General features: G+C 46.8%; 104 protein-coding genes and 1 pseudogene (2 of these 105 cut by a window edge). 40 read left to right on the top strand and 65 right to left on the bottom strand.

From position 1 onward, the window contains the following. A protein-coding gene (gene slyD, locus U1F02_RS12465; RefSeq protein WP_409990730.1) for a peptidylprolyl isomerase crosses the window boundary here: on the top strand, positions 1–188 show its 3' portion. It extends 298 nt beyond the left edge of the window; only the last 188 of its 486 coding nucleotides appear in the window; its start codon lies off the left edge, out of view; it ends in the stop codon at positions 186–188. A gap of 108 nt (positions 189–296) precedes the next feature. On the opposite strand, the gene U1F02_RS12460 is transcribed toward slyD, so the two are convergent. Genes U1F02_RS12460 through U1F02_RS12450 form a run of 3 tightly spaced genes read right to left on the bottom strand, consistent with a single transcriptional unit; the run spans position 297 to position 1914 of the window. Further along, entirely contained in the window at positions 297–482 is a 186-nt protein-coding gene (locus U1F02_RS12460; RefSeq protein WP_409990729.1) for a hypothetical protein, read from the bottom strand. Beyond that, positions 479–1108, bottom strand: coding sequence for a 2OG-Fe(II) oxygenase (locus tag U1F02_RS12455; protein WP_409990728.1), 630 nt, complete (start codon positions 1106–1108; stop codon positions 479–481). The genes U1F02_RS12460 and U1F02_RS12455 overlap by 4 nt, the downstream gene beginning before the upstream one ends. Beyond that, positions 1105–1914, bottom strand: coding sequence for a class I SAM-dependent methyltransferase (locus U1F02_RS12450; protein WP_409990727.1), 810 nt, complete (start codon positions 1912–1914; stop codon positions 1105–1107). Before U1F02_RS12450 ends, U1F02_RS12455 begins: the two co-directional genes overlap by 4 nt. A gap of 158 nt (positions 1915–2072) precedes the next feature. On the opposite strand from U1F02_RS12450, the gene U1F02_RS12445 reads away from it, so the two are divergent. The 6 genes from U1F02_RS12445 to U1F02_RS12420 all read left to right on the top strand — a co-directional run bounded on the left by U1F02_RS12445 (position 2073) and on the right by U1F02_RS12420 (position 5749). Then, complete coding sequence (locus tag U1F02_RS12445; RefSeq protein ID WP_409990726.1) at positions 2073–2603, top strand: DUF2062 domain-containing protein; 531 nt, start codon at positions 2073–2075, stop codon at positions 2601–2603. A 135-nt stretch (positions 2604–2738) separates the two neighbouring features. After that, positions 2739–3236, top strand: coding sequence for a thiol peroxidase (gene tpx, locus U1F02_RS12440; RefSeq protein WP_409990725.1), 498 nt, complete (start codon positions 2739–2741; stop codon positions 3234–3236). A gap of 78 nt (positions 3237–3314) precedes the next feature. After that, positions 3315–4361, top strand: coding sequence for a helix-turn-helix domain-containing protein (locus tag U1F02_RS12435; protein WP_409990724.1), 1047 nt, complete (start codon positions 3315–3317; stop codon positions 4359–4361). Between the two features lie 214 nt (positions 4362–4575). Then, positions 4576–4944 (top strand): hypothetical protein, encoded by a 369-nt coding sequence (locus U1F02_RS12430; RefSeq protein ID WP_409990723.1) that lies wholly within the window; start codon positions 4576–4578, stop codon positions 4942–4944. 1 nt (position 4945) lies between these two features. Further along, positions 4946–5401 (top strand): hypothetical protein, encoded by a 456-nt coding sequence (locus U1F02_RS12425; RefSeq protein ID WP_409990722.1) that lies wholly within the window; start codon positions 4946–4948, stop codon positions 5399–5401. 12 nt (positions 5402–5413) lie between these two features. Continuing rightward, positions 5414–5749, top strand: a complete 336-nt coding sequence (locus U1F02_RS12420; protein WP_409990721.1) for a hypothetical protein — start codon at positions 5414–5416, stop codon at positions 5747–5749. 36 nt (positions 5750–5785) lie between these two features. Here the strand turns inward: U1F02_RS12420 and U1F02_RS12415 are convergent, their stop codons facing one another. After that, entirely contained in the window at positions 5786–6700 is a 915-nt protein-coding gene (locus U1F02_RS12415; RefSeq protein WP_409990720.1) for a LysR family transcriptional regulator, read from the bottom strand. A gap of 100 nt (positions 6701–6800) precedes the next feature. On the opposite strand from U1F02_RS12415, the gene metE reads away from it, so the two are divergent. The 3 genes from metE to U1F02_RS12400 all read left to right on the top strand — a co-directional run bounded on the left by metE (position 6801) and on the right by U1F02_RS12400 (position 11462). Beyond that, positions 6801–9266, top strand: a complete 2466-nt coding sequence (gene metE / locus U1F02_RS12410; protein ID WP_409990719.1) for a 5-methyltetrahydropteroyltriglutamate--homocysteine S-methyltransferase — start codon at positions 6801–6803, stop codon at positions 9264–9266. A gap of 89 nt (positions 9267–9355) precedes the next feature. After that, positions 9356–10207, top strand: a complete 852-nt coding sequence (locus U1F02_RS12405; protein WP_409990825.1) for a 6-carboxytetrahydropterin synthase — start codon at positions 9356–9358, stop codon at positions 10205–10207. Positions 10208–10232: 25 nt separating this feature from the next. Continuing rightward, complete coding sequence (locus tag U1F02_RS12400; RefSeq protein WP_409990718.1) at positions 10233–11462, top strand: CvpA family protein; 1230 nt, start codon at positions 10233–10235, stop codon at positions 11460–11462. A 47-nt stretch (positions 11463–11509) separates the two neighbouring features. Here U1F02_RS12400 and U1F02_RS12395 read toward each other — a convergent pair whose 3' ends face one another. The 9 genes from U1F02_RS12395 to U1F02_RS12355 form a co-directional block, all read right to left on the bottom strand. Further along, entirely contained in the window at positions 11510–11956 is a 447-nt protein-coding gene (locus U1F02_RS12395) for a cysteine peptidase family C39 domain-containing protein (protein WP_409990717.1), read from the bottom strand. Continuing rightward, positions 11956–13215, bottom strand: a complete 1260-nt coding sequence (locus U1F02_RS12390; RefSeq protein ID WP_409990716.1) for a glycosyltransferase — start codon at positions 13213–13215, stop codon at positions 11956–11958. Before U1F02_RS12390 ends, U1F02_RS12395 begins: the two co-directional genes overlap by 1 nt. 1273 nt (positions 13216–14488) lie before the next feature. Then, positions 14489–15022 carry a signal peptidase II gene (locus U1F02_RS12385; RefSeq protein ID WP_409990715.1) on the bottom strand — a complete coding sequence of 178 codons (534 nt, stop codon included), beginning with the start codon at positions 15020–15022 and terminating at the stop codon, positions 14489–14491. A gap of 202 nt (positions 15023–15224) precedes the next feature. Next, positions 15225–15497, bottom strand: a complete 273-nt coding sequence (locus tag U1F02_RS12380; RefSeq protein ID WP_409990714.1) for a hypothetical protein — start codon at positions 15495–15497, stop codon at positions 15225–15227. Positions 15498–15747: 250 nt separating this feature from the next. Continuing rightward, positions 15748–17940 carry a peptidase domain-containing ABC transporter gene (locus U1F02_RS12375; RefSeq protein WP_409990713.1) on the bottom strand — a complete coding sequence of 731 codons (2193 nt, stop codon included), beginning with the start codon at positions 17938–17940 and terminating at the stop codon, positions 15748–15750. Continuing rightward, a complete protein-coding gene (locus U1F02_RS12370) occupies positions 17940–19196 on the bottom strand; it encodes an HlyD family secretion protein (protein WP_409990712.1) in 1257 nt (418 codons plus the stop codon). Before U1F02_RS12370 ends, U1F02_RS12375 begins: the two co-directional genes overlap by 1 nt. Before the next feature lie 277 nt (positions 19197–19473). Further along, complete coding sequence (lpxL, locus tag U1F02_RS12365) at positions 19474–20397, bottom strand: LpxL/LpxP family Kdo(2)-lipid IV(A) lauroyl/palmitoleoyl acyltransferase (protein WP_409990711.1); 924 nt, start codon at positions 20395–20397, stop codon at positions 19474–19476. Positions 20398–20575: 178 nt separating this feature from the next. Next, positions 20576–21961, bottom strand: coding sequence for a Do family serine endopeptidase (locus U1F02_RS12360; protein WP_409990710.1), 1386 nt, complete (start codon positions 21959–21961; stop codon positions 20576–20578). A 200-nt stretch (positions 21962–22161) separates the two neighbouring features. Then, a complete protein-coding gene (locus tag U1F02_RS12355) occupies positions 22162–23196 on the bottom strand; it encodes an OmpA family protein (RefSeq protein ID WP_409990709.1) in 1035 nt (344 codons plus the stop codon). Between the two features lie 243 nt (positions 23197–23439). On the opposite strand from U1F02_RS12355, the gene pyrC reads away from it, so the two are divergent. Next, on the top strand, positions 23440–24489 hold the full coding sequence (gene pyrC / locus U1F02_RS12350; RefSeq protein WP_409990708.1) for a dihydroorotase: 1050 nt from the start codon (positions 23440–23442) through the stop codon (positions 24487–24489). Positions 24490–24538: 49 nt separating this feature from the next. Next, entirely contained in the window at positions 24539–25213 is a 675-nt protein-coding gene (gene rnt, locus U1F02_RS12345) for a ribonuclease T (RefSeq protein ID WP_409990707.1), read from the top strand. 260 nt (positions 25214–25473) lie between these two features. Here rnt and U1F02_RS12340 read toward each other — a convergent pair whose 3' ends face one another. Further along, positions 25474–25947 (bottom strand): MaoC/PaaZ C-terminal domain-containing protein, encoded by a 474-nt coding sequence (locus U1F02_RS12340; RefSeq protein WP_409990706.1) that lies wholly within the window; start codon positions 25945–25947, stop codon positions 25474–25476. Positions 25948–26037: 90 nt separating this feature from the next. Next, a complete protein-coding gene (locus tag U1F02_RS12335; protein WP_409990705.1) occupies positions 26038–26703 on the bottom strand; it encodes a DUF3313 family protein in 666 nt (221 codons plus the stop codon). Positions 26704–27083: 380 nt separating this feature from the next. Here U1F02_RS12335 and U1F02_RS12330 point away from each other — a divergent pair, with 380 nt between their 5' ends. Further along, positions 27084–27695 carry an energy transducer TonB gene (locus U1F02_RS12330; RefSeq protein ID WP_409990704.1) on the top strand — a complete coding sequence of 204 codons (612 nt, stop codon included), beginning with the start codon at positions 27084–27086 and terminating at the stop codon, positions 27693–27695. A gap of 89 nt (positions 27696–27784) precedes the next feature. Here the strand turns inward: U1F02_RS12330 and U1F02_RS12325 are convergent, their stop codons facing one another. The 4 genes from U1F02_RS12325 to purL form a co-directional block, all read right to left on the bottom strand. Continuing rightward, positions 27785–28915, bottom strand: a complete 1131-nt coding sequence (locus U1F02_RS12325) for an OmpA family protein (RefSeq protein WP_409990703.1) — start codon at positions 28913–28915, stop codon at positions 27785–27787. Next, the gene (locus U1F02_RS12320; protein WP_409990702.1) at positions 28912–31893 is read right to left on the bottom strand and encodes an InlB B-repeat-containing protein; all 2982 of its coding nucleotides are present in this window, start codon (positions 31891–31893) and stop codon (positions 28912–28914) included. The genes U1F02_RS12325 and U1F02_RS12320 overlap by 4 nt, the downstream gene beginning before the upstream one ends. Then, entirely contained in the window at positions 31805–38545 is a 6741-nt protein-coding gene (locus U1F02_RS12315; protein ID WP_409990701.1) for an InlB B-repeat-containing protein, read from the bottom strand. The genes U1F02_RS12320 and U1F02_RS12315 overlap by 89 nt, the downstream gene beginning before the upstream one ends. A gap of 294 nt (positions 38546–38839) precedes the next feature. Next, positions 38840–42712 (bottom strand): phosphoribosylformylglycinamidine synthase, encoded by a 3873-nt coding sequence (gene purL / locus U1F02_RS12310; RefSeq protein ID WP_409990700.1) that lies wholly within the window; start codon positions 42710–42712, stop codon positions 38840–38842. A 323-nt stretch (positions 42713–43035) separates the two neighbouring features. On the opposite strand from purL, the gene U1F02_RS12305 reads away from it, so the two are divergent. Then, a complete protein-coding gene (locus tag U1F02_RS12305; RefSeq protein ID WP_409990699.1) occupies positions 43036–44103 on the top strand; it encodes a GGDEF domain-containing protein in 1068 nt (355 codons plus the stop codon). 6 nt (positions 44104–44109) lie between these two features. Here U1F02_RS12305 and U1F02_RS12300 read toward each other — a convergent pair whose 3' ends face one another. Together U1F02_RS12300 and U1F02_RS12295 are read right to left on the bottom strand one after the other, a co-directional pair. Continuing rightward, on the bottom strand, positions 44110–44730 hold the full coding sequence (locus U1F02_RS12300) for a response regulator (RefSeq protein ID WP_409990698.1): 621 nt from the start codon (positions 44728–44730) through the stop codon (positions 44110–44112). Next, positions 44723–45868: a sensor histidine kinase gene (locus U1F02_RS12295; RefSeq protein ID WP_409990697.1), complete on the bottom strand. Its 1146-nt coding sequence runs from the start codon at positions 45866–45868 to the stop codon at positions 44723–44725. Before U1F02_RS12295 ends, U1F02_RS12300 begins: the two co-directional genes overlap by 8 nt. Before the next feature lie 184 nt (positions 45869–46052). Here U1F02_RS12295 and U1F02_RS12290 point away from each other — a divergent pair, with 184 nt between their 5' ends. From U1F02_RS12290 to U1F02_RS12270, 5 genes are all read left to right on the top strand, one after another. Next, positions 46053–46481 (top strand): DUF2141 domain-containing protein, encoded by a 429-nt coding sequence (locus tag U1F02_RS12290; protein ID WP_409990696.1) that lies wholly within the window; start codon positions 46053–46055, stop codon positions 46479–46481. A gap of 34 nt (positions 46482–46515) precedes the next feature. After that, on the top strand, positions 46516–47010 hold the full coding sequence (locus U1F02_RS12285) for a DUF6622 family protein (RefSeq protein ID WP_409990695.1): 495 nt from the start codon (positions 46516–46518) through the stop codon (positions 47008–47010). Positions 47011–47052: 42 nt separating this feature from the next. Further along, positions 47053–47709 (top strand): hypothetical protein, encoded by a 657-nt coding sequence (locus U1F02_RS12280; protein ID WP_409990694.1) that lies wholly within the window; start codon positions 47053–47055, stop codon positions 47707–47709. A gap of 379 nt (positions 47710–48088) precedes the next feature. Further along, the gene (gene mltF, locus U1F02_RS12275; RefSeq protein ID WP_409990693.1) at positions 48089–49624 is read left to right on the top strand and encodes a membrane-bound lytic murein transglycosylase MltF; all 1536 of its coding nucleotides are present in this window, start codon (positions 48089–48091) and stop codon (positions 49622–49624) included. Between the two features lie 186 nt (positions 49625–49810). After that, positions 49811–52294 (top strand): glycoside hydrolase family 9 protein, encoded by a 2484-nt coding sequence (locus tag U1F02_RS12270; RefSeq protein ID WP_409990692.1) that lies wholly within the window; start codon positions 49811–49813, stop codon positions 52292–52294. 58 nt (positions 52295–52352) lie between these two features. Here the strand turns inward: U1F02_RS12270 and tadA are convergent, their stop codons facing one another. From tadA to U1F02_RS12240, 6 genes are all read right to left on the bottom strand, one after another. Then, complete coding sequence (gene tadA / locus U1F02_RS12265; RefSeq protein WP_409990691.1) at positions 52353–52892, bottom strand: tRNA adenosine(34) deaminase TadA; 540 nt, start codon at positions 52890–52892, stop codon at positions 52353–52355. Continuing rightward, positions 52892–53140: a DUF1653 domain-containing protein gene (locus U1F02_RS12260; protein WP_409990690.1), complete on the bottom strand. Its 249-nt coding sequence runs from the start codon at positions 53138–53140 to the stop codon at positions 52892–52894. Before U1F02_RS12260 ends, tadA begins: the two co-directional genes overlap by 1 nt. Positions 53141–53724: 584 nt before the next feature. Beyond that, positions 53725–54924: a CaiB/BaiF CoA transferase family protein gene (locus tag U1F02_RS12255; protein ID WP_409990689.1), complete on the bottom strand. Its 1200-nt coding sequence runs from the start codon at positions 54922–54924 to the stop codon at positions 53725–53727. Then, positions 54921–55901: an NAD(P)H-quinone oxidoreductase gene (locus U1F02_RS12250; RefSeq protein ID WP_409990688.1), complete on the bottom strand. Its 981-nt coding sequence runs from the start codon at positions 55899–55901 to the stop codon at positions 54921–54923. Before U1F02_RS12250 ends, U1F02_RS12255 begins: the two co-directional genes overlap by 4 nt. Before the next feature lie 4 nt (positions 55902–55905). Continuing rightward, a complete protein-coding gene (gene pdxH / locus U1F02_RS12245) occupies positions 55906–56550 on the bottom strand; it encodes a pyridoxamine 5'-phosphate oxidase (protein WP_409990687.1) in 645 nt (214 codons plus the stop codon). A 170-nt stretch (positions 56551–56720) separates the two neighbouring features. Next, a complete protein-coding gene (locus U1F02_RS12240; protein ID WP_409990686.1) occupies positions 56721–58181 on the bottom strand; it encodes a catalase in 1461 nt (486 codons plus the stop codon). A gap of 337 nt (positions 58182–58518) precedes the next feature. Here U1F02_RS12240 and mobA point away from each other — a divergent pair, with 337 nt between their 5' ends. Then, the gene (gene mobA, locus U1F02_RS12235) at positions 58519–59136 is read left to right on the top strand and encodes a molybdenum cofactor guanylyltransferase MobA (RefSeq protein WP_409990685.1); all 618 of its coding nucleotides are present in this window, start codon (positions 58519–58521) and stop codon (positions 59134–59136) included. 68 nt (positions 59137–59204) lie between these two features. Continuing rightward, complete coding sequence (locus tag U1F02_RS12230) at positions 59205–59585, top strand: VanZ family protein (protein ID WP_409990684.1); 381 nt, start codon at positions 59205–59207, stop codon at positions 59583–59585. A 135-nt stretch (positions 59586–59720) separates the two neighbouring features. Here the strand turns inward: U1F02_RS12230 and aceF are convergent, their stop codons facing one another. From aceF to U1F02_RS12210, 4 genes are all read right to left on the bottom strand, one after another. Next, on the bottom strand, positions 59721–61331 hold the full coding sequence (gene aceF, locus U1F02_RS12225; RefSeq protein ID WP_409990683.1) for a dihydrolipoyllysine-residue acetyltransferase: 1611 nt from the start codon (positions 61329–61331) through the stop codon (positions 59721–59723). A 132-nt stretch (positions 61332–61463) separates the two neighbouring features. Further along, entirely contained in the window at positions 61464–64115 is a 2652-nt protein-coding gene (gene aceE, locus U1F02_RS12220; RefSeq protein ID WP_409990682.1) for a pyruvate dehydrogenase (acetyl-transferring), homodimeric type, read from the bottom strand. 387 nt (positions 64116–64502) lie between these two features. Next, complete coding sequence (locus tag U1F02_RS12215; RefSeq protein WP_409990681.1) at positions 64503–67388, bottom strand: insulinase family protein; 2886 nt, start codon at positions 67386–67388, stop codon at positions 64503–64505. Between the two features lie 55 nt (positions 67389–67443). Further along, complete coding sequence (locus U1F02_RS12210; protein ID WP_409990680.1) at positions 67444–67740, bottom strand: sulfurtransferase TusA family protein; 297 nt, start codon at positions 67738–67740, stop codon at positions 67444–67446. A gap of 230 nt (positions 67741–67970) precedes the next feature. Here U1F02_RS12210 and U1F02_RS12205 point away from each other — a divergent pair, with 230 nt between their 5' ends. From U1F02_RS12205 to U1F02_RS12180, 6 genes are all read left to right on the top strand, one after another. Next, positions 67971–69434 carry a M48 family metalloprotease gene (locus tag U1F02_RS12205; protein ID WP_409990679.1) on the top strand — a complete coding sequence of 488 codons (1464 nt, stop codon included), beginning with the start codon at positions 67971–67973 and terminating at the stop codon, positions 69432–69434. A gap of 228 nt (positions 69435–69662) precedes the next feature. Then, positions 69663–69950, top strand: coding sequence for an Asp-tRNA(Asn)/Glu-tRNA(Gln) amidotransferase subunit GatC (gene gatC, locus U1F02_RS12200; protein WP_409990678.1), 288 nt, complete (start codon positions 69663–69665; stop codon positions 69948–69950). A 65-nt stretch (positions 69951–70015) separates the two neighbouring features. Then, positions 70016–71470: an Asp-tRNA(Asn)/Glu-tRNA(Gln) amidotransferase subunit GatA gene (gene gatA / locus U1F02_RS12195; RefSeq protein WP_409990677.1), complete on the top strand. Its 1455-nt coding sequence runs from the start codon at positions 70016–70018 to the stop codon at positions 71468–71470. A 14-nt stretch (positions 71471–71484) separates the two neighbouring features. Further along, positions 71485–72930: an Asp-tRNA(Asn)/Glu-tRNA(Gln) amidotransferase subunit GatB gene (gene gatB / locus U1F02_RS12190; protein WP_409990676.1), complete on the top strand. Its 1446-nt coding sequence runs from the start codon at positions 71485–71487 to the stop codon at positions 72928–72930. Positions 72931–72940: 10 nt separating this feature from the next. Beyond that, on the top strand, positions 72941–73237 hold the full coding sequence (locus tag U1F02_RS12185) for a PA4642 family protein (RefSeq protein ID WP_409990675.1): 297 nt from the start codon (positions 72941–72943) through the stop codon (positions 73235–73237). A gap of 218 nt (positions 73238–73455) precedes the next feature. After that, positions 73456–74571 (top strand): response regulator transcription factor, encoded by a 1116-nt coding sequence (locus U1F02_RS12180; RefSeq protein ID WP_409990674.1) that lies wholly within the window; start codon positions 73456–73458, stop codon positions 74569–74571. Positions 74572–74576: 5 nt separating this feature from the next. Here the strand turns inward: U1F02_RS12180 and U1F02_RS12175 are convergent, their stop codons facing one another. The 21 genes from U1F02_RS12175 to U1F02_RS12075 all read right to left on the bottom strand — a co-directional run bounded on the left by U1F02_RS12175 (position 74577) and on the right by U1F02_RS12075 (position 94242). Next, entirely contained in the window at positions 74577–75092 is a 516-nt protein-coding gene (locus tag U1F02_RS12175) for an RNA methyltransferase (RefSeq protein WP_409990673.1), read from the bottom strand. Positions 75093–75116: 24 nt separating this feature from the next. Beyond that, positions 75117–76916, bottom strand: coding sequence for a putative bifunctional diguanylate cyclase/phosphodiesterase (locus tag U1F02_RS12170; RefSeq protein ID WP_409990672.1), 1800 nt, complete (start codon positions 76914–76916; stop codon positions 75117–75119). Between the two features lie 51 nt (positions 76917–76967). After that, complete coding sequence (locus U1F02_RS12165; RefSeq protein WP_409990671.1) at positions 76968–78125, bottom strand: FIST signal transduction protein; 1158 nt, start codon at positions 78123–78125, stop codon at positions 76968–76970. 167 nt (positions 78126–78292) lie between these two features. After that, entirely contained in the window at positions 78293–78790 is a 498-nt protein-coding gene (locus tag U1F02_RS12160; RefSeq protein ID WP_409990670.1) for a peptidylprolyl isomerase, read from the bottom strand. 114 nt (positions 78791–78904) lie between these two features. Beyond that, complete coding sequence (locus U1F02_RS12155) at positions 78905–79648, bottom strand: tetratricopeptide repeat protein (protein ID WP_409990669.1); 744 nt, start codon at positions 79646–79648, stop codon at positions 78905–78907. A gap of 16 nt (positions 79649–79664) precedes the next feature. Continuing rightward, positions 79665–80132 (bottom strand): peptidoglycan-associated lipoprotein Pal, encoded by a 468-nt coding sequence (pal, locus tag U1F02_RS12150; protein WP_409990668.1) that lies wholly within the window; start codon positions 80130–80132, stop codon positions 79665–79667. Between the two features lie 51 nt (positions 80133–80183). Then, on the bottom strand, positions 80184–81455 hold the full coding sequence (gene tolB / locus U1F02_RS12145; RefSeq protein WP_409990667.1) for a Tol-Pal system beta propeller repeat protein TolB: 1272 nt from the start codon (positions 81453–81455) through the stop codon (positions 80184–80186). Continuing rightward, complete coding sequence (gene tolA, locus U1F02_RS12140) at positions 81452–82294, bottom strand: cell envelope integrity protein TolA (RefSeq protein WP_409990666.1); 843 nt, start codon at positions 82292–82294, stop codon at positions 81452–81454. The genes tolB and tolA overlap by 4 nt, the downstream gene beginning before the upstream one ends. A gap of 7 nt (positions 82295–82301) precedes the next feature. Next, complete coding sequence (tolR, locus tag U1F02_RS12135; protein WP_409990665.1) at positions 82302–82748, bottom strand: protein TolR; 447 nt, start codon at positions 82746–82748, stop codon at positions 82302–82304. Between the two features lie 19 nt (positions 82749–82767). Beyond that, the gene (gene tolQ / locus U1F02_RS12130) at positions 82768–83451 is read right to left on the bottom strand and encodes a protein TolQ (RefSeq protein WP_409990664.1); all 684 of its coding nucleotides are present in this window, start codon (positions 83449–83451) and stop codon (positions 82768–82770) included. A gap of 27 nt (positions 83452–83478) precedes the next feature. Beyond that, positions 83479–83904, bottom strand: a complete 426-nt coding sequence (ybgC, locus tag U1F02_RS12125; protein WP_409990663.1) for a tol-pal system-associated acyl-CoA thioesterase — start codon at positions 83902–83904, stop codon at positions 83479–83481. Positions 83905–83931: 27 nt separating this feature from the next. Continuing rightward, on the bottom strand, positions 83932–84963 hold the full coding sequence (gene ruvB / locus U1F02_RS12120) for a Holliday junction branch migration DNA helicase RuvB (RefSeq protein WP_409990662.1): 1032 nt from the start codon (positions 84961–84963) through the stop codon (positions 83932–83934). Positions 84964–85002: 39 nt separating this feature from the next. Then, positions 85003–85620, bottom strand: coding sequence for a Holliday junction branch migration protein RuvA (gene ruvA / locus U1F02_RS12115; RefSeq protein WP_409990661.1), 618 nt, complete (start codon positions 85618–85620; stop codon positions 85003–85005). Positions 85621–85694: 74 nt separating this feature from the next. After that, positions 85695–86213: a crossover junction endodeoxyribonuclease RuvC gene (gene ruvC, locus U1F02_RS12110; protein WP_409990660.1), complete on the bottom strand. Its 519-nt coding sequence runs from the start codon at positions 86211–86213 to the stop codon at positions 85695–85697. Positions 86214–86346: 133 nt separating this feature from the next. Next, positions 86347–87090, bottom strand: a complete 744-nt coding sequence (locus U1F02_RS12105) for a YebC/PmpR family DNA-binding transcriptional regulator (protein ID WP_409990659.1) — start codon at positions 87088–87090, stop codon at positions 86347–86349. Positions 87091–87315: 225 nt separating this feature from the next. Then, positions 87316–89124 carry an aspartate--tRNA ligase gene (gene aspS, locus U1F02_RS12100; protein ID WP_409990658.1) on the bottom strand — a complete coding sequence of 603 codons (1809 nt, stop codon included), beginning with the start codon at positions 89122–89124 and terminating at the stop codon, positions 87316–87318. A 51-nt stretch (positions 89125–89175) separates the two neighbouring features. Continuing rightward, positions 89176–89439 carry an FmdB family zinc ribbon protein gene (locus U1F02_RS12095; RefSeq protein WP_409990657.1) on the bottom strand — a complete coding sequence of 88 codons (264 nt, stop codon included), beginning with the start codon at positions 89437–89439 and terminating at the stop codon, positions 89176–89178. A gap of 153 nt (positions 89440–89592) precedes the next feature. Next, on the bottom strand, positions 89593–90276 hold the full coding sequence (mtgA, locus tag U1F02_RS12090; RefSeq protein WP_409990656.1) for a monofunctional biosynthetic peptidoglycan transglycosylase: 684 nt from the start codon (positions 90274–90276) through the stop codon (positions 89593–89595). 24 nt (positions 90277–90300) lie between these two features. Then, entirely contained in the window at positions 90301–90966 is a 666-nt protein-coding gene (locus U1F02_RS12085) for a hypothetical protein (protein ID WP_409990655.1), read from the bottom strand. A 30-nt stretch (positions 90967–90996) separates the two neighbouring features. Further along, positions 90997–93813, bottom strand: coding sequence for a DUF349 domain-containing protein (locus tag U1F02_RS12080; protein ID WP_409990654.1), 2817 nt, complete (start codon positions 93811–93813; stop codon positions 90997–90999). 114 nt (positions 93814–93927) lie between these two features. Continuing rightward, entirely contained in the window at positions 93928–94242 is a 315-nt protein-coding gene (locus tag U1F02_RS12075; protein WP_409990653.1) for a Rieske (2Fe-2S) protein, read from the bottom strand. A gap of 197 nt (positions 94243–94439) precedes the next feature. Here U1F02_RS12075 and U1F02_RS12070 point away from each other — a divergent pair, with 197 nt between their 5' ends. The 3 genes from U1F02_RS12070 (at position 94440) to U1F02_RS12060 (ending at position 96811) form a co-directional block, all read left to right on the top strand. After that, positions 94440–95777: a flavohemoglobin expression-modulating QEGLA motif protein gene (locus U1F02_RS12070; protein WP_409990652.1), complete on the top strand. Its 1338-nt coding sequence runs from the start codon at positions 94440–94442 to the stop codon at positions 95775–95777. A 17-nt stretch (positions 95778–95794) separates the two neighbouring features. Next, the gene (locus U1F02_RS12065; protein ID WP_409990651.1) at positions 95795–96142 is read left to right on the top strand and encodes a hypothetical protein; all 348 of its coding nucleotides are present in this window, start codon (positions 95795–95797) and stop codon (positions 96140–96142) included. Between the two features lie 240 nt (positions 96143–96382). Next, a complete protein-coding gene (locus U1F02_RS12060) occupies positions 96383–96811 on the top strand; it encodes a hypothetical protein (protein WP_409990650.1) in 429 nt (142 codons plus the stop codon). 44 nt (positions 96812–96855) lie between these two features. Here U1F02_RS12060 and U1F02_RS12055 read toward each other — a convergent pair whose 3' ends face one another. The 3 genes from U1F02_RS12055 to U1F02_RS12045 all read right to left on the bottom strand — a co-directional run bounded on the left by U1F02_RS12055 (position 96856) and on the right by U1F02_RS12045 (position 99945). Next, positions 96856–98106, bottom strand: a complete 1251-nt coding sequence (locus tag U1F02_RS12055) for a valine--pyruvate transaminase (protein ID WP_409990649.1) — start codon at positions 98104–98106, stop codon at positions 96856–96858. Between the two features lie 120 nt (positions 98107–98226). Then, complete coding sequence (locus U1F02_RS12050; protein WP_409990648.1) at positions 98227–98592, bottom strand: response regulator; 366 nt, start codon at positions 98590–98592, stop codon at positions 98227–98229. Positions 98593–98712: 120 nt separating this feature from the next. Next, the gene (locus U1F02_RS12045) at positions 98713–99945 is read right to left on the bottom strand and encodes a YihY family inner membrane protein (RefSeq protein WP_409990824.1); all 1233 of its coding nucleotides are present in this window, start codon (positions 99943–99945) and stop codon (positions 98713–98715) included. A gap of 77 nt (positions 99946–100022) precedes the next feature. Here U1F02_RS12045 and arsC point away from each other — a divergent pair, with 77 nt between their 5' ends. From arsC to sppA, 4 genes are read left to right on the top strand one after another with little or no spacing between them, the layout of a single operon-like run. Beyond that, positions 100023–100367 (top strand): arsenate reductase (glutaredoxin), encoded by a 345-nt coding sequence (gene arsC, locus U1F02_RS12040; RefSeq protein WP_409990647.1) that lies wholly within the window; start codon positions 100023–100025, stop codon positions 100365–100367. Between the two features lie 7 nt (positions 100368–100374). Then, positions 100375–100974, top strand: coding sequence for an NAD(P)H:quinone oxidoreductase (gene wrbA, locus U1F02_RS12035; RefSeq protein WP_409990646.1), 600 nt, complete (start codon positions 100375–100377; stop codon positions 100972–100974). Then, positions 100974–101429, top strand: coding sequence for a DUF2069 domain-containing protein (locus tag U1F02_RS12030; RefSeq protein WP_409990645.1), 456 nt, complete (start codon positions 100974–100976; stop codon positions 101427–101429). The genes wrbA and U1F02_RS12030 overlap by 1 nt, the downstream gene beginning before the upstream one ends. A gap of 19 nt (positions 101430–101448) precedes the next feature. Beyond that, entirely contained in the window at positions 101449–103311 is a 1863-nt protein-coding gene (gene sppA, locus U1F02_RS12025; RefSeq protein ID WP_409990644.1) for a signal peptide peptidase SppA, read from the top strand. A 58-nt stretch (positions 103312–103369) separates the two neighbouring features. Here sppA and U1F02_RS12020 read toward each other — a convergent pair whose 3' ends face one another. The 4 genes from U1F02_RS12020 to moaC are packed head-to-tail and all read right to left on the bottom strand — an operon-like array spanning position 103370 to position 105653. Next, positions 103370–104434, bottom strand: coding sequence for an ADP-ribosylglycohydrolase family protein (locus tag U1F02_RS12020; protein ID WP_409990643.1), 1065 nt, complete (start codon positions 104432–104434; stop codon positions 103370–103372). A gap of 27 nt (positions 104435–104461) precedes the next feature. Continuing rightward, on the bottom strand, positions 104462–104908 hold the full coding sequence (gene moaE / locus U1F02_RS12015; RefSeq protein ID WP_409990642.1) for a molybdopterin synthase catalytic subunit MoaE: 447 nt from the start codon (positions 104906–104908) through the stop codon (positions 104462–104464). A 16-nt stretch (positions 104909–104924) separates the two neighbouring features. Then, the gene (moaD, locus tag U1F02_RS12010; protein WP_409990641.1) at positions 104925–105173 is read right to left on the bottom strand and encodes a molybdopterin converting factor subunit 1; all 249 of its coding nucleotides are present in this window, start codon (positions 105171–105173) and stop codon (positions 104925–104927) included. A gap of 3 nt (positions 105174–105176) precedes the next feature. Further along, the gene (gene moaC, locus U1F02_RS12005; protein ID WP_409990640.1) at positions 105177–105653 is read right to left on the bottom strand and encodes a cyclic pyranopterin monophosphate synthase MoaC; all 477 of its coding nucleotides are present in this window, start codon (positions 105651–105653) and stop codon (positions 105177–105179) included. A 95-nt stretch (positions 105654–105748) separates the two neighbouring features. On the opposite strand from moaC, the gene dusA reads away from it, so the two are divergent. The 3 genes from dusA to U1F02_RS11990 all read left to right on the top strand — a co-directional run bounded on the left by dusA (position 105749) and on the right by U1F02_RS11990 (position 108309). After that, a complete protein-coding gene (gene dusA, locus U1F02_RS12000) occupies positions 105749–106750 on the top strand; it encodes a tRNA dihydrouridine(20/20a) synthase DusA (RefSeq protein WP_409990639.1) in 1002 nt (333 codons plus the stop codon). Positions 106751–106865: 115 nt separating this feature from the next. Beyond that, positions 106866–107819, top strand: coding sequence for a transaldolase (tal, locus tag U1F02_RS11995; protein ID WP_409990638.1), 954 nt, complete (start codon positions 106866–106868; stop codon positions 107817–107819). A gap of 28 nt (positions 107820–107847) precedes the next feature. Beyond that, positions 107848–108309 (top strand): TerB family tellurite resistance protein, encoded by a 462-nt coding sequence (locus tag U1F02_RS11990; protein WP_409990637.1) that lies wholly within the window; start codon positions 107848–107850, stop codon positions 108307–108309. Between the two features lie 53 nt (positions 108310–108362). Here the strand turns inward: U1F02_RS11990 and U1F02_RS11985 are convergent, their stop codons facing one another. Together U1F02_RS11985 and U1F02_RS11980 are read right to left on the bottom strand one after the other, a co-directional pair. Next, entirely contained in the window at positions 108363–108845 is a 483-nt protein-coding gene (locus U1F02_RS11985; protein WP_409990636.1) for an STAS domain-containing protein, read from the bottom strand. A 1-nt stretch (position 108846) separates the two neighbouring features. Continuing rightward, a complete protein-coding gene (locus U1F02_RS11980) occupies positions 108847–110034 on the bottom strand; it encodes a SpoIIE family protein phosphatase (RefSeq protein ID WP_409990635.1) in 1188 nt (395 codons plus the stop codon). Between the two features lie 330 nt (positions 110035–110364). Between U1F02_RS11980 and U1F02_RS11975 the strand changes: the two genes are divergently transcribed. Then, positions 110365–110673, top strand: coding sequence for a PilZ domain-containing protein (locus tag U1F02_RS11975; protein ID WP_409990634.1), 309 nt, complete (start codon positions 110365–110367; stop codon positions 110671–110673). Between the two features lie 20 nt (positions 110674–110693). Here U1F02_RS11975 and U1F02_RS11970 read toward each other — a convergent pair whose 3' ends face one another. From U1F02_RS11970 to U1F02_RS11955, 4 genes and pseudogenes are all read right to left on the bottom strand, one after another. Further along, entirely contained in the window at positions 110694–111467 is a 774-nt protein-coding gene (locus U1F02_RS11970) for a VacJ family lipoprotein (protein WP_409990633.1), read from the bottom strand. 260 nt (positions 111468–111727) lie between these two features. Then, complete coding sequence (locus tag U1F02_RS11965; protein ID WP_409990632.1) at positions 111728–112171, bottom strand: hypothetical protein; 444 nt, start codon at positions 112169–112171, stop codon at positions 111728–111730. A gap of 88 nt (positions 112172–112259) precedes the next feature. Next, positions 112260–112707, bottom strand: a pseudogene (gene tnpA / locus U1F02_RS11960) (IS200/IS605 family transposase). A 162-nt stretch (positions 112708–112869) separates the two neighbouring features. Further along, on the bottom strand, positions 112870–113940 hold the full coding sequence (locus U1F02_RS11955; RefSeq protein ID WP_409990631.1) for a porin: 1071 nt from the start codon (positions 113938–113940) through the stop codon (positions 112870–112872). Positions 113941–114316: 376 nt separating this feature from the next. On the opposite strand from U1F02_RS11955, the gene U1F02_RS11950 reads away from it, so the two are divergent. Next, the gene (locus tag U1F02_RS11950) at positions 114317–114571 is read left to right on the top strand and encodes a hypothetical protein (RefSeq protein ID WP_409990630.1); all 255 of its coding nucleotides are present in this window, start codon (positions 114317–114319) and stop codon (positions 114569–114571) included. A 69-nt stretch (positions 114572–114640) separates the two neighbouring features. Further along, positions 114641–115343, top strand: the 5' portion of a protein-coding gene (locus tag U1F02_RS11945; protein WP_409990629.1) for a DUF692 domain-containing protein. Its footprint extends 167 nt past the window's final position; the window shows 703 of its 870 coding nt (coding positions 1–703); it begins with the start codon at positions 114641–114643; its stop codon lies off the right edge, out of view.

Below are 115343 nucleotides of genomic sequence, written 5' to 3'. Positions count from 1 at the left end.
CTGAACACGGTTTGCAAGTAGTGACCGTAACCAAAGTGGAAGGTGATAACGTGACTATCGATGGCAACCACCCATTAGCTGGCGTTGATTTGACCTTTGATGTTGAAGTTGCCGATGTTCGCTCTGCGACGGAAGAAGAATTGCAACACGGCCACGCACACGGTGCTGGCGGCCATCACCACCACTAAGTTTTAGTGTTGATGACAACAAAAAGGGAACCTTTCGGTTCCTTTTTTTGTTTGAGTCTTACGATTCTATTAAGCCGTCTTATCTCGCTTTTTACCTAGCGTCTGATTTTATCTCGCCTCAACTTTTGTTTCACCGCAGCGCTCGCACACAAACACAGTAACCAGTTTTCCTTCTTTCACATCAAACTTTTTATCGGTTTTGATTTTCCATTTGTGAAAGCCGCTTTTGCATAAGGTTTTGCTTTTGTGTTTTTCAAAAGGTGACGGACGTTTGAACGGCAATATATTACTCATGAAAGTCTACCTTCGTTTACCCGAAACCAACCGGCAATACTTTTGCGCTCGCGGTTTGCAGGCAAGACTTCGTGGGGAAATTTTTCGCTCAGGAATATTACCAAGCGACCAAACACGGGCGATACCTTCTCAATGACTTCTGAGTCAGCTTCGTTGTAAATTAACAGCTCGCCGCCGTTATCCGGCAACCAACTTTCATTTAAATAGTAAACCGTAGAGAGCACACGATTAGAACTTGGCTGCCCGCCTTTAGCGCGGAAGGCATCGAGATGTTTTTTATAAAATGCTCCAACCGGGTAGTGCGCAAAGTGGCTTTCGTAATCAAACAATCCCATAAATAAGCGGCGGTTAAGCCCGGTTTTTAGCGCATCCATCCACTGCAAAAATTGCGTTGTTTCCGGTGAGTTCGCGCTAATCCAGTGAATTTTGTCGGCGCGAATTTTTTCTTCCAGTTGAAAATCCGTTTGGCGGCCAATACCCGCAGTTTTGAACTCGTCTGCTTGCAAGGTTTCAAAAGCGCGCAGCAAACCTCTACCTATGTCAGTAGGCATCGCTTGGTCGCTAATCCAATAGCCAGGTTCGACTAAGGCATCTGCAATTTCATTCAACAAGCTCTCCGGAATCATAAGCGCTCCGGCATTTTTTTCAGGGTGTAAATATCGTAGCGGCTGGATTTACCTTCCAATTGAAATGACGGCGTTTTGTTGGCAATGAAAGGCGCTTTGCGGGGACGCTTCACCACCACACGATAATTTGCCTTGGCGAGCGCTTTTTCCAAGAGCGAATCAGCATCTTCATCTTTGCCTACAACGTGATGGAACGCGGCCATTTCTTTTTTTACGTCCGCTGATTTTTGGCGTTCGGGGAACATGGGGTCGAGGTAAATCACATCGGGGCGCTGTTCATCTGGAATTTCTAAAAGATAATCCTGACTATCCACCTCCAACAATTCCATCCGCGAAATAATTTGCGGTAGCTCAGGGTCATCGTCCATGTAGTCATGGGCGCGCGCTAAACCATCTGCCAGTAAAGCGTGAACGATGGGCGATCGCTCCAAGAGTTGGACATGACAACCTAAAGTCGCAAGCACGAATGCATCTTTGCCCAAGCCCGCGGTTGCATCCAATACCCGTGGATACACGCCTGCTTTTACGCCAACCGCTTTGGCGATCATCTGCCCTTTACCACCGCCGAACTTACGGCGGTGATCCACCGAGCCTTCGGCAAACTCCGCACGAATCGGCCCCGGCGCCTTGCGACCCGTTTGCTGGAGTGAAACACCATCGTCAAACACCATAACAAACTCGGGCTCAGTTAATGCTGCTACGTCTGTATCTTGCTTAAGTGGGCAGCCCAATCGCTCGGCTAAGGCTTGCGCTGGGGGCAACAGCTCGGACGATTGGCAGATAACCCAGAGTTGGTCGCTATTCATAAAAAACTCACGTTGCGGCGTTTGGACGGGCGCGACTATATACAAAAGCCGCACGCCCCGCCAATGCGGTAGGTCAACCAGCGAGCTTGGCCAAGATGATAGAACCTGTCATGAAACTTATGCATAATGCAGCCTCATTTGATAAGTTGTGATTTGTTATGGCGCGTAATTTACTGAAACGCTATTTCCCTACGCCGGAAACAATAAGAAATAACCCCGCGTTACGTATGTTTGACAAGTTTCTGCACGACCCGAACCTGTTTCACCTGAATCGCCATTCTGTGTCCGTCGCCTTCTTCTGGGGATTGTTTATTGCGATCATACCGATTCCCGGCCAAATGCCTTTAGCTGCTCTGGCGGCCGTGGTTTTCCGCTGCAATATGCCTATTGCCGTTGCGCTCGCATGGGTTAGCAACCCTTTTACCACGCCGTTTATTTTGGTGATTAGCTATGCGATTGGCTCGTTCATTTTGCAATCTAAACACCTTTCGTTCGACCCCAACGCTATCACTTTTGAATGGTTTATGAGCAGCGTAGGGATCATCTGGAAACCTGTTTTGCTGGGCTGCATCATCACCGGTTTAATTGCCGGGGCTTTGGGTTATTTTGCGATGCAGCTTTATTGGCGTTGGCATGTAAGCCGCGCATGGAGCAAACGCCGCAAAATGCGGCAGGCGAAAAGTCATTAATCCGCTGCGCTTGATTGCCCGTAGAAGACTGCCAACAGACTATTTGTCAGACCAACACTTGTAATTCTATGCTTGCGCCTCCATCAACCTTGTTCGTTCAACCGCCTTATCCAAAAACCTCAAAGGAGTTTTCCCATGGCAACAGTTACGCTTAAAGGCAATCCATTCCACACTAACGGCGACCTTCCTGCCGTGGGTAGCAAAGCGCCAGCATTTAATTTGGTAAAAACCGATCTTTCCGAAGTAACCGGCGAGAGCTTGGCTGGCAAGCGCGTGGTACTGAATATTTTCCCAAGCGTTGATACACCAACCTGTGCGCAATCAGTTCGCACCTTCAACGCTCAAGCGAGCAGTTTGGATAACACCGTTGTAGTGTGTGCATCGCAAGATTTGCCTTTCGCGTTAGCGCGCTTCTGCGGTGCTGAAGGCTTGAGCAATGTAGTTCCAGCCTCTGCTTTCCGCTCTGATTTTGCGTCTTCTTACGGCGTAAAACTGACTGATGGCCCATTGGCAGGTTTGACCGCTCGCGCCGTTGTGGTGGTTGGTGCTGACGGTAAAGTTCTGCACACTGAATTGGTAAGCGAAATTGCTGACGAGCCAAACTACGACGCAGCTTTGAAAGCTTTGGCCTAATGAGCTAAAAGCCTTGGCGGAAGCCAAGCGCATGTCGGATACTGCGAAGTATCCGACAACAGATCCATAATAATAATTATGCTTAACTCTCTCGTACTTAATTCTCTCGCACTCATCTTTATCGGCTTTTCGATCATCAGTAGCCTGGTGTTGCTGGCTGTTTATTTCTTTAATTACCGCGCCATTGAAAAAAACTGGCGATTAAATTCGAGCTGTTGTGGTTTACTGCTCGGGCTGTGTGCGCTGCAATTTATGCATCTGGCATATCTTCAAGGTTATTTTTCCCTGGTAGACACTTCTATTTACGGAGGGCTGCTATTAATTGCAGCGACGAGCTTTTATTTCTTTGGCCGCGAAATTCTTCAGTTTCAGATGCGTCAAGGTTCCTTGATGTTGCTCGCGTTCCTTCCGTTTTTAGTAGTGCCCTTACTTTCTCCCCGCTCACTGATAACCGTGGCTTTTATCTTGGGGAGTCTATACGCAGTACTTATAAGCCACTTGTTATATGCATTGCGAGCACAGCGAAAGCGCTTTGGTTTGGAGTTTTTAAGTTTTGTGGTCTTTGCGCTTATTGCGCTCCTGTTAGTCTGCATCAGTCTTTTGGCACAAGAGCAGAATTTTTTGATTTATGTTCGGGCTTACTCAGTGTTTATCGGTTTGGGATTTGCCGGTATAACCTATGTACTCCTTAAGTACCCTGATGTTATCCAGAATACCCGCGAAGCCGTAATCGCCAGTTACACGACATCCACCCTAAAGAATGTTGATTGTGATGCTTTAACCAGCAAAATTAAGTCTTTGTTCAATGAGCAAAAATTACATAGAAATGAAGACCTCAGCCTTGCACAAGTGGCAAGTGAGCTCGACTTAACAAGCCACCAAACCTCAGAGCTTATTAATACCCAGCTGGGAATGAGCTTTTCAAAATTGGTACGTGAGTACCGCGTCGCGGATGCTAAACACCAGTTAATTGAGGAACCCAAGGCGTCGATTTTATCCATCAGTTTGAGTGTAGGCTTTAATTCACAATCCAATTTTTATACTGCTTTTCGGGAAATCACCGGCCAAACGCCAGCGCAGTTTCGAAAATCTCACGGCCTAAACAGCGAGAATGCGGATTTTTAAAATTCCATTATTTATATTTCCCTTCGGTTTTATCAAAACGGAATTTTCTAACCCCTTGTGATTGTTAGAAAATAAATTCCCCCTAAAAATATCTATTCCTAAAAGATAAAACTGAACGCATCAAACACTCCCACCCTCCAGAATTTCAATCACTGCAGGCTCATACCTTATCTATCGCCTGCAGCCCCTATTAATTGAAATTACTGGAGAGAAAATGCTAAACACATTCACCTATCTTGCTTACCTGATGGTCAGCGCTTACATCACTCTTGGTGTCGGACGAAGCCTCAATCGTCATGGACTGGTGTTTTTGGCTAATCACTTGGAGGGCAACCGTCGCCTCGCCGAAGCTATTAACGGTTTGTTGCTGATTGGATATTACCTCGTAAATGCGGGCTACATACTGCTCGTACTTAATTGGAATACCTCATCAGACATTGAAGACCTCAACGATTTAATTCGCTTTTTAAGTATGAAACTTGGTTTGGTAACCCTGATGCTAGGCGCCATGCATATGGTGATTTTCTATGTTCTCGCCAACTGGAAACCCGTGAACATAGTTACCTCTATTGAGGAGCAATAAGATGAAACATCTGCTTAAACCAGACTTATGGCCAGCATTTGCAATACTGATTCTGGGCGTAGCTATTCCCTCCGCCTTTTTAAGCTTGGCACCAGAGAACCCTTTATTTGATCGAGATTTGTATTACTGGTACGCCATTTTTTTAACCTTGGGCAGCACCTTGGCAGCCATCAAACTGACCTTTAATCGACTAATCAGCATTAACCCGCACATTAATGAACAATTGATTTTCGAATCAGAGGAAAGCCTGGCAAGACAGCAAGCACTTCTGGGCGCACACTGCAGAACAGCCGAACTTGCCATCATGGGCGTGTCATTGTTTGGACTCGCAGCTGGCACACCACCACAAGATTTAGCCTCTACTTTGCTTTTTAGCAGCCTGCATTTGGGGGTTGTTTTATTTGCCTTAGGCGGATTTGTGATGCTGGTTACCCACCTGAACATGCGCAAACTTTAGTGTGGACGAACCATGAACTCACCAGCCATTAGAAACATCGGTCTCATATGGATTGCTCTTCTGCTCTTCCTCGTGATTCGCGGAATTGAATTAGGCCAACCGCAAGAGAACCATACACCCGAGGTTACTTCTGAGGATCGCTGCAGCAATCTCTGTAGCGATCTTCAAGATAAAGCGTTTGCGCAAACGAACCTGAATGCCAGTAACAACCAACGACTAACGACTGAGGAGATACGTGAAATAGCCATCACCAGAAAGCTTCCCGCTTGGGCGAAAGGCTCCTCCCATAGAAAACTCAGCTTGGAGGAGATCGAGGATATAGTGGCAACCGGGCAATTACCAAAGTGATATGTTCCGGACGTCAGGCAGGGCAAAGATAACTTTTTAAACTTGCTTAACGCCTTGCAGATTTTTTAAGCAATGCGCTTTGGCGAGCTGTAAGAAATCCTGCAGATAGCCGTTATTTAATTGCTCCTCCCGTACAGCTGCATAGAGCGTGGGCCAAATACCTTTTGCGCCCGCGGAACGTACGCTAATCAGTTGTTTGTCTGCATATTCCGCCAACACCCAATTGGGTAAAGCGCAAAGCCCGCGCCCACTTGCAACCAGCTGAACCATCATCAAGGTTAGTTCCGACGTACGAACCGCCAGCGGCTCAACACCAGCGGGGTTCAGAAATTGCCGGAAAACATCCAAGCGACTGCGCTCTACCGGGTAGGTAATGAGCGTTTGGTCAGCTAAGTCTTTGGGTTCCAGATACGGCTTGTTGGCCAGAGGATGCTGGTTGGCAATGCCTAGGTGCATCTCGTAGGAAAAGAGCGGCACATACTCCACGCCTTTGATGAATTGCGGATCTGAGGTAATCACCAAATCTATGTCGCCCTGCGCCAGCGCGGGCAGCGGCTCAAAGGTAAAACCGCCGGAGAAATCCAACTCAATCGCGGGCCATTGATTGCGGAAAATGTCGATGGTGGGCATCAGCCAGTTGAAGCAGCTGTGGCATTCAATCGCCATAAATAGCCGCCCTGCCTCGCCGTGAATTAACTTTTTGATGTCCCGCTCAGCATCTTCCACCCGCGCCAAGACATCTTCGGCAAGTTGTAGCAGCCGCTTTCCAGCCTCACTAAAACGCAAAGGCCGACTTTTGCGGATGAACAATTCGCAGCCGAGCCGAGATTCCAACTCTTTAAGCTGATGCGAAAGTGCCGACTGCGTGAGAAAAACCCGATCAGCTGCCTCCACCAAACTACCGGTTTCGCGCAAAGCTATAAGCGTTTTGAGGTGACGAACTTCTAACATGGCGTAGGCTCCGTAAGAATTGTCCGCATCTTAACATTAATAATTTTCACCTTTAAACTGAAAATTATCAGTTTGATTCATGTTAATGCAAGATTGAATAATGACTTCACATTCAATGAAACCGACAAAAGGTATTTCCATGACTCAATCTGTAACCACTCATAGCCTAGGATTTCCCCGTATAGGCGCTGACCGCGAACTTAAAAAAGCCCAAGAAGCTTACTGGCGCGGCGATATTAGCCAAGCAGAACTCGAGGCAATTGGGCGAGAACTGCGCTTAAAACACTGGAAGCTTCAAGCGGACGCCGGGATCGATCTCATCCCCACCGGCGATTTTGCTTGGTACGATCAAGTGCTTACTTTGTCTGCAACTCTGGGAAACATTCCGCTTCGCCATCGCAAAAGCCACATAGTGGCTAAAGCAGATCACGCAATTCACGAAGGCTGCTGCGCCGCACATTCTTCACACGCACAAAGCGTGAGCAGCGCTTGCACCGACATAGATTTGGACACGCTCTTTCGCGTTGCGCGCGGGCGCGCACCGAGCGGCGCGGCAAGCAGTGCATCCGATATGACTAAATGGTTCGATACCAACTACCACTATCTGGTGCCGGAGTTTCACCCGAATCAAGAATTTAAACTTAGCTGGACGCAAATAATCGACGAAACCAAAGAAGCTATTGCGGCAGGTTACACCGTTAAGCCGGTAATAATAGGACCGCTCACTTATCTTTGGTTGGGCAAAGAAAAATCGGAGATTTTTGATCGCTTTGATTTGCTGGATAATTTACTGCCCGCCTACCAACAATTATTGCAAGCCTTGGCGGCGACAGGCGCGCAGTGGGTACAAATTGACGAACCCATTTTAGTGTTGGATTTGCCCGCAAAATGGCAGCAAGCCTTTGAGCGCGTGTACCACACACTTAAACACCCCGCGTTGAAAATTTTGGTAGCGACTTATTTTGGTTCGCTGGGCGAAAATCTTTCTACCGCGCTGAATTTGCCAGTAGCGGGTTTGCACATAGATGCAGTGCGCGCACCAGAGCAAGTGTTAACTGTTGTTGATCGTTTGTCCGCACACAAAGTGTTGTCGATTGGTGCGGTGGATGGCCGCAATATTTGGCGCAATGACTTGCAAAAATCCTTAAATCTTTTGCACACCGCGCATTCGCGTTTGGGTAATCGTCTGTGGGTTGCACCTTCATGTTCGTTGCTGCATTCACCAGTGGATTTAGATCGCGAAACAAAATTGGATGCCGACATTAAAAGCTGGCTCGCCTTTGCAAAACAAAAAGTGCAAGAAGTCGTCACACTTAAAACTTTATTGGTTGAAACGCAAAACCGCGATGCATTGGTGCAACTACAGCTAAGTAACGCTGCAGTTTTAGCAAGATCATCTTCGCCAAAAATTCACAACCAAAAAGTGCAAGCGCGCTTGGCTGCGGTTAAACCAGAAGATGCACAACGCGATTCTGCTTTCTCGAGGCGAATCGAAAAACAGCAAGCCGTTTTAAAACTGCCGCTATTCCCAACTACTACCATAGGCTCATTCCCGCAAACCGATTTTATTCGTCAAATCCGCAAGGAATTTAAAAAAGGCGAGATAAACGCTACAGAATACGAACAAAAAATTCGCGCAGAAATTGTAGACTGTATCGCGCGCCAGGAACGCATTGGAATAGATGTATTGGTTCATGGCGAAGCGGAACGGAACGACATGGTGGAATATTTTGGCGAACAATTGGATGGCTACGCATTCACCCAGTACGGTTGGGTGCAAAGTTACGGCTCTCGTTGTGTAAAACCGCCCATTATTTACGGCGATGTTTCGCGCCCATTTCCTATCACAGTTGCGTGGGCGAAGTACGCGCAATCGCTCAGTGATAAACCTGTGAAAGGCATGTTGACCGGCCCGATTACCATGTTGTTCTGGTCATTCGTACGCGACGATCAACCGCGTGCAACTACCGCATTGCAAATTGCACTAGCGCTACGCGACGAAGTCGTCGATTTAGAACGTGCTGGCATAAAAGTTATTCAAATTGACGAACCTGCGATACGCGAAGGTTTACCACTGCGTATTAAAGACCGCGCAAGCTATTTAGAATGGGCAGTGTTTGCGTTTCGCGTTTGCGCCAGCGGAGTGAAAGATGAAACTCAAATTCACACGCACATGTGTTATTCCGAGTTTAACGACATCATAAAAGCTATCGCCGATTTGGATGCCGATGTAATCACCATAGAAACTTCGCGTTCCGATGGTGATTTGTTGCAAGCATTCGAAAACTTCAACTACCCGAACGACATTGGCCCCGGTGTTTACGACATCCACTCGCCGAATGTACCGGAAGTAGAAAGCATGGCGAATTTGTTGAAACGCGCAGCGCGAAAAATTCCGGCAGAACGTTTATGGGTAAACCCGGATTGTGGTTTGAAAACGCGGCGCTGGCCGGAAACGGAGGCCGCGCTGGAGCGCATGGTGCAGGCCGCTAAAATATTGCGATCACATTACCAAGGCAGCACCACTCCATCGAAACAGGCCGTAGCAGAACTTCTGGAGGCCTAATTCTCACAGCCAAGGACGGCTGGACACGGCAAAAAAATCGCATCAATGCTATTATGGGCACCCATTTCATTGCCCATGTCTTAGTCATCATGCTTCTTTTTGTCGATAACCTCACTAACGTAGATTTCAGCTTTCTGGACGCCAAGCGCGGCCTTCTTGGTGAAACCTATCTCGCCAATATCGCCTTACATGGCGATTTGGATGAACAAGGTATGGTGTGCGATTTCGGCACCGTGAAAAAAATCGTGCGCAATTGGCTGGATACCGAGTTGGATCACCGTTTGGCTGTACCTGTGCGTTCGCCAAATATCCTCATTAAAGATGAAGGCGATTTTCTGGATATTCGCTGGCAATTCGGCGCAGACAAACAATTTCTACATACACGCTCTCCGCGCGATGCTATTGCATTAGTGGATGCAGAAAGCCTTACACCCGAATCCATTGCGCAATGGTGTATCGCCCAGTTAAAAAGTTTATTTCCCGATAGCGTGGCTACATTAGAACTGAGTTTTACTCACGAACCTATTGAAGGCGCAAGCTACCATTACAGCCACGGTTTGAAAAAACATTTAGGCAATTGCCAACGCATTGCGCATGGCCACAGGTCTCGCATTGATATTTGGGAAAACGGCGTTAAGTCGCCCGAGCTTGAGCAACAATGGGCAAAGCGCTGGTGCGATATTTATATAGGAACGCGTGAAGATGTTGTGGGCACACAGGTGCATGATGGCAAGGCCTACTACCACTTCGCCTACGTTTCACAGCAAGGCCCTTTTGAGCTGACTATTCCGCAGGACTCTTGTTATTTGATCGATACAGATAGCACCGTTGAATTGATCGCCCAACATTTTGCGCAAGCGACAAAAGCAGAACGGCCCAACTCACGCATTCGCGTAAAAGCATTTGAGGGCATTAATAAAGGCGCGATTGCGGACGTGTAAATAGTAATAATAAAACGGAGACTTTATGAGTTTAACGACCGGCGTGTTTTTGGCCATAGTGGCATTTTTTACCTGGCGCGGTTATCAAAAAGGATTCTTGGGTTCCATTACAAAGCTGTTGAGTTTTGTCATCGCCTACCCCGCTGCAATTTTTCTCACCAAACCCTTTGCGAATCTATTGCGTGGCTTTACCAACTTAGACGGCCTAATGCTTTTTCTCGTGGCAGGCTGCAGCATTTTTTTGATCGCAAGCTTAGTCGTTACCTTAGTGCTAGGCGGCATCGCCAAACTCGTTCCCCACAATGAATTCACAGAAACCGGTTCCAAAATTGGTGGAACTGTTTTTGGGGTTCTGGTCGGAAGTCTCTTTGGTTTGATTGCGGTTTATCTCATAGGAATCGCAAAGCCACAAACATCACCCGTAGCCGATACAGCAAAAAAACCACCCGTAAAACACATGACGGCTGCTGAAGCAGAGAGTATTCAGAAATATGTTGTTTCAGAAGATGCTTCGGCACCCTCACCGCAAGATTCATTTATTGATCTTACAGCGAAAAAATTGGTGAGCACCGCCGCATCAACCGCTGTTGGCGTAATAACCTCTGATGATGCGAGCAAACAACTCACCAAAACCATAACGCAAGACCCGCAAGCCACGCTGGGCCATGTGCAAAATATGGTGAACGATGGTGAATTTAAACAGCTGCTAAACAACCCGGAGTTTCGACAAGAACTCAGCAAAGGCAATGCGCAAGCCTTGCTGCAAAATAAAGATTTCCAAGAACTCATGCAAAACCCCGATATGCGCGCGATTATTGCGAGCGAGAATAAAGACGCAGCTTCAGAACAAGCCGCCGCAGAAAAAATGATTCAAGCCTGGCAAAAAGTAGAGACACTTAGAAATGATCCGCGTGTGCTAAATATCGTCAACGACCCTGCCTTTCAAGCGCAGCTAAACTCGCCCAATAAACTTCCGCTGCTCATGAACCCAAGTATGCGTGAGCTTACGGAAATTATTTTTAGCGGTGAATCGAATCCAGCACCTGCAACGCAAAAAGTAAAAACACCAGAGCCCAGTTCGGCAAAAATTACACGTTACGAAGTTGAAGATATTACGAATGGCGTGAAGCAGACCAACGAACCGCAGAAAGGAAATGATGACACGGAAGCAGACAAAGTTCCCGAACAGAAACTTTATCGCTGGACAGATGCGGATGGGAAAGTCCACTACTCAGACAAACCCATCAAAAACTAATACAAAAACGATATTAGTAAAGCGGTGACTCACCCTCGGGGCGAGTTTTAAAGCGTGGTTGCAAAACATATCTCCAATGCAACATCGCTATAGTGCTGTTCGAACTCATCTTTTTTATAGCGTGATTTTTTATCAACAGGGTTTAGTACGGTAAATATACCGCCGTCAACTCTATTTAGCACAACAAACTGATTCATATCCCAGTGCAAGATACAAGGAAATTTTAAGTTCTGAACTTCATCTATGGGGCAATGAAGTGGTCTTGTTATAAAACCATACTGATGAAAAATATCGACTATCGCTTTTAAGCTCATTCCGCACGAGAACTGCGGGTACTTTTTCTGTAACCCTTCCATAGATTCCTTGAAGTTATGAGCCTTCAAAATAATTGCGACGCAAGCCAACCCATCTTCGCCTGGCTTGACTTGGCAAACCGATGAAACGTGGTCGATTTTATTGGTTGCTTTTCTAAATAAACTTGCCATTAGCGACATTATACCAACTCCACTTCCTTTATTTTTTGTTCGATGAGATTGCAAGCCTTTTGAATGGCGGTACTGCGTTTTACGTCAGCACTATATGCTGCCAACTTTTTGTTAAAAGGCGTATAGTCAATAAGACTTTTTACTATTGGGGCGACCGTTTCAGCGGTAAATAGACTAGGGAAAATCGAGTAGCCCAATGATAGCTTTTCTATTCTTAGGCCGTTATCAGGCTGGTCATATAATAAAGGTCGAATAATTTGCGGAATTCCTGCTTTGATTGCCTGAGCTAAAGTGCCTATGCCGCCGTGATGAACAATCAGAAGACACTTGGGTAAAGCGTAATCGAAGTCAACGTATTCAATTGACGTACAGAGAGGCGAACCATTTAATACGTGTCGACTTGACACTCCTCCGACAAATAGCCCCGGGAGGTTTAAGGCTTCGCAAATTGCTCTGCCTTGCTTAAAAAAATCTGTAGCCTCCGTTATGCCTGAGCCCGCCGCAAAAATAATGGGGTTGCCATATTCAGAAATGATATTGTCAAATTGCATTCGAGCACGCGAATCAACTGAGTCGAATAAAGGAAAGCCTATTAACTTTAAATCATCCGGCCAATCCTTTTCTCTCATTCCAAACCACTCTGGAAAAAAACATAGCTGTAAAATGGGGTTATTTGTTGAATTATAAGAAAGTGGTACACCTAATCGCTTTCTCGTTTCAATATATTCTAGTGCGGCACTTCCACCATAAAATTTATTGAATGATTCTTTATGAATCCGTTTTAATAGATGTCGTTTAAGAAACTTTGGGTACCAATTAGGGTATCGCCAACAAAATGGTGCTGGCGGGTTAATATATGAGAGAATAGCGTTAGGAGAGATAGTAAAATAAACCAGTGGGATACCAAACTTTTTAGCAGCTACCGCAGCCCCATTATTGGATGTATGAGAAACAACTATTAAATTACTGTTGTTGGCATACGTGCGAGTCACATATGTAAACGCGGGCTCAAAACTAGGTGCATGGTAGTATTGAAAATTATCCATATTATCTGAGTTGGGCAACCACGCTTCTGGATTATTACCTTTCAAATACTGTTCAACTGTACCTGTAGAAACAAAATGAACACCTTGCTCCTCTACTGCCTGCTTGAAGTACTCATTTGACAGAAAAGTTACATCAAAGCAGCGCCGCACAAGCTCAGCTGCAACGCCAATCAATGGGTGAACATCGCCCTTAGTCCCTAGTGCGTAAAATATAATTCCCATCCCTTGCCTCACACTACTTACCCCACCTCATACTTTTTTGTTGAACCATTCTAACCTTTCATCACACTTAGTTTATTTAGAATCAGGCAAAACTGAAACCACCTCTGAATACCGCCGACATTCTCTGTTTTTGATTTTCGAATTAAGACTTTCTTAAAATATGAAAGTGCATAAAACGCAATAAGAAAAAAAGGAACATAGTTAGAAAAATACACAAGATAATCATAAAATGTATATACACTAAAATAGAGCCCATCAGACGAATACCCGATATAGTTAGTGAAATACCAATTTACCCTGCACCAAATGCTATTCCTAAGTTTGCCGCCATAAGACAAAAAAATTAGATATTAGAATAAAACTTCGCATCTCCTTTTTTAAAAATAAAATTAATTATAAAAATTAACTCAATAAGAAAAATTACGAAATAATATACGCTTGCAGAAAACCCAGCGCCGCTAAACTCATAAGTAAATGCGGGAAACTTATAATCTCGAGCCACTTAAAAGGTAAAATACGCATCCAGCAGTTTATAAACCCCAACGCCTTCAACATAATGAAACGCTACCTAACGCCGATACCCAAAAGCATTAGCAGCACTATCAAATAGAAAAAAAAGTTATAGACATCTTTATTCATTAGCTAATTTTCGTATTAGCGCCACGCTTAAAAAACTTATCGTAAAGTAGCTTTATAAAAAATATAGCCAACAACAAAAATGGAACGTACAGCCCCAAATAAAAAATGAAATCACACAAGGTGTATACATTAAAATATATTCCATCAGTAGAAACACCGATGTAATTGGTAACATACCCGTTTAACCAGTGCTCAATACTATTACCAACTATGGCTACCAAAACGCAATAAAAATAAAAAATTATAATATATTTAACATCCATATTTTTTATAAAATAATTTACCAACAGGATTGGCAAAAGGTATTGAATAATAGAAAGCTGTATTCGGATATCAAACCCACCAAGAATAAAGTTATAAACCGAAGACATCGATTTAAAATCACGCGCCACTTGAAGTATAAAATACAAATTATGAATTTTATAGACACCAATTCCATTAATATAATGGAATATCGTTCTCGCAATAAAATCGATAAGCATTAAAATAATTATAGAACAATATATTTTTTTATAGAATATGATCCGCACAATATATTCCCCAGCCGCCGAGTCAAAAGACATAAGAATCAACCCATGCTTTTTTAAAACTATCGCAGAATTCCGAATCACCCAAAACCCAGCAGCAACCCAATTCAATTTTTAAGCATACGATGCTGCAAATATTTATGCCTCAAAAAGAATGACAAGTGTGCAACGAGCACAAATGTAAATACATACTCTTTAGATCCTAGCAATATGTCGCTAATATTTATTAACACGCCGTCCTTTCCAGAATAGGAAAACCCAATATAGTCGGTAACATATCCGTGAAATAGGAGCTCACTCACATTACCAAAGGCACCAACTAAATCAACCAATACATAACAAACCAGAGGATCTCTAATGAATTTTTTTTTAATCAAGAACAACACTAATATAAGCTCAATAGCTAATCGTGCGATAAAATAATCAATGTAATATCTCTGTCCACCAACATCAAACTCGAATGTATTCGGCATAGCAATGCTTTCGTGACGAACTTGAGTTAAAAATAAGTGGTCTTCAATCAATACAGTGTATATGTCAGGAAACAATGGAAAGCAGTGAATAGAAATAATTCTGAATATGTAGTCGACTAAAAGAAGTCCGACAATTATACTAACCGAATACAGAAGCACTTTATTCATGAAACTACCGACTATAAAAACCAATTTCTCTCAACAAGTTTAGCTGAAACCTATTTCCACAGCCTACGGAACTCAACTAATTAACTCGCAATACATTTAAATAATACAACCTACAAAAACTTTAACTGATTTTTAATTTTTATATGGCTTATTGCTATTTGGGGAATCGCACAAAGGCGAACGCTTTGTGCGATTCCTTTCATTACCTACAAATCATTTCAGAGCCACCATTTGAGAAGTGCTTATAATTACAACCATATCTTGCAGCGGCTTCCGCCGCTTCTTTAGCCGCCCACTCTGCGTAGGCTTTAGCAAGCGCCTCAGCTATCGCTTGCGCCGCTCGAGCAGCCTCTTCCGCCATTGCTTTTGCTGCCGCGGCCGCTTCACGAGCAGCCGCGGCAGCCGCATCAATCGCATCCCCGACTGTACCGCCGCCACTTACACACTCGATTTCTTGTATACTTAATTCACGCATATTTATTTCCTTTTTGATATTAATGTTTGACTAACACATTATTAATATTGCGCCCGATAGTCCTTTATGCAGTCGCAAAGATTATTAAAATTTCCATGCCGAATTTCACGACCTAGAAACGCACCTTCCTTGAAAACTTAACATTGTCGTAAGATTGTCACAGTCATATTGCGATACGCCAACCTGTACAATTTCAACTTTATTTAATTCACGCATTTTATCTCCTTAATTGCACATTTATATTAACTTGCTAACCACCATGACAAGCAAGATTAATCTGCCTTCCTGCAGATTTAACCGTTTCTGGTCTATGGGCAACAATCACCCGAGTAATATCGAGCTGCTTAATGTTTTCATTAACCAGTGTTTCGTTATTAACATCGAGATGGCTTGTAGCTTCATCCATGAAGAGGATACGGGGCTTTCTGTAAAGTGCGCGCGCTAAAATTACGCGCTGTTTTTGGCCGCCACTTAAGCTGGTACCCATATCGCCTACCAAAGTATTGTAATTCATGGGCATATTATTAATTTCTTGATGTATACATGCCATGTGGGCACACTCTTGAACGCGATTTAAATTTATATTTGGCGCGAAGCAACCGATATTCTCTGCTATGTCGCCACTCAACAACTGATCTTCTTGCATAACTGCTGCAATTTGGCTGCGATAATAGGATATTTTTTTTAAGGGCTTATCATCTACAAAAATTTCCCCTTCTGTTGGTTCCATCAGCCCCATAAGGCATTTCAATAACGTCGTTTTACCGCAGCCGCTTGCTCCTGTTATTGCAACTGTTTCACCCGGATGTATTACAAAATTTACATTTTTAAAAACGTAAGCCTCATTTTCGCCATAGCGATAAGCGAGATTTTTAACCTCGATCTTTCCCACTATTTTTTTACGAGTTGCCATTTCTTGTAAATTTATAACCTCAATCGATTCATCAGCGTTTTGGAGGCATGTCACCTCATTGAGGTTTCTAACAGTATGCGAGTCAATGTCTTCTGGCTGCGTAAAAGCTATATCTGCAAGGCGATTTAAATAGAGCCCGAGCATTTTGAATTCAATCCATTGCGCAATTAAGCTATCCATTGAGTTAATAAAACGGCTCTTATAGCTCATGAACGCATAGAGCATCCCAAGTGATATAACGTTGTCCATAACCGCTGTAGCCGCAAAATAGACAACAAGAATATTTTCTGCACCAAATAGCAATCCATTTAGTACGCTATAACCAATCCCCCAGCGGGCAATGTGAATGTTTTTATTCATTGCGTTTGCTAGAAGATTCTGCCACTGATGCTGCCTGTCATTCTCTTTTTGAAATAGCTTTATGGTTTGAATAGCGCGAACAGACTCCATAAAATGCGAACTTTCTTTAGCACTGGCAACTATGCTTTCTTCTGTGCGCAGTCTAAAAGGGCGATACAGCAACCAACGCAACAACCCATACATAGCAACAACGAAAATAACTATTAGCGCCAAACGCGCATCGTAATAAAACATAGCGGCGAGAGTAATAAGCGCCAAGAGACCGTCTACAACTGTTGCGATTAAACCAGTCGTCAATAGACTTCGTACATTTCCCAGTGCGCCGAATCTAGAAACAATATCGCCCATATGGCGTTTAGAAAAATAATCCATAGGCAAACGTATGAGATGACGGAATAGATTAGCCGACATTTGCATACCCAGCCGATTGGATAAATGCAAAATAACAAACTCACGCAACGCGGTAGTTCCTATTTGAATTAGCGTGAGTAAACCAAAACCTAGAGCTAGAACTATAAGTAAATTAGTGTCTTGCCGTGGCAGCACATCATCCACAATAGTCTGCATATAGAAAGGAGATGCCAGTGCAAAAATTTGAAGCAGCAATGAAAGTAAAACAACTTGTGCGAGACTGCGCTTCAGCCCAACAATACTGGACCAAAAATGACCCAGCTTAAGCTTTTCCTTGGCCTCGCCTTTCTCAAACTCTTGCGTAGGAGTTAACTCTAAAACGATGCCTGTGAACTCTTTATTAAAAGATGATGCGTCCATAGTGCGCTCGCCAAGCGCTGGATCATGCACGGTGTAGCTGTTTTTTCGAATGGATTTCAAAACAACGAAATGATTCAGGCTCCAATGCAAAATGCACGGCAACTGCACATGAACTAGCTCTTCAACGTCAACGCGCAAAGCTCTCGGTGCCAAGTGCAAGCGTGTAGCTATATCCATAATGCTCTTAAGGTTCACACCATGGCTGGAAACCGAAAACTTTCGACGCAAGCTTGTCATGTCCGTTTCAAATCCGTGATAACCGGAAATCATCGCCAAACAAACCAGACCACATTCGGCCACCTCCGTTTGAATTATTATTGGTAAACGTCGGCGATATGTGAAATTTAATAAATTCTCAGGGCGCTGGTTAAGTTCTTGTATATGGACACGGCTATTCATTAAATACGTCCCTTTAAGCTATAAACGGGCTCCAGCAACCATTGAATCAATGAACGGTCACCTAGACCAATATCAGCGGATAATGTCATTCCAGGTTTTAGCGGAAAATCTTTGCCGTAGGCGCGCACACCAGACGCGCTGAGTAATGCGGTAACGCGATAGACAGGCTCATTAACTTGCAATGGCGTATTTAATAGCTCATTTGGTAGCAACAGGGTTTTAGATACCAGCTCTACACGTCCTTGATAGATGCCGAATTTTTGATACGGAAATGCATCATAACGAATCGCCAAAGGCTGCCCCGCTTCAATAAAACCGATTGACCGCACAGGCACGAGCAAATGAGCGGTCAATTGTTTGCTATCGGGAAACAATTTGAGCAACGGAATATTGTTATTAGCGTAGACTTGCTGGCCTTGACGGGCTTGCAGATTGTTAACAACACCTTCCCTAGGTGCCTTAATAACACGTGAACCGCGACCGCTAAGCTGCTTCACTTGCTGTGCTATGTCGCTCAGGCGCGAGCGCAATTGATCTAGCGCATTAGCGGATTCGCCAGGTAATAATTTTTGCTCCGTTTGTAATTGCGCAATAAGATTAGTTTGTGCGACCTTATTTCGCAAAAGCGCCTGCCTGTCATTTTTCAAAGATAGCTCTTGAGCAACTACTCCATCCAGTTCCGTATTTGCCAAAAAACCTTCTCGCTTTAACCGACGAAATCGCTCTACTTGCGCCACCACCAGAGCATAACGGTTATTTAAAATATCTAACTGCTCATCGATCAAACGCAAATCCTGATACGAAGAAGCAATGCGCTTTTCAACATCTCTAATACGCATTTCAAAATTACTCTGCGTGCGCAGCAATTGCTCGCTCAACATTTTTTGCTGAGAGCTATATTCATCAAGCAACCCCTTATCTAAATCATCGCCCGTTATTAGAGTGTGTTCATCACCTATAATCAGCAATGGTTGATCTTGCTTAACAAACTCTCCCTCTTTTACCAGAATTTTTCGAACGATACCTGTCGATTCAGCATAAATACGAATAATGCCCTCGGGGGGCTCTAACCAACCGACAACTGTTTGTTTACGAGCATAATGGCTGCAGAAGAGCCATATAATGACAATCGAAAACCATAGCAATAAGATTGCCAATATTAGCGAATGAGAAAAACGTGGGAGCATCAGGACATCGCCTTTTAGACCATAATGCTTAGCATCAATAGCCTCTTGGCGAAACAGGTTTTTTAACATCTTTTTTCCTTGCAAATCCTAAATAACGCTAAAAAGTTTTCAATTCCTTTACACGAACCTTCATGGTTGCGTGATTGATGGCGACCAAATTACCCCCCCCCCTATCTACAATGTCAAATTTATTTGCGAGAAAAGCATCACAATTATTAATTAATAAATTTACCAACGTATGAGTATTTATTTTTAAAAATGCATCTTTATCCGCCACACATTTAAATAGAAAGCGCCAAATGAAAGGCGCAAAACAATACCCAGCCCACAGGCATCATCTTAAAAATTAATAGAGTTTAGACTCACCCTCAGGGCGAGTTTTAAAACGTGGTTGCGCCCAAAAATATTGGCCGGGAATTTTACGAATTTCATCTTCCATGAATTTGCTCACACGCAGTGCATCTTCATATTCATCACCTGTTGGGTAATTTTCAAACGGCGGATGAATCACTAACTCGTAACCTTTCGCATTCGGCAAACGCTTTTGCGTAAAAGGAATTATTTTTGCGCGACCTAAGCGCGCGAACTGCGCGGTGGCGGTAACCGTTGCAGTTTGCACACCAAAAAAGGGAACAAACACACTCACCTTTTCACCAAGATCACGATCAGGTGCGTACCAAATCATACGCCCCTGACGCAAACGGCTAATCATTCCGCGTACATTATCGCGACTAAATGCAGTTCCGCCGGGCGCGTAGGCTTCACGGCGAACCTTCTGCATGTAGTCGTATACTTTGTTGCGATGTGGGCGGTACATACCATCGTAATTGACATACTGCCCCAGCATTGCGCTGCCAATATCCAATGTTGTGAAATGCATGCTCAAGAGCAAGGCGCCCTGCCCATCCTTTAACGCGGCTTCAACGTGCTCAACACCGCTAATGGTGAACAAACGACGCAAACGCCATTTAGGCCAAAACCACGCAATGCCCGTTTCAAATATCGCCATAGCTGTTGAATAAAGCGTTTCGTAAAGCAAGGCTTCACGTTCTTTTTCGCTCAACTCAGGAAAACAAATGCGCAAATTGGTTTGCGCTTGGTTCAAACGTTTTTTATTGCGCTTGAGATAGGGAATTAATAAATGCGGTAAATAAAACTGCACACGATAAGGTAGCTGCGCCAACAAAAACCAAACCACTACACCAAACCAGGCGAGCCAGTAGCGGGGGGCAAGTAAAGCGCGGGTAAACACAGGTGGCTGCATAATCATCAAATCAACTTTTTGGGGTGGCCATTATAGCCTGAGAAAAATTGAATGGTGATCAACCTACTGACAAAAAGGGCTAATGGCAAAAAGGACTAATGACAAAGAAAGGCTAATAACAAAAAAGGCCAGAGTATTTCTCTGGCCTTTTTTAAGATGGCGTCAAATCGAGATTGACGCAAAATTACTTGATGGTTATTGAGCGGAAGATAGGCGTTCCGCCACGTACAAACCGAATTGCCTTCGCGGTATTTTTAGGCATTGAACTTACGATTTTGGAATAGGTGTTTACCGAATCCACATCAATGAAGTCCAGCTGAGTAATCACATCCCCGCGTTGTAAGCCTGCACGTTGTGCCGCGCTGTCTGGCTCGACGCTAAGAATTTGAACACCTTTTTCAGCTCCTTCCGCAGGCGCCACACTTAAACCTAAAGTATCAGTCTTGGTAGGTTTACCATCAGGGATACTTGGCTTTTCGGCTGCGCCAGTTTCGTCTTTCAATTTCTCCAAGGTGCCCGACAAGGTTTCGCGCTTACCTTTACGGATTACATCAAAGGTGACTTTTGTTCCTGGCGCCAATTGACCCACAATGCGGGGCAAATCAGCTTGGCTATGAACATCCTGACCGTTAAAGCGAATAATCAAATCGCCCACCTTAACGCCCGCTTTTTCGGCGGGGCCTTTGGGCGCGACTTCAGACACAATTGCACCTTGAGCTTTATCCAAACCGTAAGCACTGGCCAGATCTTTATCTACGGGGCCAATCACCACGCCCAACCAGCCGCGCTCAACGCGCCCCTTATTCTTCAATTGATTCACAACATCAATCGCAACTGATGAAGGGATGGCAAAGGACAAACCAACAGAGCCACCAGACGGGGTATAAATTTGCGAGTTAATACCCACCACCTCGCCATCCATATTGAACAATGGGCCACCAGAGTTCCCGGGGTTGATCGCTACGTCCGTTTGAATAAATTGCACATAACCACGATCAGATGGAATGTTGCGACCAATCGCACTCACAATACCGGCGCTTGCTGAATAGTCCAAGCCGAAAGGTGAACCAATCGCAACAACCCATTGCCCCACCTTCAACTTTTCATTTTTAGCCAAGTTTAATTGCGGCAAATTTTTAGCATCAATTTTCAAGAGTGCTATGTCGGTGCGATCATCAGTACCAATTAATTTCGCATCGAATTCGCGCTCGTCGTTGAGAATAACCTTAATTTCGTCTGCTTCACTTACCACGTGATTATTTGTTAACACGTAACCATCGCTGGAAATAAAAAAGCCGGACCCAATCGCGCCGTGCTCGCGCTGTGGCATTTGGCGCTGCTCTAATAATTCGCGGAATATTTCGGGAATATCCTGCATTTGATTGTTAGGCATTTGGCGAAGTTGCCGGGTTTGTTTAGCTTTGGTTACAGCGGTGATTTTGACTACAGCGGGCGATGCTTTCTCAATAAGATCGCTAAAATCTGGAAGGGGCGCCGCTTGGACGGATGTCACCACCAAGCTGACAGACAACAAAAACAAACTTGCTGCACGCAACAATAATTTCTTCATATTAACCTCTAGTAAGACGACTCCCACAAGCCGGCAAATTCATTCTGCCAGCCAGAAATACGGAGAATATGACCTAAGTGATTTGAAAAAATTCCGCGACACATGAAAAATTTAGCGCCGCGCGGCGATTATAAAAAAAGGAGTGATAGGGTTCTAGCCTCGGTGAAATTTACAAAAAATATTCAGGAAAAATTCAGATTTCACGGTTTGGGATTTTTTAAGTCATAACCTTCAACCATACGGCTTATTTCTTCAGGAGTCATTCTGGCTTTGCTGGAAGCGCTACTGGCGGCAGCAGTATTTGCATTAGCGGAAGAAGACGTTGCAGCAGCTTTTTCTGCGTTTGCCTTTTCCTCTGCTTTGCGTTTTTCCTCTTCCTTTTTCATAAATTCTTTATGCGCGGTTTCGTCTTCCAAACGAACAGTCACCCTACGGTTTTGCGCGCGCCCCGCCGCTGTTTTGTTATCTGCAATAAAGAATTTATCGCCGTGCCAACGTGTCGTGATTTTAGCCGCCTCCACCCCCTGCTCTGCAAAATAGGCGCTTACCCACTCGGCTTGCTGCTTGGACATTGCCTCGTTGGCTTCTGCTGTGCCTGAGTTGTCGCTATGGCCATCAACAAACACACCAACCACGTTGGGATCGGCTTTCACGTAACGCGCTACTTTTGCCAACTCTGCCTTTTGCGCGGAAGTCAGTCCTTCAGCTTTTTCCGCAAAATTGAGCGAACTCCGCGCAACTTGGTTAAAGGTATAGGGAATTAAATCAGCCACGCATTGCTGGTAAGCCTTGTAGCCCGTTGTAAAATTCTTTGCGTTCACGACCACACGCATAATGCTGGGACTAGATGAACCCGTCGCAACAGGTTGAGATGAATACATCACATTCATACCCGCCGTAAGCTGGGTAATCAAAGGAGCGATCTGGTTGGAAGCAAGCGTGATCGGCCGAGTTCCCTGATCAACCTTAAAAGCGCCAAGAGGCACTGGCACCAAATCATTACGCCAAGGTGGAGGCAAGGTTTCGGCACCGGCGATGCTGCCCGGAAAAACCACCTTACCTTGGGATTCCAAATAAAAGCTCTCAGCAGCGCCCGCCTTGCGCGCGAGCACCGCCTTGCCAAAACTGGGAATGGAATGAGTTAGGCTGCAAAAGAAGGGATTGAACGCAACCTTCCATTCAGAGTTGGTGATATCCGCCCCATACATCTGTGCCTGAGCAAATTGAGCTAGCAATGAGCATGTTAGAGAAAAGGAACATCTTAGAAGAAAGCGAAAAAACCGAGCCTTAGCGCACATTAAAAGAACCCATCACAAAAACCTGCGTCATCCAATCAAGGCTCAAAAGCCCGCGTTAAAACATCTAGTTACGCAAGAGTATAGCCAAGCACTGCGCTCGGCCACAAAACTTGTAGCTGCGCGGGGGGGCTATTTTTGATAGGATGCGGCAAGTTTTTGAATTTGAAGAGAAAGCCGTTCATGTCGCAAATACCCGCCCCGCAAAAAATCACCCTTACCCGCCCAGACGACTGGCACATTCACTTACGCGATGGTGCCGCCCTGAGTAGAACCGTGGGTGATGCGGCTCAGCAATTTGCGCGCGCGATAGTTATGCCAAACCTTGTACCTCCTGTAATGAATACCGAGCAAGCCCTCGCCTATCAGGCGCGAATCAAGGCAGCCCGCCCTGCGGCCAACACGTTCGAACCCTTGATGATTCTCTATCTCACTGACAGCACAGACCCAGCGGAAATCGCAAAAGCCAAAGCTGCAGGCGTGACCGCCGTTAAGCTTTATCCAGCGGGCGCAACAACGAATTCTGCTTCCGGCGTAACTGACCTGGCCAAAGTTTACCCCGTGCTGGAAGCCATGCAAAAAGCCGGTATGCCGTTCTTACTGCACGGCGAAGTGACTGATTCTTCCATCGACATTTTTGACCGCGAAAAAGTATTTTTGGATCGCACCTTCAGCAATCTGGTTAAAAACTTCCCCGAATTGAAGATGGTGTTGGAACACATCACGACAGCAGACTCCGCCGAGTTTGTCGCGGCTGCACCGGCGAATGTTGCGGCCACAATTACGGCGCACCACTTGCTGTACAACCGCAACCACATGCTCGCTGGCGGTATTCGCCCACACTATTACTGCTTGCCAATCCTTAAACGCAACACACACCAAGCCGCGCTTATCAAAGCCGCTACCAGTGGCAGCCCCAAGTTCTTTTTAGGAACCGATTCCGCCCCTCACGCCAAGGATAAGAAAGAAGCAGCCTGTGGTTGTGCGGGCAGCTACACCGCTTACGCGGCAATTGAGTTGTATGCGGAAGCTTTTGAAGATGCAGGCGCGCTAGATAAGCTTGAGGGTTTCGCCAGTCACTTTGGTGCTGACTTCTATGGATTGCCGCGCAATACCGACCAAATCACGCTCGTTAAAACGGAATGGCAAGTTCCGGATAACCTTTCCTTCGCCGATACCACGCTGGTGCCATTAAGAGCTGGCGAGACATTGCGCTGGAAACTTCAGCCCTAAGACGGAACTTGAACCAAGAATACCCAACGCTCGGATATAAGGCGCTCACGTGAATCCACCCGAAAATCAAAAAGATCCTTCTTCGCCCTTGGCGCAACGCTTTCGCGGCTTTTTGCCCGTGATTATCGATGTTGAAACGGGTGGTTTTAACGCGCAAACCGACGCCCTGCTGGAAATTGCCGCTGTCACCATCCGTATCGATGAAGACGGGCTTCTGCACAGACACGAAACCTTTGCATTTCACATCGAACCTTTTGAAGGCGCCAATATTGAAAAAGCCGCACTGGATTTCACCGGCATTGATTTGGACAGCCCCGACCGCATGGCCGAACCGGAACTGATGGCACTTACCGATATGATGCAAGCTGTGCGCCGCGCCGTAAAAGAAAACGGCTGCACGCGCGCCGTTATTGTTGGCCACAACGCGCATTTTGATTTGAATTTTTTAAATGCCGCCGTAGAGCGCTGCGATATTAAACGCAATCCTTTTCATCCTTTTAGCGTGTTCGATACCGCAACGCTTTCAGGCCTCGCCTTCGGTCAAACTGTTTTGGCAAAAGCCTGCCGCTGTGCCGGATTGGAATTCAGCAACAGTGCAGCGCATTCCGCTGCTTATGACGCAGAAAAAACCGCGGATTTGTTTTGCTTTATTGTGAACAAATGGAAAGAGTTTGGCGGCTGGCCGATTGCCGCAGCTTGCGAAGAGGATGAAGAGGCGGAGTAAAACTGCCTCTTCAAGTTTGAAACGTAAATTCAAACTGCAGCTCAATACAAAAATATTTTTTGGAGGGAGTCGTCATCCTCGCGCAGCGGGGATCCAGCATTTAGATTTTTCCAGGTTAGAAGTTTTTAGCTCTTATTGGTTTTCCAAACTCAAGCAAAAACTGGATCCCCGCTGCGCGAGGATGACGACTCCCTACCTAATAAAGATATCCCACTTAAGAAAACTGTCACCTCATAGTCTTTGAAAGTAACCCTCGCCAATCAACCTACGGAAATCTCAGGCAACACCGGCGCTGCAATAATTTGCTTTTCACTTGGCGCAATCACTTCAGCAACACCTTTCGCAATTAATTTTCCATCTTGATTATGCGCTTCGCAATCCAAGGTAATTAATTTAACGCGCTCTTTAATTTCCGTGATGGTGAGTGTTACAGTAACTGTATCGCCAACCTTTACAGGATGTTTAAAGTTCAAACTTTGACTGCGATAAACAGAACCAGGGCCTGGCAATTGTGTGGCGATGGCGGCTGACACCAAAGCACCTGTCCACATACCGTGCGCTATAGGTTCGCCGAAAGGTGTAGTGGCGGCGTAAGCTTTATCCAAATGAACGGGATTTACATCACCTGAGCAAGCGGCAAATAAAATAATGTCTTTTTCAGTTAAGGTTTTACTGTAGGTTTTTGATAAGCCAACGGAAAGCTCAGCAATGGGAAAATTTTCAAGTTGCGACATGGTAGCGTCCTGATAGAAAAGTTGCGGCAGTATATCCAAAACAACAAAGCCGGGCTATGCCCGGCTTTGTTAGTAGAAATCCACTTTCATCTACTTTTTGGAAAGCGCTTCCAACTCGTCTTTTAAATTTCGCATCCAAAAATCAAACGCTAGCTTGATCTGAAAATTGTTTTGGACACGATTATTTTTTTCCCAAATTCTGCCAAGGTCATGTTCATCTGTTGTCACAGCAATAAGCTTGTTGGAAACCGAATCGTAAAGCTCAAACACAATAGTCATTCGACCAAAGCCTTCACTGTACACATCCATTAAGTTGGGGCGACTTTTTAAATCATCTTTCGATGCAAGCGGCGCTATCTCTGTAATTCTGGTTTTTAATAGCAAGGTGTCGGATGCTGGCACAGCTGCAAGGGAATAGTCTTTATCACCAAACAGATAGTTTGTGGCGGAAGCTGTGTATTTGGATTGGTAATACTTTTTATCTTCATCTGTCAGTTCCCAAGGTGCTTCAAACGGGCGCATGGTTGAAGGAGTGATGACTTTCGTTGAAGAAAAATCCAAATCGCTCAGAATAATTTTTTTGTATTGCGCGAACTGAGTATTGGGTAACGCAAAAGATACATCGAAATGCGGTTTCTTTACCGACACCAAGCCTGCCGATTCCGCTTGATGCAACGCAGCCTTTTCGTGCGGTTTCATATAACCACATGCAGTCATGCTCAACATCAAGATTGCTACAACAATGGGGGATTTCATAATCGCTCCTGGAGAATTAGCCATCAACTCAAATGGTACAACATACTCAAGCTATTGGATCACGGATAGGATCAAAAAGAATGTACGCAATTAGAGATAATTTGTTAAAGATTGTTCCCTCTTACGAACACAATTAACTCAGTTCATTACTAAGACTTATGCGTATATGCAAAAGCTTATTTGCGCTTAAAGATTATAAACCCACTGTAAAGAAATGTTTGCATGTTACCAAAGGTGACTATACTCAACTTACCCAGGTGAAAAAATCTGGGTGCAAACTCCGTGAAATGGTAGAAGCAACCTACCGCAGTACTGGATAGTTTGTTTCAAGAAATACCATTTCATTATGCAGGTCAAACTCTTAAAAAATGGTAGAAAATATGTCATATCATGTTCAGCAAAATACCCAGCAAAAATCCCTCGGCATTTTTATTGTTATCGCATTCCACGTGTTACTCATTTGGGGATTAGTCAGCGGGTTGGGAGTCAAGATCGCTACGATCTTAACGCCTGAGGCCATAACGCTCACCCCTCATCAACAAGAACCGGTTACCAAACAGAAAATCGATCCGCAAGAAGTTATCATTCCGACCAACAAAACCATCACCATTGATCCGGTCGAACGCAAGCCTTTGACATTTGATGACAAGGTTGTGGTTGATGGAGGCGGAATTACCGACGATGGAGGTGTTATTGAGCGAGCTGTAATGACTAAACCTCGCTTAATTCATGCAACCAAACCCGACTACCCGCTTGCAGCATCTCGCTTGGGTGAAGAAGGCACAACTGGCTTAAGCCTTTACGTAACTGCCGATGGACGCGTAGCTGAAGCAAAACTTTTTTCTACCAGTGGTTCAACCAGTTTGGATAATGCCGCCATGAAACACGCGTTGCGCAACTGGGCATTTACTCCATGCATGGAAGGCGATAAAGCCGTGGCTTGCTGGCACCAAACAAAATTGGTGTGGCGGTTGGAAGATGCCAAACGCTAAGGATAATTAAAAACAATAAGGAGGCTTTCGCCTCCTTATTGTAAAACTGATGTGCAAATCCGTCCTTGAATCATGATGCGGAAATCTGACTATTTAATTTCTGCCATCACACGACGATTTTGCGCTCGGCCTTCAGGTGTCGCATTATCACCTATAGGTTTTTCAGCACCGAAACCAACAGCAGTGATTCTTTCTCGTGCGACACCATATTTACTCACCAAAATATTTTGCACACTCTGCGCACGCTGTAGCGACAAGGTTTTGTTGAACTCACTGTTTCCTTGATTGTCGGTATGACCTTCGATAGTAACTTTAGCACTGGGGTTTTTCGTTAAAAAACGTGCAAGTTCATCTATGTCATGTGTAAAACTTTCTTTCACTGTTGCACTGGCCGTATCGAATTGTACTTCTAATTTAATAGACAATGGCGCCGCAGACTTGCGCTCGCAATTCGGCTGCGATTCGTTTTGCAAACAATCGGGAACTGCAGGCGCTGCAGGTGCAGTTGTCGCAATTTGCTGTACCTGTGCCGGTGTAGGAACATTAATAGGAACATTAATTTGACGCTGGGCAGAGATGAACTTATACCGCAGACCAACTCCGTAAACCCCAATCCGCTCGTTTTCTACGCGGTAGCTTTCATAAGTTGCTCTTAAGCCCCAGCGATCATTTAACTCATATTGATAACCTATGCCGATAAACGCACTCTTGTCATCATCCAGTCGTTTGGCAAAATCAGTTTGAGAGGTGGCGCGGTAACGAGAAGTTGCGAACATCATACCGCCGCGTAGATAGACAGAATTTTTCTCGTCAATCGGATAGGTTCCCAGAAGCGCGAACTCATAGCCACTTGCCGAGCGCGGATGAACTAGATTAGCGCTGTTTAAATAATCCTGAATATCAACCGGTGAACCGGACAAGCGTGTCCTCACCGTACCCAAGTCAACGTAGCCAAATTCAACACTCAAATATTGAGAATATTGGTAACCGCCATAAAGCGCCCAGACAGAACGATTTTGCCCATCGACTTTCGCTTGCGCCATGTAGCCCAGCGACTCCATTCGCTGATTCATTTCGTCAGCGCCAACTTGGCCTTGTGCTTGCCCAACGAGCCCACCAGCATAGAAATAATCTGCACAGGCATAGTTAGGTGCACCAATTAACAGTAGCGCTGGGATACCTAATTTCTGCACATTTTTTAGAAAAATAGTTATGTTCATTTTCTTTTTCCCTTTACAGATTTGGTTGTCGCCAAGCCCAGGCTGCCAAACGCGATGAGTACGAGTAAAAGCCAATCTATTGAGCCACCTCGCCCTTTTCCTACGGTGGTTACGTCTATTACCTCAGGCTTAACGGCAAGTACGCTGGGGTCACGTATAACTCCGTCGGCACGCGCATCGAAATCATTGGGGCCACCATCTTGAATAACGAGACGCACGCAGTCGTCACCCGCCTTAAGGCCAGCCGACCATTCAGTTGCGGATGGAGATGGGCATAACCCGTTGATTTGCCGCTTGGCCGAATACAATTTGTTGGTATCGTTTTCCACAAAATTGTGCCATCCCGCTGAAGAATATTTGCGCCACACAGCGTTTGCAGGAATGGTCAGGCCGGGTTTTAGTGGAATCACAACGGGTACGGTCTGACCGGATTGCTCTAAACCTGATACCTCGAAATCCACTTCGTATCCCAAATGTGAATATTCAGGGTCAATAGTGTTGGCCACGGGTTTTCCGTCCAGATCATGAATGTCACGCGCTTCAGTCGCCAATCCAAACTGTAGATCGCGCCAGGAAGCATAGTCTGAAGAGCGACCAAGTTTAATTTCATAAGTACTTAGCGTCTCCATGTAGACAGCTTTTAAGACATCGTGACACGCGTAAACGCGTGCCATTCCACCATCCGTACAAATAGGCAAACGGTTTGGGCTGGCCTCATATTCAAGATTGAAGAAATTTGCATAGGCTGGCGGTTCATTCGCAGCTATATGCAATAGCAACTCTACGGTTTGACTACGATTTGGAGCGGCAAGCTCTTTTACTGTCACCTTGGCGAGATAAGTACCGTTCAAGCTTTGCGGATTGAAGCTCGGTTGCCAATTAGTAGCATTGGCGATACCCAACTCCGGTGCTGACGCGCTCCAGTCGTAGCTATAAGCGGGCCCAGTTAAGGACGTAAGCAAGGTTACTGTACCGCCAGTATTCAACATCAGCTGTTTACTTTCGTTGCCTTGCTGCGCCTTTATCTCAAGACTCAAAGGAAGCTTGGCAATATCCTTAAGAATAACTTTGTGCTGCCTTATGTCCCCAAGTTGCGCGTTAACCAAGCCGCTGGTCGTTAGGGTAAATCCTATCTCGCCAACACTGGTATTCGGCACAAAATCGAGGGTCGCAAGGCGGCCTTTTACGATGTTGAAAGCACCCTGGGAGGAGAGATTTGATGCCAAAGCGCTGCCGTCAACAGTGAACGCGACTATGGCGGGATAATCGATTGGATCGTCATCTAATAGGACCATTACTTGGGTGACTTTACCGTTTGAACTTTCCTGATAGGTGCTGGTAAACCCGATAGTCGGATGGACGCTAAAGGTGAGCGAGGAAGACTGGCCATCCTCGTCGATAAATTCGAGGGTGTAGCGGCCCGAACGACTCGCTGAAAAGCGATAGCTACCATTACCCAAATCCGTCAAGCTGGCCCCTAATCGCCCCAGAAAATCAGGGATAGATTCGGTGGTTGGCAAGTTAGTTACCCCGGCCTGTGTAGTGCTGGCAGTGATACGGCGCTTGCCGCTGCCACCGGTTACCTTGAATGTGCTCGATGCTCCAGCCTTGAGGTCGTCACCGATATAAATTTTTCCGGTTTCGTCCACCACTTTAAGTATGGAATCAAAAGCAAATGCAAGTTGGCAGTCAGCAATAACGGGAGCCGTGGTGTAAATATCCCCGACTTTACCACCAACGCAGTCGCCGGTTGCACCGGCAAAGGCATAACCGGGAGCGGGCACCAATTGGAAACTCGCCGATTTGTTGTAAGCCACCGTTTGTGCACCTGACGGTGTCACAGTTCCGCCCGAGCCAGTAGTTGCCGTTACGGTTAATGTGGTGTCCTGATAAAGCGCCACTACCGTTAAAGCCCCACTAACGTGGGTGAAATCCGTGCTCCACCGCTGGAATACTTTCCCTTTCGGAGGCGTGACAAGCGGAGCAGTTGCATCAGCGCCGTAAACAACTTGCTGGGTCAAAGCGCCGCCACCACCCCAACTACCACCAGCAAGATCGAAGGTGACGGCGAAAATCGCGGGCTCAAAGGTGGCAGCCACAGAACAATCTGCGTTTATGGCGTTGGCAGTATAAGTATTGCCACTGAGCGCACCGCTACAGCTTCCTTCAACTGACGCTACTTGGTAACCAGTCGCTGGTAAAAGGGTAAAACTCACAGCTCCGCCATGTACGACATTTTGTGGTGTCGAAGGACTAATATTCCCTCCCGCTCCGGCACTTGGTACAACACTATGAATACTCGTGCCATAGAGTGCGGTCACAACCAAGGGGCCAGTCACCGAGCTGAAATCTGCGCTCCACCCTGCAAAACTCTTACCTGGAGGCGCCGTGAATACAGGCGCTGATGCCCCGCCTCCGTAGCTCACAGTTTGATTAAGTACACCGCCGCCGGTACGCGTACCACCATCCAGATCAAAGGTCACCGGGTAGGAACTTATCGAAAAATTGGCCTGAACAGAGCAATCAAAGCTGACTGGCCAAGTTGTGAAAGTATTTCCGACCAAATTGCCGCCACACGTGCCTGTTACCGAAGCAATACTATGACCGGCTGATGGGGTTAGGGTGAACGACGTAGACTGACCATAAATGATGGTTTGCGGAACCGCTGGGCTAATAATCCCCCCTGCCCCCGCCGTTGGCGTAACTTGGAAGGTAATATCGCCATAGATAGCCGTGACCGTAAGCGGACCTGTAACCGATGAGAAGTCTGTGCTCCAACCCGTAAAGGTTTTACCCACAGGCGGGGTAAATACAGGCGCAGTTGCAGCCGATTGGTAAGTCACTGATTGACTTAAGGCGCCTCCGGCCGTCCTCGTACCTCCAGCCAAGTTAAAGGTTACTGGATACTGATTTGGGGTGAAAACCGCGTAGACGCTGCAGTCGCCTGTGACGGCAGCCGTTGTAAAAAATAGCTCCATTCAGGCTTCCACCGCACCCGCTCGCTCCCGCAATGCTGTAACCCGGATCTGCGCTAAGGGTGAAGCTAACAAGATCTCCATATTGCGCGATTTGCACACTGGAAGGACTAATGCTTCCACCGCTACCTGCACCTGGACTCACGTTATAGAGCGTTGGACTGTATAAAGCAGTAACTGTTAAAGGTCCAGTAATCGTATTGAAGCTCGTACTCCATCCCGTAAATGTTTTTCCTACAGGTGGAGTCAACGTAGGTGCAGCCGCGGAACTTCCTTGAATCACGGACTGACTAATCGCCCCGCCACCGGTGCGGGTTCCTCCATCGAGATCAAAGGTAACAACGTAGCTCGTCAGCACAAAGTTGGCCTGTACCGAACAATTGCCGCTAACGGCATTGGTCGTATAGATGGACCCACTAAGGCTACCGCCACAGGTGCCTGTAACTGAGCTTATTTGATAACCGCTAGCAGGGGTAAGCGTAAAGCTAGTTGTGTTGCCGTGCACAACCGTTGTACCGGTAGCCGGGCTTATGCTGCCACCAGTGCCTGCGGATGGCGTCACCGTGTAGGTCGTATCCGCATAAAGCGCCGTTACAGTTAAAGGTCCGGTCACCGAACTGAAACTCGTGCTCCAACCCATGAAGGTTTTACCTGTTGGTGCGCTAAGCGTTGGGGCAGTTGCACCGGTTCCATGAGCTACAGTTTGATTCAACGCCCCGCCACCCGTGCGCGTACCGCCTGCCAAATCAAAGACAATGTTATAAGTGTTGAGGTTAAAACTAGCCTGCACCGTACAAGCCGCAGTAACTGCGTTTGCTGTATAGGTATTTCCGCTAAGGCTACCTCCGCAGGTTCCACCTACGGCGGCAATGTTGTACCCAGTGTCCGGAGTAACAGTAAAGCTCGTAGTCCCGCCGCTGGTCACGGTTGCACTGGCAGGAGAAATACTTCCCCCAGTGCCGGCTGACGCGGACACTAAAAACCCGGCCGTTAGCTTAAAGCCGCTTTGGACTGACAAACTGCCTTGGTCAGGCACTTGCACCAGCGAGTTGTTAGTACCAACTACTTGATCCCAACTTGAACTGAGCTGGCCGGTATTGGAGATAACTTTTACGTACCAGCCCTCGGCAGCTACTACCTTTTGATAGTAACCATTTGAGTCGGTATAAACGGCATAACAGGTTGCGCTGTAGGGGTCAGTGCAGTCTGCGCCCTGCTTGTAAATTTCAACGCGAACACCTGCCAAAGGCAAATCTGAACCGGGAACATAGGAGTTGCTATTACCCGCGTTGCGGTAGAAAACTCTGCCGTTGAGCACACCAGAGTTGCTGCCGAGTAAGGTAACATCCTCTGAAGTAACGCCAAGTGAATCGTATTGGAGCACCCCCACACCGGCGCCAGCACTCACCAGTACCTCATTTTGGTAAACACCCGCACCCGCAGAGTTTGCCACATAGGCTTGTAACACAATGGCCAAGGTGGAGTTCGCAGGTACCGTCAGTCCCGACCACTGCGGGTGTTGGTGAGCACTGTCACTGCCGGCAAATGTAGGCTCGGTCGGTGTTCCGCCAACCGTAGCGGAACCGGTGTGATAGCTGAAACCTTCAGCTAATCCATCTTCTATGGAAAGGTTACTCACTGGTGTTCCCAGCGAATTCGCCAGGGTGATTGTATAGGTGGCGGTGCCGCCAGCACCGATTAGCGGGGTACTTGTGGTTTTGGACACGGAAATACCGCCAATGTTAATGCCTGCATCGGCTGTGGCGTTGGACGCATTAGCAGAGCTTAATACCCCGTGGCTCGTCAAATTGCCCGTGGTACCTGTCGGGAAGGCAATTATGGATCGCGTTCCGCTCGCGCCAACATCAAGGCTGCCAATAGCCCAAGTAACTCCACCGCTTGCACCTATTGCCGGAGCGCTTGATGCCAAAGGCGATGACGTGTAATAACCAAGCCCGGTCGGCAAGGTGTCTACCAAAGTCACGCTGGTCGCCGATGCGTTGCCAAGATTTCGATAAGCCAGATTAAACGTAATTGCACCGACAACAATATCGCCTGAGTTCGCAGTCACGCTGGTATCCAAGGTTATGGATTGGCCCCCCATGCTGACGATTCGCCCAACCATGTTGCCAATTTTTACGTACTGATTAATCTGGAATGCATCCGTACGATCTACGTAAACCGTCGTTCCATTGGTATTAGCAAGCAGTGCCGCCGCCGGGTACATGCCCGAGCCGTTCGCCGTCTGGCTAAGATCCAAACTAGCAGCGGCGGAAGCTGCCGCAGAGGTGCTGAGATCGACTGAAGCTGCATTAGCCCCGCTGGCAGTGGCGACATTACTGAGCGTGGTATTACCACTATTCAACCCATTGACCATCACTTGATAGCTATAAGTTGCACTGGCACCGGCCGCGAGTGTCCCCACATCAAAAATCACTCGGTTGTTAACAGTATCGAAACTTCCACTACCTGAACTTGCTGTAATGGAGCCCTTAAAGCTGGTATTCGCGGGAATAGGATCGCTAATTGACACCGACGTGGCACTGGCATTTCCCGTGTTTTGTAAGCTTATGGAATAGGTGACCGTATCACCCGGTGCTAGGCCTGTGTTTGGGGTAGCCGTTATGGCTCCTGACAATCGGGGATTACCATTTAAACTAAGGGATACGCTGTTACTGGTTGCCGATAGGCCTGAATTTCCGGTTGCGGAGGCATCGTCCGAAATGACAGTGACGCCTGAACCTAAGCCACTGGATCCCACATTCATGGTGTAAGTGTAAGTTTGCGATGCACCAGCGGCGAGGGTTCCGGTAGTCCAACTCAAGGTTCCGGCAGTATTGGTGCATCCACCGGTACAAGAGGCATAGGTAAAATAACTTGCTAAAGGTAGAGCGTTAGAGACCACTACGCCGCTCGCCGTGGTATCCCCCACATTGGTAACAGTTAGGGAGTAAACCACCGCATCCCCCGGCTGAGCGCTGGTGGTGTTAGCCGAAAGCGATAATACCAAATTTGCGCCGAGACTCCCGCCGGACGCTGCAACGTTCGTCACCGCGGTAGCTGTTACAGCGCTGGTTTGGTCGCTAGTAAGTGACACGCCGTTGGTGTAAACCTCGCCCCCCAAGGTACCACTCGGTACAGTACCTCGCACATAAACAGTTCCCGACGCACCTGCTGTAACCGTACCCAAACTGAAAGTATGCGAACTCGCTCCAGAGCAGCTCGCCCAAGTACTGTTGTTGAGAGAATATTCACAGCCGGTAAAACCACTAGGCAAAGTATTTACCAATGAAGCATTAGTCGCGCTGGCACTACCGGTGTTTGCGTATTTGATGGTGTACTTGAGCGTAGGAGTGGCGCCCGCAGATATGCTGGCTTGGTCTACTGTCACTTGAGTGCTTAGATTTGCGGGCGGGGTAATGCAGTATTGCGCATTGGAATCGGCAAAAGTAGTTCCGCCTGAGATCGCGTTAGTAACGGTACCCGCATACTGGAGCTGTACTTGCACCGTCTGGCTGGAGTGATTGGAGCGAACTTCATATACCCACAATAGACGATGGTTTTTTGCCAACGTACCTGACGGGGTTACCGAGAAGGTCAGTAATCCTTTTTGGCTACCGCTAAATAGTTGGCTGTTTTGGGCCAGTTGAGTTGTGGATCCGGTACTTGAGTTGTAATCGTAAACGGTGGCGCGAATATTTAGACCTTGGCCATTAGCACGGTCTATGTACATATTAGTCGTGATATTTCCATCGAACGGCACATCACCCGTAGTCGCTGGATCCTGATACAAACGTAGAGCTTCAAGCCAAGCGGCTCCTGAAACAGGAGCGGTCAGGGTGACCGAAGAACCTGTATCTCCCGACACGGGTACCGGTGAAGTTGTTGCCAACTGTTTGGTTCCGGCAAAGCCCACATTTCCGGTAGTTGAACGAAAATAGTATGTGCTGCAGGACTGCCCTGTAACCCCAACCGCAGCGCTCGCCGACGTCACTGGAGTACCGCCAGACCAGTCAATTGTGGCCGAATTAGAGGCTGGGTTAGTGGCTGTAAAAGGATTGGCAGCAGCGACTGTCACAGTAACCGATCCGGATGCTCCGGCTGCCACAGTGCCAAGACTCCAAGTTACTGTGCCACTAGCATGAACACCACTTCCCGTTGAGCTTGAGTAGGTCATACCGCTGGGTAAGGTGTCGGTGATAACTACGCTGTTGGCGGCAGTACCGCCGTAATTGGCGTAGCTAATGGTGTAGGTGACACTTCCTCCCGGAGCGATCTGAGTTGCACTAGCCGTTTTGGTCAGAGTAAATGCCGCGGGTGAGGTCGAAGCATACCCGGTAACTGCTACTGTACTGCTGGCCGCCTTGTTGACCGTGCTAGCGTCCGGCGCAGTTGCAGTAAGTGTGGCAGATTGGGTTAAGGATGAACTTGTCCAAGTGCTGGGAACAGTCATGACCACAGTTGCGCTGCCGCTCGCACCACCTGCAAGTGTTCCAATAGTCCAACTCAGGGTACCGCTTGAATTTCCGCAGGTGGTTCCACCGGTACACCCCACATAATTAGCCCCTGTAGGCAAACTTCCGGCCAAGGTCGCACCAGTAACACTCACAGTTGAATCGTTTGAATAAGTCAAAGTGAATGTCAGCTGGGTAGTACCGTTCGCGGCAATGCTGGTCGCGCTCGGAGAAATACTTAGTGATACTCGTGCGGCATCAACTGCTACGGCCACAGGGCTACTCAAGATAGTACCAAATGAAGTCACTGCGGACGCGGTAGCGTTGTAATTTCCCGCTGTGCTCGTGGCTGTAACACCGTAAGTCAAGGTTGCGCTGGCACCCGGAGCCAGACTGATTGGTGAGCCATAGGTCCAATTCAATGTTTGACCGGAAATACTCGGGTTAGACGAACCCAAACCGCCAGTTCCTACTGTGGTAGCGTTTTGATAGCTGAAGCCCGAGGGTAGCTGGCTGGTAATTTGGGATACAGTGATAGCACTTGCATTAGCGGCCGGGTTAGCCAAGGTAGTGGTGTAAGTTAGCGAGCCTCCTGCGACCACGTTAGCTGTGCTTCCCGCAAGCGTAATAGTGGGAGCCAAGCCGCAAGCATTAATAGCAGTTCCTACAACCGCAACTTGTTGGCCAGTTACATCGGGGTTACCAAACCAGTTCTCTGCATTGGAAGGCGATTGCGTGGGTGAATGCGAAGGAAATAACGCTTGCTGCCCGCTAATCCAAGCCCCACCTATATAGACCTTGTTAGATGCATCGCCCGAGACGTAGGAAAATGTGCGGTTGTTAATTCCGCTTGGTGTCATCCCATCATCCAGCTTGGTGTTGTCGTCAAGCGCTTGGGTTCCAATAAGGTATTTACCCTTTGGCAGCGAGCTCGCATCCCAGCTGGTTGTCCACTTGTTAAGCGTGCCCGAATCCCGCGTTGCAGTAGGTGAAATTTTAGTCCAAGCACTGCCCACATCATCAGCCAGACCATTTCCGTCTTTGTCGTACCAATAGAAAAAATCTACCTGCTGCACAGACGGTACGACCACTCCATTCTGTATCGCTAGCGTGTCTTGAACTGTCGCCTTGAGCGTATAGGTTCCCGGACACGAATTGGGGGGCGCGGCTGTTACACTGGAAATAATAGGTTGGCTATAAGGCTCAGTTTGGTTGAACGACAGGTAATCGCCAAACGGAGCAGGCTTGTTGGAATCTGCAGTCCAGCCTTTATTTATTGCACAGTCTTTTTGGAATGGATTGTTTAGGCTGTTGGCGGTACAAAACAGCATGGAAATGGGGGTACTACGCGTTATTTTGGGGCCGCCGATACCGGAAGCGTCAAGCAAGGCAATAGGTATTTGATAGTCAATAAAATATTCGGTACATGAATTTTGGGTTACCGTACGTGCGCGAGTAGTTCCGTAATCCCAGACGGTCTCGGCTGAACCGTTTGACCAGACTTCATCAGGTGTACCACTGTTGTGGAAATTCATTATTTTGCCAGTTGGGCCCACAAACGCCGTCGGGTTGTGTCCAAGCAAATGAATATTAGGGTCATTGAAGTAATCGAGAGAGTGCGAACTGGTATTACCCCAGATCCCCACTAAGCGGTCTATAGCCACCGCTGGAGAACCGGAGGAACCATCCAGATGAGCCGCTAGAGATCGGTAACCACTACCGTCGGTATCAAATAGCACAGTCCATAACGCCGAAGACCACGGATTACCCGAGCCATAGTTACCTGCACTTGGCCCTGTGGCGTAATTATGTGGTGCGGATTCAACGCGCCACCGAAACATAAGTACATCATCTGCAGGTGTAGCACCCTGACGGAGATAGTAGTAAATACTAGGTAAGGCTTTGTCTGAACACGATGAACTGACGTTGACATAAGCTTGTGGCGCAGTTCCACCGTTCGACGGATCTTGAGTTCGCGGGTCCTTCATGCCTTGCTGGAATCGAGTGTAAGGCTTCCAGTCACCACAAGTAGCCCCGCAATTCACCGGATTGGTTGGCTCTGAGGGCCATGACACTGGGCTGTAATGGATTGCAGCACCGATACCGTTATCCCAAGTTGGCGGATAGGGATCTGCCACCACAAGCTCATTACAAATGAGCGCACACACCCCCAAACAAAAAGCACTTACACCAAACCTCATTATCCGTCTCCCCAGTAACTTTGAAAGCCCAGAGCGCAATGAGAAGGTGTGTTCAAAATGCGAATCTAAGCGATACCTAAAAGCCTAGCTCAGCTTTCGCGTAAGGGTGGTGATAAGGGGAAAATTTGGTATCCAGAGGCTCGTAGATTTATAACTTTTACAAATCTTGATGCGATTTAAAGACAGCTCACAAAGGTACGTATTCAACGGTAAAAGATGTGGAAGATCGGGGCCCAAAGATCGATGCTTAGAAAAAAAGGAGGCTTTCGCCTCCTTTTTTATTTACCGCAACAATTAGCCCACAAAGACGCGAGCATTTCTGAACAAACGCAGCCATGCACCGTCATCTTTCCAATCGTCCGGTTTCCATGAATTGCTCACTGCGCGGAACACGCGCTCAGGATGCGGCATCATGATAGTCACGCGGCCATCTTTACTTGCCACGCTAGTAATACCCAGCGGTGAACCGTTCGGGTTCGCAGGATAAGTTTCTGTCGCGTTCAAATGATTGTCGATAAAACGCATAGCCACAGTACCGCTTTCGTTACAGGCTTTTAGCGCTGCTTCGTTAGCAAACTCTGCGTAGCCTTCACCATGAGCAACGGCTACTGGCATATGCGAGCCAGCCATGCCTTTGAATAGAACTGAAGACGATTCTTGAACTTGAACCAAACTAAAACGCGCTTCAAATTGCTCAGATAGGTTGCGCACAAAACGCGGCCAGTGATCTGCGCCTGGAATTAAATTTTTCAGGTTAGACATCATTTGGCAACCGTTACACACCCCCAAACTGAAGGTGTCGTTGCGGTGGAAGAATTGTTCAAATTCATCACGCACTTTGTTGTTGAACAAAATGGTTTTCGACCAACCTTCACCAGCGCCAAGTACGTCGCCGTATGAGAAACCACCGCAAGCAACCAGACCTTTAAAGTCTTTGAGTGATACGCGACCAGCCAACAAATCGCTCATGTGAACGTCAACTGCTTTGAATCCGGCGCGATCAAACGCTGCGGCCATTTCAACGTGACCATTTACACCCTGCTCACGCAACACTGCAATGGATGGACGCACGCCGGTTTTAATAAAAGGCGCAGCAACATCGTCGTTTTGATCGTAAGACAGTTTTACGCTCAAACCTGGATCAGTTTTCAAAATATTTTCAAATTCAGATTTCGCGCATTCTGGGTTATCGCGCATGGCTTGAATCCGGTAGCTGGTTTCTGACCAGAGGCTTTGCAATACCGCGCGCGATTGATCGAACAAGCTGTTGCCCTTTTGCGTGATACGCAGGGTGTCTTCGTCGTTCAATGTACCTATAACTTTTGCGTGGGTTACGCCAGCCGCGAAAAAACGATCGAGCACAGCGTTGGTTTTATCTTTCGCCACTTGCAATACAGCGCCCGCTTCTTCGTTAAACAGAGCAGCAAGAACATCGTCACCTAAGCATTCAACATCTACGTCTATACCAACGTGACCGGCGAACGCCATTTCGGCGAGCGTTGCAAATAAACCACCATCACTGCGATCGTGGTACGCAAGGATTTCGTTGTTAGCGATACAAGCTTGCATCGCATTAAAGAAACCTTTGAGCTGCGCCGCAGAATCCAGATCGGCAGGAACATCACCCATTTGGTTGTAAACCTGCGCGAGGATCGAACCGCCTAAACGATTTTTTCCGTTGCCAAGGTCGACCAAAATTAAATCGGTTGCTCCTTTGTCGGTGCGCAATTGCGGAGTCAATGTTTGACGAACATCGACCACAGGAGCAAATGCAGAAATTACCAGGGATAAAGGCGCGGTAACGGCTTTCGCTTTACCGTTTTCCTGCCACGCCGTACGCATAGACATGGAGTCTTTACCGACTGGAATTGTGATTCCGAGTTCTGGGCACAACTCCATACCGACTGCTTGCACAGTACGATACATTTTCTCATCTTCACCTTTGTGGCCAGCGGCGCACATCCAGTTGGCAGAGAGTTTTACGTCCGACAATTTTTCAATGCGAGTTGCCGCGATGTTGGTAATTGCTTCTGCGATTGCCATACGACCAGACGCTGGGCCATCCAACAAAGCAAGCGGAGTGCGCTCGCCCATACTCATGGCTTCGCCTTTAATAGAGTCGTAACTTACGGCGGTAACCGCAAGGTCCGCCACAGGAACTTGCCACGGGCCAACCATTTGATCGCGCGCAACCATGCCGGTTACCGAACGATCGCCGATAGTAATGAGGAAGCTTTTGCTCGCAACCGCGGGATGTTTAAGCACACGCTCGGCTGCATCGTTGATGTTGATATCTTCGGTTGAGAACGCACTCACCGCTGCTTTGTGTTTCTCCGCAACGCGATGCATTTTTGGTGGTTTGCCGAAGAGAACTGACATGGGTAGATCGACAGGTTTTGCATCGAAGTGTTTGTCGTTCAGGGTTAAGTGCTTTTCGTCCGTCGCTTCACCGACAACGGCATAAGGCGCACGCTCACGCTTACAAATGGCTTCAAAGTGAGCCAAATCTTCTGGCTTGATGGCCAACACGTAACGTTCTTGGGATTCGTTACACCAAATTGCCAAGGGGCTCATGCCCGGCTCATCGTTTGGCACATTGCGCAATTCAAACTTGCCGCCGGTGCCGCCGTCTTTTACCAATTCAGGGAATGCGTTGGACAAACCACCCGCACCCACGTCATGGATAAACGCGATAGGGTTTTTGTCGCCTTGTTGCCAGCACGCGTCGATCACTTCCTGACAACGGCGCTCCATTTCTGGGTTTTGGCGTTGTACAGATGCGAAATCCAAATCTTCCGAGGACGAGCCGGAAGCCATAGACGAGGCCGCACCGCCGCCCAAGCCGATCAACATGGCCGGACCACCCAGCACGACTAATTTGGAGCCAGCTTTAAACGGCGGCTTTTCAATATGCTCTGCTTTGATATTGCCGTAACCGCCCGCCAACATAATGGGCTTGTGGTAACCGCGACGCTCGCCGTCAAAGTCTTCTTCAAAGGTACGGAAGTAACCGCAAATATTGGGGCGACCAAACTCGTTATTAAACGCAGCGCCGCCAAGGGGGCCGTCGATCATGATATCCAGAGCCGTCACGATGCGGCCCGGTTTGCCGTAGTCTTGTTCCCAAGGCTGTACGAAATCCGGGATTTGCAGGTTAGACACGGTGAACCCGGTCAAACCTACTTTTGGTTTAGAGCCGCGACCTACCGCGCCCTCATCGCGAATCTCACCACCTGAACCTGTGCCTGCACCCGAGAAAGGAGAAATGGCGGTTGGGTGGTTATGGGTTTCAACCTTCATCAGCATATGAATAGGTTGTTGGGTGTATTCGTAAGCTTTGGTTTCGGGGTTTGGATAGAAGCGCCCTGCTTCGTGGCCAACCACAACTGCCGCGTTATCGGAATAGGCAGAAAGCACATTATCGCCGCCCACTTCGTTGGTGTTGCGAATCATTTTGAACAGGCTGCGCTCTTGATCAACGCCATCGATAGTCCAAGATGCGTTGAAGATTTTGTGACGGCAGTGCTCGGAGTTCGCCTGGGCGAACATCATCAATTCTACATCGACCGGATTGCGGCCGAGGCCTTTAAAAGCCTCTACCAAGTAGTCGATTTCGTCGTCGGCCAGAGCCAAACCTAAAGACTTGTTAGCCGCAACCAAGGCATCGCGGCCACCGCCAAGGATATCCACGCTAGTTTGTGGCGCTGGCTCCTGGGCACTGAAAATTTGTTCCGCAGCATCGAAGCTATTGAACACAGTTTCTACCATGCGGTCGTGAAGAATTGCAGTGATGGCTGCCCGCTCAGCAGCAGAAATAGCACCTTGAACGTAATAAGCAACGCCGCGCTCAACGCGTTTTACTGAATCAAGACCTGTATTTTTCGCAATATCAGTCGCTTTGGATGCCCAGGGAGAAATGGTGCCCAAACGCGGAACCACCAAGAAAAGCTCACCCTCGTGATTCACTTCGCCTTCGACCTTGGGGCCGTAGGTTAGCAATTGTTTCAACACTTGCGCCTGCGCGTCGGTCAAAGGTGCAGATACATTGGCAAAATGCACAAACTCAGAGGAAATCCCGGTTACCGCAGGAGCCTGTTGTTGCACAGTATTCAGCAGTTTTTGGGTACGGAAACTAGAAAGAGCGGGGGCGCCACGCAGAATCAGCATAGTGATTTGAGCCTCAAGCGTCTGTGGATTTAGGGGGAGCGAATTAAAGAGGCGCGCATTGTACTGGATTTATGGGCCGGCAGGAATTCAAATTGACCTGCGAAGGCGTAAAGATCGCCCTTAAGGGGTTCTAGGCCGATAGGAAAACTCGCCTCCGGAAACTCAAAATGCCAAGTGGTCGTCATTGGTAAGGTACCAACGGGCCAAACCGGAATAACGGCTTGTTATTACCCTAACCCTATATGATACTTGGCGTCGAATTATGCATTTTCAGCACGCAACTGCTACACACATGCGTCTCAATCAGCTGTACTGGAACATTGATGTATAACCAATCCAAAGATGAACGCACCTTTTACCGTGGTGTGCTCGCCATGCTTGTGCTCACGGGATTTACTGCTACTGCAGGCGCCGTTCTGCATTATGTAGAACCCAACCCCGAGCTGATGGATCTGATCATCCCGCCACTAGTCGCCATAGCTAATCTTCTTATGGTGTTTTGGCTCTTGCAGCGCCCACAGCATGTGTTGAATGTTGTCTACTCTGCCTTCAGTGTTGCCATTTTTGCACTCTCATTACCCGCCTGGTATTTCACTTGGCAAGCAACTCACTCTGCCAATGTATTGCTGACCCATGTTTTCCCCCCTATTTCATCCTTCTTCGTCATCCTCATTGTCGTGCTCATGGTGCTGCTACCGCCGCGTCGCGCTTTCGCATTCATTCTTATTGTATGGAGCTTAAACGCCATTCCTATTTTGGGTTATTTGCTCACACACAAAGAGGAATTGTGGACTCCACGCGGCCGCGAAATGTTTATGAGCTACGGCTTAGCGATTTTCCTTTTATTGATTTTGCTACCCTTTCAACGCAGAGCCCGCATGCAGTTGCAGCGGCTACAACACGCGAACTTCCAAATGCACAATTTGGCTGAGCGCGATGCCCTAACCCAGCAATACAACCGTTGGGGCGGTCAGCGATTGCTGGATGAATTTATGCGCAGCCGCACCGTCGGTAGCGTGATTATGCTGGATATCGACCACTTCAAACCCATTAACGATACTCACGGTCATGTTGTGGGCGACAAAGTATTGCAGCAATTCTCTGAACGATTGAGCAGCGCACTACGCAGCGACGGGCATTTAATTCGCTGGGGTGGCGAGGAATTTCTGGTATTAATTCTTGGGATTACCGAGCAAGATGCGGTGAAAGTTGCCGAACGACTGCGCGCAGCAATTAGTAACGACGACTTTCCAGTGGTAGGCAAACTCACCGTATCCGGTGGCGTTACATCGCGCAGGGAAAACGATTCGCTAGAGAGTTTAATTACACGAGCAGACAAGTGCCTCTACGAAGCAAAGCTAAACGGTCGCAACCAGATCGCATCTGAGTAATTGGAGTCACACCAAGCCCAACTCCAATGCCTTTACTACAGCCTGGGTTCGATCGCGGCACTCGAGCTTGGCAAGAATATTCGATACGTGATTTCGCACCGTACCCTCAGCCAAAAACACCGCCCGCATTATTTCTTTATTGGACATTCCGCCAACCAGTAACCGCAGAATCTGCAATTCCCTATCGGTTAACTCCACTGCGACCGGTGGGAGCGTTTTTTCTTGCTGCCATTTTTTGAGCATGAGGTTATCCGTTACAAAACCTCCACTCACCAAGGACTCAATGCTATGGACGAGCTTTTCCAAGGATACATCCTTTAATAAAAAGCCATTGGCGCCCGCATCCAAACTCCGTGCAAATAGTTCGCTGTCATCAAAGGTCGTTAACATCATCACCGGAGTGGTAATTCCCAATTCGCGAAGTTTTTGTACAAGCGTTATGCCATCCATAACCGGCATGCGAATGTCCGCCAATAGAATATCCACTGAGGAGCTTTTTAATTTTTCGAGCGCCTCGGCACCGTTAGCTGCCTGCCAAAGAATTTCCGTTTTGCCCGAGAGAGATAACAAGCCCGCAATACCTTCGCGCACCAATTGTTGATCATCAACCAAACCAACCTTAATCATTGGGTAAATCCTTACAGCCATTGTTAGATGCAGTTGTTAAAGAGATTGCCAAGCGGCAACCTTGCGCGAGCTTCGATAATTCCACTGAGCCGCCGTAGGGAGCAAGACGCTCGCGCATACCTTCTAAGCCCGTTCCGTTGTGCGAACCTGCAACTAAACCTCGGCCATCATCCTCCAAGAAAATGTTGATCGCGCACGCTTGTTGCTCCAACGTCAGGTTTATACGCGTAGCACCACCGTGCCGAAGCGCGTTGCTAATGCCTTCTTGGATACAAAAAACGATTTGTTCAGCCAACTGCACAGAATCTAATTGCAATTCTCCCTCAATATTCACCTGAAGCTGCGGAATGTGAACTAACAATGCCCACACGGCTTGGCGAATATCCAAGGATAATAAATGACGCTGATCACGTACCACTTGCCGAATATTTTCCAACAGCGATTTGGCAAGACTTTTCGATTGCTGGACGGATTCACGCAATTCATCCGGTGCTTTATGTTGCAAAATTTCGAGCTGTAGATTTAAGGCTGTAAGTTGATGACCTAAAACATCATGCAGGTCTCTTGCAATACGAACGCGCTCCTCTTGCCGGCTTGATTGAGCTAGCAGATTCCTTGTGGCGAGTAACTTTTGGTTCAACTGCTCAACATTTTCGCGAGCATGACGCTCACTTACCCGGGCAAAAGATGAGGTTAGCGCAAAAAATTGGAAACCAAAGTAGCTCAAGGCAGTGATTAGCGAGGAAAAACCATGCCAGTCAAGTCGAGAACTCAAGCCGAACATCAGCGAACTTATCAGTACAAGCGCAATAGACTGACGCCGCGTGAAAAATTCGGGTAGACAACCGGCCCAAATAACCAGCAACACAGGTGCAAGCACCCAAGGGTGCGCAAATAAAATGACAAACACGAGCACAAGCTGAACTGAAAGAAAGACTTTGCCAACGCGTGGGTCAACGCGATGTAGTCGCCCTGTAGAGATTGGCAATAAAAGAAGGATAAACACCAAATAGCCACATGCCATCCAGTACCAGTGCCGAAACTCCTTCAGTGCTGAGAGCTCCACTGCCGCCACCAGTGCCCATGTGCTCAAGCCCGCCAGCGTTAAGAGCAAATGTTCTATTTTAATATTTTTCATGTAGCAGCCAAAAAGACGATGCGCCTTTGGCGCTCGGTAAAAGATTAATCGTCAAGACTAATTCATCAGCTGAACACCCACCATAGGCTAAATGTCACGGGTGAAAAAATGACAGATCCCACTCTCGCAAAACCATACCAAGACCTAAGCTGGCCTCGTTAATCAAACACAACGAGGAAATTCTATGAAACGCTTTCGATTCACACTTCTCTTAAGCAGCTTTGCCTTAAGTACGCTAGCCTCATCAAACAGCATGGCTCATGAGTTAACACTGACTATCGATAAAATCAAAAACACCAAAGGTGTGATGATGATTGCACTGCATAATTCTGAAGCCGGCTACGCAACAAACAAAGCTACTTTTAGCAGCCAAAAATTGGCAGTGACTGGCGAAACGATGACGGTCAACTTTGGCGATGTTCCTGCAGGTAATTACGCAATAAAGCTGTTTCAGGACGAAAATGAAAACGGCGCATTGGACACCAACCTCCTAGGAATTCCGTCGGAGGGATACGGCTTTTCTAATAACGGCGGAGCAATGGGGCAACCTGATTTTAAAGATGCAACATTTTCCGTTGCAGACAAAACGCTCATTACTATTCACTTGCGTTAACAAGGGTTGTTACAACATATAAAGGACACAGACCATGTTACAAATTCTCCAACACACCCCAGTTTGGGTATTCGGTTTATTGATAGGCTTGCTCTTTTTAGGCTACTCACAAACCAAAACTCGGTTGCTTTCCATAAAGCGCTTAATCATTTTACCCGTGGTGATGTTAGTACTATCAGCCCTGGGGATAGCATCCAGCTTTGGGTTACAGATTCAAAGCCTTGCGACTTGGGGGCTCGGTATTGGTGTGGCACTCGGCCTTAATATGTGGGTTTCATCACCACGAGGCGCGACCTACTTGGCTGACGACAAGCAATTTCGGGTTCCAGGAAGCTGGCTGCCCATGGTGATGATTCTGGTGATTTTCTTTACCAAATATCTCGTTGGCGTTTTGTTGGCTTTACATCCCGAAACCGTTCACACGCCTATCTTTGTAATCAGTGCTTGCCTGCTCTTCGGCTTAAGCAGCGGATTTTTTCTGGCGCGAGCGCTCAAGATTTACCAAACCTCGGTTCAACGCATGGCATGATTCAAACTCTCATTTGCATTCTAGATATATAAGACACAGCCAATGATAAGCCCACACCTCACCAACATCCTCGTTCACGCCGGCACTGGCCTTGCCGCTTTGCTGCTCGGCTTCGCTATTTTGGCGATGGAAAAAGGCACCAGAATTCATAACCGGCTGGGGAATCTGTTCTGCCTATTCACGCTCATGGTGTGTTTTTCAGCCATCGTGGGTTTGGTGTGTTTTCGGTTTATGCCTAACTTTGCAGTCATAACACTGCTCGTACTTTACCAATTGGTCGGTGGGTGGCGCGCAGCCAAACGCCGAACCCAACGGCCGGCTTTTTTTGATGCCTGCTGGACACTAATCGCTACGGTTTTTCTCATTTCTCTACTTCCGCCCGTCACCTCCCAAACGGGCGGAACCAATACCATTGCCATCTCCACGTTCGGCGCTATTGCATTTGTGTTGATTTACGACAGCGTACGTTTTTTCTTCCCAAACGACTGGCATAAATATCTCTGGCGATACGAACACGTTTATAAGCTGCTTTCCGCGCTGTTTGGGATGTTATCTGCACTTGTCGGTAATGTGGTGCGACTCTGGCAGCCTTGGTCGCAACTCATTCCATCGGCCATAGGGATCGCGGTGATCATCTATTTCTTATTTAAGCTTTATAAGGAAGAAACAGCTCTCTCCAGTTACCCAAACGCTAATTAAGGCCGTTTCTTGTGCATTTTTTTAATGTTTTTTACAAAAAAATCCTGAAAAAGTGCATTTTTAGCCTCAAAAATGGTCGCCACAGTGGCGCAAAAAACAACAAAAAGTCACTTTTTTTCAGCTTTTTTCGCCATGACACAAACCCACGCCAAGCTTCATAAGCAATTGAAAATCAATGATTTTGTGATTTTTTAGCTTATTATTTACACAAGCGCCTACCCCAGTTTTGCTCAGAAAACAAGCTATGCAGGCTCGGCTCATGGCTTTACCATGGCCTTCATGTTGCACGGGTCAGTAATGGATTAGATTCGGCGTGAGTGCATATACGAAGTTATTTCCCAATTCGGGCGATGCCATTCAAATACCGGAGAAACACCCTATGGCCGGACTCAATATCATGGAAAGCCGGAAGCGTAACCTAGTTAAGCGATTTTCGATTTCCAATTTATTCATAGCCATCTTATTAATGGGCTGCACCGCCCTTTTGGTTCGCAGCGCACCGCCTAGCAAACTCGAAGAAATCCGCACTGCAGGTGAACTGCGCGTGCTCTCTCGCAATGGCCCTATCAGCCATTATCAAGGCCCTGAAGGCACTACCGGTTTCGAGTACACATTACTCAAAGGCTTTGCAGATGAACTGGGCGTTAAGCTGGTTATCAAAGACGAAGCCACCCTCACTGAAGCGCAGGACAAAGCTGATAGCCTGCAGTTTGATTTAGCCAGCCCCAGCGTTATCAACACTTACACCGGCAAACAGCGTTACCGTTATACCAGCGAGTTTATGAGCTTGAATCTGGAGCTTGTGTTCAATAGCACTCAAACTGCTCCGGAAAGTATTAAGGATTTGACCGGCAAGCGTGTGCTCGTGGTTAATAAAGCGTCTATTCCTGCACCGCTGCTAGAGCTACAACAGTCTTACCCCGATATCCAATGGGAGCTGGTTGAAAACCTCGAGATGACGGATTTGCTCGATATGGTTGAGCGCGGCCACGCTGATTACGCTGTGGTGGACTCCGCAATCTATGACATTCACCGCTACTCTTATCCACATACCCAAGTCGCTTTTGATTTGGATAAACCACAGCCATTATCTTGGGCGTTTAAACCTTCACGCGACAACAGCCTTTATAACGCTGCACAAGCCTACTTAGCCAAAGTTAAGGCAAGCGGCGAACTTGCGAAAATCTCCTCTCACTTCTTCGATCAATACATTGAAGTGAATACGGATGATGCGCTCATGTTTAGCCAACGCTACGAAAAGCGCTTCCCTCGATGGGCTGAAACCATTAAAGCAGCGGCTGCGCAATACAATTTGGATTGGCAGTTATTGGCGGCGGTTGGCTATCAAGAATCGCAATGGATTCCTAACGCTCAATCTCCCACCGGCGTACGCGGCTTTATGATGTTAACGCCCGATACAGCGCGCGAGTTGGGTGTGAAAAATCTGGATGACCCCAAGCAAAGCATTTTTGGCGGTGCCAAGTATTTGCGCTATTTGTTGGATAACCTGCCTGAAAGTATTCAGGGCGAAGAAGAGCGTCTTCATATGGCTCTCGCCGCTTACAACCAAGGTATAGGCCACCTCGATGATGCCCGCGCCCTAACCCGCCGTTTGAAAGGCAACCCCAATAGTTGGGCCGATGTGAGCAAAGCATTCCCCTTGCTGGCAAAACAAGAGTATTACTCCAAAGCCACTTACGGTTACTCGCGCGGTTGGGAACCAGTCACCTTTGTGAAGAATATTTTGAATTACCAAAAGATCCTCGCGTTTAAAGAGAATCAACAACAACTGCGCATTGCAACCAGCAACCCAAGCGATGAATTGAATTTTACCGATACACCGCAAACCAAGAGCGCTGTGGAGAAATTGAACCAAATTCGCTTAAGCAGCGCTTCGTCGTTGTCGTTTTTCTAGAAACCTGCGTTCAACCCAAATCGTAAAATGCCGCCTAAACAGCGGCATTTTTTATGGGTGATTATTAAATCCTTACGAATAAAAACATTTCTACCGAGCTCGTTATTTTTTGTAAAAGAGGTTCTTTCTTCAACTTATGATCACCTAGACTATAAGTCACTTCTAATAATGTTGGAGATCGAAAGAATGTTTAATCCCCGCAAACGCCTCAGTGCTGCGCTTATTTCCATGGCGCTTTTCGCCTCTCAACACGGTTGGGCTGATTCAGCCAAGCTTGTTTTGAACGATAAAGATTATTTCGAACAGCCCGGCCTAAACGTCATGGTGTTTAGCAACTGGTATGACGGACTTTTCAGCGATTCTAAAACCAGCGGTGTCGAATTAATCCACCACGGCCTGCGCACGGCGACCAACGGTGACGTTCGCTTAAACGCAACGCCTGAACAATGGGATATGACTCCGCTATTCAAAGAACGCAAAATTAACCGCGCCGAACAATCCATCGAAGCTTTTATGTATTACCCCAACGAGAAATTTGATTTCTCCATTAAGGTCACCAAAAACGAAACGGGCGTGCGCATTGCGGTCAATATCCCAAAACCATTGCCGGCCTCACTCGAAGGCAAAGCCGGCTTTAATTTGGAGTTTTTGCCATCAGCCTATTTCCACCAAGCGTTTATGATGGATACGACCACGGGAACTTTCCCTGTGTATCCGGGCGGAACAAAAGAAATTAACGGTAAAGCTGAACCTAGTTTATTGGCAAGCGGCAAACATTTAGTACTCGCACCTAACAATACCGAGCGCCGCGTAAGCATTGAATCCAATTCAACGCCGCTTGAACTTTACGACGGCCGCGGCAAAGCACAAAACGGCTGGTTCGTTGTACGCAGTAAAATTCCTGCAGGCAAAACCGGCACAGTTATAGAGTGGCAATTAAACGCAGACACAATTAAGGATTGGGTTCGCACACCAGTGATTGGTCACTCGCAAGTCGGCTATCACCCAGCACAACAAAAAGTAGCCGTCATTGAATTGGATAAAAATGACAAAACAAATCCACCAGCCAAATTATTAAAAATCGCCGCTGATGGTTCAGAAATAGTCGTGCTGGAAAAAAACCTGAGTAATTGGGGCAGATATTTACGTTACGAATATCGCCAATTTGATTTCAGCTCCGTTAAAGAAGAAGGTCTTTACACCATTGCTTATGGCGATCAAAAGACCGAGCCATTCCGTATTGCAAAAGATGTCTACGCGGCAACATGGCAGCCAAGCTTGGACATGTATTTGCCGATTCAAATGGATCACATGACGGTGAATGAAGCCTATCGCGTATGGCACGGAGCTTCGCACTTGGATGATGCCTTGCAAGCCCCCGTCAATCACGAACACTTTGATCTTTATCGCCAAGGCCCAACCACAGACACACCTTACAAACCAGGCGAACATATTCCCGGGTTAAATATTGGTGGTTGGTTTGATGCAGGCGATTACGACATACGCACGCAAACCAACTATGACGTTGTAATGAATTTGGTGAATACGTGGGAACGCTTTGGTATTAAACGCGACGTAACATCTGTCGATTACAAAAAACGTTTTGTGGATTTGCATGTTGCCGACGGCAAACCAGATTTGTTGCAACAAATTGAACACGGGACGCTCGCGTTGATTGCACAACATCGCGCTGTTGGTCATGCAATTCACGGCATTGTGGAAGCGCATATCGATCAATACACTCACCTTGGCGATGCAATCACTAAAACCGACAACCTTGTTTACGACCCAAGCAAAAAAGAAGGCGAATCGGACGGATTTAAAAGCGGCAACTTCGATGATCGCTGGGCATTCACCAGCAAATCAACTCCACTGAATTACGGCTCAATTGCCGCACTTGCCGCTGCTAGCCGTGCGTTAAAAGGCTATAACGATGAGCTCTCCGCAGAGTGCATCGCTACCGCCAAAAAAGTGTGGGACGAAGAAAATGCGAAATCCAAACCCGATTCATTCCATCACGGCAACACAACTGGCGGCAGATTGGAAGATGAGAAATTAAAAGCAGCTACTGAATTGCTCATTGCCACTGGCGATCAAAAATATTCAAAAGCCATTGAAAAGTTAGTGCCCACCAAACCAATGGACTTCGCAATTCGTTTACCTTGGTTAATGCGCGCAATGCCGCAAATGCCAAGCAACTACACCGCGCAAATGCGTAAACTTGCTGTTGAATACAAAAAAGCGATGGCAGTTAGTGAAGCTAAAAACCCTTACGGTGTAACCATCACTGAAGGCGGCTGGGCAGGAAACGGGACTGTTATTCGCGGTGCAATCAACAATTACTACCTCCACAAAGCCTTCCCGGACTTGGTAGATCGCGAAGCGGTTTTCAAAGGCATTACTTATTTGTACGGCACGCACCCAGCACACAATTTGTCATTTGTGTCTAACGTGGGTACGCACGCTAAAGAAGTGGCTTATGGAATGAACCGCGCGGATTTCACCTTTATTCCCGGTGGCGTAGTGCCAGGTGTATTGGTGTTAAAGCCAGACTACCCAGAGAACCACGAAGACTGGCCATTCTTCTGGGGTGAAAATGAATACGTGGTTGACGAAGCTGCCGTTCATATCTTCTTGGCAAATGCGGTTGCGGATTTGCTGAAAGAGTAAAGCCTAACTTACGCAAACCCGCGTTGGTTTGCGTTGTAAAAAATGATCGGTAGCGAACCTACCGATCATTTTTTTTGCCATCGTTATTTTCGATTTGCTCAGAATTTAGCGCGACTTTTTGCTGTTTTAATTCTTCTCGCCTGCGCCGAAAAAAATCACTCAGCTGATGCTGACATTGCTCTGCGAGCACACCGCCTTCGCTAAGAATACGATGATTAAAATATTCAGCATCCAATAATGTGGACTGGCTCACCACCGCGCCCGCTTTAGGTTCAGTCGTCCCAAACACCAAACGCGTAATACGCGAATGAATCAAAGCACCCACGCACATAGTGCAAGGCTCAAGCGTTACGTAAAGCGTGGAATCAATAACACGGTAATTCTGAACCCGCTCAGCCGCCATGCGCAGCGCCACGATTTCTGCGTGAGCAGTTGGGTCATGACTCGTGATAGGTTTATTAAAACCTTCACCAATAATTTCTCCACCAGATACTATGACTGCGCCCACAGGAACTTCGCCCAATTGTTCGCCCTGCGCTGCCAATTCAATCGCGCGGCGCATATATTTTTCGTCTTCGAAGTGTTGATCATCTGCCATTAATTTTTATTCCATAACGCAGCTTCTTCTGCGCTTATGTGTTTTAAAAATGCAAATCGCGGAATTATCTCGCCCGCCAACTCGACGGTTTCAGTAAACATACTCAGCGGACGAACCCACCAAGAGTAGTCGCCGTATAAGCATTGGTAAACAACCAAGGCTTCACGGGTTTCGCTGTGGTGGGCGACTTGGAAAACGTAGTAGTCGTTGCCTTTGTAGTGGCGGTAAAGGCCGGGTTTTAGATTCATATTTTAACTTCAATAATTTTTCCAACAGTATTTTAATTTCAATAATAAATTCGTGTTGGCGATCCTTTTCGCCTATCGGCGAACCACTTTCTTTGCCTCGCCAAAGAAAGTGGCCAAAGAAAAGCGACCCGTCTCGTTCCTTATCCTGCGCGTCTCGGTAAATAAAGGTCGTTCCGGCGCGACATCCGTGTCGCGTCGTCACTAAAACAAACATCCTGTTTGTTTTACCTTAATTTCCCTGCGATGCTCGGGGAACTCGCATGGGGATTTAACTGCAAAAGCAAAAGCAAAAGCAAAAGCAAAAGCAAAAGCAAAAGCAAAAGCAAAAAATATTAGCTTTATTTGGCACCAACTGGGGCCCCTTTGAGCTCCCCGAGCACTGGAGGAAAGTTGCCGTCAAACGCACAGGATGTGCGTTTGAGTGACTACGCGACAAGGATGTCGCGTCGGAACGACGGCAATTTTCTGAAGCGCGCAGGAACTAGGAGCGATTGGGGTGTCCTTCCTTTTGGTTACTTTTCGTTGGACAAGCAACGAAAAGTAACTCGCCAGCAGGCGAAAAAAATTAATAAATCACTCCGCAATCAAACAACACCGTGTTCTTTTAAACGATCAATTTCCTCAGCATTCAACTTCAAAATACTTTCCAAAATTTCCTGCGTATGACTCCCAACTTCCCCACCCGGCCAATCCGTCCTACCTGGTGTTTCAGAAAGTTTAGGTAATATCGCCGGAATTTTTAGCGGCTTGCCATTAATCTCCACCTGCTCAAACATTCCACGTTCATTAAAATGCGGATCAGCAAACATATCTTCCACGTTATAAATGGGGCCCGCCGGCACGCGCGCTTTATCGAGCAACTCCAAAATTTCTTCGGAATCTTTACTCAGACACCAAGTCGCCAATGCATGATCAATTTCTGCTTCATGAATAACTCGCCCGGCGTTATTCGCCATGCGTGGATCAGTTGCCATTTCTGGATGACCAGCAACCTCCATTAATCGTTGGAAAATTGAATCACCGTTACCGCCAATCACCACATACTTTCTATTTTTGCAGCGATAAGTATTTGTGGGAACGATTCCCGTGACCGTTGTGCCCGAAGGTTGACGAACAACTCCCGCGCCAGAAAATTCCGGCACAACCGCTTCCATTAAATTAAACATGGATTCATACAGCGCAACATCAACCACCTGCCCATCGCCCTGATTTTTTTCACGCTCCAACAAAGCGAGTGCAATACCTAAGGCCGCATGAATACCAGAAATCGTATCGCCAATACTTAAGTTGGGGCGAACAGGCGCTTGATCAGGGAAGCCATTCACATAACGAAAACCACTCATACCTTCGCACACAGATGCAAAGCCAGGCTTACTCGCGTAGGGGCCGGTTTGCCCGTAACCCGAAATACGTGCGTAGACTAATTTGGGGTTGGTTCTTTTAATTTCATCCGGTCCAAGCCCCCAGCTTTCCATTACGCCGGGGCGGAAGTTTTCAATGACCACATCAGCCTTATCAATTAATTGCCGTGCAATTTTTTGGCCATCTTCCTTCTTTAAATCCAAGGTGATGCTTTTTTTATTCCGACCGATACTGCGCCACCAGTGCGAAGTTCCATTCTCCAGCACGCGCCAGCCGCGAATCGGGTCGCCTTCTGGTGGTTCGATTTTAATCACTTCTGCACCAAAGTAAGCGAGCATACAACCTGCGAATGGGCCTGCGAGTAATTGGCCGATTTCAATAACGCGAATTCCATCTAAAGGGCGACGAGCTTGGGTTGTCATACATCCACATCCAAAATTATTTTTCCAATATGTTGGTTCGATTCCATTCGCTCATGTGCTTTAACAACATCTGCAAAAGGAAATACAGAATCAATAACAGGTTTTATTTTTTGTGCATTCAGCAAAGGCCAAACTTGCGCCAACAACTCTTGAGCAATAATTGATTTCACCGCTGCAGATTGCGCACGTAGCGTTGAGCCAGTGAGCGTAAGTCGCTTGAGCATAAGCGGCATTAAGTCCAGCTCTGTTTTACTGCCGTTTAAAAAAGCAATATTGACGATACGCCCCTCTTTTGATGCTGCCGAAAAATTGCGTTGAATATAGTCGCCACCGACCATATCCAAAATCACATTAACGCCTTGCCCCTGGGTGTGCGATTTTATCTCAGCCACAAAATCTTGTTCGCGATAATTAATCGCTACCGCGCCAAACGACTCAATTGCTTTACATTTTGCAACTGAACCTGCAGTTGCAAATACCTTTACACCAAAGGCTGTCGCCAACTGAATTGCGGTAGTGCCTATTCCGCTTGTGCCGCCGTGAATTAATAAAGTTTCGCCGGATTTTAGTTGCGCGCGCTGAAACAAGTTATGCCACACAGTGAAAAAAGTTTCGGGCAATGCTGCTGCTTGCACCCACGAAAAATGTTGCGGAACTGGCAAACATTGCGCGGCAGGAGCCACAGCGTATTCCGCGTAACCGCCACCATTAACTAAAGCGCATACCTTATCGCCCGACTTCCAATTTTTTACATCTTCCCCCACTGAAACAATTTCGCCTGCTACTTCTAAACCCAAAATAGGTGAAGCATCGGCCGGCGGCGGATAAGCGCCTTGACGTTGTAAAATATCGGGACGATTGATGCCAGCAGCGTGAACGCGAATCAGAACTTCATGAGGAGAGGCTTTCGGCGTTTCTACATCCGAAAGATATAAAACATCTGCTGCGCCAGCATTCGTCATATTTACAATGCGCATGGACTTAAGGTTCCAGACGTTGAATAGTCCACGAATTATCTGCCTGCAAATTGTATTCAAAGCGATCATGCAGGCGAGCTTCGCCGCCTTGCCAAAATTCTATTTGATGAGGCTTTACGCGGAAGCCACCCCAGAAATCTGGCACGGGAATTTCTCCCTTCGCAAATTTATTTTTCATAGATTCAAATTGCTGCATTAACAGCGCGCGTGATGATATGGGTCGGCTTTGTTGCGAAGCCCAAGCACCCAACTGGCTATCTCTTGGGCGTGTTACAAAATACTTCAACACTTCTGTGCTGCTAAGTTGCTCGGCAACACCGCACACTTTCACTTGACGCTCAAGAAAGTACCAGGGGAAATGCAAACTGACTTTCGGATTTTGCTTAAGCTCTTGCGCTTTTCGGCTGCGCAAGTTGGTGTAAAACACAAAGCCGCGATCGTCGAGATTTTTTAACAACACGATACGCTGTGAGGGTTGGCCTTTTTCGTCCACAGTCGCAATGGTCATTGCGTTAGGATCAGGCAATTGCGCGTCTATGGTTTGTTGCATCCAACGCTTAAACTGTTCGATAGGATTTTCATGTAGGTCATCGCGTTCCAAACCACCTTTGGTGTATTCGGTGCGCAAACTTTGTAAATCAAGTGCCATAGCTTTTCCTCTAGATCAATGAGCGCAAGTCTACTGCGCTGGTTTAAAAAGGGCACTAGTTAATACGCAGGTCTCTTAATAAAAACCTACCATCAAAATAAAAAACCCGCTCAACAGAATTGAGCGGGTAAGCCAAGCGGGCCTAATAAATGGAGATCTAACCAAAATTTTTACAACAGGGCTTTTACTCGCGCGGCGTAATCAGCATCCGCCTTGGCAAATTGCGCAAGCATACGCTCTTGGATCGACGCATTAGCCTGCTTTAATCCTCCGGCAATGTTACGCACCAACTGATTCTTTTGATCATCACTCATCAAACGGTATAGATCACCCGCTTGCGAATAGTAATCCTCGCTAAGTTGATCGTAGCGATCAGCCACGGCGTTACTTAAACGCAAGGGTGGCTCTCTGAACGCGGGGTTAGGCGCTGGGTAGCCCTGAGCTGCGCGATCATTCGGATAATAATTTGCACCAGCGGTTTGCGTCTGGTTTGCTTGACCCGCGTTACCGTGACCAAATGGACAACCTGCCGCAGCGCCATCGCGTTGGTAATGATTCACAGGACAGCGCGGCGCGTTCACCGGTAATTGGTTGTGATTCACCCCCACGCGGTAGCGATGCGCATCCTGATAAGCAAGGAGGCGTGCCTGCAGCATTTTGTCTGGTGATGCACCTGTACCCGGAACCAAGTTGCTCGGCGCAAAAGCGGATTGCTCAGTCTCTGCAAAGTAGTTTTGTACATTGCGATTCAGCTCAAGTTGGCCAATTTCAATCAACGGAAAATCTTTGTGTGGCCAGACCTTGGTCAGGTCAAAGGGGTTGATGTGGTAGGTCTCGGCTTGCGCTTCAGTCATGATTTGCAGCTTTACCGTCCAGCTCGGGAAATCGCCCCGATTAATGGCATCCACCAAGTCCTGCTGCGCGCCAAAGGCAGGCATACTTGCCGCCTCTTCCGCAGTCAGAGTTTTAATGCCTTGATTGGTCTTGAAATGCCACTTCACGTAGTAACGCTCGCCCTTATGGTTCCACAAGCTCAACGTGTGAGACCCGAAGCCATGGATATGTCGATAAGACAAGGGAATACCGCGATCCGACATGAGGATGGTCATTTGATGTAGAGACTGTGGATGATTCGCCCAGAACTCAAACGCAGCTGCCGGGTCAGGCAAGTTGGTTTGGGGATTCTTCTTTTGAGAGTGAATGAAGTCCGGGAATTTAATCGGATCGTTCAAAAAGAATACAGGCGTGTTATTACCAACCACATCATAATTGCCTTGGTGGGTGTAAAACTTCACCGCAAAGCCGCGTGGATCGCGAGCGTAATCGCTGGAATCCTGACCACCGCCTACCGTAGAAAAGCGCAGGAATATCTCGGTTTTTTCGCCTTCGCGCTGCAAAAAGTCCGCAATCGTATATTGGCTCAGGCTTTTGGTGAGAGTGAAGTGACCATAGGCACCCGTGCCGCGCGCGTGAACTACGCGTTCTGGAATGCGTTCACGATTGAAGTGCGCCAACTTTTCAAACAGATAATGGTTATCGAAGGTCAAAGGGCCGCGTGGGCCAACGCTGATGCTGTTGTTATCGTCGCCAACGGGCGCGCCTGCAGAAGTGGTCAAGTTGGTGTTACTCATAATCTTACCCTTTGTTTTAAGTTGCCTTTAGATAGCTCGGCTCTATGCAGTTCGCTTTAATGACTGCAAAGCCATGGACAAAGAGTAAGACGCGCCACCGATTAATAAAAATCAATTATCATTATTGTGCTAATAGATTTTACATCGATCAATTTAAGAAAACTAACGACGAACTTAAGAAGAAGGGTAAATTCTTTTCCAGATAGTCCAAGTAACAGCTAAACTAAATAGATATATATGCAAATTTATGCGCCAGCATGTTTTTTAATTTCCCTTCGAATTAGGCGCGCCACGGGCGGGATGAGTCTGGATCTTATTGGGTACCTTTAAATCGTTTATGAAAGCATCCGAATCTGTAGTCGGTATTATTCTCGCAGGCGGCCTTGCCCGTCGCATGGGAGGCGGTGACAAATGCCTGCTTCCCCTCGCAGGAAAGACCTTGTTGCAACGCACTATCGACCGCGCTAGCCCGCAAGTAGATCAACTTCTGCTCAATGCGAACGGCAACAGCCTGCGATTCGCTCGTACGCGCTTGCCAGTGGTTCCTGACGTTTACAGCAATAACCTAGGCCCATTGGCAGGAATCCATGCTGGATTGCATTGGATGGCTTCTCACAGCCCCAATGCAGAATGGTTGGTTAGCTTTGCGTCGGACACGCCCTTCTTTCCTGAAAACCTTACGGAAGCCCTGGTCAGTGCCGCAAGTTCCGCCAAGCTGGTTGTCGCAACCTCAAAGCTCAAACTTCACCCGGTATTTGCGCTTTGGCACATTTCGCTTAAAAGCGAGATTGAGGCTGTTTTGCAAACCGGCGAAGCTCCACGGTTGCAGGACTGGATAAAAGCGCGAGGCGCACTCGAAGTTGATTTCCCCATAGATACTTACGACCCATTTTTTAATATCAATACACCGCAAGATCTTTACGCTGCAGAACCTATTTCTGCTCTAGTGAAATAAGCGCTGCCAAACATACACAATCATTCGCTTAATGTTATTCTGCCGGCAAAAATTGCCGGGGAATTTCTATGTCGTTATGGCGCAGTTTGTGTTGGGTTCAATTTCTATTTTTATTAGTCGTATTTACCTATTTGGGCTTAACGCCTCACCCCGAAAATTCCGTTCCCATGTTTAACGATAAGCTGATGCACTGCAGCGGCTATTTTTTCGCAGGAATATCAATAAATTTTGCGTTTCCACGTTGGCGTTTTTGGTACCGCGCAGCATTCCTAATCCTCTACTCCATCGGAATCGAAATCGGCCAACACTTTATGCCGCCACGTACATTTGACGCGTTGGATATTTGCGCCAATTCCACCGGCGTTGTTCTGGGATTGCTGTTTGTGAATTTACTGGCTCAAAAAATCGATTGGTTTAATCGCTTGCTCTATTGGCAATCTAACAATTAATGATGCGCGCTAGAAAATTCGATCCCAAAAAAATCGACCCTAGCATTTACGCTGAACGCTAATAATTATTTATTATTTTTAAAAACAAAAAAGGCCAGCAAAGCTGACCTTTTTTCAGACAATTTACGTCAACAATTACAACAACAAACGACGCAAATCGCCGATAACACCAACCAAGTAAGTCATAAAACGACCGGCATCTGCACCGTTAACTGCGCGATGATCGTAAGACAATGACAATGGCAACATATTGCGTGGAATAAACTCTTTACCGTTCCACACAGGCTTCATTTGCGCACGTGAAACGCCGAGGATACCTACTTCAGTAGGTGCAGAAACCATTGGTGTAAAACCATTTCCGCCCATAGCGCCCAAACTAGAAATGGTGAAGCAACCGCCTTGCATTTCTGCCGGAGTTAACTTGCCATCGCGTGCTTTTTTAGCGAGAACATTGATTTCGTCAGCGAGTTCGAACAGACCTTTTTTGTCAGCGTTGCGCACAACAGGAACCAACAAACCATTTGGTGTATCAACCGCGATGCCGATGTGCACAAACTTTTTGTGAACAATACTTTCGCCATCTTGATGCATAGATACGTTGAAAGATGGCTCAGCAACCAATGCTGCAGCAACGGCTTTCACAATAAATGGTAAAGGAGTGAGTTTGGAGCCGCGTTTTTCGGCTTCGGCCTTCATGCTGTTGCGGAAAGCTTCCAAATCGGTGATGTCTGCGTCGTCAAATTGAGTGATGCGCGGAACGTTCAACCAACTGCGAGTCATTGCCTCAGCGGTAAGCTTTTTGATTTTGCTCATTTTGACGATTTCGATTTCGCCAAACTTGGAGTAATCAATAACTGGCAACGCAGGAATACCTGAACCACCGAATGACGCGCCTGACTGAGCCGCCTGAACGATTGGCTTCACATAGTTGCGAACGTCATCTTTCAAAAGACGGTTGCGTGGGCCGGTACCGCTTACTTTGCCCAAGTCTACGCCCAACTGGCGGGCTAATTTACGCACGGCTGGGCCAGCGTACACGTCACCGGTTTGAACAACCTCTTCAACCTCAGCCGCTTTAGGTGCTGGCGCAGCAACAGGCGCGGCCGGAGCGGGTGCAGCTGAAGCCGCTTTAGCGGGCGCCGGAGCCGCAACAGCAGGAGCTGGCGCAGCAACGGCACCACCAGCGCTGGCAACTACTGCAATCGCTGAACCTTGAGATACTTTATCGCCCACTTTTACAGCGATACTTAGAATTTTGCCGGCGGTTTCGGCAGGGATTTCCATAGAGGCTTTATCGGTTTCCAACACGATTAAGGAATCGCCTTGGGCAACTTCATCGCCTACCTTAACGCTGATTTCAATAACTTCTACGCCTTCTGCACCGCCAATGTCGGGTACAGACAGGGTAACTTCTGCAGACGCAGACGCAGACGCCGCAGGAGTTGGAGCTGGTGTTGCAGCAACTGCGGGCGCTGGAGCAGCTTCAGCAGCAGGAGCGACACCCGCACCTTCTGCTTCAACTTCAATGAGCGCGGCGCCTTCTGACACTTTATCGCCGAGGTTTACTTTTATCGCGACAACTTTACCGCCCACACTGGCAGGAATCTCCATTGAAGCCTTGTCAGTTTCGAGTACTACGATGGAATCGTTTTCAGCAATTACATCGCCTACTTTTACCGAAATTTCAATTACTTCAACGCCTTCTGCGCCACCAATATCGGGGACTTTAATTGTTTGAATTGCCACTGTTTATCCTCACTTAAATACGCTCTTTATATAGAGCTTTCAATATAAAAGCTTTAATCGATCAAATTGTGTTCGATACAAAAGCCTTGTTCTGAAATGAGGCCGCCCTCCTTTTGGGAGGGCGGCTGTGTTTTAAACGCTCATTGGGTCCGCTTTGTTCGGATCAATGCCAAACTTCTTAATCGCTTTAGCGACCACATCCGGCTTGATCTTGCCTTGGTCTGCCAAAGATTTGAGCGCAGCAATTACCACGAAGTAACGGTTCACTTCGAAGAAATGACGCAATTGAGTGCGAGTATCGCTGCGACCAAAACCTTCGGTACCCAACACAGTATAGGTGCCAGGAACATAAGCGCGCAGTTGCTCGGAGTAGGTTTTCAGGTTGTCGGTAGCGATTACAAACGGACCATCGCGACCTTCCAACTGCTGAGTAATGTAAGGCTTACGCGCAGCAGATGTTGGGTTCAACATATTCCAACGAGTCGCGCGTTGGCCATCGCGGGTCAATTCGTTAACGCTGGTTACGCTCCACACATCGGCTTCTACGTCGAAGTCTTTGCGCAGGATTTCTGCAGCAAAACGCACTTCACGCAGAATAGTGCCGGCACCCATCAATTGAACGCGGTTTTTGGCTTTGCCGGTACCTTGTTCCAACAGGTACAAACCTTTGACGATTCCCTCTTCTGCACCTGCAGGCATATCTGGGTGCTGATAGTTTTCGTTCATCAAAGAGATGTAATAGAACACGTTCTCTTTGTCTTGGTACATGCGCTTGATACCGTCCTGAATGATCACAGCCAGCTCGTAAGCATAAGTCGGATCATAGGTACGGCAGTTAGGAATGGTGTTAGCCATAACATGGCTATGACCGTCCTGATGTTGCAAGCCTTCACCGTTCAAGGTCGTACGACCAGCAGTGGCGCCCATCAAGAAGCCACGCGCTTGCGAATCGCCCGCCGCCCATGCCAAGTCACCAATACGCTGGAAACCGAACATGGAGTAGTAAATGTAGAACGGAATCATGGGCACACGGTAGTTACTGTAAGCAGTTGCCGCGGCAATCCAGGAAGCCATAGAACCCGCTTCGTTAATACCTTCTTCCAGAATCTGGCCTGTAGCTGACTCGTGGTATGACATCATTTGACCAGCATCATGCGGGGTATATTTTTGGCCTTCGGATGAGTAGATACCGATGGTTTTAAACATACCTTCCATACCAAAGGTACGGGCTTCGTCTGGAACGATGGGAACGATTTGCTTACCAATTTGCTTGTCTTTCACCAATGACGATAGGATGCGCACGAAGCTCATGGTGGTAGAGATTTCACGCTCGCCAGTGCTCTTCAGCTGTGCAGCGAAGGCCTCTAAAGCCGGTGCTACCACTGGGTCAAAATCGGCTTTACGCGATGGCAAATAGCCGTTCAGTGTGTTGCGACGAGAACGCATGTATTGCATTTCTGGGCTGTCTTCCGCAGGGCGGTAATAAGGCAGCGCTTCCAGGTCTTCGTCCTTGATCGGCAATTCAAAACGGTCACGGAATTTCTTGAGATCTTCCACCGCCAAATGCTTGGCCGAGTGAGTTTTGTTGATGGCCTCGCCCGATGAACCCATGCCATAACCTTTTACGGTTTGCGCAAGGATCACGGTAGGCTGACCTTTTGTGTTTACGGCGTTGTGGTAAGCGTTGTAGACCTTCTTAACATCGTGACCGCCGCGAGCGAGGTACAGAATGTCCTGATCGCTCATGTCGCTCACCAGCTCTAGCAATTCAGGATATTTGCCGAAGAAGTGTTCACGGGTGTAAGCACCACCGTTGGCTTTGTAGTTCTGCATTTCGCCATCGACGACTTCGTCCATGCGCTTTTGCAGCAAACCGGTTTTGTCTTTTTCCAACAAACGATCCCAACCAGCACCCCAAAGAACCTTAACTACGTTCCAGCCAGCACCACGGAAAACACCTTCCAGCTCTTGCACGATCTTGCCGTTGCCGCGAACCGGGCCGTCCAAACGTTGCAAGTTACAGTTGATAACGAAAATCAGGTTGTCGAGTTTCTCGCGCGCGGCGAGGGAAATAGCACCCAAGCTTTCTGGCTCATCACACTCACCATCCCCTAGGAACGCCCACACTTTGCGGTCGCTAACAGGGGTTAAGCCACGAGCTTCCATGTAACGGTTAAAACGCGCTTGATAGATAGCTTTGATCGGGCCCAAGCCCATAGATACGGTCGGGAACTGCCAGTAGTCTGGCATCAACCAAGGGTGTGGGTATGACGACAAACCACCGCCGTTTACTTCGCGACGGAAATTGTCCAAATGAGTTTCGTTTAAACGACCTTCTACGAATGAGCGAGCGTACATACCGGGCGATACGTGGCCTTGAAAGTAAACCAAATCGCCAGGAACCTCACCGTCGTTACCACGGAAGAAATTGTTGAATGCCACATCGTACAAGGTGGCAGAAGAGGCGAAAGACGCAATATGGCCGCCAAGGCCTTCATCGTTGTCATTGGCCTTCATCACCATAGCCATAGCGTTCCAGCGAACGATAGAGCGAATTTTGCGCTCCATTTTCAAATCGCCTGGGTAATCAACTTCTTTGTCTACAGGGATGGTGTTGCGATAGGGGGTGCGAATAGATGAAGGCTGTTCAATGCCTTGGTTAACCGCAGATTCAGACAGCGTCTTTAACAATTCAGCTGCACGTTCTTTACCGGCATGTCGCACAACTGACTTTAAGGCATCCAGCCACTCTTTGGTTTCAATAGCATCGATATCTTGCAGCATTCAAATCTCCTCGGTATGCGCTTGTGGCGCATATTTACTTAGCGATAATGTCTATAGAGTGTATCTATATATAAGAGTATCTATATCTTAGGAATTTGGAACTTGGGGGTAACGCGACAACCCTAAAAGCGTTGAGTTTGCTGGGTTAACCGCGAAATATTCCTTGAGATTGTAGCGAAAAAACGCCGAATTTTTACATAAAAGCCGTTTTTTTACCAGCCCCGAGCCCTGAGGGTGTAGGCGAGGCAGGCACTATAAAGGTGCAGAAATGAGAATAAAACTCAATTACCTGTCACTTAAATAAGGGTTCGCATTATTACCTAAATATTTTGGATTCTCCAAGCAATAAAAACAAAAAGCCTTATCGAAACTGCACCATTTAAACGCTTATGGCTGCAAATAGCCCTGCTGCTTTTGCTGGTAACCCGCCACATTTTGAATTAATTCAAAATCTTTAATGTTTTCCAGTTTTTCGGTGGATAACCAAAGCCGACGATTTTTTTGCAAGAAGGCAGCTTCGTAATATCTGCGCAACGACTCGGGTGTAATTTTAGTCACCGCGTTGATAAGTTCTTGCTGGCGATTAAATTCGTAATCATTTAACAAAATACTTTTCCAAAACCGCTCGGATTGTTCGTTTAAGGATAGGGCTGGCTCGCGCAATTCCGCTAAGAGTGACGCTTTATTTTCAGCGAAATTTTCCGTGACTGTTGTGGCGTTACTACTTAGAAAGCGACTGATTTCATCGACCAGTTGAGTAGCGGTTGCATTAGGGGATTGCACAGCAAAAAAACTGCCCTCCACATTACGGATAGGCATGGGGAATAAAGATACGACATAACCCAATTGCTTTTCGGTACGCAGATCATTGAAGAAACGAGGAGCCAGAATTTGAGTTAACAGCTGCATATGAGCGGCATCATCAATGTAAGGTGCCAATGCCTGAACGTACAACTCAACGACTTTGTCGTTATGCTCTAGGGGATAAATATACAACCAAGATTTATTGTCTTTATTTTCTGAACGCAACACCTTCGCTAACTGCGGCAAACGTTTTGAACGTTTCTTAAGTAGCTGATGCTCTATAACAGCTGAAAGTTTAATGGCATCTTGTGGGTACAAATTTCCATACACCAAGGTTTCCAATTTCGCACCGCGCAGCAATTCAGCTGAAAATTGATTGAATTGCTGGAAAGATGTTTTTTGCAACACCTCAATATATTCCTTCATTCCCCAATAAGGCAGGTATTGCAAGCGCGGCACTTTTTTAGCGAGCACAGAGTAAGGCAAATTTTTATCTTCATTGCGCCATTCCCGAATCAAATCGTCTTTTAGGGTTTCAAAACGCGCTTCATTGAAACTCGCCTGCCCTATAGCTGCCAGGATTTTATTCATCAATAAACTTTGCTTATCGGTATAACCGGCAAGGTTTACGTCCAGCCCGCGCGAATTAGCTTTAACATTAAAGGTTAAACCCGCCACGCTTGCAGGATACGCATATTCGCTCAGCTGATCGGTGATCAAAGCGGCAAACAATTGTGCGAGCGCCGCGTTTTCGAGCGAGCTATTTAACAAGGGCAATTTGAAGCGGAAATTTAATTCGGACTTGGGTGAGCGGAACTTGCGATCTTGTAGGAACCAGAGCTTCAGATCTTCGTTGTTGACAAGAAGAGAGGGAATATTTTTGCTCACTTGCGCGTCTGACGCAGGCAACATCGATGGCGTTTTTACAACGAAATTTTTAGGAATAAAAATATTGCGTTCCGGCAAACTCAGCTTTTGATGATATTGCGGCTTAAGATCCAGAATGGGTGGAATTCCACGAGATGCACTGTAAGCCACATTATAAAAGCTAGAAGAAATTGCCGTTTGCGCTTCAGGTGCAACGAAGGAAATAAAAACATTATCCTTATTGAGATAACCGAGCGCTTGCTTCAAAAGTTCTTCATCATATTTGGTGTAAGCGTAATCACCCCACAACACATCATAAGCGGGATAATCTTGCATGGATTGGGAAAGTTCCACGACCGAATCCACTGCGGGCGGCTTGTCGCGAAAGCGGTAGTTGATGTCCGCGATTTGTTGCATCTCGCCAAAGCGCCATTCAGACACACCGCGCGAACTCACCATTTTGATGTAATCAAATACAGCTGAAACGATTTGATCTTTCGCTTTCGCACCTTCTTTGGTGAGTTTGATATTCACACCAAACAGTGCATCATGCCGGCTGCGATACACCTCTCCCGCCGACAAAGATTCGGCCCACCCCAAGCTTTTTAACAATGCCAGCAAACTACCTGTCGACTCATTCCCCAAGAGGTGCGCGAGGTAATTAAGCGGTTTGGATTTGTATTGCTCAGCATAATGCGGAAGGGGAAACGCCAAGGTTAATTGGCGCGTTTCCTTTAAGGGTTTAAGGCTGACACTGGCGGGCAAGCTATTTGGCGCAAATAACGCTGGGTATGCGTTTGCAATTGAGCGATTTTTATTTGGGATTTGCCCGAAGCGCGGCTCCACCATTTTTTGAAGCTCATCAAGCTTGCGATTGCTGAGCACAACGAGTGTCATGAGGTTGGCAGAATAATAGTTTTGATAAAACGCCAGCAGGTCATCGCGAATGCTATGCCCTTCAGTATCGGAAAGTGTTCCCACACTACCTACATCAAACACCGCAGCCGGATGCTCTGGATTAAAAATACTGCGGTAAACATCCCACTCGCGTTTTTCATCGTCGTTAATCTTGGAGAGATACTCAGCATTCACTGCATTTTTTTCGTGATCGACATAGCTTGCATCAAATAAAGGGGAGATAAAAAACTGCGCGAAGCGATCTAAGGCGGGTTCCAGCGAGGCATGCTCTATATCAAAAAAGTAATTAGTGTTTTCTGCCGCCGTATAAGCGTTATTACTACCGCCGTGTTGGCTAATAAAATCTTGGTATTCATCTGGCGAAGGATATTTTTCTGTTCCAAGGAACAACATATGCTCCAGAAAGTGCGCTAGTCCCGGGCGCTCTTTGGGATTTTGATGACTACCAACATTGACATTTAATGCTGCCGCCGATTTTTCCGCAGCGGGATCTGAAACCAAAAGAACGCGCAAATTATTGCTGAGGGTCAGGTAACGATAATCGCGATTGTCGTTTTCACTCTTGCTGATGGTGGAAACTTTCGCGCTGGACTGATGCTGCGCATGCGCACAAGCCGCCGCCACTAGCATGAATAGGATAAATGCGTGTCGGCACCAACGAATCTGTGAAGACAGCTTTAGCATTCAATCATCCAACAAAAAACATTTCGCATAGGTTATCTCTAGGAGCGGCCGAACTTTAGGATTGCTTTCGTATAAGAAAGCAGTAGCAACCGTCCTGCTGGAAAAATCCTTCCAATAACTGCCCGGTTAAGTGTGCAAAAGACACAAAATCTTTCAAGGCCCCTGCGTCAGTCGCCAGAACTCGCAATAAATCTCCCACCGCCAAGTTACGCAACCCCTGCTTGGCTTTTAATAGCGGGAGAGGACAGGCCAAATGGCGCGCATCAACCTCAAGGCTAACCTCGCAATCGCGGGCAGAAGCGGATTCTACTACCTTTAACGCCTCTGGAATATTTGATTGCTGATCTTTCAAGCTCTTTACCTTAACCCGCGGCAAGCTCAGGTTGAGCTACCGAATTGATGTTTTACATGCCAAACGAAAGCGCTAAATTAACGCAGATCGACCCCCATTCACAATTTAGTTTACGAACTAATGTGCATTTTAGCGTTCAAAGCTGGCTTGGCGGCGTAGCGACTCGTCGCCAAAAGCGCTAGAGTGCGCCGCCTGTGTTTGCAATATCTTTCACCTCAGGAGCTTATCCAGTGAACCGACTTTTTCGACAGCTCATGCTTGCGGGTGGCTTTTTCGCCTATGCAGCTGCCGCCTTAGCCGCCTCCTTTGCTCAAGCATCAAACGATATTGAGTTGCCGGTACTGGGCGATACCAGCTCAGCGATGATTTCACCCGTCCAAGAAAAAGCTCTTGGGCAACGAGCGCTTAAATATTACCGCAGCCAGGTTCCTACCTCTTCTGACCCCTTGGTGATCGACTACCTCGAGAACCTGATTGAACGTCTTTTACCCTACAGCCAGATTGAAGATAAGCATATCGACCTTGTAGTGGTTAAGAACGATACCCTCAACGCCTTCGCGATTCCGGGCGGAATTATCGGTATGCATACCGGCGTTTTCAATTACGCCAAAACGGAAAACCAGTTAGCGGCGATCATCGCCCACGAAATGGGTCACTTAAGCCAACGCCACTATGCCCGCTATCTCGAACAACAGAAGAACATGATGTTGCCGATGATGGCTGGAATGCTTGCCGGTCTAGTGCTGGCGGCACATAGCAACGGTGACGGCGGAGCAGCAGCAATTATGGCGACCCAAGCCGCAACCCAAGCAGCTGCCCTGCGTTTTAGCCGGGAAAATGAACAAGAGGCAGACCGAATTGGGATGCAAACCATGTATCAGGCCAAGCTCGATCCCTACGCCGCATCAGACATGTTCGAAGAAATGCTTCACGCAACCCGCTCTAGCCGCCGCCCGCCCGAATACCTTTTGACCCACCCGGTTACCGAGCGACGCGTCGCAGATGCACGCAACCGCGCCATGGCACATCCACGGATTGCTTATCCGGATAATCTGGAGTTTCAGCTAATGCGCTCCCGCATTCGCTTTGAACTGGAGGAATCTCCCCAGACCGCAATCAAACGCTTTAAAGCGGAGTTGGATGGCGACAACTTATCGCCCGATGCCAGCCGTTACGGGTTGGCAATGGCTTATTCGGCTGCCGGGCAGTTCGATGCGGCTCGCACCACCCTCAAGCCGCTGCTGGACAAAGACCCCACCCGCGTCACTTATCTGATTATGAGCGCGGATATTGACGTAGCGGCCGAGCGCTTCAAGCCTGCATTAGACTTGTTAGAAGCACAGCTTAAACTTTACCCAGATAACTACCCGCTTAACATTCGCTATGCCGAAGCCAGCATGAAAGCGGGGCAGTACAAGCAAAGCGCTGAACTGTTGGAGCGCTATTCCCGCAAGCGCAAAAACGATGACTACTTGTGGTATTTGCTAGCAGAAGTAAATGGTCTGAATGGCGATATTTTGGGCGTACACGAGGCCCGCGCGGAATACTTTATCGCCAACGGCATTTACGACAAGGCTCAAATCCAACTCCGCAACGCCATCAAACTCGCCAAAGGTCAGTTCCAGCGCACTGCGATTTTGGAGGAACGCCTCAAATACGTAGAGCATGAAATGCTCGAAATACGCAGCCAATAAAGATGGCTCCAAGGCCCGAATGCTCCTCGGGCTTTACTCTCCCCAAACGGCTCTCAAAATCTCCCGCCAAAACCCGCTTTACCCCTCAGGTTTAGCGCAAACTAATTTTTCAACCCACCGCCAAATATGGTAACTTTAGCGCCCCTTTAACAGCGCCCTGTTTTCAGTGAAATCAAGGTTTTGGCAGCCGCCAGCTGTGCTACAGATTTTGTTTATGGAGTGCCAGTTATGGCTGTAGATCGTTCCGATATTGCAAAACTCGCCAATCTGGCGCGCATCGCTATTTCAGATGATGCCGCCGACGAAGTTGCCAGCCGTATATCCACGGTATTGGCCTTGGTAGACCAACTTCAAGCCGTAAATACCGACGGCGTTTTACCCATGGCGCACCCTCTGGATGCCGTTCAACGTTTACGCGCCGATGTGGTTACCGAACCCAATCAACGCGAGCTGTTCCAATCCATCGCACCCGCCGTGCAAGATGGTTTGTACCTGGTTCCGCAGGTCATCGAATAATCGCCCAAGCGCCACACTTGCCAACTATCGGCGACTTTCAACGCCTCCCGAACAGGAATTTTTGAATGCATCAGTTAACCATTGCCGAACTCGTAAAAGGTCTTCGCAACAAAGACTTTTCGAGCGTCGAAGTCACTCAGCACTACCTTGAGCGTATCGCACGCCTCGATAAAACCTACAACTCTTACATCACGGTCACGCCCGAACTCGCCATCGCACAAGCCGCTGCTGCCGATAAACGCTTGGCCGCCGGCAACACTCCCGCACTTTGCGGCGTACCTATCGCTCACAAAGATATTTTCTGCACTATTGGCGTTCGCACTACCTGCGCATCCAAAATGCTCGACAACTTTATCGCGCCTTACAACGCAACCATCGTTGAAAACTATTTGGACTCCGGCGTGGTGATGTTGGGTAAAACCAACATGGATGAATTTGCGATGGGTTCATCCAACGAGACAAGTTACTACGGCCCGGTAAAAAATCCTTGGGCAACTGATTGCGTTCCTGGCGGCTCATCGGGCGGTTCTGCTGCTTGTGTTGCAGCGCAACTGGCGCCAGCAGCAACGGCATCAGACACGGGCGGCTCCATTCGCCAACCGGCAGCACACTGCGGATTGACTGGCATCAAACCAACCTATGGTCGCGTTTCACGTTGGGGCATGATTGCGTTTGCGTCTAGCTTGGACCAAGCCGGCATTTTGGCGCGTACCGCAGAAGACGCCGCGATTTTGTTAAACGATATGGCGAGCTACGACACTAAAGATTCAACCAGTGTTGACCGCGAAGTGCCGGATTACACTGCTACTCTGAACAACTCACTCAAAGGCTTGCACATCGGAGTCCCCAAAGAATATTTTGGTGAAGGTTTAAATCCGCAAACCGCTGCGCATGTTGAAGCCGCAATTAAAGTTTACGAAAGCTTGGGCGCAACTATTCACAGTATTAGCTTGCCGCACACAGGCTTATCGGTTCCAGCTTATTACGTAATCGCACCGGCAGAATGTTCTGCCAACCTGTCACGCTTCGACGGTGTGCGTTACGGTCACCGTTGCGAAAATCCAAAAGATTTAAACGATCTTTATATGCGTTCGCGCAGTGAAGGTTTTGGTGATGAAGTGAAGCGCCGTATTCTCGTTGGCGCTTACGCTTTGTCTGCGGGTTACTACGATGCCTATTACAGCAAGGCGCAAAAAGTTCGTCGTTTAATCAAACAAGATTTCGTCGACGCATTCCAAAGTGTTGATGTCATCCTCGGCCCAACCTCACCATCGCCAGCCTTCCAATTCGGTTCAAAATCCAAAGATCCGGTTGCCATGTATTTGGAAGATATTTACACCATCGCCACCAACTTGGCTGGCCTGCCCGGCTTATCAATCCCCTGCGGCTTTGTGGACAACAAACCTGTTGGTTTGCAATTGATCGGCAACTTCTTTGCCGAAGCGCAATTATTAAATGCAGCGCATCAATTCCAGCAAGCAACAAACTTCCACCAACAAACCGCCCCCGGTATTGAGTAAGAGGAGAAAAAGAAATGCAATGGGAAACCGTGATTGGCTTGGAAGTTCACGTACAACTCGCCACCAAAACTAAAATTTTCTCCGGCGCCAGCACCGCATTCGGCGCTGAGCCCAACACACAAGCTTGCGCTATAGATTTGGCTATGCCCGGCACCTTGCCTGTCGCTAATGAAGAAGCATTTCGTTTTGCCACCATGTTCGGCTTGGCGGTAAATGCAGAAATAGGAAAGCGCTCTGTTTTCGAGCGAAAAAACTATTTTTATCCAGATCTTCCAAAAGGCTATCAAACCACACAACTTGCTGAACCGATTGTGGGCGCAGGTTTTGTTGATTTGGAATTAGGTGAAGGCCGCACCAAACGCGTTCGTATTCACCATGCACATTTGGAAGAGGACGCGGGTAAATCACTGCATGAAGATTTCGCTGGCATGAGTGGAATCGATTTAAACCGTGCAGGTACTCCGCTTATTGAAGTGGTAACCGAACCCGATATGCGCAGCGCAGAAGAAGCTGTTGCCTTCGCAAAGAAATTGCACTCAATCGTTACTTCGCTGGAAATTTGCGACGGCGAAATGAGCCAAGGCTCCATGCGTTTTGACGTAAATATTTCTATTCGTCCGAAAGGTTCCGACAAACTCGGCACTCGCACCGAAACCAAAAACTTGAACTCATTTAAGTTTATGGAAGAAGCCATTGAGCTGGAAGTTGAGCGTCAAATTGATGTACTGGAAGACGGCGGAAAAATTCGTCAGGAAACTCGCCTATACAACGGCGACACCAAAAAAGCGCGCTCCATGCGCAGCAAAGAAGATAGCAACGATTACCGCTACTTCCCCTGCCCTGATTTGCTTCCGGTCATTATCGACGACGAATACATCGAAAGTGTTCGCAAACAAATGCCAGAGCTGCCAGAAGCAAAACGTGCGCGCTTTGTAGAACAATATGGTTTGAGCAGCTATGACGCGGGCCAAATCACCATGGATAAATTTACGGCCGCTTATTATGAAGCCGCAGCGAAAATTTCCGGTGAACCCAAGCTAACTGCAAACTGGATCATGGCGGATTTGGGTGCTTATTTAAATCGCACTGAACAACGCATTGATCAATCGCCAGTAACACCCGACTTATTGTCTGGCTTGGTTGTGCGTATTAAAGACGGAACCCTGTCGAGCAAAATCGCCAAGCAAGTATTTGAAGCCATTACCAACGGTGAAGGGGATGCCGACACTATTATCGAAACCAAAGGTTTGAAACAAGTTTCTGATACGGGTGCGCTGGAAAAAATTATCGACGACATTCTTGCTGCGAATACAGCCCAGGTGGAAGGTTATCGCGCAGCAGCGGAAGACAAACGCGCCAAAATGCTTGGTTTCTTTGTGGGCCAGGCGATGAAAGCCTCCAAAGGCCAAGCTAACCCACAAGCACTGAATGAATTGCTTCTGAAAAAATTAAATTCTTAAGAGAACGAAAATGAGCTTACGTAAAGACAAAGAAAAAGTATTAGGTGAAATTTTTGATGAAGAACGCATCAAAACTTTTCTGGAGTTCACCGCACCAAGCGGAGTCAACGCAGATTTTCATTTGCTCGAAAAAGCTTATCGCGGCATGCGCGGCGAAAACTTTGCAACCTTCGTGCGGTTATTCAAAGAAGCAGGTCGCGATTTAAACGCAGTTGGCCCGGAGGGCAAAACCTTTCTTCAAACAATAAAGACGCACCGCAACGGAGAGGAATATGCATTGCCATTGATCTCTGCCGGAGCTATCTAGGCATCACATCTCAACCCCCAAAGCAGAGCTCCCTGCGGAGCTCGTTGCCATACAAATCACGCTGTTTACTGTCGTGGCCTCCTCCCTAAACTGTAACACTCTGCCAAATTGCCCCACCCCAAGGAATCAACATCCCAAACTGTTGACAGCTACACTGGCATGACCTAAACCTATCAAGAACGATGTTGATAAATTTAGGGGCTTGCAGGTCGGTTGTTATGAATACTTCTGTCAGTATATTAGTGGTCGACGATTCGCTTTTGGAGCTTCAAATGACGGTGGGCTACTTGCGTCAATATTTTGAAGTTCACGCCAGCAGTAGCGGCGAGCGAGCTTTGGAGATGATTAGTACCCATAGACCCAGCATTGTGTTGCTGGACGTAAATATGCCTGACTTGGATGGATACGAGGTTTGCCGCCGCATACGTGAACGAGACAAACATTTAAAGGTGATATTTGTATCCGCCTACGACTCAACCAGTGAAATACTGAAGGGCTACACAGTAGGCGGCAACGATTACATTGTAAAACCCTACGAACCCATCATTTTGCTATCCAAAATCAACCAGGCAATTGCCGACGAAACTGAATTTGAACAGGCGTCTCACAGCTCAGCCGATTTGGCAATGGAGGCTATGACATCTTTTGGAGAGCTCGGCTCAGTCCTGACCTTCCTGCGCTCCAGCTTCCGCATCACCACCGTTGAGGGACTGGCCAATCTCATGATGAGGACTTTGGATGCCTACGGGCTAGAAACCTGCCTACAACTACGTACTCCAAAAACCGCAATAAATTTCAGTCATCAAGGAGCTACATCTCCTATCGAAGATGAGCTTATGTCACGCATTTCGAAAATGCCCGGACGCTTTGCGGAAAGCGGAGCGCGTATGTTCGTCAACTATGAACACACGAGCCTGATGATCAAAAATATGCCCTTTGATGACGATGTAAAAATGGGACGCATCAGGGATAACATCGCCATTATGCTCGAAGGCGCGGATGAACGATTATCCATGATTGCTATAGATGTAAGCATTCAGGAATCATTGGAGCTCGTCAAACACACCCACCAATCAATTGTAAATGACCATATGGTTATGATTGAGCAGAACATGGATGAGCTCAAAGCCGCATTGTTGAAACTGGACCTCAATAATGATCAGGAAAGAGAATTACAAGAAATTATACAAAATGGAAAACAGGCATTAAGTGCGAACTTTGAAAAAATGCATGACATAGAAGCACAAATTTCGAAAGTTCATGAGCTGGTTCAAAACAATCTCGACTCAGATAAACACGCACAACAGGCGCCTGGTAGTATTGATCTTTTTTAGGAACCCTAGGCTTTGGTCCGTACGAAAAGCCTGTTATTCGTATCGCGACTTTGCACTGCAGATCTAGATACTACTTTGGCTCCGATCGATTTTGCAAGACGATCATAAAGCACCACGTTGACAGTGGCCGCTAAATTCATACACCCGACAGTCGGAACATAAACGACATGATCGCAAGCATCCAGCAAAGCTTGCGTTAAAGATCCATCTTCCGGCCCAAATAGATAATAAGCTTTCTCAGGATGATCAAATTGCATAAGCGGCACGGCGCCATCAGCCAATTCAACCGCAACTACTTTCATCCCTGCTGGCACACTTGATAACAAATCCTCTGAATGTGTTAGTGAAATTTTCTCATGGCTATTTTTTGTATCCGTATAAAACTGTCGTGCGCGATCAAATCGTGCTCCCGTATAAAATATTTTGTCTGCTTCATAACAACCTGCGGCACGAATAACCATACCGACATTTTCAGGACTCTTGGGGTTTACCAAGCCTATATAAGCGAGAGAAGTTTTCATTGATTTTCAACGTTGATAAAGCCTTTAGCAGGCTTCTGAAAAACGGGATTTGACCAAACTGGCAAACTGATCAAAGGACAAAGGAACCGAAAAATAGAAGCCTTGGTATTGCTTACAGCCCATATTTTTAAGGCATTCCAATTCTTCTGCAGATTCTACGCCTTCAGCCAAAATATCCATATCCAAATTTTCACCAAGAGCAACAATCATTTTTGCGATGGAACGATTTTCAGGATCCTTATGAATATCTCGCACAAAATTTCGGTCGATTTTTATTAGGCTTGAGGGCAGCTTACGCAAGTAAGTCAAGGAGGAATAACCAGTTCCAAAATCATCGATTGCACAATCAACGCCTATATTACGTAGCTGGCTAATAAGCGCCATAGCATCGTGAATTTTGCTAATTAATATGTTTTCGGTAATCTCTATTGTGAGTTGCTTGGAGTTCACGCCTGATGTTTTTATCGCTCGAGAAATACTTTCAAAAAAGTCTGCCTGTCCCAGTTGTTTGGCGCTCACATTAATAGACAATTTTTTGAAACTGGCGGGCAAGCCTTGTTCTTGTAAAATCTTTAGCTGACGACATGATTCATTAAGAACCCAATCACCAATTGCCAATATAAGCTCGCTATCTTCAGCAATTGGAATATACACATCGGGAGATTCACCAATGCGCCTTGGATTATTCCAACGCAACAAAGCCTCAGCACCGATAATTTGTCCTTCGAGATTGTACTGAGGCTGATAAAACAACACGAACTCGTTATTTTTAAGTGCTGATTTCAGTTCAGACACATAGACCGAGCGACGATTCAATCTTTCAGACATACTACAGGTGTAACGAACCGCCGCACGTTGACGCAGATTTTTTGCTTCATACATTGCCAAATCAGCATTTTTTATAACGTCGTGAAAAGATTTTTCCGCAACAGGAAAAATTTCATATCCCATACTGCAACTGAGATTATAAATCAGATCGCCAACAACAAAGGGGGTCTCTATGATATCCAAAACGCGTGTAGTTGTTCGGTTAACAATTTGCTCAGCTACAAGTTCTAAGTCACCCAAATCTGGCAATAAAATAATAAACTCATCGCCGCCAAAACGTGCCACCGTATCTTTACCACGAGTAATATTATTTAAACGATTGGCAACCTCTTTGAGAATTTTGTCACCAACGTCATGCCCCATCACATCGTTGATAGATTTAAACTGATTGAGATCTATAAATATCAAAGCACCGAATTTATTGTTGGCCTCACAGTTGGATATGGCTTTTTTTAAATTCTCAGTTAATGTCCTTCGATTATAAAGTTGAGTTAACTCATCGTGCGCCGCCTGGTAGGCGATTTTATTTTCAGCTGACTGGCGAGCGACCATTTCTTTTGCTAAAGATTGATGAACAATACATGCGTAGCAGCTGAGAGCCAATTTTTTAAAAATTGGTTTCAAAGATTTTTGTATGCTTAATTCAAGCGGCGCAACACCTTCGAGCACCATTACGCCGTGCTCTGGTAGCGAGAAGCAGTGATAAAATTTTCCACCAACACTCTCTACAGATACCCATTCGTCGTTTTGAAGATGCTTGTTTACAGCATCGCCAAGCACTTTGTTGTGCGACCAAAGCTCACCCAAAAATTGTATCGGGATACTGATGCAATGATTTAAATGTGCCTTCTCCGCATCACCAATAAATTGAATCGGCTCATTATTTTCATTACAAAATAAAAATAAATGGGCACTACTCAAGTCGAGTCGTGCAATGGAAACACGCATAAAAGACTGCATCATCTCATTAAGTTCAAGACCATTTCCAATTGCCATGGCGAGCTCATGCTGGATAGAAATAATTTGCAGCGCTCTTTTCATATTGTCCTACAAATTTCCAACAACAATGGATTTATTCAGTAGATCAATTGTACCACGGCGAGTATTTGCTATCTCCCCTATGGATAAAGCCCCAACGATTAGGCGCTCCTGCCCTAAACCGCGATCAATTGCCTCCATTTCCATCGGAAAGCTTTCCCCTAGATACAACACTCGGCTAACACAATCAAACACCAAAGTCATGCCCAGCGAGGAATCTGCAACGCAATGAGAGGCCTGCCCTGCTCGCTCTCCCGCTCTTTGGGCAGCGCTTATTACGTTTGCGCTATCTCCTTTCAGGATATAAACCATAGCGTTTTCAGGAACAGAACCTACACAGATCAAATCTGTCTCACTCAGCTGTATAGGATCTCGAACGAGTATTTCTTCATTGATGCCGAGAACCCCAAGAGGAAAATTTTTGGACGTCTGAAAAAAATCATTTTTTAAAAACCTGTGCGAAGTCGCCTCTTCAATAATGGCCTTGTAAACATCAAACGCGGGTAAATAATTTAATGTTTTTATTTTTGCGCCATCCGCCTCAGTCACCAAAAAAGGGCCGCTTAAAACTTCCCAACCATGTTCAACAGCACAATGGATAGGAACAGGCATTTGTACAACTAAAGCAGAGTTCATCAATAGGCCTTGCCTGGAAAATACGCATGGCCGCTGCCGAAAATCTATTGCACCGCAACCGCCGCCGATGACGCCTATACCTCCACCAATAGCCTCATACAAATTATTGATGAAAAACTCTGTGGCATTTGCCATAGCATCTATAAAAACCACGAGATCGCGAGAGTGACGTACAAGATCCCCATCCAAGCGTTCAGGTGAATTGGCATCGATTGGAACTTCGTTGGAAAGTTGGTAACAAGCAATAGATATAACAAAAGGAAAACCGATGACAATAAATCCGGTATCCAATTTAGTTTGCGCAAAAAATACCGATGGAAACGTTCCTCCGCACACAGGCACAGGACAAGACCTCAATGAGTTGCGCAAAGCTTTAGGGGAGTGGTTATTTCCACTGCAGGCAAGAATCATAAGGCTCTTTGCACCGCGAGAAATTACTTGAGACAAAGACTCTATTAAAGATGGGTCAGATCCTTGCTCGGACACCCATATCAGGGTTTTTGATCCGTCTTTCTGTGCAATAAAGCCCATCGTGCATCCTTAGTCTAGACATGGGAAGGATGATAATTGAGCTCACAAACGATGGGAAATATTTTTTAGTCTTATGGCTGCGTATTTAGATGCAGATTTGCGACAAAGAGCAAGATCCATTTCCCAGCGAGTAAATATGGATAAATCTTGCCCTATCGCATCAAGCATCAATCATGGTGATGGCCGCCAGCGCCATGAGCATGACCATGAGCCAGCTCTTCGTCCGTTGCATCTCTTACATCAACTATTTCGAGCTCAAACTTAAGCGTTTTGCCAGCGAGAGGGTGATTACTATCAATATCAACATTAAATTTACCAACCTTAAGAACAACGGCTTCCCAAGGTCCGTGCTGAGTATTCACGAGCACACGAGAACCGGGCTTCAATTTGTTTTTTAAGGCTGCGTGATTATGTAAATGTTTTATCGGGATTCGTTGCACCGCACCCTCTTTACGCTCACCATAAGCCTGTTCGGGACTTAATGTAACCTCCGTTTTGTCCCCCACCTGCTTTGATTCGAGCGCAGACTCGAGGCTCTCTAAAATATTGTGGTGACCGTGCAAATACAGGGTTGGATCAGAATCGTACGAAGTTTCAAGCAGTGTGCCATCGACACCTTTAAGGTTGTAGTGAAAGCTCACCACTTTATTTGCAGCAATTTGCATGATCTCTCCGTAAATTAAGAAATAAAAACGCGAAATTATGAGAACACTTGATTCTGTGAATCAACAGAAAAGAAACCTGCAGGTTACTTTGGGACTTAGAGTTTATTGCGGGTACTAGAAATTGTCTTTCAGATACTGCTTCGCAAGACGAGCAGAATCACCAACACCTGAAGCAGCATCATCCAACAGAGGCTTAGCACGTTTTTTATCGCCTTGGAGGTGGTAAACCTTACCTAACTTAAACTTTGCATCGGGGACTTTGTTGCTATCAGGAAAATCCTGAAGCAATTTTGCAAACCATTCACGCGCTTGGGGCAACTGGTTTTTTAGCAAATAAATCTCACCTTGCCAGTAGCAGCTGTTAGCCGCGAACTCACCAGAAGGATATTTCTTTAAATACTCTTTAAAAGCAACCAATGATTGATCAACCTGACGCTGACGCAGCAAATCATAAGCAGCTTTGTACTCATCAGCCTCACTCATACCATTTGACAAAGGGGCAGGTGCAGATGACTCCTCAGATGAGGATGACTCAGAACTAGCAGCATCCAAGCTTTTGGATTTTACATTGTTAGTCAAAAATGACACCCGACGATCAAGATCAACATAGTTGTCTAATTGAAGTTGTTTCAAACGGGAGATTTCGTGACCTTGCTCTTCAACGAGAGCACGCAATTCGGAAACTTCTTGCAGGAGGGATTGAATCTGATTGTAAGATTCTGTTTTTTGCTCTATGGATTCTTGCTGACGACTCACCCCAGAGCGAACGTTCTGGGGTGAGGAATCGACGACCCGCACTTGTGCTTCAACGGCTGGAACTGCAATACAACACATTAAAGCAATCGCGCGTTTCAACATACGGGTCAAACTCTAATTACTTGATTTCTACGCGACGGTTTTGTGAATAAGAAGCTTCTTCGTGACCAGTAGCAACTGGACGCTCTTCACCGTAGCTAACTACTTCCAAAGAAGCAGCTTTTACGCCTTGAAGAACCAAGAAATCACGAGCAGCTTTAGCACGCTTCTCACCCAAAGCCATGTTGTATTCGCGTGAACCGCGCTCGTCAGCATGACCTTCCAAGCGTACTGATGCAGAAGAACCTTTCAATTTTTCAGCGTGAGCCAAAAGAATTGCGCGAGCTTCTGGGGTCAAGTCGTACTTGTCGAAATCAAAGTAAACAACGTTTGCAACTGCTTTAACTGGAGCAGCAGTTTCAGTAGCAACAGGAGCTGGAGTAGCTACTGGAGCAGCAGCTTTTTTCTTGTCGCTAGAAGAACAGCCAACCAGGAAAGCCATAACTACGGCCAAAGTCAAACCTTGCTTAATTGCTTTAGTGATCATGTGTGTGTAACTCCAATCAAGTTGTAGATCTATAGTGGTGAAAAAAACAGTTTAAAAAAATGGTGACCACGCGGGTTCACGCACATCACCTAGCTTTGATGGCAAGCGAACTTTTGTTCGCGCATCCAAGGAAACTGCACCAAGAATGCCTTTACCACCAACACTGGTCGCATACATAAGCATTGCGCCGTTGGGCGCTATAGTAGGCGATTCGTCGTAATTTGTCTCGGTCAAAATGCGCAAATTCCCCGTTTTTAAGTCTTGTGCGGCAATTTGGTAGCTACCACCAGGGCGCTTATTGACCATCACCAAGCTCTTACCATCCGGAGAAACACGACCGCGTGCGTTATAATCGCCGTCGAAGGTTACACGTTCTGTTACACCGGTTGCAAGTGTTACTTTATAAATTTGTGGCTTTACGCCACGGTCGGATGTGAAAAATATACCCGTTCCATCGATAGTCCAGGACGGCTCTGTATCGATCGCGAATTGATTGGTAATACGAGTAAAAGCTCTTGTAGCCAAATCAACGGTATAGATTTCAGGATTGTCATCTTTAGAAAGAACCATCGCCAACTTCTGGCCATCTGGTGACCAAGCAGGAGCGCCATTCAAACCTTTGAAATTAGTGATCTGCTCTTTGCGGCCGGTTGAAAGCGTTTGAACATAAATAGCGGGACGATCTGTCTCGAAAGAAACATAAGCCACGCGGGTTCCGTCGGGGGACCATACGGGTGACATGATAGGTTGCTTAGATTCAAACAAAACACGAGAACGAGCGCCATCCACGTCCGAAAGCATCAACCGCGATTTATTGGGTTTAGAAAACGCCTCTACATAAATGATTTTGGTAGAGAAAATACCACGAATGCCAGTTATGGTTTCATAAACTTTATCGCTAATGCGATGCGCCATATCGCGCAACTGAGACTCCGCACCATCTACGCTCATTTTTATAAAGACACGCTTCTGTTGAACCACATCAAATAGTTCGTAGGACGCTGTATAACGACCACCTTGTTCGGTAACACTGCCAATCAGCAAATATTCGGCTTTGATGGCTTTAAAATCGCGATAAGAGATTTCACTTTCGCTACGGGGATGGGTAATCAGTTGGTTGGGGTCGATGGACTCGAATTGCCCGCTGAAATTCAGGTCGTTGCGAATAATTGCGGGAATATCCTCTGCAAGCTTGGGCCCTGAAAAATCATCTACCGCTATGCGGGTGGGGTTATCAATACCTTTAGAGATAGTGATATTGGTGAGCTGTGCATTTGCATAGCCCGACAACAAAACCATACAGAACAATACAATGCGTTTCACTGGCGCAAATCCTCTGGTCTGAAAGTAAATAAAAATTGACGGAAATACTTTTCAAAAACATCTGGCGGAATGTTTTTAACTTCTTCAAATCGATCAACGCGTTTCACCGCTTGTTCAGCAGCCCTATCGAAAGCTGCGTCGCCACTACTTTTCGTAACTCGAACCCCCATGACCTGCCCGGTGGGCAACATTCTGATTTCCAGAATAGTGGTCATTCCATTGCGTGCTGATGGAGGTCTACTCCAGTTTTGACGCACGCGCTCGGCGATCAATTCTTCGTAGCTCTTAGTGCTGACATCATCAACAGTGCTACTTAGCATCTGTTCTTCTTTTTGCATTTGAGCTTCAAGCGCCTTTAACTCTTCACGACGTTGCTTCTCGGCTTTTTTGCGCTTTTCTGCTTCAGCTGCGGCTTTCTGTTCTTCTTCCAGCTTCTTCTGCTTTTCCGCCTTGGCTTTTTCGTCGGCTTCTTTTTTCGCCTTTTCCTTCTTCAGCTTTTCGTTCTGAATCTTTTGTTCGGTTTCGGCTTTTTCTTTCTGCTCTTGTTGTTTTTGCTGAATAGCTTTGGTTTCAGCTTCCTGAGCCTGCTGCTCTTTTTGCTGCTTAACCTGTTTCAACTCGGGATTGTTTTTCCCATCCAGCACCTGCTCTTTCGGTTGCTGAGGAGCTGCTTTTGCCTTTGGCTTCATATCAACCAAGGTGGCGGTTACAAAATGCGGCTTGTAAGGTTCAGGTTCTTCCTTAAGGAAGTCGAATTTTAGAATAATTGCCAAAGCAATCAGTGCGTGAAGTAACACACTGAGGAACATTGGCAGTGAAAAAAAATCGGCAAGCTTCATAAAAAACCTAGCGTGATGGCGGGTCGGTCAACAAGCCCACCGAAGGCGCGCCGGCTGCTTTTAACTCGCCCATCAATTCAACAATCACACCGTAAGTCACGCTACGATCGCCCTGTACAAAAACCAGCGTATTAGGCTTGGCTGCCATCACCTTACTAACGATATCTTTGATCTCGTGCAGAGGACGCGCTCTTTCTGCGTCTTCTTTGCTGCCACCGCCACCGTATTCGATATAGAAACCGCCATCCTTTTTGACCGATACCGTAATAGGCTCGTCGTCTTTAGTATCAACCGGCTCAGAGGCAGCTTTAGGCAACTCAACTTTTATACCTTGCGTCATCATGGGTGCCGCAATCATGAAAACCACAAGCAGCACCAACATAACGTCGATAAAAGGAACAACGTTAATTTCCGCCTTGAGATTTTTTTTAACTTTCGGTCCGAATCCAGACATCTTATTAACCTATCTCGCGTTATTTGCTGTGCACTTGACGGTGAAGGATGGTTGAGAACTCTTCTGCGAAGGTTTGATAGTTACTCAGCAAAGCAGATGAACGAGCAGAGAATTTGTTGTAGGCAAGAACCGCAGGAATTGCAGCAAACAAACCCATCGCTGTTGCGATCAAGGCTTCTGCAATACCAGGAGCAACTGTAGCAAGGGTTGTTTGATGAACGTTAGAAAGGTTCATAAACGAATTCATGATGCCCCATACAGTTCCGAACAAACCGACGTATGGGCTTACTGAAGCAACACTACCAAGGAAAGGTAAGTTTTCGTCGAGTTTTTCTTCTTCACGAGCAAGCGCAACACGCATAGCGCGTTGAGCACCATCCATAATCGCCTCAGCATCCGCTCCTGCTGTTTGGCGCAAGCGAGTAAATTCTTTGAAACCCGCGCGAAAGATATTTTCGATACCTTCAATACGATCGTGACCATTACCTTGACGGAACAATTGGTTGAGATCTATACCGGACCAGAATTGCTTTTCAAAATAATCAAATGCTTTTTTGGCATTGCTCTGATAGATGAGGCTTTTGAAAATCATTACCCAGGATACAACCGACGCAGCAACTAAAATCAGCATGACGATTTTCACTGCGATAGTAGCTTGGCCCATAAGGGCGAAAATTGACATTGTATTTTCGGCGTCTGACATAGGGGAATTAACCTTGAATTTTTGTGACTATAAATTGTGTGGTATTTGGGTGAATTGCGATATTTGTTGATGCATGCCAGCCGGGATTGCACGCGGTTTCATAAGCGTTGCATCAACGCAGGCCACGCGAACCAGCCCACTACAGAGCAACTCTTGTTCGCGAAAAACCTGTTGATTAAATTCAATATAAGTACGCGCTAATTTGGTAACACAGCTTGTAATACGTAGCTCATCATCTAAACGCGCAGCGCGATGATAATCAATTTGAGCCGCATGAACGACTAACAAAAGGCCGTCATCCAAAATAGCCGGCTTATGATACCCCAAAGCGCGCAAGAATTCTGTACGGCATCGCTCCATGAATTTCAAATAGTTTACGTAATAAACAATTCCGGCTGCATCCGTGTCTTCGATATAAACCCGCACCGAAATACTAAAATCATCCGTCGCCATGATTTCTCTGATTAAAATTTACTCGAATTAGTTTTCGTTAAGGTCTTGCTGCAATCGCTTCGGCATGGGCACACCAAAATGCAGATATGCATTGTTGGTCAAGACCCGACCACGCGGCGTGCGCGCCATAAAACCCTGTTGAATTAAATAGGGCTCAATGACATCTTCAATCGTACCGCGATCTTCACTGATAGCAGCCGCCAGACTTTCTACTCCAACCGGGCCACCGTCGAAATTGTTCATCATGGCCATCAGCAAGCGGCGATCCATATGATCAAAGCCGCGATCATCCACATTCAACATATTCAGGGCGCTGTCCGCCATATCCGCAGTCACTACACCATCGCCTTTAATTTCCGCAAAGTCGCGCACGCGGCGCAACAAACGGTTGGCAATTCGCGGTGTTCCGCGCGAGCGTTTTGCCACTTCTTCAGCCCCCTTATCGTCCATCTTCACACCGAGCAAACTGGCGGAACGAGCTACGATATGGGTGAGATCGGCGACATTATAAAACTCCAAACGCTGAACAATACCAAAACGGTCGCGCAGTGGAGAAGTTAAAAGTCCCGCACGCGTAGTAGCACCGACCAAGGTGAACTGGGGTAAATCCAGTTTGATGGAACGCGCTGCAGGGCCTTCGCCAATCATGATGTCGAGCTGAAAGTCTTCCATGGCGGGATAAAGGATTTCTTCAACCACTGGACTTAGACGGTGAATTTCGTCGATAAACAAAACATCGCCCGGCTCCAAGTTAGTCATTAAGGCGGCCAAGTCACCCGCTTTTTCTAACACAGGGCCGGACGTACTTTTCAGTGAAACACCCATTTCGTTCGCGATGATATTGGCAAGCGTTGTCTTACCTAAGCCGGGTGGACCGAACACCAAGGTGTGATCCAAAGCTTCATTTCGCTTTTTCGCCGCGCCAATAAAAATTTCCATTTGCTCGCGCACCACCGGCTGCCCGACGTAATCCGCCAAGCTTTTGGGGCGCACAGTGCGATCCAAATAGTCTTCGCGCTCTTTGGCAGCGGGTGCAATCAGGCGATCGGTTTCAATCATCGTTAACTCGTAGAGTAAGGAATTCGTGTGAAGGTCTTATTAATTACTGGCCATTGAGCGCAGAGCCAAACGAATTAACTCTTCGCTCTTCGCCTCTGGTTTTTGTTTGGCCGCCGCTGCAACCATTTTTGCTGCTTCGACAGGCTTGTAGCCTAAGGCGATAAGCGCGCTTTCAGCCTCTGCATAAACGTCATTGTCAGTGGCGATTTGTTTGATTTCGTTGTGCGCCAACAAATCGTTATGCGGCATATCCCAATTTTTAAGGCGATCACGCAACTCGATCACCAGCCGTTCTGCGGTTTTCGTCCCAATGCCAGGCACTTTGGTAAGCGCTTTGACATTGTTATCGCGCACGCAGCGCGCAATATCATCCGCTTCCATTCCCGACAAGATAGCCACAGCCAGCTTGGGGCCGACACCATTCACTTTAATGAGCGTGCGAAACAAAGAGCGATCGCGCTGATCAGCGAAGCCAAAAAGCTGATGGAGGTTTTCAGTGATCGAAAGATGGGTGTGCAAAATGACTTCGGAACCCATGGCAGGCAGGCGATAAAACGTTGTCATGGGAGCCTGCAATTCATAGCCGACTCCGTTTACATCCAGCAATAAATAAGGAGGTTGTTTTTCGACGAGGGTACCTCTGAGACGTCCAATCATGCGGTGCGTGCCTATATTATGGTTGTGGGCGATTGTAATGCGTTTTAGGTAATTTAAAAGCCGGAAAAGCGGCGTTAAACCACCCTTCCGCGCCGGAAACTGACCGACCCGGCAAGCTTAATTAAATGTTGTGAGCTGTTTGCATGGCAGAGTGCTACGGCTAGGGCATCGGCGGCATCTTCTTGAGGTGCAGCGGGCAACCGCAGTAGTGTTTTAACCATGTGCTGTACTTGCAGCTTATCCGCAGCACCGTTACCGACGACCGATTGCTTTACTTTGCGAGCCTCATACTCCGAAACAGGTAGCTCAAGCGCAACCGCTGCAACTATCGCCGCGCCCCTCGCCTGCCCAAGCTTTAATGCAGACGCCGCGTTCTTCGCCATAAACACTTGTTCGATAGCCATTTCCTGCGGGGAATACTGATTAATGATTTGGGTGATGGAGTTGAAGATGATTTTTAGGCGTTCTGACAGCTCAATCTCGGGGATGCGGATAACACCGCTGGTGACATATTCGGTCTTGTTGCCGATGGCATTGATAATGCCAAAGCCGGTTTTACGTGAGCCGGGATCTATGCCGAGGATAAGCGCCATATAGAAGACCAAACTTGCCAAAGACTGGAAATACGTACAGTGTTACACAGGCAATAAAACTAGGCAAGCAAGCGCGCGAGGATTTGCGAGACGGGCATGCGAGTAAGCCCGCCCCGCAAGTTAACTAAGAAGCTCAGCCAATTTGCTCCATGATTTCTTCAGAAATATCAGCATTGGTATAAACCTTCTGCACATCATCTAGGTCTTCCAACATATCGATTAGCGCAATAATTTTTTCTGCCTGATCTTTATCGAGGGATACGGTCAATGAAGGCTGCATTATGATTTCTGAATGCTCTGGTTTAAAACCGGCTGCGATCAATGCATCTTTTACATTGAGGTAATCTTCAAACGCAGTAAAGATATCAATGGAGCCATCTTCATTGGTGACAACATCATCTGCACCCGCTTCAAGTGCAGCTTCCATCAATGCGTCCTCATTAACACCCGCGGCAAAACTGATTTGGCCTTTGCGCGCAAACAAATAAGAAACAGAACCGTTAGTGCCGAGATTTCCGCCGCGTTTATCAAACGCGTGGCGAACTTCACCTGCGGTACGGTTACGGTTATCGGTCATACATTCAACAATAAATGCTACGCCATTTACGCCGTAACCTTCGTAGGTTAACTCTTCGTAATTATCCGCTTCTGTTGTGCCTGCACCGCGCGCGATGGCCTTTTCAATTGAGTCGCGCTTCATATTGTTATAGAGCGCATCATCCACAGCAGCGCGCAAACGCGGATTATCGGCAATGTTTGCGCTGCTTTTTGCGGCGACGGTAATTTCACGAATTAACTTGGTAAAGATTTTTACGCGTTTGGCATCTTGACGCGCTTTGCGGTGACGCATGTTGTGCCATTTGGAATGTCCGGCCATGACTAATCTCTCGATTAATATTTTCTACATTTAGTAGGGAGTCGTCATCCTCGCGCAACGGGTATCCAGCTTTTGCTTTTACGAATGATATTTAAACAGCTGGATCCCCGCTACGCGAGGATGACGACTCCCTGTTTTATTCATTTTTCTGTTTGCGTATATTTTCTTGATAAATAAAAAAGGGCGGGCATTGCCCACCCTCTTTTCGGAACTCACGGATTCAAATTACATTCCGTATTCTGCACCTTCAACCGGCACAGCTTCGGCTTTTTCTTTTTTACGCAGACGAATATGCAGTTCACGCAATTGCAAATCGTCCACAAAACCTGGAGCATCGGTCATTACGCACGCAGCGCTTTGAGTTTTGGGGAATGCGATCACGTCGCGGATTGAGCTTGCGCCAATCATCAACATAATCAAGCGATCCAAACCGAACGCCAAACCGCCGTGTGGTGGTGCACCATATTTCAATGCATCCAACAAGAAACCAAATTTCTCACGTTGTTCTTCTTCGCTAATACCCAAAATGCCGAACACAGTTTGTTGCATTTCTTTGGTGTGGATACGCACAGAACCACCGCCCAATTCGGTACCGTTCAATACCAAATCGTAAGCTTGTGATAATGCAGTTGCTGGGTTAGCAGCTAATTCTTCTGGTGTGCAAGAAGGAGCTGTGAATGGGTGGTGAATTGCCGTCAAGCTACCATCATCCAATTCTTCAAACATTGGGAAATCAACAACCCACAACATCGCCCATTCTTTGGTGTACAAATTCAAATCTGCACCGAGTTTGCAACGCAACGCGCCCAAGGCTTCGGTAACGATTTTGTGTTTGTCAGCGCCGAAGAAAATCAAATCGCCGTTTTCTGCACCAACACGCTCAAGGATTGCAGCGCGCACTGGAACAGGAAGGTTTTTAACGATTGGAGATTGCAGACCTTCTTCCAAATCTGACTTGTCGTTAACTTTAATGTACGCCAAACCTTTAGCACCGTAGATGCTAACGAACTTGGTGTAATCGTCGATTTGCTTACGGGTTAGCTTCTCGTTACCGCCGGGAACTTTCAGTGCAGTTACGCGAGATTTTGGATCGTTCGCTGGGCCAGCAAATACTTTGAAATCAACTTCGGTGACGAGATCTTTGATGTCCACCAATTCCAACGGAATACGCATATCAGGTTTGTCTGAACCGTATTTTGCGATGGCTTCAGAAAAAGGCATGCGTTGTAATTCATCGAACTCAACACCTTTCAAATCTTTAAAGACTTCGCGAATCATGCCTTCAGTTACAGACATAATCTGATCTTGGGTCATGAATGAGGTTTCGATATCGATTTGGGTAAATTCTGGTTGGCGATCTGCACGCAAATCTTCATCGCGGAAGCATTTTGCGATTTGGTAGTAACGATCGAAACCGGCGACCATCAACAATTGCTTAAACAATTGTGGAGATTGTGGCAAGGCGAAGAATTTGTTTTCGTGGGTACGCGATGGCACCAAATAATCACGCGCACCTTCTGGCGTTGCACGAGTGAGAATTGGAGTTTCGATATCCAAAAAGTTATTGCGATCTAAATAATTGCGAATTGCGCTGGTGACTTTTGAACGGAAGCGCAAACTCTTTTGCATTTCCAAGCGGCGCAAATCGAGGAAGCGATATTTCAAACGGGTTTCTTCGCCCACGTTTGAAAATGAATCCAATGGGAATGGAATGGTTTCGGCTTCGTTGAGGATTTTCAACGCCGTACCATAAACCTCGATTTCACCCGTTGCCATGTTTGGGTTAACGGTTGCGGCCGCGCGAGCACGAACTTTACCCGTAACTTGCAACACGTATTCGCCACGTACTTTATCGGCTAACGCGAAATTGTCTTTTGCATCCGGATCAAATACTACTTGCACAATACCTTCGCGGTCGCGCAGGTCGATAAAAATTACTCCACCGTGATCGCGACGACGATCCACCCAACCAGACAGGGTGACTTCTTGATCGATATGAGCGGCACTCAAAGCACCGCAGTATTGGCTGCGCATAGCATTATCCCGTTTTGTATATGTATAGATTTGATGAGTTGCGCGGACCGATTAGTCCGCGGCTTTGGTGCTGGCAGTGCTGGATGAGCTGGATGAGCTCGAACCTGAATCGCCCGCTAAATTCTTTTTATTGCCCGATTTAAAATCGGTTTCGTACCAGCCACCGCCTTTCAAACGAAACCCTGCTGCAGAGATTTGCTTGCTTAAATTAGGTTTGTGGCAGGCTGGACAATCCACGAGGGGTGCATCACTTAACTTCTGTAAAGCTTCCAATTCATGACCGCAAGACGCGCATCGGTATTCATAAATAGGCACAACAATCACCTCAAAACGTAATTAACAACCAAATTTCAAAGGCGAAACCCCGAAAAAGCTCGCGATTATAGCCTAAGGAGCCGCCAGCGAGAACTGCTCATGTGGGTTTAAAACGCCAAGAATCAAGGTGATTTGGGACGAAAAACAACCAAACTAGCGGGGAATGCTTGAATATCGCATACGCTCTTGTACAGATCGAGCATGTTCAGCGACGTAAGCAGGAAAACGCTTTTCAAAACGACGCGGGCTGGGAAGCATAACTGCCATGTGTGCCGCTTGGGGCTCACTCAAATAAGCGGCTGATTGACCAAACTGCTTGCGGGCACCAGCCTCGGCACCGAAAACACCATTACCCCACTCCACCACATTGAGGTAAACCTCCAAAATCCGGCGTTTGCTCCACAGCGACTCAATCATCACTGTAATAACGGCTTCTTCAATTTTGCGAAGATAAGAGCGAGACGGGGACAAAAAGAGATTTTTGGCGAGCTGCTGAGTAATAGTTGAACCACCCGCGACTTTCTTGCCCTTGCGCTGGTTCTTTTTGAGCGCGTATTCGATTCCCTCCCAATCAAAGCCGCTGTGCTCCATGAATTTGTCATCTTCAGCAGCAACCACGGCACGCTTCAAATTGGCCGAAATCTTTTCGTAGGGAACCCATTGATATTGCAACTTGGCTTGCGGATTCTTTTCCTGCAGCTCATCCAAGCGGATTTCCATAAAGTGAGTTTCCGCAGGCGGATTCGATTTCCACCACAAAAGCCAAGCCAACACCCACAGCTGATAACCGAGCAAAACCAGTAACGCGAGCAATAAGAGCCGCTTGAACAGCCGCATCACGCGCATTCGCTATGGCCCGATTTAGTTGTTGATGACAGATTCATAGTCGCGCTTATATTTTTGGCATCTTGCAGCAAAGGTTACGTGACCAACTACTAATTTGTTTAACTCAAAAGGCAGCTCGCCATATGCAACCATTAATTTTTCAAGCATGTAGCTAGCATCATTATTGACATCTGCACCCACTATGATTGCTTGCGCAATGATGCAATTCGATATCGCAAATTCACGCTCATGCCCCTTTTCGATAGACCATCTACTAAGTTCAATACACTCGTACGGGAACCAATACATTTCTTCACTGGGCACTCCCCTTCGCTCAAAAATCAGGTTTTTAAGCGCTGCATAATGCTCCCCTACTTCCTGTGCATGATCGGCACTGGCAATGAATAGAAGCTCATCTTCGGTTATGCTTAAAATAAGCCTCTCAAAATCAGCCCTAAACCTATTTTCTGTGTAACTTTGCCTAGGCTCCGCTGGGAAAGAAAACCCTTTATCCAACAATGCATACTTAAAATAGCGGATTAACTCGTGATTCGAAGGCTTTTTCTCTGACGCAAGACCAACCAAAATATTAATATTTTCAGAATCATCTCCCGCAAGAATGTATGATGAGGCCCAATCATAAAAATCATTAGGAGTGACATCACCAACCAATATGCTTTCTATTAATAAATCAGTCTTCAAAGTAATGTCCTGATTGACCTTTAATTATTCTCAATTCGCGGCTTTTAGTCTGCAAGCGTTAAAACGTTCAAACAATGCATCATATTGATTTGCTTCTACAGCACCTGTTGCCACCCAATCGAACACCAGATTTTCCATTTCGGCCGCGGCATCTTGAATTTTACGGCCGAAATTTTGTTGTAACTGATTTACTTGGAACGCAGTGCGCAGAGACTGCTCTTCTGCAGGTGTCGCAGTTTCCGTCAGTATTTCTGCACGTACGCACAACTCGCGTAAGGCGTTAAGGTTTGCCGCTAAATCGGCACTGGCGTTCGCGCGCGCGAGTTTTTGTTGAATGGCTTTTAATCCACCGGCTGGCCATTGCTCGATTGATTCAATGCTGGTTTGCAGCTCAGCTTGGTCTGCCAAATCAGGCAACTTACCTTTGACCAACGCAAGCTCGTAATCGTTGACGGTTTTGTTTGCTGAAAACAAATTCACCCAAATCTGCTGCTTGAGTGCGTTACGCTCGTCTTTTACTTTTTGCTCAAAAGAGTCTATAGCACGACTAAACGCGGCTTTAACGTCGTTCACTTGCGCTTTGGGGAATTGCCCAATACCCGAAAATGCCTGACGAATTTCGTCCACGCGCTTGCGTGCATCCGTCAGCGCTTGCCCATTCAGCTGAGCCAAGTGTTCTAGTTCGCTAATGAGGTTATTTGCGCTGGCGAGGTTTGCATCCAACTCAGCTTTGAACTCTGCAGATTGCTGCTGGCGCTTGGCAAAAACAGCATCGCAACTATCGCGGAATTCATGCCATAACTGCTGTTCTTCTTTGCGTAGGCTTGCGCCAATGGTTTGCCAACGAGCTTGAAGTTTTTTAACTTCATCGGTGGCTTTGCGTGAATCTTCTACATCAACCAAAGTTTTTGCTTCAGCAATCAAAGCCTTTTTGAGTTCGGCGTTTTTAGCAAATTCTTCATTCAACTTTTGTTGAATCGCCCCCAACACAGATTCAAACTCAGCCAACACAGGTTGCGTAGCGGCACGTTCTGTTGGGGTGTAGTTACGCCATTCTGAACGCGCCACGCGGATGACTTTTTCTACATCTTTCCAGTTAGCAGCTTCCCAATTGTGGTTTTGCACATAGTCTTTCAGCTGCGCAACCAATTGTTTGCAGGAATCCAAATTTCTGTGGCGAAGCGCGGCTTGCTCTGCGAAATAATCGCGACAGGGCTGATAGACTTTTTGCGCAAGCTCGTGGAATTTTTCCCAAAGCTCCTGATCTTGATCTTTACCACCTTTGCTCAGTGCGCGCCACTCGTCTTGAATGCGTTTGATTTTGTTGGCGAGACTTTCCGGGTGTTCTTGCGAGTTTTCCAGTGCTTCAAGCTGAGCAATTAACTCGTGTTTTTTAGGTTGAACAGCGTAGTTTTTCCAATCTTGCAATTTGCTCAAGGTTTCATCTAACTGCTCAAGCTGATTGGCGAGGTGATTGGGTAAGCTTTCCAGCTTTTTGATTTTTTCATCAATGGCACGACGAATGCCCATCGATTTACCTAAGACGCCGGAACTCACGGTTTCATTCGCTTTTCGAATTAATCCACCAATGTGACGCTGAAGGCTTTGCAACTCGGCGGCCTTTTTCTCCGCTACTTTTTCCCATTCTTCGTAGCTATTCCGCGCTGCTGCAACAATCTCTGGCACTTCTTCTTTGAACGAAGCGCTTAACGCATTTACGCGCTTTTTCAGTGATTGGTACTGCGCATTCGCTTCGGCGGAAGCCTCGGAAACCAACTGCTCAAAGCGAGCTTTGTGTGCGGCCAAGCTGCCGGAAGCGGCCTGCTGTGCAAGCTCTTCATCAATAATACGGCGCAGGTTCGCCACCGTTTTTTGTTCGCTGGTGCTAGCTGCTTTGGTTGCATTTAAAGATTCCCACGCTGAATTCAATAATCTAAGCAGGGCTTGGGTTTCTTCAACATTTACGTCTGAACTTACAATGGATAACAACAAAGCTTGTAATTGTTGAATGTGCGCTTTGCGCTCTTCCACCGCCGCAGTTTCAGCAGCGCGGGCTTGTTCTTGTGCGCGTTGTTCAGCGGAAATATTGTCTATAGTTTGTTGGCATTTGCTGATGGCTTGAGCAGCGCGCGCACTTATTTCGCTAGTTGCATCAGCTTTCTTTGCTTCCCATTGCTGTTGCAAGTAACCGAATTTCGCAGCGAACTGACCATCAAATGGGCGATTGCTGTGTTGTTCCAAAGCTTGAACTGCTGCGGTAACAGCGACCAAGATTTCCGCAACGCGTTTTTCTTCTTCTCTGAACAGGTCGCATTTTTCTTTAACAATTTTAAAAACGGTTTTGTCTTTGGTTTTGGTATCTTTCAATAACTGTTGCAATACCGCTTTGTCGGTAATTTTCCCTGCGGCGCTTTGGCGCAGTTTGCTAGTGCTGCCTTCCAGCGCAAATTTCGCCAACTCGGATTGATCGGTAATATCGCCGAAGGCTTTTTCAAACATCGCCTTGTTAGCACTCAAGAGCGCGAGTAATGCGGTTTTATCTTTCACTTGCTGGCTGAGGCGATCCGCATCAACTTCACCGGCCTCAACCAGGGCGGACAAACGCTGCTTTGATGCTTTTTGCACACTCGCGTTCAGGCTTGAGGTTTCGGTTATACCCGCCAGACTGAGTAAGGTTTCTTGATCGTTTACCTTTTGAAGGGCAGCAATTCGCACAGCATCGTCTTCAGCACTTTTAATGATACTGACCAATGCATCGGGCGATAGTGTCTCTAAATTAACGGACTTTTTCTCCGCTGGTTGTTTTGGTTGCGGTTTTTTACCGAATAAACGAGCAATAAAAGACATAGTTTTTACCTTGCAATACAAATCAGAAAATAAACCAAGGCGCCTAGCTTTTAGGTAAGCGCCTGGACGATGTTAAAAAATTGCAAAATGCAAATTGGTTTAACGCTCAGCCGTTTACGCCGTTAAATCCAACCCAATTTGATTACCCTCATAAATGAGCGGCAAGCGAGCTAAGGCGTGGCGACAGCTGCGCGGATCAACCGGCATGCCGGTACGTAAATCAAACTCAATACCATGGCTAGGGCACCGCAATACGTGCCGTGCAATGCTGGCTTGCGCCAGCGGAGCCTGCAGATGGGGGCATTGGTTGGCAATGCAGTAAACCTTGCCTTCCTCTTGCAGGAGAATCCACTCCCTGCCCGCCAACCGAAATACGCGGCGGTAGCCATCGTGTAGCTGATGCAGCTTCTCCAGTGCGACAAACCCCATGAACACCTAACCCCGTTTGCTGAAAGACATCCCCACGCGTTGCGAGGCCGGAAATTTACGCTGCCCCGGCAAGTGCAGGCAAGCGATTTTAACCTTTTATGCGGCGCGGCCACCCGTTAGAATGGGCGCGTCGATACAGCTTTACGGTTCTCAACCGCACCGCTGTTGCCTTATCGCCCTTTTGATGACCATCCCTTATGACGAATCAAGCCTATCTGGAGCGTTTGCGAAGTCTATCCAATCGCTTGGTAGCCCTGCAAAAACCGATTCGCATTTTGGATGCGATCAAATGGCCCAGCGAACTCGAAGCCCGTTTTTGTGCCCAAGGCGGCCGCGAACTGCCGCAGCTTCCAGCAGATTTTTACCAAAACCAACGCCTCGCTTTCGATCCCGAAAAAGTTTACCAACAACTCAAAGAACTCAAAGCCGATGTGCGCCGTGACCTTGGGCGTGGCGATGCGCTCGGCCAGATACTCCTCGCCACCATCGATCAGTATCAAATCGTTATAGAACTTTTGAAGGCGCGTGGCACGCCACAGTTCGGTTACTACAGCAAACTGCTTTACGGATCTGCGCAGGACAAAATTCGTGGCGACCGCAAAACTCTGCGCGAAATGGGCGAGCGCCTTTGCTATTTATTCTCACTCCCTGCTGTAGAACACCTTAACCGCCCCTACCCCAGTAACATCAGCTCCGAGCAAGCGGTAGACAGGTTACGTGCACGCATGAACGACTATTTCGACAAAGGCGAAGTGCGCGTCGAGATCAGCGATGACATAGTGTCCGACGCATCCGCCGGGGGCGACTGTATAAAAGTGAATCGCCGTGCGCTTTTCTCCGAACTGGACTTGCAGGTGTTAGAGGTTCACGAAGGCTGGGTACACATAGGCACCACAATCAATGGCCGCCAGCAACCTTGGGCAACGTGGTTGAGCGTAGGCTCACCGCGCATTACCGCGATTCAGGAAGGCATGGCGGTGTTGATGGAAACACTCACCTTCAGCTCGTTCCCGCAGCGCGCGCGGCGCATTAGCGACCGCGTAGTAGCGGTAGATTTAGCCGAACAAGGCGCAAACTTTTGCGAAGTGTACAAACACTTTTTGGATCGCGGTATTAGCGAACACGACAGTTACCGCGTAACACAACGCGTATTTCGCGGCGGCACTTTAAGCGGCGGCTCAGTGTTCACTAAAGACATTTCCTACGTAAAAGGCTTTGTTGAAAACGTGAATTTTATTCGCAGCGCCATTCAGTCCGGCGTGCCCGAAATTATTCCCATGCTATTCGTGGGCAAAGTAACGCTGGACGATTTACCGCTGTTGTATGAGCGTTATTTGGAAGGCGTTATAGTTGCGCCAAAATATTTACCGTCCATGTTCCGTGACTTAAACGGCTTGTATGTATGGTTTGGTTTTTCCAGTGGTATGGGATTAATGAACATTGCTAAAGTGCAACAACACTTCAGCAAGCTCTTCCAAAAAATGCCGGTGTCTGTACCCTTGCATTCCGCTAAAACGGATGTCGATTTAGATTAAGTGAAACTGTTTATCAAATGATGCACTACAAAGTTGTAATTTCCGGCGCGAATATTTTCTTTGAAAACTATAACCGCACCGAACCCGTTGTTGGTTTTATCGCTTCTCGTTTAATAAAAGCGCAAACCGAAGAGCTCGCTATCGCCACGGCCAAACGCGATATTTTAGTGGACTGGAACCGCAGCTTTAACGCCGACCGCAAACTCGGCATGCCCGCGCTACACGTAGAGCACATCGCCCCCTTTACCGGCTGGATAAAACCCAAAACCAAGCACGATTATTATTGGTTTACCGACGACGAACACAAGCAGGCGCAGATTGCAGAATTAACAGCACCGCCGAAGAAGTGGTTTTGGCGGAAGTAAATGTTTTTCACAGCAAATGCAGCACCAAAATATTGTTAAGCCGGGAATCGTCATCCTCGCGTAGCGGGGATCCAGCCGTTGACGTTCGTTTTCAAAAGCTGGATTACTCGCTTTGCTCACCCTTCGGGTCAACCCATGGTTGTTCAAACACTTTGTGTTTAGTCCCGCTGCGCGAGGATGACGACGGATATATAAATTGATTTGTATTAAGGCTTACAGAGATGGTAGCAAGGAAAAACAATGAGAATACTCAGAGGCAGGATTACAGACATACAAATTGATCGAGGCATCAACACAAACGCAGGATACGTATATCAGCACGTGTTCACCATTAATGGAATAAGATTACAGACAAGATTATTGAAAGAAACTCGCCTCAGAATTGGAGATGACTGCTATGCCATCTACTCTCCAAACCAAACCAATTTAATAATCGAGATTTTCAAAGCGACGAATCTTGCTTCCATAAAACAAAAGTACGCATTTAAAGCTCGCCTATATTTATTCCTGGCTTTGTTTTGCTATTTACTGTCCGGTTTTATATTTTTATTTCTTAAAGAGCAGCTAGCGGCGGGAATTATTTTAATTTTTATAGGAAGCTTAGGGGTAAAAGCTGTATTCGACATGAAATCATTTGTTAATCTTCTAAATGAAAAAAATCAAAATTAAACCAATAATTAAGTTATCACTCTGCAACTGACCCGCACTCTATTTTAGGCAAAAACGTTTCTTACCTCTTCCGCAATAATCCTAGCCCCCGCCTCCACCACACTCGCATCCTGACAATAGGTCACACGAATACATTCGTGACTATGCTGCCACTCCTCATCTAACCCAGGAAAAAAGTGATGACCGGAAATAACCAAAACACCGCGGGCTTTTAGGCGTTGGTAAAGTTCTTCGCTGGTGATGGGCAAATCTTTAAACCACAACCACAAGAAAATTGCGCCTTCGGGTTTGTGGATTCGGTAAGGGAGATCGCCCAAGTGGTGTTTAAAAATTCGCACCGCGTTTTCCATTTTTTCGCGATAGAAAGGCGCGACTATTTCGCGGCTGAGCTGCAGAATTTTTCCATCAACCAATAATTGTTTAGCGAGCGCGGGGCCGAAGTTTCCACAGGCCAAGTTCACAATTGTGTTGGCTTTTGCGAAGGCGTTTATCACTTGCGGGTTGGCAATCACGATGCCGGTACGCGCGCCGGGCAAGCCGAGTTTGGAAAGGCTGAGCACAAGTATGGTGTTGGGGTTCCAGTGGGGTTTGATATCCGCAAATAAAATATTGGGGAATGGCGTGCCGTAAGCGCCATCTACAATCAGCGGTACGCCGTGGGCTTGCGCGAGCTGATCTAGGTGTTCCAACTCTTCATCGCTAATCACATTACCCGTTGGGTTGGTGGGGCGAGAGACGCAAATTGCGCCGGTGTTTTCGGTAATGTGTAGCTGCGAAAAATCCACGTGGTATTTAAAAAATCCATCGTCCAGTAATTCAATGCTGGGGCGGGTTGCGGTGAAAATATCTTCGCTAATACCTAAATCGCTGTAGCCCAAATATTCTGGCGCGAGGGGAAACTGAATTTGCTTTTTAACTCCGTTCCCGTAGTCGCCTGCAAACATGTTGAACAGAACGAAGAAGGCAGATTGGCTGCCGTTGCTTAAAGCAATATTGTCACGCGTGAGCGGCCAGCCGTACTCGGCGCTTAGCATTTTGGCGATGGAATCCAAGACATCGGTATCGCCTTGAGGGGGTTGGTATACGCCCAAAAGCTGATGTGCTTCGCGGGGGTTTTGAAGGGTTTGTTCCAGGGCTTCCGCAAAGGCATCTTCCATGGCGGGAATACGGGCTGGATTGCCGCCCCCCATAAAAATCATATCGGGGTTGTTTCGCAAGGCATCGCCGAGGTCGTCCATTAGTTGAACTATGCCTGCGTTGCCGCTGAGTTTGTTGCCGAAAAGGGAGAATTGCATAGGTGACCGCACCGCCAAAATGAAAAGCGGCAATCTAGCGCGGTTTGTTCGGAATGGGAACGAAAGACTTTTAAGGCAGCGGTGATTCTGGGTGACGTTTAACTTGCATCAAGCCTGTATTTACATGAGCCCAAATTTACGCAGAACCTCATGGAGCTTTTCGGGGTTGACCGGCTTTTGGATGAAGTCCATAGCGCCGAGCTTGGTGACGCGGGCATGGGCGTCGGGCTGAATATCACCGGAAATCACGATAATCATGGCATCCAAACCTTCTGACTTCACTGCTTCAAGCACTTGATAGCCGTCCATTTCCGGCATGGTTAAATCCAGAAAAACCATCTCGCCCTTACCTTCCCGAATTGCTTGAATGCCTTCCAATCCATTGGTTGCAAAGGTAATTTCCACATCCCACCCTGCTGGGAGGGATTTGGCCACCTGTTTGCGGGCCATGTTGGAGTCATCACAAATGAGAAGTGGTATGGTCATAAAACGTGCTTTATGGGGCTGCAGTGGGTTGAATAACCTGAGTATAGACAGCCATTCCCGTTTCGCTGGATTATTTTTGCCTTTTGGTGACAAATAACCTTTCCGACATTCCCAAATACTCTAACGGCGGTCGAAGAAGTCTTCCACGGAGATGTTAAAACGCTCGCCGGCGGCACAATCCAAGGTGCCTAGGTAGTCGCGTGCATTGCCAATCCACGGCAGGTTTTCCAGCTGTTTTTGCTCGCTGGGGAGGCGATCTACCTCGCCGACAAAATTTCTTACGTCGTTAAGCGTGAGCTTTGCTAGGTCGCGCCGCAGAACAAACTCATTGAGCTGGGTATTCGCAATAACGTTGTTGACGAGCAAGGCTTCGCGGATTCGCTGCCACTGGGTGCTAGAAAGCCCCATATTGAGTAACTCGTGGTTTTTAACACTGTTACCCTTGTCAGACGCTTGATGAAACTGCCAAAGCACCAATAAGCAGGCGAAGAAATCCGGGTAGGCACGATCACGCAAGTTGACCTGAAACAGCTCTATGCTCCGAACCAGCACCGCACCACCCAAAATCACCATCCAGCTCAAATTAACCCACAGCAAGAACAGCGGCAGCGCCGCAAAAGCGCCGTAAATGAGCTTGAAGTTAGAGTGCGTCACCATAAAGCTAAACACGAACTTCACAAACTCGAAGATGGCCAGAGTTACCACACCGCCTATGGCCGCGTGCTTTAAACGCACTTTGCAATTGGGCACAGCAACAAACAGTAAGGTGAACGCCGATGCAGTCAGTAACCACGGCAACCATTCGAACACGAAATCCACAAAGCTAAGACTATCGTAATGACCCACGAAAGTTCGTAGGGCAATAAGGTAGGTTTTCATGAACACGGCCAAGCCTAAAAGCAAAGGCCCCAAACTCAGGATCGCCCAATAAAGCAGGAAGTTAGCAACGCCGCGGCGCGCGCGGGTGACGTTCCAAATGCTGTTAAAGTTTTGCTCAATATTTTTGAGCATAAAGTAGGCAGACACCATTAAAAACACTATGCCGAAGGCGGTGAGCTTGCGCGCTTGCTGGGAAAAATCGCTGAGGTATTTGGCAATGACTTGCTCGTTACCAGGCAGCAGTTGCGAAAAGATAAGTGCCTGGAATTGATCACCCACCGATTGAAACGCGGGAATCAGCGAAAACATGGAGTAACACACGGTTAACATGGGCACTATGGCAAACAGTGTCATGTAAGTAAGCGAGGCTGCGCTTTTTTGGCAGTCCTTCTCTTGATACAAGCTATAAGCTAACAACAAAAAACGGCGGCTAACGCGATAGAAATGATTGGCCTGACTGAACAAATGATGCATCCTCACGTAACACGCCCGAACTCTATAGAGGTTTTAGGTATCGGGCTATAATGGCGACTTTTCTTAAGATGATGACTATGTCCACACTTTACCACAACCCTCGCTGCTCAAAATCGCGTGAAGCACTTCAACTCTTGGAAGCTAAAGGCTGCAAACCCGATGTGCGTTTGTACTTGGACACGCCACCAACCGCAAAAGAATTAAAAGAACTGCTCGCAACCTTGGGAATTAGCGCGCGCCAATTGCTGCGCAAAACCGAAGATGCTTACAAAGAATTAAATTTGGCCGACGAGAAACTTAGCGAAGCCGCACTTATCAAAACCATGGTCGCCAACCCCAAATTAATTGAACGCCCTATTTTCATCAACAACGGCAAAGCTGTTGTAGGGCGCCCTCCAGAAAACGTATTAACCATTCTTTGAGTTGCTCATGACACCTTATATTTTAATTTTGTATTACAGCCGCCAAGGCGCAACCCTAGCCATGGCGCAGCAGATTGCTCGCGGTGTTGAACAGGCCGGCAATATTGAAGCACGCTTGCGTACAGTGCCTGCCGTTTCGCCAGTGACCGAAGCAACAGAGCCGAGCGTACCTGCAACGGGTGCAATTTATTGCAGCGAAAGTGATTTAAAAAATTGCGCAGGTTTAATTTTGGGTAGCCCGACGCGCTTTGGAAATATGGCCGCGCCTATGAAATATTTTTTAGATGGCACCAGCAGCAATTGGGTGAATGGCGATTTGATTAACAAGCCAGCTGCGGTGTTCACCTCCACGTCTACGTTGCACGGCGGCCAGGAGAGCACACTGCTTTCGATGATGTTGCCGCTCATGCATCACGGCATGTTAATTACCGGTATTCCTTATAGCGAAAGTGCGTTGTCATCCACACGAACAGGTGGTTCGCCTTATGGCGCATCGCATTTCGCAGGAGGCGAAACATCGCCTGTATTAAGCGGCGAAGAAATGAGTTTGTGCCAAGCCTTGGGCAAGCGCGTTGCCAATATTGCGCTGAAATTGGGAGTAGCTTGATGACTGAAACAAAAGCAGCAATGCCGAGCATTGAAGAGTTAAACAGCGCACTTACACAGGTTAGCAAAAAGCTCAGTCTCGGATTTTTTATTACTCACGGAAGCTTCGCTTTATTTTTGGTATTAATCAGCTGGTTTAACTTTGCACCTCCCGGTCAAGTTACTGAGCAAGACTTTGCCAGCAATTTGAAGTTGTGGTTTGTAAAAATAATTCCGCTGCTTATTTTTGTTCCCGGATTTATTACAAAGCGATATCGCACCTACAGTTGGTTATGTTTTGGCGTTTTGCCCTACTTCATCTGGCTTACACCTTTGGTTATGGGGCGCGGAGCTTGGAGTGATTGGGTAATGACGTTTCTGATTGTAGTTTTATTTATCTCCTCGATGATGACCAGCCGCTGGATGCAACAGCAATCCTATTTGGGCCGGCAAATATCGCACACTCCTTCTAACTGAATACCTTAAGGACACGATTGTGAATTATCCTCAACAAAAACCGCGTGGATTTTTTCGTCGCTTTTTTGGTGGCATAGGCGCCCTGATTACATTTTTGCGTAATTTGGTACTAAACGTTTTCTTTCTTTTCTTTTTGGTGATTTTAATTGTTGCCATAGGCAGCAGTGCGCCCAAACCCTTGCCGGAAAAATTTGCGTTGCGCGTAGCGCCGAGTGGTGTGTTGGTAGACCAGCGCACTTATATAGACACCGCAAGCTTGCTGTTTAAAGATGAACAGGAAGACAGCGAAACCGTGGTTCGAGATGTTGTTGATGCCATCAATCGTGCAAGCGACGACAAACGTATCGATTCCATTGTTCTGGAGCTAGGTGGTTTGGGCGGTGGCGGCATCACCAAAATGAGCGAGATTGGCCAAGCGCTCAATGCATTTAAAGCCAAAGGTAAAAAAATTATCGCCACTAGCGATAGCTACAGCCAAGACCAGTACTTCCTCGCATCTTACGCAGACGAAATCTATTTACACACCATGGGTGAAGTTCAGCTCACAGGCTTTGGTCGCTACATCACTTACTATAAATCTGCGCTGGATAAACTCGGCGTGAATGTTCACGTGTTCCGTTCCGGAAAATATAAAGATTATGTTGAGCCCTTTTTGCGTGACAACATGTCTGACGAATCGCGCGAACATAACTCGCAATGGCTAAACGCGCTCTGGGCGCAATACACGCAAACCGTGGAAACCCAACGCAAGTTGCCGGAAGGTAGCTTGAACAAACTCATCAATAATCTCGATGCTAAATTGGCAGAAGTAAAAGGCGATAGCGCGCAACTGGCACTCAACGAAAAGCTTGTCGATAAATTAGTGTCACGCAATGAAATCGACAAAATGCTGATCGAAAAATTCGGCAAAAGTGATGAAGGTAATTTCTACAATGCCGTAGGTGTTCACTCATACCTCGCTGAAGCACACGTACACAAGTTGCCAAAGCAAACGCAAGTGGGTTTGTTGGTGGCTTCTGGCACTATTCAAGACGGACATCAACAGGACGGTGCTATCGGCAGTGAAAACTTTGTCGATATGTTGCGCGGCATTGAAGAAGATGAGTCCATTAAAGCACTCGTTATTCGTATCGATAGCGGCGGCGGCAGCGCCTTCGCCTCCGAAATTATTCGCGCCGAAATTGACGCTATCCGCAAGAGAAATATCCCCGTTTATATTTCTATGGGTAGCGTTGCAGCTTCGGGCGGATATTGGATGGCGACCGCAGGCGATGAAATTTGGGCAACGCCAACCACCATTACCGGTTCTATAGGCGTATTCGGTGCATTCCCAACACTGGAAAATAGCTTGCAAAAAATCGGTTTGAATACCGATGGTATAAGCACCACTGAATTGGGCGGCGCGCTAAGCATTGATCGCCCACTCGCGCCAAAAATGAATAGCGTTATTCAAGCTGGCGTAGATCACACCTATCAAAGCTTTATTAAATTAGTGGCAGATGCGCGCAAACAAGACGTTGCTGCAATCCATGAAATCGCCCAAGGCCATGTATGGACAGGCGCTAAAGCCAAAGAAATTGGCTTGGTGGATAACTTGGGAACACTTAACGATGTTATCGCAGCCGCAGCCGCTAAAGCAGAATTAAAAGATTACAGCGTTAAACTGATTACGCAGAAGCTTTCGCCTAAAGAAGAGCTTATTCGTAAATTGGTGGGTGAAGATGCAAAAGTATTTGTTCCTAAATCCTTGCTAAAACCTTTCGCCGAATTGAATTTAGTACAACAACAAATATCACCGCTGCTGAAACCACTGGTAGCTCTGCAGAAGATGACAGACCCGCAAGGCATTTACGCAACCTGTTTGGAATGCGTGAGCCCTTAGGCGGCACGAACAAAAAAGCCAGCTATTTAGCTGGCTTTTTTATTGCGATGCGGAAGCGCTAAACGCTTGTCGCCAACAAACTTTCAATCTCTTTTGTAATAGCCTCATGATCTTTTAGTTCACCAAACAACTCACCCAATCCATCTGCATTACTCAAACCTAAAACCACCCCCAACACAGCGCCACGATGACAGTTCTCACCGCCAACATTTGTATTTGCCAGCAACGCTGATTTGGAATCGTCGTTGTATTTGTAGGCGAGATACAAAAGGCTCGGCCAAGAGTCCGATATTGGGCAGGCCTTGCTATAAACACCGCCAATAATATCGTTATCGTCTGTGGATTTTTCGCAAAGCTCTTTTAAATCCACCTTGCAAGAGAGCTGCGCCACTTTCGAAATAATGGCTTTAGGGTCGTCACTCTCGGCGCGAAATAATAAGTCGTGAATCAATTTAACGTAGGCATCCGCTATTTTGGCTAGCGTTTCATCTGGGTGAGTAAGCCACATGTGCTCGCGGCAAATTTTTTGTACTTTAGATAGATTTTTATCCCTCAAAAATTCCACGATCGCAATAGGCGCAATGGTAACAAAACCGCCAACAGAAGCTGTTGTGTCAGCGGCCAAGCCACACTTATCTGGTGGCAAGCCCTTCTCCAAATTTTCAAAGAATGCCCGATGATAAGTCTCAGCATAAGTATCAGGATGCTGCGGAGTATCGCTCGTCATGAACGCAATATAATTTTGCAGAAACCTTGTTGGATCGTATTCGCCACCATTGTCGATCAAGGTGCGCGTCACTAAACGTGCGCAATGGGCGTTAAGTGTATTCTCGCCTGCTTTCATCCCTTGGTGAACGTGTTGATTGGGAATACCCCAAAATTTCTTCTTATCTTTTAAAATCACATCACCCACAATTTGCTTTGCGCCAGAATCGGTGAGCTTCAAAAAATCGTGAGGATGTTGTTTAGGAGCAGCTTCAAATTTTTTAATGCCGCCGGGGAACGCATTCTGAATATCTTGCGGATTGTAAAACCAATGCACTGGCATCGAGAGTGCATCGGCAACATAGATCAATTTTAATGCGGCCGCGGCGCGCGCGTTGATTAAGCTTGAGCGATTCATGGTACAACTCCTGTAGGTAAAAGCTCGTTATTCCCAGCGTTTCGCTGACAGAACATCTTTTTCTTGTGCATCAATCCAAACACTACCCTGCTCCGTTAATTCTTTTTTCCAGAAAGGCGCTCGTGTTTTTAAATAATCCATCAAAAAATTCGCCGCATTAAATGCGTCCTCGCGGTGAGCACTGGTTACGCCCACAAATACAATATTGTCGCCAAGCTTCAAATCACCTACTCGGTGAATAATTTTCCAACGCAGAATATTCCAACGCGAGCAAGCTTCGTCAGCAATTGCCCGCAGGGATTTTTCTGTCATACCGGGATAATGCTCCAAACGCAAACCCAAAACATTACGCGCTAAATTTAAATCGCGCACGCGGCCTACAAAAGTCACCACAGCACCCGCGGCTGTATCTCCAGCCACCAATTCTTTATATTCTTCGCCAACGTCAAAATCAGCTTCTTGTACCTGAATCATTTAGCCACCTGTCAAGTTAACCGCCTGTCACGGGTGGGAAAAACGCAACTTCATCTCCATCTTTTACGACATGTGATGCTTTTACGATGGTTTGGTTTACAGAGAACAACAATTTGTCGTTCGCCAGAAATTCTTTCCACTGTGGGTTTGCTTCAACAAGCTGTTCGCGTATCCAAGACAGGTTTGAAGGAGACGGACACTCCACTTCAACTTGGTCGCAATGTAATTGCTCGCGCAACTGTGCAAAAAATAAAACCTTAATCACTTGCTACTCCGCACGCTGGTAATGGCCACGACGACCGCCAGATTTTTCGAGTAAACAAACGTTGTCAATTACCATGTCCATATCTACTGCTTTGCACATGTCGTAAATCGTGAGCGCCGCAACACTGGCCGCGGTTAGGGCTTCCATTTCAACGCCTGTTTGACCTGCAAGTTTGCACAGCGTGCGTATTTCAACAGAGGCATCCGGCACATTAATTTCAAAATCCACGCTGACTTTGCTGAGCATTAAGGGATGGCATAGCGGAATCAAATCCGCACATTTTTTTGCCGCCTGAATTCCTGCAATGCGCGCAACGGCGAGCACATCGCCTTTCTTTAAACTATTTGCCTGAATTTGCGCCAAGGTAGAAGGCTGCATACGTACGCGTGCGAATGCGCGGGCTTCACGCGAGGTAACGGGCTTTTCGCTCACGTCCACCATGGCTGCTTTGCCCTGCTCATCAATATGGGATAACGACATAGGAAACTCTGGATAGAAATCTAGGGGATAGTGGTCAGCTGGGGTATCATAAGCGCCCACTAGATACTCGTCAGCATGATTTTTTGAACAATTCCATGACCACCAAACTTAATCGCCGTTTTACCGCCGCTCCTATGATGGAATGGTCCGATACTCACTGCCGCAGCTTTTGGCGCTTACTCACAAAAGAAGCCGTGCTTTACAGTGAAATGGTCACCACCGGCGCTTTGATTCACGGTGACCGCAAGCGATTTCTGGACTTTAACGCGAGCGAACACCCATTAGCCTTACAGCTGGGCGGCAGCGACCCCAAGGCCTTGGCTGAATGCGCCAAAATGGCTGAAGATTGGGGCTACGACGAAGTAAACCTCAATTGCGGCTGCCCGAGTGATCGCGTGCAAAACAACATGATTGGTGCTTGCTTGATGGCGGAACCCGCATTAGTGGCAGAGTGCATGTCTGCCATGCAAAATGCCGTGAAAATCCCGGTGACAATCAAACACCGTATCGGCATTGATGACATGGAAGATTACGAGGGCATGGTGAATTTTGTCAGTACGGTTGCTAGCGCTGGCTGCAAAACCTTTATCGTGCATGCGCGCAAAGCGTGGCTAAAAGGCTTAAGCCCCAAAGAAAACCGTGAAGTTCCGCCTTTGCAATACGACAAGGTGGTTCGCCTCAAACAAGAACATCCCGAGCTGGAAATCATCATTAACGGCGGTATAACCAGTATCGAACAGTCGCTTAAGCTACTTGAAGATGTAGACGGAGTTATGTTGGGCCGCGAGATCTACCAAAATCCTTATCTGCTCGCGGAAGTCGATCAACGCATTTACGGCGTGGAAAAGTCCGTCGTTAGCCGCGAGGAGGTTATGGAGGGATTTATTGCCTACGCAACCGAGCAAGTCGCCAAGGGCGTGCGTATTAACTACATGACGCGCCATATCTTGGGTCTTTATCAAGGGCTGCCAGGCTCACGTAAATTCAGACGCGTTATTTCTGAGCAGGCCTATAAACCAAATGCCGGTCTCGAGGTCATAAAAGCAGCCTTGGACGTTCTAAATGAGCTACCATTTACATCTGAACTGACCAATTGAATCGACCGGTCATTCTATGGAAAAGATGACTTTCGGCTAAGAGTCAAAAAGACTATAATAATCCCCTACGGCAAATTAGAGATATCAACCTTAACTCCGTTATAGGAAAACTATTGTGACTAGCAAACTCGAACAACTGAAGCAATTTACCGACGTGGTTGCCGATACCGGCGATATTGAAGCGATCCGCTTGTACAAGCCATTGGACGCAACCACTAACCCATCTTTGGTCTACAAAGCTGCGCAAATGCCGCAATACCAAGACCTGTTGCAATCTTCTATTAAAGCCGCCAAAAGCATTACCAACAGCGCTGAACAATTGAGCGCTGCAAGCGACAACCTGGCTGTGGGTTTGGGCTTGGAGATTTTGAAACTGGTTCCAGGCCGCATTTCTACTGAAGTGGATGCTCGCTTGTCTTTCGACACCAAAGCCAGCATTGCCAAAGCACGTCATTTGATCGACCTTTACGCCAAAGGCGGTGCGGACAAATCTCGCGTATTGATTAAACTGGCATCTACGTGGGAAGGTATTCGTGCTGCAGAAGTGCTGGAAAAAGAAGGCATCAACACCAACCTGACATTGTTGTTCGGCTTCGAACAAGCTGCCGCTTGTGCGGATGCTGGTGTGTTTCTGATTTCTCCATTTGTGGGCCGTATCCTCGACTGGTACAAAGCCAACACCGACAAAAAAGAATACACCGCTGAAGAAGATCCAGGCGTGGTTTCTGTTCGTCGCATCTACAACTACTACAAGCAAAACGGCTACAACACTGTTGTTATGGGCGCGAGCTTCCGCAACATTGGTGAAATTGAAGCCTTGGCGGGTTGCGACCGTTTGACCATTAGCCCTAACTTGTTGCAAGAATTAGAGCAAGACCAAGGCAAATTGGAGCGCGTACTTTCTCCATCTAACACTGGCGAAAAAATTGCCAAAGTTATTGAGACTGAGCCAAGTTTCCGTTTCGGCATGAACCAAAACCAAATGGCAAACGATAAGTTGGCCGAAGGTATTCGTGGTTTTGTGAAAGACCAATTAAGCCTCGAAAAGCTGTTGAAAGAACTCGCCTAATTAGCGGCGATTAAAACGAGAGCAAACTTTGTTAAGTAAAATCTCTGCGTTCTTCGAGCGTCATCTGCAACCTGCAGGTGACGCTTCTAACTCCCTCTCCCACTCGCAAAAACAATTAGCTGTTGCCGCTTTATTAATTGAAGTTGCTATGGCAGATCACGTTTTTGATGAACGCGAAATGCAATCGCTAAAATTGCACCTCAAACAAAAATTCGCTATTGAAGATTCGCAACTAAACGAACTTATTGCTTTGGCAAAAGAAGAAACCTCGGACGCGACATCCTTACACCAATTCACAACCTTGGTTCACCAACATTGCAACTCGCAAGAGAAATTTGAGCTGCTGGTTTCCATGTGGGAGCTGGCTTTTGCAGATAATGACTTGGATAAATATGAAGAGTACGTTATTCGCAAGGTCGCCGATTTGATTTACGTTTCGCATTCTGATTTTATGCGCGCAAAATCGATCGCTAAAGCAAGATTGGTTTAGAACGCGAAGTTAAAAGACAGGGAGGATTTTCAGAAGGGTATTAAAATCGGTATTTAAGAATTTTCGAGCATATTTACCAGGTTTTTAAAGGTTTCGCGGTTTTGTTCGTTTAACCCCATCAATATTTTGTGTGCTTCCAGTACTTTTTCCTTCACTTCCTGCTCACCACATTCAATGGGTGATAATGGCTTTTCCGGTTCTATATCAACTTCAAGTTTGTTTACAATTGTAAAAATATCCGCAAAACCCATGGTATCCAAAATACGCTTAATACTCGCATTGGTCGCAAGAATCACGGGGACAATATGGCGTTTTTCTTGGGCTAAAAGTGAGATTTTGGCCATCAAACCTAAGGTCGTACTGTCGACGGCTTCTGCTTCAGACAAATCAAACAGCACTGACGATAAATCAGGCGCCGCAAGCATAGCATCAATAAATTGATCGAAGGACACACATAAGGTGAGGCGCACGTCACCAAGCATTTTGATGATGTACACACCGGCATGGTCTGCTACAAGTATCTGACCGGGACGCATTTTACTTACCTCTGGCAATCGTAAGGATGGCAATATCATCTGGCGTTTCGCCATCATCCTTAACATGTAAAGTATTGCAGATGGATTCCAAGCTGCCAGTTGATTCTGCAACTTTTTGTAATAACAAAGCTTCCTTCTCTTGAATCGTATCGGCTGGCAATATTTCTAACACACCATCAGAAAAACACGACAAGGTGTAAGAGTCTGGCAATTGCATTTGATAGGTTTGCCATGTGACATCCTTAAAAATTCCAACAGGTTTACCGTTGCCTTCTAAATAGCGGCACTCATCATTCGTTTTCAATATCGGCATTGGCAAATGACCTGCAACAGCATAGTTCATTAACTGAGTATGTGTGTCGATCACGCCTACGAAGAAAGTGAGATGATGATTTAAGCGCGTTTCTTTAATTTCGCGATTTACTGTTTGCAGTAAATGATTGGCACCCGTAGCAAAAGATTGCTCATCACCAAATAAGCCTTCTTCACGCACCATGCGGCTGACAAGATGTTTTAACCAAATAGTAACGAAGGCGGAAGAAGAACCGTGACCAGAAACATCGGCGAGGTAAAAAGCGAGGTAACGTTTTTTGATGTGGGCGTAATCAACAAAATCGCCACTGAGGAACAAGGATGGGGCTATGTAATGAGCGACTTCGTAATGATCCTGAGTAATCAGGCGGTTGGGCATTAAGCGTTTTTGAACTTGTTTACCGGCGAGCTGATCGCGCTCAAGCACACGTAGACTTTCTCGTAATTCGTGGTTGGCAGCTTCTAACTGTTCTCGGTAACGTTGGTTTTCCAATAAGAGCTCTGTGCGCTCAAGTGCTTTATTGATGGCATGAACTAACACTTCGATATCTAAAACAGGTTTTACCAGATAATCGCTAGCACCCAATCGCAGCGCTTGGACCACATCACTTACGCTACCGGCTCCTGAAATAATAATGACCGGTAAGTCAGGTTGGTGCTGTTTGATTTGCTTAAGGACTTGTAAACCATCGCCACCTGGCATTCGCAAATCGGTGAGAACCAAGTCTGGAGCGTATTTTTGGATATTTTCGCAGAGCTGATTTGCATCGGCCTCTTCGAAGACTTTAAAGCCACTATCTGCTAGATAAACGGCAATACTGCGCCGAACAAGTGCATCGTCATCAATGAGGAGCAGCTTTTTTGGGTTCTCCGCCATCTATGGTGTATCTCAGCTATGGTTTAGGCAAACAAGGTTTAAGGCACGTTTTGAGAGGCGCACAACACTACTCTTTCGGTACTTTTCCCGCAAGCAATTCATGACAGATTTAATCCTAAGACGGCTTAGTTTTACCCTAGCTGAACAAAACCAGCGCAGACTTCCAAATGACCCACAGGTTTTCGCTCAAAACATAACTAATTAAGCATCGTCCGTGGCATTTTTGCCGCCTGTGCTACACTCATTTGTATTGCCTAACCGTAATATGATTGCGTGCTCGACGAGCAAAGAGCAGCCACATCATAAGATTGATAACAAAGAGGACAGACTATGAGCTCTATCGATAAAGGCTTCAGTGAGAAACGCGACTTTATCCGCATGAAAATTAGCGCGCCTTTGAGCGCCAAGCTCTCTCATCATGAGGGTGTGATTGAAGGATTGTGCCGCGACTTGAGCGGTGGGGGCATGCAGGTAGAAACAAAAACTCACATTGCTGTGGGGACTGAGCTGGTGGTGGAAATATCATCTGACCACGGCCACAACCCAACCCTTCATGCCAAAGCTAAGGTGGCGCGCTCCGCTGGCGATGCCGACTCAGGTTATGTTCTGGGTTTGGAAATCGTAGAAATTATTAAATAGAACTCAACAGGAGGCTCGAATCAAAAGCCCGAGTCTCCTGAATCTTCATCCTCACCAAAACTATCTTCCACTTTTCCATTATTAATTAGGAAGTTGCGACGCTGTAAATAAGCCTCGCGGAAGAAGACGTACTTATCCCCGGTAATCCCCTTTTCTAACGGCATCAAGTTGGCCCGGGTATTTACGATATGGAAGGTTCGCACCGTATTTTTGGTGGCGATATCGTCAATGTAGGTCTTTGGATCGGTATACCAATCCACTGGAACCGCGGAAGTGTCGCGCAAGTTACTTGGCCCCAAAAGCGGCAATACCATATATGGACCCGAATTCACCCCCCAAACAGCAAGAGTTTGGCCGAAGTCTTCGTGGTCAGTGCGCCTGAGATTCATATGCTGCGCAACATCCAAAATTCCCGCCAACCCCAAGGTTGAGTTAATGAGCAAGCGCCCCGTATCGTGAGCTGCACTGCGGAAATTACCCTGCAATAAACCATTTAGGGCGCTAGGAATTTCCATGATATTGAACAGAGCATTATCAACACCTGTACGGAAAAAGCCGGGCGTCGCACGTACATAGGTTTTGGCGAGCGGCTTGAGGAAATATTTATCAGCACCCATGTTGAAGCTAAACATGGAGCGATTGAACTTTTCCCACGGATCTACCGGTGATTTGACCATAGTGGCGCTGGATTCCTCAACGGGGGCAGCATCTACTCGCTCAGGATCTGCAGCGAAACTAAGATTAGCCAGCAACGATGTAGATAGAACGGCGGCCGTAAGCAATAGCGTTTTCATAATATTCCTTGATTCGCTCGGAATAACGGGTGAAAGGCGAAGCGCTAGGCTACGCAAAGGGCGGCCACTTTACCCAAAGTGGTGGGCCACAACAACCGGCACAGATTGAAGACATGCGCCTGGATGGCAGCAAAACGGAAAATGGCCGGAGCGGCCATTATAGAAGCAAGGTGTCACACCATAAGTGACAATTGTAACTGAAGGCTGGTGTCGCGCGTCAGGAGATCACGCTCAATAGAGGGATTCGTGGAGAGTCAGCGCTAAAGACAATAATAGATAAGCTCAAGCTTTAATGACCTGGTATTAGTAACGGGCAAATAACGTTCACCTTCTACCACAAAGCCTTTTGCACATTCACGCGACAGTTTTTCGAGAGCGTTAAATTTTACCAATTGAAGTTGCGCTGCTGAGATAAATTCATCTGGCTTTTTCAACTCTACATCTGCAACTTTTGTGGACTTTTCTTGAACCACTTTTGAGGCTGTTTTAGCCTCCTGAATAACTTCTTCGTCAGCAGCATCTTTCTTTTTACCCAGCGCACGATGCAAAACACCATTCAGCCCCTTATCGGAATAATCACAATTTTTATACAAATTCTGGTTCTGCGCTTCCGCCATTTCTGCTGCTGGCGGGCATTCTTCTTCCGCAGCGAAAGTCATTTGAGCACTTATGATAAGGATAAATAAGCCTATTAATTTATTCATAAAATACCTCTTAGCCACACGGATTTTTCTGCAGTAAAAATCCACCTGCATAGCAGGTAGCGAATGGCACTTACGGCGGGTGCTTGTCTTAAACCGTTACCTCTAACCGCAGCTGGCGCTCATCTTCCTCTCTCGCCTGCTTATCTTGATAACGTACGTATCTCCGAATCACCTCTTCATTCGCGCCAACTGAATCTACAAAATAGCCACGCTGCCAGAAATGATTTCCCCACATTTTATTCTTTCTTAAATACGGAAATTTATTGAACAGTCTTATCGCTGTTCTTCCTTTCAAATGTCCCCATTAGCCCGAAACACTTATGTTGGCGTATGTCCTTACCATTCAAATGCACATGCTGATCATCTGCACATTTAGCTCAACTACTTCTTGCAATTCTTCATCCCAAAACATAAATACTTCGATACAACTCTTTTCCTATATTTCCCGTCAATATCTTGAACCTATACTTCGGCGTCCAAACAATGTGATACTGACATCGATAGAATACGTGTGAAGCGGATTCATATCTGCTCATGCTTTTTACTCCTGATCATTTGCTGGTAACAAACGATTGTGTATCTAGCATGGGCACTTTTCAGGCATAGCCCCGAGTAGCTGATCACCACCTCCATAGGAGGTGGTTTTAGAATGGCAATAAAAAAGGGTGCCGGAGCACCCTTCATCTGCAAGCAACTGATTAGAAGTTGAATTCTATACCGCCGCCGATATAAGTGTCATCGCGCTTGGTGAAACCAGTTACCGCTTTGTCATCTTCAATTTTGGTGTAGTAACCCAACAAAGTAGCGTTTTTAGATAATTTGTAATCTACGCCCAAGTTAGTGGATTTTGATTTAACAGTCGCACCCATAATGTTTGATTGACCGTACTGTGCTTTAAGAGCCCACTTTGGATCAACTTCCCACTTAGCTGACAACAAGTAACCATTATCGTCGATTTTGCTAGCACCTGCTTTACCATTGTCGTAAGTCTCATACAAAGCGCCCAAAGTAACTGGGCCAACTACGAAACGACCTACAGCGCGAAGGATATCGGTATCATCCGGAGCAGCAGCACCAGTAATTGTTGAGCTAATTACGGCTTTGTTGTTAGCATTGAGAACGTTGTGGTCGTTAGCCAATGCTAAATAAATAGTTTTGGTGTTGTAAACGATAGACGCTGAATAGCCGTTTACGTTGCCTGGCAAATCAGCTTCGCTGTTGATGTAAGCAAAGTTACCGGTAATGTGGTTGAATTCGTTAGTTGAGTATTGAACTACGTTTTTAGCACGAGTTTCACCCTGAACCACCGCCTGCATATCGCCGATCATATCGTTGAACAGGTCGATTTTTTCTTGAGCAAGTTTTAAGGGAGTATCAAACATACCCAACTTAACCACACCAAAGTTACTTTGCACACCAACAAAAATATTACGCTGAGAGAAGGTTTGACCGCTTACAGAACAGGTTGTTTTGGTGGTTGCAGCTGGAGTTGTAGTAACAGAAGTTGCAGTACAGGTTTGGCTGATAGAACCATCATCAACTTTAGTTTGGTATTCAAATTGATAAATAACTTTCGTGTCTTCGTTAACAGCTTCGGAACCTTTCAAACCAATACGTGAAGCATTGCTCACTAACTCAGTATAGTTTTGGCCAGTTTGAAGATCCGTACTTTGCCATGTTACGAAAGCTTTACCGTACACAGTAACATCAGCAAAGGCGGCCGCAGGTACAAGAGAAGCGATCATTAAAGGAAGTAGAGCTTTTTTCATGAGGTTGTCCCCTAGGTTTTAATAGATATGGTCATAACGAAACTACTGACGCGACGCATGAGCTTTTGTAGCGTTCTGGCGCGCATTATGTTGTGACTATATTGCAGTTGTATTACAGCGTAGATCGGGGCGCAGTTTTAGCAACAAAAGTCATAAAACTTCGCAAAATATTTCGCTATAAGAGCGATCCCCCTCTACTACGAACCCTATTGCGCCTGCTTTTGCGGGACTTTTTCTTGAAATTTTGAACAGCATAAACATTTTTTTCAAGTTGTCTGTAACAAACCCGCCGGCTTCGCATCTACTATTGGCGTTGAGGAGTTTCGGCTTACCTCAACTTCACCCACTGATTATTCATGAATGGAGATTTATACAAATGAAAACAATGACTACTTCTGCTTTGGTATTGGCTGCAGCTGCTCTTCTGTCAACCGGTACAGCTTTGGCTGATGACAAGCCAGCTGCTTCACAAGGCGCTGTTAAATGCGGCGGTGTAAATGCGTGCAAAGGCCAATCAGCTTGTAAAACCGCATCAAATGCATGTAAAGGCCAAAACGCTTGCAAAGGCCAAGGCTTTAGCGAAATGAGCGGTAAAGATTGCTCAGCAAAAGGCGGTAAAGAACTTAAGTAAGTTCACGCCCAGCAGGCTGCGTAAGAGCTGATCTTACGCAGCTGTTAATCATCAAATAAATAAACCACTATGAAAACCATGACACCTACATATCTGCAACCTCATCTCGGTTTTGGCTTGGGCTTACGAAGTGAGCATTACACCGACTTACTGGAGAACGAGCATCACCTCGATTGGTTGGAAATTATTAGCGAGAACTACATGGTTGCTGGCGGAAAGCCACTTTATTATCTCGATAAGATTCGCGAGCGCTATCCGTTGGTGATGCACGGCGTATCACTGTCAATTGGTAGTACCGACCCGCTAAATCAAGAATATTTAAAAGATTTAAAAACGCTTGCCGAACGGGTAAAGCCAAAGTGGATTTCAGACCATCTTTGCTGGACAGGCATTGAGGGGATTAATCTTCATGATTTAATGCCGCTCCCCTACACCGAAGAAGCGCTTAAACATTTAGTAAAGCGTATTGGGGAAGTACAAGAATTTTTAGGTCAGCGAATTTTGTTGGAAAATGTTTCTAGCTATTTAACCTATCAACATTCAACAATTTCTGAGTGGGAATTTCTCAGAGAAGTATCTCAACAGGCAGACTGTTTGATTTTACTCGACATTAACAATATTCACGTAAGCGCCCACAATCACGGCTTTGATCCTTTAACTTATTTGGAAGCCATGCCCGCGGACCGCATTCAACAAATTCACTTAGCGGGTCACTTGAATAAAGGCGATTACAGCATTGACACTCACGATCACGAGATTATTGATTCGGTAT

This window comes from Cellvibrio sp. (assembly GCF_046347455.1).
Lineage (GTDB): Bacteria > Pseudomonadota > Gammaproteobacteria > Pseudomonadales > Cellvibrionaceae > Cellvibrio.
The sequence above is the reverse complement of the archived record's forward strand: the minus strand, read 5'-3'. Positions and strand labels throughout refer to the sequence as shown.

Bases quoted from the DNA above. Each gene is read 5' to 3' on its own strand.
- dusA (WP_409990639.1), top strand. From the start codon at position 105,749: ATGACCACCAAACTTAATCGCCGTTTTACCGCCGCTCCTATGATGGAA.
- U1F02_RS12295 (WP_409990697.1), bottom strand. From the start codon at position 45,868: ATGAAAAATATTAAAATAGAACATTTGCTCTTAACGCTGGCGGGCTTG.
- U1F02_RS12300 (WP_409990698.1), bottom strand. From the start codon at position 44,730: ATGATTAAGGTTGGTTTGGTTGATGATCAACAATTGGTGCGCGAAGGT.
- U1F02_RS12240 (WP_409990686.1), bottom strand. From the start codon at position 58,181: ATGAGTAACACCAACTTGACCACTTCTGCAGGCGCGCCCGTTGGCGAC.
- U1F02_RS12315 (WP_409990701.1), bottom strand. From the start codon at position 38,545: ATGAGGTTTGGTGTAAGTGCTTTTTGTTTGGGGGTGTGTGCGCTCATT.
- U1F02_RS11950 (WP_409990630.1), top strand. From the start codon at position 114,317: ATGAAAACAATGACTACTTCTGCTTTGGTATTGGCTGCAGCTGCTCTT.
- U1F02_RS12330 (WP_409990704.1), top strand. From the start codon at position 27,084: ATGTCATATCATGTTCAGCAAAATACCCAGCAAAAATCCCTCGGCATT.
- U1F02_RS11980 (WP_409990635.1), bottom strand. From the start codon at position 110,034: ATGGCGGAGAACCCAAAAAAGCTGCTCCTCATTGATGACGATGCACTT.
- pyrC (WP_409990708.1), top strand. From the start codon at position 23,440: ATGTCGCAAATACCCGCCCCGCAAAAAATCACCCTTACCCGCCCAGAC.
- U1F02_RS12455 (WP_409990728.1), bottom strand. From the start codon at position 1,108: ATGATTCCGGAGAGCTTGTTGAATGAAATTGCAGATGCCTTAGTCGAA.
- U1F02_RS11975 (WP_409990634.1), top strand. From the start codon at position 110,365: ATGAGCTCTATCGATAAAGGCTTCAGTGAGAAACGCGACTTTATCCGC.
- U1F02_RS12075 (WP_409990653.1), bottom strand. From the start codon at position 94,242: ATGGGGTTTGTCGCACTGGAGAAGCTGCATCAGCTACACGATGGCTAC.
- U1F02_RS12450 (WP_409990727.1), bottom strand. From the start codon at position 1,914: ATGAATAGCGACCAACTCTGGGTTATCTGCCAATCGTCCGAGCTGTTG.
- U1F02_RS12420 (WP_409990721.1), top strand. From the start codon at position 5,414: ATGAACTCACCAGCCATTAGAAACATCGGTCTCATATGGATTGCTCTT.
- U1F02_RS12165 (WP_409990671.1), bottom strand. From the start codon at position 78,125: ATGGGCTTTATTGCACAGAAAGACGGATCAAAAACCCTGATATGGGTG.
- U1F02_RS12325 (WP_409990703.1), bottom strand. From the start codon at position 28,915: ATGAACATAACTATTTTTCTAAAAAATGTGCAGAAATTAGGTATCCCA.
- U1F02_RS12335 (WP_409990705.1), bottom strand. From the start codon at position 26,703: ATGAAATCCCCCATTGTTGTAGCAATCTTGATGTTGAGCATGACTGCA.
- tpx (WP_409990725.1), top strand. From the start codon at position 2,739: ATGGCAACAGTTACGCTTAAAGGCAATCCATTCCACACTAACGGCGAC.
- U1F02_RS12255 (WP_409990689.1), bottom strand. From the start codon at position 54,924: ATGACAACCCAAGCTCGTCGCCCTTTAGATGGAATTCGCGTTATTGAA.
- U1F02_RS12105 (WP_409990659.1), bottom strand. From the start codon at position 87,090: ATGGCCGGACATTCCAAATGGCACAACATGCGTCACCGCAAAGCGCGT.
- pal (WP_409990668.1), bottom strand. From the start codon at position 80,132: ATGATCACTAAAGCAATTAAGCAAGGTTTGACTTTGGCCGTAGTTATG.
- U1F02_RS12405 (WP_409990825.1), top strand. From the start codon at position 9,356: ATGCTTCTTTTTGTCGATAACCTCACTAACGTAGATTTCAGCTTTCTG.
- U1F02_RS12430 (WP_409990723.1), top strand. From the start codon at position 4,576: ATGCTAAACACATTCACCTATCTTGCTTACCTGATGGTCAGCGCTTAC.
- U1F02_RS12370 (WP_409990712.1), bottom strand. From the start codon at position 19,196: ATGTTAAAAAACCTGTTTCGCCAAGAGGCTATTGATGCTAAGCATTAT.
- tolA (WP_409990666.1), bottom strand. From the start codon at position 82,294: ATGAAGCTTGCCGATTTTTTTTCACTGCCAATGTTCCTCAGTGTGTTA.
- U1F02_RS12055 (WP_409990649.1), bottom strand. From the start codon at position 98,106: ATGCAATTCTCCCTTTTCGGCAACAAACTCAGCGGCAACGCAGGCATA.
- U1F02_RS12080 (WP_409990654.1), bottom strand. From the start codon at position 93,813: ATGTCTTTTATTGCTCGTTTATTCGGTAAAAAACCGCAACCAAAACAA.
- U1F02_RS12400 (WP_409990718.1), top strand. From the start codon at position 10,233: ATGAGTTTAACGACCGGCGTGTTTTTGGCCATAGTGGCATTTTTTACC.
- U1F02_RS12320 (WP_409990702.1), bottom strand. From the start codon at position 31,893: ATGGAGCTATTTTTTACAACGGCTGCCGTCACAGGCGACTGCAGCGTC.
- ruvB (WP_409990662.1), bottom strand. From the start codon at position 84,963: ATGATTGAAACCGATCGCCTGATTGCACCCGCTGCCAAAGAGCGCGAA.
- U1F02_RS12060 (WP_409990650.1), top strand. From the start codon at position 96,383: ATGAGAATACTCAGAGGCAGGATTACAGACATACAAATTGATCGAGGC.
- moaC (WP_409990640.1), bottom strand. From the start codon at position 105,653: ATGTCGTTATCCCATATTGATGAGCAGGGCAAAGCAGCCATGGTGGAC.
- U1F02_RS12170 (WP_409990672.1), bottom strand. From the start codon at position 76,916: ATGGCAATTGGAAATGGTCTTGAACTTAATGAGATGATGCAGTCTTTT.
- U1F02_RS12045 (WP_409990824.1), bottom strand. From the start codon at position 99,945: ATGCATCATTTGTTCAGTCAGGCCAATCATTTCTATCGCGTTAGCCGC.
- U1F02_RS11965 (WP_409990632.1), bottom strand. From the start codon at position 112,171: ATGAATAAATTAATAGGCTTATTTATCCTTATCATAAGTGCTCAAATG.
- U1F02_RS12280 (WP_409990694.1), top strand. From the start codon at position 47,053: ATGATAAGCCCACACCTCACCAACATCCTCGTTCACGCCGGCACTGGC.
- mltF (WP_409990693.1), top strand. From the start codon at position 48,089: ATGGCCGGACTCAATATCATGGAAAGCCGGAAGCGTAACCTAGTTAAG.
- U1F02_RS12030 (WP_409990645.1), top strand. From the start codon at position 100,974: ATGACTGAAACAAAAGCAGCAATGCCGAGCATTGAAGAGTTAAACAGC.
- tadA (WP_409990691.1), bottom strand. From the start codon at position 52,892: ATGGCAGATGATCAACACTTCGAAGACGAAAAATATATGCGCCGCGCG.
- U1F02_RS12385 (WP_409990715.1), bottom strand. From the start codon at position 15,022: ATGAATAAAGTGCTTCTGTATTCGGTTAGTATAATTGTCGGACTTCTT.
- U1F02_RS12290 (WP_409990696.1), top strand. From the start codon at position 46,053: ATGAAACGCTTTCGATTCACACTTCTCTTAAGCAGCTTTGCCTTAAGT.
- gatA (WP_409990677.1), top strand. From the start codon at position 70,016: ATGCATCAGTTAACCATTGCCGAACTCGTAAAAGGTCTTCGCAACAAA.
- aceE (WP_409990682.1), bottom strand. From the start codon at position 64,115: ATGCTGCAAGATATCGATGCTATTGAAACCAAAGAGTGGCTGGATGCC.
- purL (WP_409990700.1), bottom strand. From the start codon at position 42,712: ATGCTGATTCTGCGTGGCGCCCCCGCTCTTTCTAGTTTCCGTACCCAA.
- U1F02_RS12285 (WP_409990695.1), top strand. From the start codon at position 46,516: ATGTTACAAATTCTCCAACACACCCCAGTTTGGGTATTCGGTTTATTG.
- U1F02_RS11955 (WP_409990631.1), bottom strand. From the start codon at position 113,940: ATGAAAAAAGCTCTACTTCCTTTAATGATCGCTTCTCTTGTACCTGCG.
- ybgC (WP_409990663.1), bottom strand. From the start codon at position 83,904: ATGGCGACGGATGATTTTAGTATTTCGGTGCGGGTTTATATCGAAGAC.
- U1F02_RS12415 (WP_409990720.1), bottom strand. From the start codon at position 6,700: ATGTTAGAAGTTCGTCACCTCAAAACGCTTATAGCTTTGCGCGAAACC.
- U1F02_RS12270 (WP_409990692.1), top strand. From the start codon at position 49,811: ATGTTTAATCCCCGCAAACGCCTCAGTGCTGCGCTTATTTCCATGGCG.
- mtgA (WP_409990656.1), bottom strand. From the start codon at position 90,276: ATGCGGCTGTTCAAGCGGCTCTTATTGCTCGCGTTACTGGTTTTGCTC.
- U1F02_RS12175 (WP_409990673.1), bottom strand. From the start codon at position 75,092: ATGAAAACTTCTCTCGCTTATATAGGCTTGGTAAACCCCAAGAGTCCT.
- U1F02_RS12380 (WP_409990714.1), bottom strand. From the start codon at position 15,497: ATGCGTGAATTAAGTATACAAGAAATCGAGTGTGTAAGTGGCGGCGGT.
- tolQ (WP_409990664.1), bottom strand. From the start codon at position 83,451: ATGTCAGACGCCGAAAATACAATGTCAATTTTCGCCCTTATGGGCCAA.
- aspS (WP_409990658.1), bottom strand. From the start codon at position 89,124: ATGCGCAGCCAATACTGCGGTGCTTTGAGTGCCGCTCATATCGATCAA.
- U1F02_RS11970 (WP_409990633.1), bottom strand. From the start codon at position 111,467: ATGAAAACGCTATTGCTTACGGCCGCCGTTCTATCTACATCGTTGCTG.
- U1F02_RS12185 (WP_409990675.1), top strand. From the start codon at position 72,941: ATGAGCTTACGTAAAGACAAAGAAAAAGTATTAGGTGAAATTTTTGAT.
- U1F02_RS12230 (WP_409990684.1), top strand. From the start codon at position 59,205: ATGTCGTTATGGCGCAGTTTGTGTTGGGTTCAATTTCTATTTTTATTA.
- U1F02_RS12160 (WP_409990670.1), bottom strand. From the start codon at position 78,790: ATGCAAATTGCTGCAAATAAAGTGGTGAGCTTTCACTACAACCTTAAA.
- tolR (WP_409990665.1), bottom strand. From the start codon at position 82,748: ATGTCTGGATTCGGACCGAAAGTTAAAAAAAATCTCAAGGCGGAAATT.
- U1F02_RS12390 (WP_409990716.1), bottom strand. From the start codon at position 13,215: ATGGGAATTATATTTTACGCACTAGGGACTAAGGGCGATGTTCACCCA.
- moaE (WP_409990642.1), bottom strand. From the start codon at position 104,908: ATGATTCAGGTACAAGAAGCTGATTTTGACGTTGGCGAAGAATATAAA.
- U1F02_RS12250 (WP_409990688.1), bottom strand. From the start codon at position 55,901: ATGCGCATTGTAAATATGACGAATGCTGGCGCAGCAGATGTTTTATAT.
- mobA (WP_409990685.1), top strand. From the start codon at position 58,519: ATGAAAGCATCCGAATCTGTAGTCGGTATTATTCTCGCAGGCGGCCTT.
- U1F02_RS12180 (WP_409990674.1), top strand. From the start codon at position 73,456: ATGAATACTTCTGTCAGTATATTAGTGGTCGACGATTCGCTTTTGGAG.
- U1F02_RS12445 (WP_409990726.1), top strand. From the start codon at position 2,073: ATGGCGCGTAATTTACTGAAACGCTATTTCCCTACGCCGGAAACAATA.
- U1F02_RS12260 (WP_409990690.1), bottom strand. From the start codon at position 53,140: ATGAATCTAAAACCCGGCCTTTACCGCCACTACAAAGGCAACGACTAC.
- U1F02_RS12360 (WP_409990710.1), bottom strand. From the start codon at position 21,961: ATGAAGAAATTATTGTTGCGTGCAGCAAGTTTGTTTTTGTTGTCTGTC.
- U1F02_RS12375 (WP_409990713.1), bottom strand. From the start codon at position 17,940: ATGAATAGCCGTGTCCATATACAAGAACTTAACCAGCGCCCTGAGAAT.
- U1F02_RS12065 (WP_409990651.1), top strand. From the start codon at position 95,795: ATGATGCACTACAAAGTTGTAATTTCCGGCGCGAATATTTTCTTTGAA.
- arsC (WP_409990647.1), top strand. From the start codon at position 100,023: ATGTCCACACTTTACCACAACCCTCGCTGCTCAAAATCGCGTGAAGCA.
- ruvA (WP_409990661.1), bottom strand. From the start codon at position 85,620: ATGATTGGACGTCTCAGAGGTACCCTCGTCGAAAAACAACCTCCTTAT.
- U1F02_RS12305 (WP_409990699.1), top strand. From the start codon at position 43,036: ATGTATAACCAATCCAAAGATGAACGCACCTTTTACCGTGGTGTGCTC.
- U1F02_RS12340 (WP_409990706.1), bottom strand. From the start codon at position 25,947: ATGTCGCAACTTGAAAATTTTCCCATTGCTGAGCTTTCCGTTGGCTTA.
- U1F02_RS12155 (WP_409990669.1), bottom strand. From the start codon at position 79,648: ATGTTGAAACGCGCGATTGCTTTAATGTGTTGTATTGCAGTTCCAGCC.
- U1F02_RS11985 (WP_409990636.1), bottom strand. From the start codon at position 108,845: ATGCGTCCCGGTCAGATACTTGTAGCAGACCATGCCGGTGTGTACATC.
- U1F02_RS12435 (WP_409990724.1), top strand. From the start codon at position 3,315: ATGCTTAACTCTCTCGTACTTAATTCTCTCGCACTCATCTTTATCGGC.
- wrbA (WP_409990646.1), top strand. From the start codon at position 100,375: ATGACACCTTATATTTTAATTTTGTATTACAGCCGCCAAGGCGCAACC.
- U1F02_RS12070 (WP_409990652.1), top strand. From the start codon at position 94,440: ATGACGAATCAAGCCTATCTGGAGCGTTTGCGAAGTCTATCCAATCGC.
- U1F02_RS12215 (WP_409990681.1), bottom strand. From the start codon at position 67,388: ATGCTAAAGCTGTCTTCACAGATTCGTTGGTGCCGACACGCATTTATC.
- ruvC (WP_409990660.1), bottom strand. From the start codon at position 86,213: ATGGCGCTTATCCTCGGCATAGATCCCGGCTCACGTAAAACCGGCTTT.
- gatB (WP_409990676.1), top strand. From the start codon at position 71,485: ATGCAATGGGAAACCGTGATTGGCTTGGAAGTTCACGTACAACTCGCC.
- U1F02_RS12425 (WP_409990722.1), top strand. From the start codon at position 4,946: ATGAAACATCTGCTTAAACCAGACTTATGGCCAGCATTTGCAATACTG.
- lpxL (WP_409990711.1), bottom strand. From the start codon at position 20,397: ATGATTATGCAGCCACCTGTGTTTACCCGCGCTTTACTTGCCCCCCGC.
- U1F02_RS12050 (WP_409990648.1), bottom strand. From the start codon at position 98,592: ATGACCATACCACTTCTCATTTGTGATGACTCCAACATGGCCCGCAAA.
- metE (WP_409990719.1), top strand. From the start codon at position 6,801: ATGACTTCACATTCAATGAAACCGACAAAAGGTATTTCCATGACTCAA.
- U1F02_RS12020 (WP_409990643.1), bottom strand. From the start codon at position 104,434: ATGAATCGCTCAAGCTTAATCAACGCGCGCGCCGCGGCCGCATTAAAA.
- U1F02_RS12395 (WP_409990717.1), bottom strand. From the start codon at position 11,956: ATGTCGCTAATGGCAAGTTTATTTAGAAAAGCAACCAATAAAATCGAC.
- U1F02_RS12460 (WP_409990729.1), bottom strand. From the start codon at position 482: ATGAGTAATATATTGCCGTTCAAACGTCCGTCACCTTTTGAAAAACAC.
- gatC (WP_409990678.1), top strand. From the start codon at position 69,663: ATGGCTGTAGATCGTTCCGATATTGCAAAACTCGCCAATCTGGCGCGC.
- pdxH (WP_409990687.1), bottom strand. From the start codon at position 56,550: ATGGCACTTGATTTACAAAGTTTGCGCACCGAATACACCAAAGGTGGT.